We start from the raw sequence: 115,343 nt of genomic DNA, 5'->3' as shown, positions 1-115,343 counted from the left end.
CCCCAGATAACGGGCGAATCAAGAAAATACCGCGAAAATGCCGAGTACAGCAAAATCGCCATCATGATGAACACAAAATACAGTACAACGCGCCCCAGAAGGCGGTTAACGGCATCCACATAGCGAATATAGAGCTTGATGAAGCCAGGCATGGTGTTTTCCTTGTAGCGTTGAGTCTATGGACTTTGTACGGGGCGGCGGCGCGCAGGGAGAGGCAGCCCCCTACGCACCACCCTGGTTTTAATACCGGTAGGGACGGCCAGCCGCCTGCATTTCAGCATTGTATTTTTTAAGAATGTCTACGACCTGGGCGCACCGGGCACTTCTTTTTGCGGTTTCGTCCCAGAATTTGTGGGCCGCTGCTTCTACCTGGTTCCATTCCGCATCGGGAATGGAGGTCAGCTCCATCTTGCCGCCAGTGGCGCGGTAGTGGGCCTCACCCCACCAGTACCAGTGCTGGCGATAGTAGTGCGAGCTGTCGCAGGTAAGCTTGAAAAGCGTCTTGAGGTGTTCGGGCAACGCAGCCCATTTTTTGCTGTTGGCAAAGTACGAGCCAATCCATGCGCCGCAGATGTTGTTGGTGAGGTAGTATTTGCACTGGTCTGCCCAGCCGGAGGTGTAAACTTCGGTAATGCCCGACCAGCACACGCCGTCCAGTTCGCCCGTTTGCAGGGCAACCTGAATGTCTTCCCAGGGCAGGGTAACGGGAACAACGCCGAACTGGCTCATGAACTTGCCGCCAGTAGGAAAGGAGAACACACGCTTGCCCTTGAGGTCGGCCAGGCTTTTGATGGGCTTGGTGGTGGAAAAGTTGCAGGGGTCCCATGAGCCAGCGCCAAGCCATTCAACGCCGTCTATTTCGCCATAGGCCTGCCGCCAGATGTCGTTGAGGCCCCAGTTTTCAAACAGGGCGGGGACGTCCAGCGAGTAGCGGGTGGCAAAGGGAAAATACGCGCCGAATATGGCCACGTCGGCCGGGGAAGACATTGAGTCTTCATCGCACTGGGCAGCGTCGATGGTGCCGTTTTGTACCGCGCGGAACAATTCGCTGGTGGGCACGAGCTGGTCAGACGTGTACAGTTCGATAACCATTTCGCCGTTGGCGGCTTTGTTGAAGGCGTCTATCTGCGGCTTGATAACGTGTTCCGCAAGGGCGGAGCCAGCATAGGTCTGCATGCGCCATTTAATGGGAGCAGGGGCCGAGTGGGCTTCCGAAGCCTTCATAACGCCAGCTGTAGCGGCTACAGCCATTGTTGCCCCGATGCCTGCCGTTCTCAAAAAATCCCTACGCTGCATAGTATTTCTCCTGAAAGATTTGTAGCCGCCAGATATTGCGACACCGTATGTGTCCAACCATTGGCCTAAACGTACTACTTGGGTTGTTTTTGGAGATTTTGCAGGTAGCGTGCCATGTGGCTTATAGTGGGAGGAAATTGTTATAATATGCTTATATAAATGTATAAAATATGATTATTGTGAGGGTGGTATCTCGCAAAATTGGAACAGATATGGAAATTTTAAAACAAATTTGTTCTGGTTGCTGTGAAACAAAATCGTACCGCTGGAAAATAAATATAAATAATACGCAATATTGCATTTATTATGCTGAAATAATTTAATTTAATTTAAATATGGGGCCGAAACAATTTTGTATCGCGATACAAAAGAGTAAATGCCGAAACGGGGTGAACAAGCAGTGGGGCGGGGATGGGAAAGCCTACGGGGGAGGGAGCCGTAACGGGGCAGTCCATTTTGGTCACCATGTGCACGGGGATCTGCCTGCGATCAAACTGGGGCCATATCTGCAAAATATATAAAGCGAGCCAATGATGTCAGCTACAGTTATGACGAATCGTAAGGATAGCGTTGAGGGATAAGCCGCAGCACTGGCGAAAATGGAATCACCCGCTTGAACGCGTGGCAGGAAGGAGTGGACAGAAGCACACACAGGTGCGCTCCAGCATTTCAAACAAGGGACAGGGGAAGGACAAGTTCAGAATAAACGAAAAAAGGACTCGGGTATTTCTACCTGAGTCCTTAAATTTCGTGGTGCCGAGGGACAGAATTGAACTGCCGACACGGGGATTTTCAGTCCCCCAAAGGCCATTTTCAGCCACTTTCACCCACCTTCACAGAATGCCATTTTATCTTGACAAAATAGTATATTACGATCAATTTTATCTTCATAATGATTCACCCGAAAACACCCTGTTTCAGCCCCAAAAGGGGGAGAGGTGGGGGAGAGGAAACGGCAAAAAGGGGGAGAGGATGGCCAAGGGGAAAGAACATACGCCTTGGGTCACGGTCGAGCGTGGCATCCGAAAATACGAACATCTGACTCGCAAGCACGGCCTGAAGCCTGACGTGTACTATGCCCTGCGCTATCGCGTGGAGGGCAAGCGGTATGAAGAAGGCCTGGGCTGGGCCAGTCAGGGCTGGACGCTGGAGCGTGCCCGGCTGACGCTTGCGGAATTGATGGTGGCCAAAAAGACGGGTTCGGGCGAGGTCACGTTACGGGAGAGGCGGGTCAAGGCCCAGGAGGAACGCGCGGAAGCGAAACGGCAGCAGGAAGCCTGCAGGCGGCTTGCGGTTACGCTCAGTGAATACTGGCACAACAACTACTTTCCCGACTGCAGGCAAAGCAAGGCTCCGGAGACGTGGCGCAAGGAAGAATCCAACTTCAGAACATGGCTCGCTCCCGCCTTGGGAGATGTGCCCCTACGCGAAATATCCAAGGCAGACCTTGACGCCATAAAGAGCAAAATGGCCAGTGCCGGCCTTGCCAAGCGTACGACACAGCTTGTTTTTGCCACCATGCGGGCTGTGTGGAATCATGCACGCGGAAATAAACTGGTGGAGGGCGACTGCCCCACGCAGGAAATAAAGCTGGGAAAGATCAGCAATGCCCGTAATCGCGCCCTTTCGTCCAATGAGGCGCAGGATCTGCTTGAAGAGATACAGCGCCTTGATGAAAAAGCTTGGGCCTTCACCCTGGCCTGCCTGCACACCGGAGGGCGACTCAGTGAGGTGGCGCGATTGACCTGGGGGCAGGTGAATCTGCGAGAAAGGCATCTTACCCTTGTCCACACCAAAACAGGCAAGCCTCGCGCCGTTCCTATGACGGAAACGCTGGTTTCTGTCTTGCGCAGTATGCCCCATGGGCAGGCGCAGGATATTGTCTTTACCAATGCCCAAGGAAAGCAGTGGACGTCCATGCCTGCCAACTTCCGCAAAGCTGTGGCCAACCTCAAGTTGAACGAAGGCCGTACTGACCGGCGTGAGCTTCTGGTATTTCACTCCCTGCGGCACAGCGCTGCCTCCATGCTGCTTGATGCGGGGGAAAACGTGCGCACCATTCAGGAACTTTTTGGCTGGTCAACGCTCGCCATGCTCCAGCGTTATACCCATCCCACGGATGAAAAGAAGCAGCGGGCAATGGGCCGGTTAGACTCTAAGCTGAAACAGCAGCCTGCCAACGTGCATGACTTTTCCGAAGCCCAGAAAAAGGGCAGCGCCTGAGCAAGTCAGGCGTCTCCTCGGCGCTCATTTTTTAAATGGAGCGCCTCCTTCCAATGGTCAAAATAGCATCCATAGATCACACTTGAGACAGCCTCTTGTGTGACACGATTTTTTGTATTCCTTATGTTTTTAGTATGATTTTTCCGCCAGCTATTTCTCCATGAAATAATTTTTACATTTTTACATGACACAATGACAGTAGCTATAATATCAAGTGCTGCCATTGATGTTTTCGCTGCCATTTTTGGGATATGTAAGGATAACGGGCGATAGATTGGTAAAAATCTTTGTTTGCATCCCTGCATGCAGTAGTATGAAAATACCCCCAATGTGGCCTCCGCATGTGCCTTGGCGGGTCTTTCCAAAGGGGCCTCAAGCATGCCGCGTATCCTTTTCAGAGTACTTTTTGACATGGCCCACCCATGTGATGCGCCCACCAGGCGACACCACTCAGGAGCACTGCCATGCCTCCCACCCCGACCCAGAACATCCTCAAGCTGCTGGAAGAGAGCCTGCCGCCCTGCTTCCCTCGCAAACGGGTTCACGAACTGACCTTTGGTCTCGTCAATCCCCGTACCTTGGCCAACAAGGACAGCGAAAAGACCGGCCCAGCCGGTCGCTTTTTTGTCAAACGCGAGGTCTGGTACCAGAAAGATGGATTCCTTGAATATGTGAAGACCATACTCAAAGACTCTCAGGCGTCTGGCGCATCAGCATGACAAGTAGCTTGCCTCTGCCGTGAGAGCCGTATGCCCAAAAATATCTACGCATATGCCCCCAGTAGGGGCATATGCGTAGATGGCAGCATGCTTTGCTCATATAAATTATTTAGCTAATTCGGACATTATTATGTGCGTCAAAAGCAGCGCATCCTTTCTGCAAAGATGCTGTACGCAATATTAAATATATCATTCTTGCATAGGAGGGATGTAATACGTATTGCATATATTCGTTATAAACTAAATCGGGATGAAACAATATAAAGGAAAGAATATGAAATATACTTACGTTGAATACATAAAAAACAAAATAACATCTCTCCTTGATGTATACTTACACAGTCATTCAAAAGCACTTATTGTACGCTTTGATGTGCACTACCCGGAAGATTACCCAATGGTATCAGGCAATGAAGACATCTCTGCCTGCATTGCCTATGTCGTCAAAAAGTATAACCGCCAGAGGCTTGATCCTTCCTATATCTGGGTCAGGGAGCAGCAGCGCAGTGTCCATCCCCATTACCATTGCGCTCTGCTTCTCAACGGGCAGAAGGTGAGAGGCTATCGGCACGTGTTTCAAAATGTGGAAGAGGCTTGGGGACGCACTCTCGGATGTTCTGTGTCTGGCTGCATCAACTACTGCCTTAGCGACGATGACTCGGACTACAACGGCAAAATAATCCGCAGGGATGCTGGGCCTGTAAGTTTTGACATCCGTCGTAATGAAGTGCTGCACCAGCTCTTCTATCTGGCAAAGACGTATACCAAAGAGCTTGATTATGATGGGCTACGAAATTTTGGCTGCAGCAGAATACCAAATGGATAAGGAGTAGAATATGGATAACAATTTTTCAGAACGATGCCCTGTTTGTCGTGACCTTTCAGGTTTGCATGACCGCTTGGCCGCCATGAAACCTTCACTGGTCAAAACCACCATCCAGCAGGCACCGGATGCTGCAAACGGCAATGTCGCCATCGCCCAGACGGACGTTGAATTGGGAGGGACCAAGACTTCCATGCTGGGCTTTGCGACACCCAAAACGGCTCATAGTGAGGATGCGCATTGTCTGTTGTCAGAGGCAGCCTATGCCTCGATGGATGCGGCTTTGACCTCCCTCAAGGCTATATGCGGCGATGCGCCACAGACCAACAGCACGCACCAGAGTGCGCCCTCCAGGGGTAATGCGTCTTCCTTTAAGCCAATCAGCGATAAGCAGGTCAAATACATTCGTGCCCTAGCAAAAGGTAAAGCCGCCGATACTATTTCCCGTGATTTGACAGGAAGGCCCCTGGAGCAGTGCAGTGGTGCGGATGCCGACAAAATTATCAAGACGCTGATGGGTAAGTCTGACCGCAGTAGCGATGTGCCATTCTAACGCTCTTGATGGCAATCATATGCTTTCCCATTTCGTCCTTTACCCGCCCATACTGCAAGCAGGAGTCCCATATGCATCAGAAGCATTGGCATCACGACTTTGAATATAGAGACAGGCTGATAAATGCCGGCATCGGTTCAGAGGAATTCTTCAAAGCAATCGAGGTGACCTTACCCCCGGTGATTTCCAGAGCAGAACTGGCAAGGCTCACTGGTGGGCTCATTTCCACAAAGACGCTCAGCAATGAGGACGCCCAGCAAAAAGGCCCAAAGGAGCGCGTCAGGGCAGGCTCCAAGGTCGGTTACAGCAAGGCGTCAGCTATGGCTTACCTCCGCAAGAAACTAAAGCTGCTGTAAATTCAAGAGGCCTCGCCAGGGTCATGCTCTGGTTTAATCCATTCACCACGCTCATTTTTCGAGCTGATAGTCATAGCTCCAGTATTCCTGCCACGGCCCGCCATGCGTCACCCCAGAAATGACCACACAACTTTCGGGCTGCCTTGCTGCCCGGCAAAACGTCTCGCTGATTTCTGGTGGTATAATCGTGTCTTCGCGGCTGCTTAAATGCCGTTGGGACAGGAGCCACAGCGATGATGCCACCTTTATGGGATTCAGAGATTCAGCAAGAGGGCTGACGCCCTGCAACTGCGTCCAGGCCTCAGTATCAAGGTTGCCTGCTATGGTACCCAGAAAGACAACGTCCTGCCTCTTGGCTGCCAGCAGTGCCGCAGCCCCTCCACCACCAGAAAACCCGACCAGAACGACCTTCTCCGCCCCACATGCTGCCTTAGCTTGAGAAATGGCAGCATCAAGGCTGTCGATCACTTCCTGCCCGAGGCGGGCAGACGTCCAGTAGCGTTTTGTACAATACCACCTGTCCTCTCCTTGCACATACTGGCATGGCCGCACCAGATAAAGTACAGGGTCCGGTCCCGTGTCATACATGGCCAGCCGGAGTGCCACAGGGTTAAGCGGCGTGGGATCACTGGAGGGCCGGGTGCGTGACTTCCAGGCGTGCCCGTCTCCTTCAATATATACGCGTAGGATTTCAGGCTGTGGTGAAAAGCCGGGGCGGTACATCCCGTGGAGGGTGAAAGCCTGAGTCGGAAAAAGGCGTTCAGTAAATCCGTACTGCTGCGCAAGGGCGCGGGCCTTCAGCCTGGGGGATACGGCGCAGGCCGATAAAAAGCACAGGATAACAGCCAGCACGGCACTCAGGCTTATACCTGCGTGCCGGTTGCCAGTCTTTACCGTGCTCCCCTTTCCGCCATAGGGAAAAATATCCACAACAGCCATGCGGTGGAATTAGCATAAGTACGCCGTGTTGACTATTTTTTATCTTCCGCAAACCAGACCTTACCCTACTTGAGCGTAATTATTTTTAGAATATTGACCATGGTCTAATTTTACATAATTATTGATTCAGGGAATTTCTGTTTGGCCTAACACGGTTTGAATATGCGGCTAACAGGCAACAATATTTTATAAAAACTTAGACAGGGTAACAAAAATTCATCTGAAGCTTAAAAAATAAGCAACTTTTCCATATTCTGGAAAGTATATACCTCATAACGTCTGTACGCACGGTAGCACCGCGCAACAACCATACTTGTGGAGGCAGTTATGTGGGGAAAAGCTTTATGCTTTGTGGGCGGTGCCGCCTTGGGATATCTGGCCCGCGAACAGATTGCCGAGGCCGTGGATACGGTTTGCGAAAAAGTGTCCGACCTTATGGAAGATGCCGATAATGCTGTAGGCACAGATGCCGTTTCTGCTGAAAATGAACTCCCTGACGGGGATAATGCATCAGGGCCCATTGAGGCTACTGAAAATGCTGTGACCGGATAAATGACCAACAGTACGAGAGGGCTTTCCCTCTCGTACTGTTGGTCACCGAGTAATAAACTATGTTGATAATCGCACTATGTGGCTATATAGCTAATCAAATAACATTGTCAGGTGGATAATCGTGCCGCCCAAAATTGACCCCGACACCACGCCAGGCGTTAAACTACTGCGGCTTTTTCGCAAGCTTCTGCTGGACAGCCGCCGCCACTACCAGAATGACCTTGCCGAAGAGCTGCAGTGTTCGCCGCAAACGGTGATCCGCCTGGTGGGCGAAGTCGAGGCAGTGGTGGGGGCCTCTCTACGTACGGGCCTAGACAACCGCCGCCGCTGGTATCAGTACGTTATCAATGAAGGACGCTCACTGGGCCTGGACTTTGAAGAACTGCGCTTCCTCGGCATTTGCCGCGAAATGGCGTCCGGCATTCTGCCTGCCCCGGTGCTGCAAAGGGTGGATTCAAGCCTGCGTCATCTGGCTCTGCACATGGCTGATCCGATGCATACGGGCAAGAACGATCCCTTTCACTTCCACGCCAAGGGGCGTATCGACTACACCCCTCACACCGACCATATCGATCAGTTGGTGGACGCTGCCCGTAGCCAAAGAATCTGCCTTGTGGCCTACAAGGCACCGGGGCGCGAAGCTCCGCGCGAGCACCGCCTGGTTCCTCAACGCATGATCGCTATGAACAATGCTCTCTATGTGCTGGGCGCTCTGGTGGACCCCAATTTTACGCCCACAGGCAGACCATGCAGTATGGCCATTCACAGAATTACCGATGTGACAACGACGGGTAAAAGGGTGGCCGGGCTTTTGCCTGAGGCCGACACAGAGGGCTTTGGCTTGCCTTGGCATGAGCAGCGTACGTTCCATATTCGTTTCAGTGCCAAGGTGGCCGAATATGTGCGAGAGCGTACCTGGGCAGAAAACCAGGCGGTAGAAAATCTGCCTGATGGCGGTCTTGTGCTGACGTTGACCACCCGTGCCGAGCCGGAACTGCGGGCCTGGGTGCGCAGCTTTGGTGAGGATGCAAAACTTAGTGATGCGTATACTGGAGGGGAGTAGCGTCATGTCAAGTGACCATGCCGCGTTATTTCATTGTTCACGCTGCGGAGCCTGTTGTAGCCATCTGAAAGAATTTGGTGAGCTATATGGCGATCTTGATGATGGTCATGGTGTATGTATTTTTTATGATAAAGGCATGCATTCTTGCCGCCAATATATTGATCGCCCTCTCAAGTGCCGCGTTGTGGAGAGCTATGTATTCTTCAAAGAACAGATGGCGTTTAAGGAATACTGCAGAATAAACAAACAGGGTTGTGCCTATCTTCAAACACTCTCATAAGGAGCTTTTATGTTTTCTGCCAGTTTTACGGAAAAACAGCAGGCTGTTTTTCTGGATGTTCTTGACCAGTTGATCATGGCTGATGGAGTGCGTACTTCCCATGAAATGTTTAAATTTAAAGGCTTCCAGAAGCAATTCTCTGGGGTCATTGCCGAGCATGTCCCCACGGAGGATTTAAAAAATATATTTATCGACCGGAAAGATCGCATCGCCGTGATGCTCGAACTTCTTTCTATTCCTCTCGCAGAGGGCTTTGTCTCAGAGGATGACAGAATTTTTTTGGAAAAGATTAACCAGAGCTTGGAGCTGGAGCCAAAAGATATGAGTTGGATGACATTGTGGGTAGAAAACATGCTCTTTCTTGTCAGCCAAGCAACCAATTTCATGGAGGGCTAATGCCATGCCAATTCCATTCATTCCTCTCTTACTTGGTGGTGCTGCTCTTTTGGCTGGTGGAGTGGGGGTCGCAAAAGGACTGGAAGCCAAGGAAGATCTTGATCGGGCCAAACGCATTACGGAACGAGCTCAGGAGACATTTGAAAAGGCAAAGACTCGATTGGAAGACATGCGGGAAGAAACTCAGGAGCAGCTTGAAAAGCTCGGTGAAGTCAAACGTGATATTTATGAGAAGATGCTTTTACGCTTTGTCGAAAGTTTTGATAAGATCAAAAATGTTGAATTTAAAAGCAATCTTACAGATGATGAACTGGTGCTTGACAAAGTAGGTTTCACAGAAATTCGAGAAACCACATTAAGAATGACAGATTATCTGGGGAGCGCAGCGGCATCGCTGACCGGTGGTGCTCTCGCAGGGTTGGGAGCTTTTGGCGGAGCTGGTCTGCTGGCAAGTGCATCGACAGGCGTGGCCATCAGTACATTGTCCGGCGTTGCCGCAACCAATGCTACCTTGGCTTGGTTTGGCGGCGGTGCCTTGGCAGCTGGCGGCATGGGCATGGCAGGGGGTATGGCTGTGCTGGGCGGCGTTGTGGCTGCTCCGGTGCTACTGGTAGGTGGCCTTATTATGGCCTCCAAGGCTGAGGCTGCCAAGTATGACGCGTATGCCAATTTGGATAAAGCCGAGGCTGCCGCTGAAGATATGAAAATCGCACGTAGCGCTGCGCGCGCCATTCGGCGCAGAACAGAAGAGATTCATGGCATTCTAAATCAATTTATAGATCCCTTTACTGATCTTTTGGATGACCTGGAAGATTTGGTTGAAGATAAAGTAGATTATGGGACATATTCGGAACAAGAACGAAAGCTGGTTTCTGTCACTGGTGCTTATGCCAAAACAGTCAAAAATATAGTAGACACACCGATTTTTGATGAGGAAGGGCGCGTAACAAAGGCATCAAAGGCAATGCTCGCTGGGGCTCAAAAGAGTTTGATAGAATTGGCAAATATGTAGTAAATGTAGCGGGCTCTATTTTTGATAGAATAGAGTCCGCTATATTTACTCACCCGACACTCTCCACGAACAGATGAACTTGGATAAGAGGTGGTCATGAATCCAACAATAGCCATGCCAAGCAATATGTTTACCGTCGCATCGTCTAAATGTGGCAATGTGGCACCTCCGATTTCCAATGAGTTAATCAAGGAAGTAGAGGCCCAGCTCTTGCGCAGTTTCATGACGAAATGTGGTGGCAAGCTAAACCTCGCGGATGCTGTCGCTCTATACGGTAATTCTGTTGATGGTGCGCGACTCGTGAATGCAGTTAGAACCAATAAAGACGGCTCGACAAATAAGAATGAATACAATTTTGGGAATGAGTTTGAGGCGTTGGAGTGCCATGCAACGCAAAGAAATGGCATTGTTGACGGTGACAATAAAAAAGCTGCTCGAACTGATGACCTTTCAGTGCAAAAGAGCAAAGGGACTCTTGAGCATGACTCGCTTGAAGAACACGCGACGTTATATGATCAACATACCGATGTTGTTGTGTATAGTGAAAAAGGAAAAGTTTTAGAAAGACTACAAATGAAGCATGTGCGTGGGACAGCCATTCTTATTAAGGAGAACTATACAACGCACCCAGATGCGCCGGATTTTATCGTTGTACCGCCAGACAGCTATGAACGGCACAAGGAAAATCTTGAAAAAATTAGCAAGTCTGCACGATCTTCAGAAATACGTGAACGGGCAAAAATTGCTTTAAGCAAGTTAAAAGCTGGAAGTGTAGATTCTTGCTGGACATCACGCCCAGATACGGACAACCATTCTATCCTTTCAAGCCTAGTTGAAAAAACAGGGGGCACCAATGGTATCGTAGGCAAGGTTCTTCCCCATGCTTCTATCATGATTCAAGCAGGCTCTGACGCGGCAAATAGGGTGGGGGGACGCGTTGGCGCGGTTCTGCTCAGCGAATTGGCCGGGCTCGTTGTTGGCGGGGCCATCTGGGAGTTGCGCGATGCCCACGCCAATCCTGAGGGCATGGAAATAACCGACCGCATTAAGCGTTTGTTTACTATTTCTGTAGATAAACTAAAAAAATCCGGTGTATTGCGTTGTGGGAGAGAGATATCTCTTGAGGTTATGAACCTGCTTTTGGGATTATTATCCAGCGTTTGTGCATCTTTAAAAGGTCTGCTCCAATTGCTGGGCAAAGGCCTCCGGCAAGTCTGGGACAGTATTTGTGACTATATTTCTGGAAAAATTCCTTCCTTTACCACTCTCGTGTCTACCGTTGCTAAGGTGCTCTCTGCCGTTGGCATTGGTACTTTGGCTTTACTTCTGGAGGAAAAACTCACTCTTCTAGGTTTGCCTTCCCTGATCAGCGGATTGTTGGCCGCCGCTCTTGCTGGCGTTGCTATTGTTTTTGCCAACAGGGGCATCGATGCTCTTGTTTTTTCATTAACCAGTGCGTTTTCTCAGGCCAAAGCTGCCAAACTGCGCTACGAGAAGATTGCTGCTTATTGCGAAGAAATTATACCGAAATTGATTGAGAGCAGAGAAAATTTTGAAAAGATGGTCAACGCTTACTATGCTGAGCGAGAAGCCATTATTACAAAATCTTTCGCAAGCCTCAAAGCTACAATGCTGACGCAGGATGTCGTGCAGATATTCCACTCCTTGGAAGAAATAAATAATTTATTTGGAAAATCACTAGGATGGAGTACGCAAGAGGAATTTGACGCCTTGGTATTGAGCGAAAAAAGCTTTGTCTTGTAAGTTGAATACGCAAATCAGACGATTATAGTTGTACACAAAACGATCAAGCTTCTGTTACGGCCTCCATGTCAACAGACATGGAGGCCGTATTCTGTATTCTACTTAAAAACTTTAAGATTAAAATCCTTCATTCCAGCTTCTGGAACCTGCCTGGGCCATAAAGATTGTGACGCGCCCACGCCGCCAGCGTGGACTCCACAACCTCAGGGGCAGGCTATGGTGCCAGACGAAAACAATACCCAATGCCAAAAACGCCGCCATATGGCGGCCCCGACACCGCGCACTGTCGTGCAGACCGAGTCCTATGCGCAGGCTTACTCTTCAAAATGCAAGCCTGAAAATTCGCTGAGGCTGTTGAAAAAATCTCTGATTCCTACCCCGGTGGCGGCCACCAGCGCCAGTGCCGACATAACCCCTGGCTCTTGCCTGCCCTTTTCTACAGCGTTCACATTGCGCAGATTGTACTTCGCTGTTTTCGCCATAGCCGTTTGTGATACTCCGCCCGCCACGCGGGCTTGGGCAAGCAAGGGGCCAAAGAGACACTTGATGTCCTCTTCCACCTCAGGGTGGTGGTACATCACTGGCACAGGTTCATATTGCTGCTCCGCAAGGCACAGGCTTCGCGTGATGTCAGCTTCAAGCAAGCGCTGGAAAAAATCTCCAGGGACTGCTCTTACCCCCACCACCATGCGCAAGGCAAGCATGACACCCGGTTGTCGGATGCCTCCCTCAATGCGTTGCAGATTACGAATATGATAGGGCAGGCGCACAGCCAGTGTCCATTGTGAGACATTGTGTTTTATGCGCTCCTGTCGAAATGCTGGTCCAAATGGGCATAGTGAATCTTGCATCATGCAAGATTTCTACGAAATGTTGCTCATTTGCTAGTAGGTTATTGACCGGCGGCTAATTTTACATAATTCTCGTATCGGAAGACCAATGCTGCTCCGGCTTCCAAGAGGAAGCCGTTTCGGCAAAACCAAACAATTTCCGAGGAGGAATGCATGCGATTTACACAAGGAGCCCTGAGGATGCTCGTGCAGCGTTACAGGGGGATTTTGAAGAAATGTCACTTGCTCAATGCGCTTGGCGGAGTGGTGGTAAGCGCTCTTTTGCTGGGAGGGGGCAATATGGCGTTCGCCGCAGCCCCCATCGTCATCAGCGACAACCATCAGGTGGCAGACGGCATTACCGAAGAATACACTACTATTGACGTCAATAGCGGTGGAATCTTGAGTATTGCCCGTAATGGCAAGGTAGTAGGTACGGACGCGACCATAGGCGCGGGAGGGCGCATTATCTCTGCCAAGAATCTGCATATCGGCACTTTTGGATCAGGGCAGGCCAACACGGGTTTGCGGGCCGACAGCCTTACCATCGGGGGCTCCAGCGGCAGCTTGGCTGAAGCCCAAGCCTCACACCTGAGTCTTAATGGCGCGGTAACCATAAATCAGCATGGCAAGCTCACGCTGGATTCAATGAATAATGACAGCGCTTCTACTTGGATGAATGGCAAACTCACCATCAATGGTGGTATGCTGGACATTGCAAGCTTGAGCATCGCTTATGACAAACTGGTGGGGGCGGACACTTCTGGTTCTCTGGCACTGACTAACAATGGTCAGCTTGTCGTGCGCAATACCTTGGCCATTACGGAAGGTAGCTTTACCAATACGTTGGGCGGAGCCATCAAAACAGGTAAGCTTGTCATGGATGCAGGTGAAAGCTACACGCACGACACGGCAAACTCCCTGAATATTATCGGCACGGCAGGCGGCGGCGCGTTCTTTATCGGGACGAACCTCACCGTGAAGCAAGGCGATGTGTTTCTCGGCTCTGACGCCACACCTTCAGGCTCGCAGACGACCACGGCGGATGTGTCCGTTGACGGCGGCTTGTTGCAGGTGGGACACGGCAACTGGCAGGCTGGCGATCTGGCCCAGACTGGCGGACAGGTCAAAGTCAGTGGCAATGGCGTATTGACCGTAGACAGTCTCAACCAGACCGGCGGGCTGCTGACCGTGGGGGGCAGCGGCAATACCGGCAAGCTGGTGGTTGACGGCTCTTTTGCTAACACCACGTATAGCGCAGGTACGGCAGGTGTGGCCGTTGCCGGCACTGGCGTGCTGCAGGCAAAGTATGACGACCTGATTACCGGCACCGACTTTAAGGATACAACGAATCAGAAAGCCATCAATATAGCCGATGGCGGCACATTGCTGCTGGACGGCTACAGCGGTTCCGGCATTACAGTAGCCGATTTCAAGGCGCTGACTGATAACATTCTCGCTTCCGGCAGCAACGGCACCGTACAGGGCATAACCGTCACCTATAATAACGAAACGTTGCAGGTGGTAGGTGATGCCCATGCGGCTCTGACCACTACTGTGGTGGACGGCAGCAGTGGCCTTTCTTCCGGAGCCGCCACAGTGGGCGGCGTCACAGGCGCAACCACTGTCAGCGGCAATGCGGCTCTGACGCTCACCGGACAGGCTTCCGGCAATGTTCTGGCGGACAACGGCGTCACGCTGAATGGTGGCATACTGACTCTGGGCAATCCTGTGGGTGGTTCAACGGGTGGCACTCTTCAAGGCGGCATTGACGCTTCAACTGGCACCAATACCATTAATGTGGTCAATGGCACGCACACTGTGGATGGAGGCATTACCGGTAATGCGACCACTACAGTTGCCGTGGGCGGCAGCGCCAACAGCGGCACTCTCATTGCCACAGACATCAGCATGAACGGCGGTCAAATCAATTTTGACCCGCCCTTTGCTGCCGCTGGTGATACTTCCAACGCCTCCATGGGTGGCTTGACCTTTACGTCCAATACCGTGGACGCCCTCATGACCGTGGGCCAGAACAGCATGGTTTCTTTGGGCAGCACTGATGCCGAATGGCTGCGCACACAAGTGCAACGTTTTCAGAGCGACGGCAAGGGATTGTGGGGGCAGGATATTACCGCCGCACTGGCATTGCGTACGCCGCAGACTTTGGACGCCACCGGCGGCATCAATGTTGACGGAACATGGGTTACGGGCGGTTCCGCCGCCACCGCCAACACAGCACGTTTTGCCGATAAGTCCCTGCTGGTAGTTGACGCCGCAGGTGTCGGCAGCAGCGTGGCTCTTTCAGGGGAAGCCGGGGGCACCAGCACCCTTACTGTGGATTCCGGAGCAAAATTGCACATTGTGGGTGGTCAGGACGGAGCAACGGTGCATGTCACTGGCGGCTTTGGCGCTTCCACAAAGGACGCTGCCAGTTGGGTTGGAAGCAACCTGACCACAAGCACCGCGCTGCTTTCCGCCACGGGCGGCACGTTTGATACAGCCAATGGCGAATACAGCGTGACCCTTAAGGCCAATGCGGCGGCTTCGTCCTTCCCCCTGCTGTCGAGCAGCATGGGAACGCTGGTGGATCGCATGGTGGTCCAAGCCGGAGTAAATCCTAATTCGTCCAACGCGGGCGTACGTTTCATATCTCGCGCCGTAAGTGACAATTACATCGGCACGACTGACAGCAGACAGACCGCTGCCACCATTGAAGGCGCTGCCCAGTTGGCTGCCGTAGGCGCGGTACAGGGCAGCACCCTGAGTGCTGCGACTGCCGCATCTGGAGCCGTGCTCAACCGTACATCCATGGCCCTGCCGCGCGCGGACATGAGCCAGGCTGTGGCCGTGCGACAGGATACGGACGGCAGTCTCAGCCTTGATTCCGGCCTCAGCGCCGGTGACGGCCTCAAAAACGGCCTCGGGGTGTGGATCATGCCGCTTTACCAATCCAACAACGTTTGGGGCATGAAGGCGGAGAACTTCAAGACGGGCTACAACAGCAACCTGGGCGGTATTGCCTTGGGCGCGGATTACACTATCAACGACATGTTCCGCTTTGGTGCCGCGTTCAACGTCGGTGCTGGCTACGCCAAGTCCAGTGGAGACTTCAACAGCACGGACAACCGCTTCAACTTCTGGGGTGTGAGCCTCTATGGCGGCTGGGTATACGACAACTTCGGGCTCTCTGCCGATGTGGGCTATACCGGCAACTACAGCAAGGTGGAGCAGGATATGCCTGCATCCATGCAGATGCGCGACCTCAAGGCCGACGTGACCAGCCATGCCTGGAATACGGGACTCAAGGCGGAGTACAAGTTCAACGCAGGTGCGCTGGATATTATCCCCCATGTGGGAGTGCGCTATCTGGGTCTTGTGACTGACGGCTATGACGTGAAGAGCGGCGGTACGGTCTTTGAATTGGACGGAAACACTCAGTCCATCTGGACATTTCCCGTGGGTGTGAGCTTTGCCAAAGCCTTTGAAACCGAAAGCGGCTGGCAGTTCAAACCGCAGCTTGATCTGGGGATTACCCCGGCAGCGGGCGACGTGAAGGCCAAGAGCAAGGCCCGCATTCCCGGTGTGGACAGTCAGGCCGAAATGAAGATGCAGGTGGTGGACTACGCCACCTTTGACGGCGGCTTGGGCTTTGAGCTTGGCAAAGGCGACTTTACCCTTGGGCTCAACTACAACCTGCAGGCTTCGGAACACCGCACAGGGCATGGAGTGTTTGGTTCGTTGAGGTATGAATTTTAAAGCCGGTTTGGTTGGATAACTGAGGGACTGAGGAGAGAGGGCCGGGGATTTCCCCGGCCCTCTCTGTTATAGCTGGCTGTTTTCTAATGAACAAGGACAAACCCTCACCGATTGGCAAGCACAATTGTTGCTGCTATACCAAACCCTCACCATGTCCATGTTACTGCTGAGGGCAGCTTAGCGCCCCGTCCCAATTTTTCGTATTGCTAGAGGAAAATTCATGCTTACAGAACAGCACAGCAAACTTGTCGAATTCATCTGGAGCATAGCCGAGCGCCTGCGCGGCCCCTATCGCCCGCCGCAGTACCGCAAGGTTATGCTGCCACTGATTGTGCTGCGCCGTCTGGACATGATGCTGGAGGACAGCAAGGCGGAGGTGTGCGCCGAATACCAGCGCCTCAAGGCCATACAGAAAGCCAACAAGGGCAATGAAAAGCAAAAAATGTCTGACGACACCATCGTCAAAACATTGAGCCACTTTGTGAACCAAAAGCATGGGGTGAGCTTTTACAATGTAAGCCCGTACACGTTTTCCACCCTGCTGCATGACCCCAATGGCTTGGCCGCCAATCTGAACGCGTACATCAACGCCTTTTCGCCCAACGTGCGCATAATTTTCGACAAATTCAAGTTTGATGCGGAAATAGCCGTACTGGACGACAAAAACCGCCTGTTCAGCATCATCAAAGAATTCGCCGACGAAAAAATAGACCTGCACCCGGACAGGGTGAGCAACTTGCAGATGGGCTATATTTTTGAACACCTCATTCGCCGATTCAACGAGCAGGCCAATGAGGAAGCCGGGGACCACTTTACCCCGCGTGAGGTCATCACCCTCATGGCCCACCTTGTCTATACGGGCGACGATGACATCTACACCCCAGACATAGCCAAGACCATCTACGACCCAGCCTGCGGCACTGGCGGCATGCTGTCCGTTTCGGAAGATTATATCCGCAGCCATAACCCACAGGCACACCTTGTGCTCTGCGGGCAGGATTATAACGACGAATCGTGGGCCATCTGCTGTTCCGACATGCTGATAAAGGGCGAAAACGTGGAAAATATCGCTCTGGGCGACACCTTGGGCGACGGCAAGAGCAAGGACCAGCACGAGGGTAAACAGTTTGACTACATGCTGGCCAATCCCCCCTTTGGTGTGGACTGGAAGGACCAGTTGCCAGCGGTGAAAAAAGAGCATGAGACCTTCGGCTTTCAAGGACGCTTCGGCCCAGGCCTGCCGCGCATCAATGACGGCTCGCTACTCTTTCTCCTGCACATGCTTTCCAAGCGCCACCCTTCAGAGGCCGAAGGCGGCCAGCCCGGTGACGGCTCCAAGATCGCCATTGTGTTCAATGGCTCGCCCCTGTTCACCGGCGATGCGGGCGGCGGAGAAAGCAACATCCGGCGCTGGATCATCGAAAACGACTGGCTGGATGCCGTGGTGGCCTTGCCTGACCAGCTTTTCTACAATACCGGCATCTATACCTACATTTGGCTGGTGAGCAATCGCAAGCCTGCCGAACGCAAGGGCAAGGTGCAGCTCATCGACGCCACGCGGCATTTCCGTAAAATGAAAAAAAGCCTGGGCAACAAGCGCAATGAGCTTTCAGAAGAACATATTGCGGAGATTGCCCGCCTGTATGGCGAATTTGCCCACAACGGCACCAGCATGGTCAACGGCACGGGCGACCTCAAAGAGCGCGTGTGCTCCAAGGTGTTTCCCAATCAAGCCTTTGGCTACATCAAGCTGACGGTTGAGCGCCCCTTGCGCGTCAATGTGCAGGTGAGCCCTGAGCGTATGGCACGCTTTACCGAGAGTGGGCCTTTTGCCTCGCTGGTGGTGAGCAAAAAACGCAAAAACAAGGAAGCCATAGAAAAGGATGTGCAGGCCGGGCAGGCAATGCAGCAAAGCTTGCGTAAACTGCTCAGCCTCTTTGACGCGGGCAAGCTGTACATGGACAGGGCTGACTTTGAGGCAGATTTGAAGAGGGCCTGCAAAAAGGCAGGCGTAAAGCTGGAAGCCCCCATGAAGAAGGCTCTGCTTTCTGCCCTGAGCGAGCGCGACCCCAACGCAGCCATTGTGCGCGACGCCAAGGGCAACCCGGAGCCAGATAGCGACCTGCGCGATACGGAAAGCGTATCCCTGCCGGAAACGCTGTCTCTCCCTCTGCCCCTGGGCTACGGCGGCAAGGGCGACAAGGTGAACAACAGCAAGCTTGTTGCGCTGGTTCAACCCCATTGCGACAGCTATTTTGAACGCGAGGTGAAGCCGCACTGGCCCGATGCCTGGATTGACTACGACAAGACCAAGGTGGGCTACGAAATTCCCATGACCCGACATTTTTATGTGTACGAGCCGCCGCGCTCGCTGGAAGCCATTGAGGCGGACATGGCAGCGCTGGAAGCTGAAATCGCCGAACAGCAGGGCATAATGACGGGCCTTGCCGGGGGCCGCGCGTGAGTGGCGCAGGAAAACGTTGGAAACCCTATTCGGCGTATAAAGATTCGGGTGTGGAGTGGCTGGGGCAGGTGCCGGAAGGGTGGGAGGTCGGGCGTGTAGCCTTTGGGTATAACATTGCGCTAGGAAAAATGCTCCAGCCTTCTCCAAATTCTGAGCAAAATATTGTTGTACCTTACTACAGAGCCATGAATGTGCAGTGGGAAAAAATTGATAGCGACTTGAAGGTAATGTGGGCGACTCCTGAAGAAATAAAAAATTTTGGTGTTCGGCAGGGTGATCTGCTTGTATGCGAAGGCGGAGAGGTCGGTCGTGCTGCTATTATTAACTTTCCTATTGATGAGCCCACAATAATACAAAATGCATTACATCGAGTAAGAGCCTTTGAAAATTGTCATGTTAGATACCTATTGCGTGTTTTGGAACATGTAGCATCGGCAGATTGGTTTTCCGTGCTCTGCAATAAATCAACAATTGCGCACTTTACAGGGGAAAAATTTAAAGCACTCAAGTGCCCCCTTCCCCCCCTCCCCGAACAACTGGCCATCGCCACCTTTCTTGATCAGCAATGCGCTCAGATAGATTCGCTCATAGAGAAAAAAAAGCGAATGCTCAGCCTGCTGGACGAAAAGCGGCGTGCCGTCATTACACAGGCCGTCACACGCGGCCTTGATCCCACTGTGCCCATGAAGGATTCCGGCGTGGAATGGCTGGGCATGGTGCCGGAAGAGTGGGAGGTTCGCCGTTTTAAATTTTTGGCGTCAGTTTATTACGGGCTTAGCGAACCTCCTGAATATCATAAACAGGAAGGGGTTCGATTTATTCGAGCAACCGACTTGCATGCCGGGAAAATTTTTCTTGAAACAATCCTTTATGTCGACCCTAATGACATCCCACGGGATAAAATTTTTTGGCTTAGGGGTGGAGATATTATTGTAGTTAGAAGCGGTGCGTATACGGGAGATTCAGCTATCGTTACAAAGCAACTTGAAGGCTCTATCGCAGGTTTTGATATGATTCTTCGATGCACGGAAGCGGTACCGCAATTTATTCAGTGGGTATTGCTTAGTGCTTATACGAAGGAAACCCAAATTGATTTGCAAAGGATGCGAGCCGCACAGCCACACCTAAATGCCGATCAGTTAAAAAATTGCATCTTACTTTACCCCCCCCTCCACGAACAACAGGCCATAGCCGATTACCTTGACGTCCAGTGCACCGCACTGGACAGCCAGCGGAAAAACCTGGAAAAATCCATTGAACTCTTGCGTGAGTATAGGGCATCACTTATTACTCATGCGGTGACCGGAAAAATTGACGTGCGCGACGTTGCGCCCCTTCAATAACACGTTCAAGCCAGCCGAGGAGCCTTCATGCCCGCCATGCACACGGAGCGCCGTTTTGAGGAAGCCGGTGAGCGCACCCTTCTTGCTCAGGGCTATGTAAAACGCTCGGCGCGGGACTATGACGCGGACGCGGCTCTGTTTCCGGCAGACGTGCTGGCCTGGGTGCAGAATTCTCAGCCCAAGGTCTGGAACGCTCTGCTTAAGGCTTTGGGTACGGAAGACAATATGGCCGCCCAGTTGCTCAAGGCGCTGAAGGACCATTTGGCGGATTCCGGCAGTCTGCATGTGCTGCGCCACGGCTTCACCTGTTATGGCAAAAAAGTGAGCATGGCCGCCTTTGCCCCGGCCTCCGGTCTCAACCCCGAAACTATTGCTCTGTACAAAGCAAATATTTGCGCCGTGGCCCGCCAGATTCCCTGCAAGCCCGGTGTCGGCGACACCGTTGATACTGTCCTTGCTGTCAACGGCATACCCGTGGTGACGCTGGAGCTGAAAAACCAAATGACGGGGCAAACGGCGGATAATGCCAAGATACAATACGAAAACGACCGCGACCCCGGCGCACCATTGTTCCGCTTCAATGAACGGCCAGAACGAACGCTGGCGCATTTTGCTGTTGATACAGACGTGGCGTGGCTGTGCACCCGCCTGAAGAAAAAAGACACGTACTGGCTGCCCTTCAATCAGGGGCATCATTTCGGCAAGGGCAATCCGCCTTCTCCTACCGGGCTGTACCGTACCGCCTATTTGTGGCATGAAACCCTGTGCCGTGACAGCCTGCTCGACCTGCTGGCGCGCTTCATCCATCTTGAGGTGAAGCGAAAAAAAATTGTGTCAGGCAAGGCCATCAAGACCATCACTACAGAAAATCTCATCTTTCCGCGTTATCATCAGCTTGCCGCTGTGCGCCAGCTCACGGGGCATGCCCGTGAGCATGGTTCGGGGCACAACTATCTGGTGCAACACTCGGCAGGTTCCGGCAAGTCCAATACCATCGGCTGGCTGGCCCACCATCTGGCAAGCCTGCACAATGCTGACAATGAAAAGGTGTTCCACTCCATCATCGTCGTGACAGACCGCGTTGTCATCGACAAGCAGTTGCAGGACACCATATACCAGTTTGATCACAAGCGCGGCGTGGTGGAAAAGATTGACCAGAATACCCGCCAGCTTGTGGAAGCCCTTGCCTCCGGCGTGCCCATAATCATCAGCACAATCCAGAAATTCCCCTTCATTGCTGCCTCGCTGGAGCGGCTGACCAAGGAAGGGCATGATGTTTCGCTGGCGACCAAAGGCAAGCGTTTTGCCGTCATTATTGACGAAGCGCATTCCTCCCAAAGCGGCGAAACCGCTACGGAGCTACGGCGTGTGCTTAACAGAGACGGCATTGAAGCGGTGGTGGCGGAACAGGTACTAGATACGCAGGATGATGAAAGCCTGAGTGAAGACGCCCGTGCCGAGCTTTTCAGGGAGCTTTCAGCCCGCACGCGGCAGCCCAATTTGAGCTATTTCGCCTTCACGGCAACCCCGAAGTACAAAACCCTGGCGGTGTTCAACGAGCCGGGGCCGAGCGGTTTCCCGCCTTTTCATCTCTATTCCATGCGGCAGGCCATTGAAGAAAATTTTATTCATGACGTGTTGGCTAACTATGTGCCGTACAAGACATATTTTTCTCTGGTCAAGGCCGCTGCGGATGATCCTGAAGTACCCAAACGCAAAGCCGCCCGTGCGCTGGCCCGTTTTGTGGGGCTGCACCCGCACAATATCCGCCAGCATGTAGAAATCATAGTGGAGCACTTCCGATCTTCCACCATGCACAAGATCGGCGGCAGGGCCAAGGCCATGGTAGTTACAGAATCGCGTCTGCACGCTGTGCGGTATAAGCTGACTCTGGATGCCTATTTGTTTGAAAAAGGGTATACGGACGTGCGAACACTGGTGGCCTTTTCCGGCGAAGTGCGCGACCCAGACAGCGGCAAATCCTATACCGAACCCGGCATGAACAAAAATATCAAGGAAAAGGAGCTGCCGGAACGCTTTGAAACCGATGAATTCAATGTGCTGCTGGTGGCCGATAAATACCAGACAGGCTTTGACCAGCCTCTACTGCACACTATGTATGTGGATAAAAAACTGGGCGGCGTGCAAGCGGTGCAGACGCTCTCACGCCTGAACCGCCGGGCATCGGGCAAGAGCGATAACTTTGTTCTCGACTTTCGCGACCAGAGTGCCGACATTTATAAGGCCTTCAAACCCTATTATGAAGACGCGGCCATGGGCGAAGCCCCTGATCCGCAGCGGCTCTATACGCTGCACCGTGAGTTGTTGGACAGCGGGATCATCAATAATGAAGAAGTGCAATCCTTCTGCGCCATCTGGTTCAGTAAGCGCGGTGATTGCACGGCGAACCACCAAAAGCTTAATGCCCTTATTGATCTGGCTGTAGAGCGTTTCACAGGCATTGCGAAGAAAGAGCAGGATCTGTTTCGGGGCAAGCTGGGCGCTTTCCGCAATCTCTACGCTTTTCTTTCGCAAATTATCCCATATGGCGACTCTGAGTTGGAAAAAATTTATGCCTACAGCCGCTTTCTATTGGCCAAACTTCCTTCAGAGGATGGCGGCGCGGCCTTTGCGCTGGATGATGAAGTGGCTCTGCGCTTTTATCGGCTGGAAAAGCTGGAAGAAGGCAAGATACGCCTGGACGAGGGCGAGGCCGATCCTCTGAAAGGCCCCACGGAAACGGGTAGCAGCAAGGGGGATGAAACAGAAGTGCCGCTTTCCACCCTGGTGGATGCGCTCAATGAACGCTTCGGAACCGCCTTTACCCCGGCGGATCAGTTCTTTTTTGACCAGGTGGCCGAGGCCGCTGCTGAAGACGAAACCCTCAGACGTGCATCAAAAGTTAACACGCTGGAAGCCTTTGGCCTTGTATTCGCCGACATTCTGGAACGCTTATTCATCACCCGTATGGAGGGTAACGAAGGCATCTTTGACCGCGTTATGAGCGACAAAAATTTCCGCAAAACTGTTGAAGACCAGCTTGTCAAAGAAGTTTATGAACGCCTGCGCAGGGATATAGGGGCGGTGGCGTAATACAGCTTCTTCGTTGCTGCATCTCAAATTTTCAGCGTAATTCAATAGTTGGTAGAATGGAGTGATGACATGACACAGTTGGAACGCGTGCTGGCCTTTCTCAAGGCTCACCCCGGTGAGCAGTTTACTGCCAAGCAGATTGCCGCCGCCATTACGCAGCAGTTTGCTGAAGACTATGCTTCTAAACGGAATAATCCACGATTTGTCGATGAGGGCAGTTTTATTGTGCAGGTGGCAGCAGAAATTGGTGCTCGCAAAAGTGCGTTGCAGTGTGCTGGCGTGGTCTGGCAGGACAGGCCAAAGCCCCGTCGATATTTTTGGGAAGCGGATGGCGATGCTTCCGGGTGTGACCAGTCGGTCATCGAGACGCATGAAACGGAAGAAGACGACCAAGAACACGAAGTTGCTTCTTTTTCCCAAGACATACGCAGTCTCAGCGAACACGATTTGTATCCTGTTCTTATGGACTACCTTAAATCTGAATTGCAATTATATTGCTTACGCATCAATGAATCTCGTTCGCGCAATACACGTGGCGCAGGCGGCAACAAATGGTTGCACCCGGATATTGTAGCCATGCAGCCGTTGGACAGAGGATGGGATGGCCTTGTGCGCAACTGTGTGCAAAAAAGCGGCAGCAATAGCGTTTGGTTGTGGTCTTTTGAAGTAAAGAAAGAGCTGACCGCGTCTAATGTGCGCGAATGTTTTTTTCAGGCTGTCAGCAATTCCAGTTGGGCCAATGAGGGGTATCTGGTAACCACCGCCATTGCTTCTGGCGGCGGTGTGGAACAGGAACTCCGCATGCTGTCGGCTTTGCACGGCATCGGTGTGATTATACTGGTGCCCGAAAATCCTTCGGAAAGTGAGATTTTTTTGCCAGCCATCAGTCGGCCCGAGGCGGATTGGCAGTCCATCAACCGCTTGCTTGTGGAAAATGGCGATTTTAAAGAATTTGTGGGGCAAGTGAGTGACTATTTTCAAACTGGTCGCTTGAGGGAACGCGACTGGGGTTGGCGTCACGAAGCGTGAATACAATTCTATTTCCAGCATTACAAAAATTCTCTGTGAAGGCCGGGATTTCTCCGGCCTTTCTTGCTGCTGGAATCAAAGCAAACGCATATACAAGGAACCGTGGTTGGCACACGAGCACCTCGCCAAGCGTAAACTGGGTTCAGATAAAAGCTATACAGGAACGGCAACAGGAATTTGAATTTGGTTGTCAATGGCCACTTTCACGGGGGTGTAGATATCCACTTCCTGCGCTTCTGTGTGGAGGGAAATGATAAGGCTATAGCGGGCAAGGCTATCTGCCTTCTTGAGGTGGGCACGTGTTTTCCACCAGCCGCCAACGGGAAAGACCGCTACACGGTTGCAGACCGCGATTTCAGCTCCAGTACCTTCCCAGTAGTCCGAGTGGACAGAACCAGAATTTCTTCCGTTGCGACCAATACCCCAGCGTTCACTAAGGGCCGCATCGCGGGGTGGAGCGGGCACGTCCTCTTCTTCCTCTCTTGCAGCTCTATTTATGCGCTTTTCAAAATCTTGAAGCGACTCATGTGGGCCGCATACTTCAAAACGTAATCCGTGCGATGCGTAGCGGTATTTGCTGTCCCACCCCCGCTGTCCAGGGCTGGGCTCAATAAAATAGGACAAGGTTATCCGCAGGGTGACTGGAGTTTCCGCCAGATCCAGCAAGGCATCTTTGGGCCATGGCAAATCGAACATCTGGAGTTGCATGCCCTCAACGAGTTTGTTTACATTTTCATCAAAATATCTAAAAGGCATAAATTCACGTTCTGCCACTAGCACCAAATTGTTATTCAAACAGCGCACGGCACGTTGCAAGGAAGGGACACCGTGCCCACATATACGCTTTAGCTTTGCAATCTCAGTCTTACTGGCACCAGGTGCGAACTGTTCACGCATGGCAGTTGTCCACTCCGCAGAGTGCACCATAAGGGCACGGATGGTTTCCGGCCATGCTTCAGGGTAGGCCAACTGTAACTGGGCAGCAAACCACGCGGCTTCTGCCGTTGCGGCACTGGTGGCGTCAAAGTTGGTGAATAAGCGATGCTGCATACGGGATGAGGTCGTCAAAACACCGAGTGCGTCATGCGTGCAGCAGTATCCGTCAGCAGAGCGCGCCACATTGCCTCCCTCAAAAACCACATCAGGCTTAGATGGCCGCTGCGAAGCCCATTTGCAGGATGTGCGGCTGTGCGGTGACAATCCGCCTTGTGGAGCCACAGCTACAGGATCTCCTGCTTGATTCTCAAGTTGCGTAAATTTTGTAAAGGCACCTATGGTAAGGGCGTTCCACGATTGTGCAGGATCTTCAACACTCATAGCCAAATTTGAGTTAGGATAGTTTGCCCAATCTTCGTTATTGCGGATGTTCCCAGCACTCAACAAAACAAGGTGTTTGGTGTCATCGCCCACACCGGCCGCCAGGCGATCAATGGCAGCAGACCATGATGTGGGTTCACCTTTGTCAGCAAAAGGTGAGGACGCACTGACAGCCATGCACAGCTGCCGCTTGCGCTCAGGGGCGGCGTTTCGCGCCTGCTGCACGGCACGCACAGTGACAAACCCGTAGAGTTTTTTTGGCAAATCATCCTGAGGGGGACGGATTTTACACGATTCCAAACAATGCGAGATAGTTATTTGGTCCGTACTGGCTAATGCCTCTGTAAGATTTCCGTATGTAGCAATACCCGCCATGCCCGTTCCATGGCCGTGATGATCGTTGATGCCCCAATCAGGGCACACGGTGTGCATGTCTTCATCTTGCAAGACGGGCGCAAGCAAGGAGTGTCCATTATTAACGCCTGTATCCAAAATGCAGACTGAGACAGAGGATTCTGTGTCAAACTGGGTCTTTCCCAAAAGTGAGGTGGCCCAGTCAGCCTGCTCCTTGGGGGTGAGATCGAGAAAAAATTCAGCGGGTTCACGTGCAAGACGACACTCGGCGATATCGCTGGAAACTTGCAATAGCCTATGGAAGGCATCCCTGTTGATTTTAGCCAAAACGACAACACGCTCAGGGAATGAAAGGCGAGACGTTTTACTATATTTAATTTGAAGGGCTTCAGCCTGTTGCTCAAAACGCCTCACAGCCTCAGCTGTTTCGTCATCCTTCAACCATAATTCACACCATTGCGGTATTTCCCGTGGCATTTCAGCTTGAGCGTCGGTCCAAAAGTCATCCAAAAGGGCGAGACGAATCTCCTCAATACCACTGATGAGCTCGCCGTTCTTCGGATTCCCTTTTATCGTCAGTTCTGTTGCATAAGACTGAATTTTTTTCGTGAAGTTTTCTTTTTTTTCGTTGGGAATGAAGATGGTGGCAACCGTAGTTTTGGCATCATTTTCCACAAGCTGCTTCACGTTAAGCAACGTGTAATCGCCGCGGCTACTATCAAGACTCTTCGTCGCAAGATCTTTGCCTGCCGCTCCTTTGACCTGAAGATATACGCCTTTCTTCGCTGGTAGTGGTAAAACACTTTGCTCAGTGCTTCGCGTATTTTCGGCCCATGCGGCGGTAAAAAGACGTTGAACGTGATCTGCATGAGCTCTGGGGGTACGGAGCGGATATTTTGGATCCCCCCCTCCATTGCCTTTGTAGCGCTTTAACTCAGGCTCGGTGGGGATAAACAGAAGAGGATACTCTTGCATGGGCTACCTTGCGTATTTGGCTTTACGTGCAAGAAGGGCAGCAACGAGGTCGTCCTGCTGCACCTCTGTCTTATCATGCAGGATATTATTTTTCATTGCATCTGCACAGGCTTCGGAAATTTCAGCGTGGCTCAATCCCTCTGCTGCATTGACGACACTATCCATACACTCCGGAGGACGCCAGAAAAATCCCAGCTTATTCGGCAAAAGCTGTTCTATAGTTGCGCGGTCAGGGCTTGCATAATACAGTACATCGTCAAAGCGCCTAAAAAGGGCCGCATCAAGGATGGTCGCTTCATTGGTGGCGGCAACGATAATACTTTCAGAAGCATCTTGCTCTAACAGCTGCAAAAACGTGTTCAGTACCCGGCGCATTTCACCCACATCATTGGCGCGCGAACGTTCTCCCCCGATGGCGTCAAATTCGTCAAAAAGATAGACACCCCGGTGTTGAGTCATATGGAAAAATATTTGCCGCAATTTGGCGCTAGTTTCACCCATGTACTTCGTCACCAATTTATCCATGAGCACTGTATAAAGAGGCAGATGGAGTTCGCCAGCCAAAATTCGAGCGGTCATGGTCTTACCCGTACCAGGAGGCCCGGCAAGCAAACTTTTACGGCGAGGTAACATGCCATGTGCGTGAAGTTTCGCCCGTTGTTTGTACTCCAGTAGCAATCGCTCTATCTGAGAAAGTACTCTCGATGGAAGAATGGCCTCGGGCAAACGCTCCTCGGGGTGAGAAACGATAACAAGGTCGCTTATCTCGGCAGCGGCATTGTCTTTGAAGGATAAAACCTTGGCGTGAAGAGGCTGCCCTTTGATGGCGTCCACAAGCTGACGAATTTCAAGCGCAACAGTGCCATGCCCCAGCTTCGTTTCATGTGCTGCAAGCTGGATAGCCGTGGAAATAAACCTATCACGGTCATTTTCCTTGAAGGCGCGTATGAGCGTTGTTACTTGTGATGCTGTGGCCATTGTTTTTCCCCTAATAAGGACAACACAAAAGTCTAGAAAAGTAAACGCCACCGGGGTCAGCAATGTGCCTCACCCCTCGTAAGCATATCTCTGAAAAATTAGTGTTCCTGATATATAAGCCTAAGAATGAAACGAAGAAAATGCACCTACGAAAGCATTCCCAGGGAGCTAAAATTGTTATTCATCCAACCCTAAGAATATATTACTCTTTCAAGAACACCAGAGTAATGCTTCAAGCCAACTTGAAAGCCCTGTCCAGCACTAAGCTGGGCGGGGTTTTGTCGTTTTGTTATTGCAGGAGGATTTTCATATGAACCAATATCAATCAGAAAACATCACCGAATTGGCCAAGGCCTTGCTCAGCGTGCAGCGAACCGTGCGCCCCATAGCCAAGGACGCTGAAAATCCTTTTACCAAAAGCTGGTACGCCAGCCTCAACAGCGTCATGGATGCCTGTCGTGATGCGCTCATCGAAAACGGCATCTGGCTGTGTCAGTACCCTGTGCCAGTGGAGCAATCCAACTCACTCGGGTTGGTTACAAAATTGACTCATGCAGAGTCTGGTCAGTGGCAAAGCTCCTTGGCCGTAGTGCCTCTGCCCAAGGCCGACCCACAGGGAATGGGATCGGCCATGACCTATTGCAGGCGGTACGCTCTGACCGCCATGCTGGGCATGGTCACAGAAGACGACGACGGCGAAGGGGCAAGAACTGGTCGAAAATCGGCATCTCGCCCGAAATTGCCCGTAAACAGTCCTGAAACGAAAAAAGCGCATTTGCCCGGCACCAATATCAAAAAGAATTCTTCAGCCACCTCAAATCGCTCGTCAGCAGTACTCGAAAATCTTCCTCTGCTTGAAGGCGTCACCTACCAGCAGGTTACTGCCCAGGACGGACGGCCTTGCATCATTGCCAGCGGCAACACGCAAGCCAAAAAGGAAATACTCACAGGCGCGGGCTTCCGCTGGAACCCGCAGAGAAAATTATGGTGGAAATATGTTGATGCCGCATAGTGAAAACAAAAAGATCGAGTGAAAGGGCTGCCTGATGGCGGCCCTTTCGCTTTTATGGAGACAAAATCATGAAACAGACGGACCGCACGGAAGGCTTGCGGGCATTAATCCGTCAGGGGCTGCAGGCGGTCTCTCAGCAAAGTACCGCCGCTCATCTGGGCGACAGATCCACGTATGTGGGCATGAGCGACATTGGCCAGCACTGGGAATGCTCACGAGCGGCACTTGCTAGAAAGGTGATGCCAACACCGAATAGTCTGGAGCGGTTGCTGACCCTGCAACGCGGGCATTGGTTTGAATCCGGGGTTGGCCAGGCTCTGACATCGCTGGGCCTGCATGTTCTGCCTCAGCTTGAGATCAACTGGCAGTATCAAGGGGTGCCCATCAAGGCCCATCTTGATTTTGTGCTGGTCTGGGGTGCTCCCGTCAACGCCATACGGATTCTGGAAGTGAAGAGTACGGACAAGCTGCCTGCTTCGCCGCACGATTCCCACTTGCTGCAACTGCACGGGCAAATAGGTCTACTGACTCAAGCCTGGGACAAGCCTGCCTTCAGCATTCGTGCTGAGGACGGCACGCTTCTACATGACAAAATGACCTTCCCACAACTTTGCCGTGCCCAACTTGGCCTTCAGTTGCCCAAGCAAGCTGAGAAACTGAGTATGGAAGCCTGGCTGCTTTGTCTTTCCATGAAGGATGTGACCACCTTTGGTCCCTACACTTTTAATCAGGCCATGCTGGATACGGCTCTTGACCATGCGGTCCAACTCTGGGGCGACCTTACGGCCTACCGTGCCAGGAATTTGTCCCTTTCACAGGTAACCTGCGCCCAAGGTTTTTATCCGATCTGTTCCTACTGTGAATACAACGGCGACTGCCCTAAATTCCCGCAGGGAGTGCAGATGCCACAATGGGAGCCTGCTCTGGACAAGTTGGCCGTTCTTAAAAACCAGCGCACCACTTTGGATGCTGAAATCAGGGAGATGGAAGCCGTACTCAAGCTTGTACATCGGCAGGCTGGTACTCGCGACTGGGTACAGGCTGGAAAGCACCGCTTCCGAGCTGCAATCACATCTGGGCGGAGCACGCTTAACCGCGATGTCTTGCGTGAAGAACTGACCGATATTTTCCGCTTTGAGCGCTTGGGCGACCTTGACGTGGATGCCTTGCTGGCCCGCTGCGAGCGCACGGGTGCGCCTTCCGAACGGGTGTGCGTTTCCCCTGTCAACTGAACTCGGCGGATTCTGAAATAATCCGTTGGCACGAGTCTTATGCGAAGATTGTGTTTCAGGGGGCTTCTTGACGGATGTCAAATTAGATGTCATTAAAGACATTGAATTTGATTCAATTGGAGAGTTTCATGGATCCTATACACGCCAATATTACAGTGAGTGTCACGGAACTCAAACGCAATTTTGCAAATATCTTGGCTACTGCCAAGGATGCTCCAGTGGCAGTTTTGAACCACAACAAACCGGAAGCCTACCTTTTGTCCGCAAAGCATTACGAAGAAATCCTTGGAATTCTTGAAGACCTTGAAGACAAGAAGATCGTTGAAAGCCGCGAGCATGGCCCTTTTGTCACGGTGACGCTTGATGAGCTATAGTCTGCAGTTTCATGAGATTGCGCTGAAGGAGTGGAAAAAACTGGATGCCAGCATCCGGGAACAGTTTAAAAAGAAACTGGCTGAACGTTTGGAACATCCACGGGTTCCTTCATCCGCTTTGTCTGGCATGCGCGATTGCTATAAAATAAAACTGCGCTCAATTGGATATCGGCTGGTGTACAAGGTGGATGACGGCATCCTCTTTGTCTCAGTCATTTCCATTGGCAAGCGTGAACGCCTTGAAGTATATCGGAAGGCTTTGCAACGTGTGACTCCGGAAGAATAGCCGTAAGGCAGGCCGCTACCATCCGCAGGGCTATTTACACCCACTGAAGCCGTTCAATGTCTTCGGTCGATCAAGATTAACAAACATTACACCAAGTTTAACAAAAAAGCGTGTCCGTAAGGGCGCGCTTTTTTGTTTTGGAGGACAAAATGAAAAGCACCCTTACTTCCGAACTCGACTCTCTCCAGCCCACCGACCTTGATGCCGGTCAGGTGTTCAGCGGCAAACCCTCCGGCACCATTGTAAGAGGCTACGCGGCAGCATCTGCATACACCCCGGCAATAGATCTCGACTACATATTCCACGAGTCCAGTAGGGATATTGTGGTCTGGTTTCTCGCTTCAGCCGTAGGTGAGTCTGCGAGCCGTACGGATGAAGACAGCAATTGGTTACACGGTAATTCATCAACGCAATCACTGTCGCTATCCGTAAGCGGTAAAGCCGCTAACGGCTACCGCAACCCTCAGGGACTGCAGGAACCTCTCTATGTCTTCGGCCCCACAGGCTGCGGCAAAACCAGTTGCATCAAGCAGTTGGCGGCCAGGCTCAATTACCCCGTCTTTGAGGTAACAGGACACGGGCGGCTGGAATTCGCCGATCTGGTGGGGCACCTGACGGTCAAGGACGGCAACATGGCCTTTGAGTATGGCCCGCTGGCATTAGCCATGCGGTACGGCGCACTTCTTCTGCTTAATGAGATTGACTTAACCTCGCCAGAAATCGCCGCTGGCCTGAACAGCGTCTTGGATGGCTCCCCCCTGTGCGTAGCGGAAAATGGGGGCGAGGTCATCCAGCCGCACCCCATGTTCCGCTTCGTAGCCACAGCCAATACCAATGGCGCTGGCGATGACACGGGCCTGTACCAGGGCACACAACGCCAGAACCTCGCGTGGCTGGACCGCTTTACCATCTGTGAAGTGGGTTACCCAACTGCGGATGTGGAAAAAAGCTTGCTTGCCTGGCGCTTCCCTTCACTGCCCGAAGCGCTCTGTGCCACCATGGTGGAGTACGCCAACGAAATCCGCAAACTATTCATGGGCGAAGCTTCGACCGGCAATCTGACCAACACCATTGAAGTTACCTTCTCCACGCGCAGCCTGCTGCGCTGGGGCGATCTGACCGTGCGCTTCCAGCCTTTGGCCCATCAGGGCATACAGCCTGTCACCTATGCCCTTGACCGAGCGCTTGCCTATCGCGTCAGCCGCGAAACCCGCGCCATGTTGCACGAACTGGCCCAACGCATGTTCCCGCAACAGGTGGAAGCTGACGCCCTTAAAACCAAAACGACTGAAACAGAAAGCCTGCAAGGTGAACAAGCCCTGCGCTTCATGCGCAGCCATTTGAGGAACACTCCCACGGTGGCGAAGCCTCGTGTTCATCTGGAGGTAGCTCATACTCCTCCCGGTAAAAAACAGAGCGGAAAGTTCTGGATTGGCGAGGCCAGGCCTGAAGGTCTTATGCTCCATTGGGGCAAGCCGGACACTGCCGGGCAACAACACTCTATCCCTGCTGAAAATTGTGCGGGCAACAATTCCGTACTGGAGCTTGAAGCCCGTGCAGCCAAAAAGCTCACCGAAGGCTACGTCCTAAACATTACAAAAAGCTTATTTTAGGAGGCTGTTATGACACCGATTGTTTCTGACATTCGCATTCTTGACAATTTACTGGCCCTCAATCTCAATGTCAGCCTGTGGTCAGCCCGGCGCAAGATGAGCCAAGAAGACCTGGGCGGCGCAGAACTGCCCCCTGAAGACCTGGCATCTCTGGGATCAAAGCGCATTGCTGACCCGGAAAACCTCAAAGTGTTTGGTACGCTCAAGGCCCGCGCCTTCAATTATCTGGACAGGCACGGCGTGCGCTTCATGTCCGGCTGGGCCATTCCTGAAGAAAAAGCCGGTGAAATCGTGCAAGAGCTTTGCAATATACGCAACGATTTTCAGAAAGAAAAAGAGGCCTTTCTGGCAGGTTATGATCAGAATGTGCAGGCCTGGATAGAAAAGCACCATCAGTGGGGCGAAATTATACGCAATTCCATTGTGGGGCCGGACTATGTTCGCGTCCGTATGGACTTTCGCTGGCAATTATACAAGGTGTCCCCGTTGGAACAGCACTTGGACAACACAGCCGTGCTGGAAGCCGGTCTGGCAGAAGAAGTGCAGGGCCTCGGTGACACGCTCTTTGGTGAAGTAGCCAAATCCGCCGAAGACATCTGGCGCAGGGTTTACCACGGCAAGACAGAAGTAACTCACAAGGCCCTTTCTCCTCTGCGGACTCTGCATACCAAGCTCACGGGCTTGTCGTTTGTGGAACCGCATATCGCTCCTGTAGCAGATATCGTGCAGGCCGCACTGCTTCGCATGCCCAAGAAGGGCAACATTATCGGCACAGACTTGCTGCTTTTGCAGGGTTTGGTCTGCCTGCTCAAGGACAGTGATGCCCTAGTGGCGCACGCGCAGAAGGTCGTTGAAGGCTATGGCCCGGCCTTTGTGCTGGACGCTTTGCTGGCCGATTCGGGCGTTGTCAACGAATCAGACGCCCCCGCTGGACAGATAGATGACATCGTAGATGGGGAGATGGGCGACGAGCCCATACTGCCGGACATCCCTGTGGCAGACAACACGCTGCCTCATTCTGCCATTCCCAGCCTGGGCCTGTGGTGATGCCGTGATTCGTTCAAAAGACATTCTCAACTGCCTGCCCCTGCTGGCGTCCGTGCTGGGCGACCAGTACGGGGTGCAGATACGTATCGGTGGCAATGAAGCCTGCACCAACGGCAAGATCATTCAACTGCCCTCATTGCCGATGGATTGCGAACCGGAACTATTGGCAATGGTTCGCGGATTTGTCGATCACGAGGCGGCCCATATACGGCATACGGATTTTGGCGTGCTACAAGCCGCCAACCTTGATCCTGTGACCTTCAACCTCTTTAACTGCCTGGAGGATTGGCGCATCGAGAAAAAGCTGTCTGGCATTTTTCCTGGCAGCCGATACAACCTGAACTGGTTGATACGACGATTCTTTGTGGAGCAGGCACAGCCAAGGGCCGGGGATGATTCCCCGGCCCTTGCTGTTTTGGACTATGTGCTGTTGACCGTGCGGGCCTGGGATGTGGAAGAAGTTAACATTCCACGCATGGTAGCAGCAGAGGTGCTACGCCAGCACTTCCCCGGCCTGAAAGAAGTGCTGGATGCCATTCTGGCCAAGGTTTTCATCCATTGCCCGGACACGGCTGCAGCCATTGCCTCTGCCCGTCAATTGGCCCAGAGCATCCGGCAGTGGGAGCCGCAACAGCAACAAAGGAAAACCAGAACAAACGAAGCTGATCACACTGATTCTGCCCCTCAATCAGATCAGGATATTTCGTCTGATTGTGCATCTCAAGCGGAGCAGCCCATATCCCCCAGCAAGGCCAAAACCCAGCTTACAGCCCTGTTGCACGCCGAAGCCCAAGACCTGCCCCAAAGCCTAGGTGAGCGTCTTTCAACGGCACTTGTTCTTTGTCAGTCAGAGTCGGCCTTTGAGAGCGTTACGGTGGCGGTGGAAGGATTTCGACCTTCGGGCGTATTGTCTGAGTCACAAAAGCTGCAAGCTCTTCAGGTCAGCATTGCCTTGCGCACACGTCTTCAGGGTTTTTTACAGGCACAGACACAAAAACGGTGCACCATCGGTCGGCGCGGGGCCTTACACACCGGATCGCTCCATCGGCTGCAGACGGGTAATCCGCGTATCTTCCGCAGGGAGGCGGAACAGGCTGGCCTCAACACTGCTGTGCATATCCTGCTGGACGTCAGCGGAAGTATGAGCGGTACGCCGATAGCTCTGGCAAGGCAGGCGTGCTTTGCTGTGGCAAAAGCGCTGGAAAATATCAAAGGCGTAAACCCTGCGGTCACGGCTTTTCCCGCGCTGGCTTCCACAAGTTCTGTATTCCCCATCATGAGGCATGGTCAAAAGGTGCCGGGCAGCTTTGACATCAACGCTTCAGGTGGAACCCCTCTGGCTGCGGCTTTGTGGTGGGCTATGCAGACAATGCTGTTCCTCAGGGAGCAACGAAAAATAATTCTCATCATCACTGACGGTGTGCCTGATAGCACACACGCAGCAACCCACGTCGTGGGCGTAGCGCAAAAGCTTGGTTTTGAGGTGTATGGGCTTGGCATCCGTGATGAACATATATCCCATCTGCTGCCGCAGACCAGTCGGGCCATCAATGATCTGCCTGACCTGGCCCCCACCATGTTTGACATGCTTCAGGACGCTCTGCTGAAAGGATGGGCATCATGATGGTACCACTGGACTTTTGCCGTTGGACTCCGGCACGGCCCGTCTCAATAATTTTCACCTGCAACCGGCGGCGCATTCCGCGCTGCTAACACCAAGGAGGTTGTATGAACCCACTGGCATGGATACCTGTTGCCATCGCTGTGCTGCAGGTTATCAAAGAAAACTGGGACGATTAACCATTAACAGGCAGGGGCGGGGTCAGACCCGCCCTCTGCGTTTGCCCAACTGAAAAGGAGAAAATTATGAGCAAGACGTGGACATTCATCGGCGGCGTGGTGGCTGGCATCGTCGGGGTATTTACGGCGGCCTATGTGGCTACGGAACTGGAGTCCCAAGCGGGTAGTGATTGCCCGGAAACAACGGAACAGGAAAGCCTGGCGCTCCCCGAAGGTAAGGGCGAAAAAATTTAGAAATCTTGAATCATTACTGATGGCGGATAGAGTTCCCACTTTATCCCGCCATCAGTATCGATGCGTTCGCCAACCACATGGAACAATTGTGGCAATTTTTTTCCCTTGAACCTAGTACAAAGTTGTTTTGAAAGGATTTCTAATTCAAGAAAATGATTGATATAAGAATGAAGCACCGCCTTATCAGCATATTGAAATTTTCTTTGGATCTCTCTAGACGCGATGATTTCTCTGGGTTTCAAAAACTCTGATAAATTTTTGTAGAGCAGTTTGTTTTTAGATATTTTTTCAAGTAGATATATTTTTTCATTTATGAGCTTTCTTGCCAACACATCAGCATGTGACCACGCCCAATTTGGGCTATTGGGAAAGGAATCCTTTTTCAAAAAACGCAGTATGCAATAAATTTTTATACTTGTAGACCTGTATAGTTCTGATAAATTTCTTATATTATCTTTTATAAACGGTATCTCCTTGAGCATTAAGTTTATATTGTTACAATTACTATCAATATCATTTTTGTCACTTGCAGTGATTCTAAAAATGGTTTCTTTATGTTTTTTTGAAATCTGTAATGAAGTCTTAATTATAGTCTCAAATGTTTCATTGAAACTGTCATCTCTATTTAACAAATTGTCTTTTATGAAAATAAATCTGTTCATAAGCCCTATTCTACGCATACTCTTTTGGCACAGCAATTTTGTGGCATTTTCAGTGGTAGTATAGGATAAAACGTTAAGGAAGCTCTTCGCTCGCCTTCTTGATGGTAACATTGGTATTGATTTGCGAATTAAATGGTACAGGCTTTCAATGTCAACATTTCGATTCAAAAGGCAGTCAACAAATGTTCGTTTGTTGTTGGCTTTTACATCAAAGATATTTATGATCCCATCCTTCTCTAATGCTTTGATAAGTTCTTTTTTTGAGATGCCTTTGTTCTCTATCACATCGCTTTCGTAATTATTTTCTCGATCGCTAAAAATGACAAAGCCGAAATTGGGCAAGTATGTGTTGTCGTCTATTTTTATTGAGACTGACTCTCCCATGATCTCAGCAATTGAGAAAAGTGTTTGCGCCAAACAAAGTGAGTCCATGCGAAACAACATCCGCACACATGGCGGTTCAAAAGCAAGTGTGCCCCAAAAACCTGAATGCGGCAGTGGATTGAGATATCTTGGAAAGGATGGTGCACGATTAGGCATTGTGTTGCTCCTCCGGGTCTGCCCAATTGTGACAAAAGGGCGAGGGTATGTACACAGCCTGTTTAACCCGGGCATCCTCACTAGGTATCACTGGTATTCACCTTGCGTCATTCTCAAACGGGGGAGAGGTGGGGGAGAGGGTTTTGCACAAACGAAAAAAGGACTCAGGTATTTCTACCTAAGTCCTTGATTTCTATGGTGCCGAGGGACAGAATTGAACTGCCGACACGGGGATTTTCAGTCCCCTGCTCTACCAACTGAGCTACCTCGGCCCTTGGGCCAGAGTGGATTAAATTCCACAGCGGCTGGAGAAGTCTTCTACCTACTTGCCAAGGCTTTGGCAAGCCTTTTTTTGCAAGTTTTACACAAAACCTTGAAAATCGTGCGTCTTCCGGCCATACTGCCGTTGTTGCAGCAACAGGGCAGGCCGTCAGATTGCTTTGGCCTGTTTTGTTTTGCGAGTTCTTCCTTCTTGGGCAAGCGCAGCCTGCGTGCAGCAATGCCGGGTCAAAGCGCCTGTCAGAGCAGAACTTGGGGGCATGCCCCCAAAATGTCTATGGTCACATCATCCATCCCGGATGCCCTCGCAACAAGGATTTTTTTAGTGAAACTGGGCAATCCTTTTCCTCAAATAGCGCATGATTTTGCAACTATGGGTGTTTCAGGCCTGGCAAGAACCATCGTGCAGGCTCTTCTTATCGGTGGAGCGACGGGCGTGGTTATCGGGCTGTTCCGCCACTTGAATAATATAATTACTCACTGGGTTGTGCGGTCTGTGACTGAGCACGGCCTGAGTGACAGTCTTGTTGCCTGTGCGGTGTTTTTCGGCCTGCTGCTGCTGGCTGTTATTTCTGTGTTGCTGTTGCGCATTGAACCGCTTATCAGCGGCAGCGGCATTCCGCAGGTTGAGCTTATGGTCAAGGGCAGACTGCGCATGAACTGGTTTCGTGTGCTGGTGTGCAAGTTTGCCGGGGCTTTGACAGCGCTGACAGGTGGCCTTTCTGTGGGCCGCGAAGGCCCGTGCATCATGATGGGCGCGTCTCTTGGCGTGGGGGTTGGGCGGTTGTGGCATGATCCGAAAGCCGCGCACGAACCCCGGTTTCTTGTAGGGGGCAGTGCCGCGGGGCTTGGGGCTGCCTTTGGCGCGCCTTTGGCGGGCATGTTTTTTGCCTTTGAGGAAATGAAGACGCCGCTTCGTGTGCCGATGATTATTACATGCGCCACTACAGCTTTTGCGGCCATGTATGTGATGCAGGCCATTTACGGTTTTGGCCTGGTTTTCCCCTTTGGTTCGCGCCCCATGCTGCCCTGGCAGTCCTGGTGGCTGGTTCCTGTGGTGGGTGTGGCTATGGGGGGGCTTGGCGTTCTGTACAATATCATGCTTATTCGTATGACCCTCTGGGCCGACAAGACGAAAATGCTGCCCATGCACCTGCGTGTGGTCATTCCCTTCATGTGCGCCGGGCTGTTTTTATATTTTTATCCCACAGTGCTGGCAGGTTTTGGCATTACAGCCCTGCAACTTGCCGACATAGCCTTGCCGCTGACAGCGCTTTTACTGCTGCTGACTGTCAAAATGCTTTTCTCCTGCGCGAGTTTCGCCACCGGGGTCGCGGGCGGCCTGCTTATGCCCATTCTGTTTATGGGGGCTATGGCCGGGGCCTGCGTTACATCAGCGCTGCTGCTTTTTGACATGGTCACTCCCGAAAAAAGCGTCATCATACTCATTCTGTGCATGGCCGGGTTGTTCGGCTCATCGGTGCGGGCTCCTCTGACAGGGGCATTTTTGATGCTTGAAATGACGGGTGCCTATCCCAACATGGTATTTATCATCATCACGGCGTATATTGCCGCTTTTGTGGCCGACAAAATGGGTTGCGAACCGGTGTACGACAGCCTGCGCAGACGGTGCGTGATTGAGGGAAAAATCAAGCGCCCCAGATACAAACCGCGCCGCCCGCAGAGGGTTGCCAGCGGTTCCCCCGGCGGCGTGATGTAGAATTTTCGCAGGAGCGGCTTTTTTGATGCGCGCAATAATTTTCATAACATACTGTTATAATTAATATTAATAAATAGTGCTTGCACTTTGTGATTGGAGTGGCTATTTTGGCCCTTCAATGTAAATCAGGCCATGTGGAGTAGGTATGACCCGTAAAGACCGCACAGAAGGCATATACAGCCGCCGCGAAGTTCTGGATGAGAGCGAACGCCGCCAGTATTGCCTTATCCAGCTTAAGGACTTGCTTTCCTACGCGTACCGCTATTCGGAAGACGTGAAAAAGCGTTTTGACCGTGCGCAGTTTAATGTGGAGAAGTTCAAGACCCTTGCTGACATCAAGCATATTCCCATTCTCAAGAAGAAGGAGCTTATCTTTCTTCAATCTATGGGGCCGCGTCTGGGCGGACTGCTGACCAAGGATATTGGCGAACTCAAGCGCATATTTTTGTCCCCTGGCCCCATTTTTGACCCGGAAGACCGTGGCGAAGATTACTGGGGCTATACAGAAGCCTTTTATTCCGTGGGCTTTCGCCCCGGCGACGCCGTGCAGAATACCTTCAACTATCAGTTGACGCCAGCGGGCCTGATGTTTGAGGAGCCCCTGCGCAATCTTGGCTGTGCGGTTATTCCCGCCGGGCCAACCGATGCCGCCACGCAGCTGGACATCATGCAGAAGCTGCGTGTGTCTGGGTACGTTGGCACGCCGAGCTTTCTTATGCACTTGGCGCAGAAGGCCGAAGAAAAAGGCCTTAACCTGCGCAAGGATCTCTTTTTGGAAGTGGCTTTCGTCACTGGCGAAAGGCTTTCGGAAAAGATGCGCTCGCAGATGGAAAAAAAGTACGATCTGGTCATGCGCCAGGGCTATGGTACGGCTGACGTGGGCTGCATCGGTTACGAATGCTTCCACAAGACCGGGCTGCACATCGCCAACCGCTGCTTTGTGGAAATTTGCCATCCTGACACGGGTATTCCCCTGAAGGACGGCGAAGTGGGCGAAATCGTGGTCACGGCCTTCAACAAGACCTATCCGCTTATTCGTCTGGCCACGGGCGACCTTTCGTTCATCGACCGCAGCCCTTGCGCTTGCGGCCGCACCAGCCCGCGCCTTGGCAGCATTGTGGGCCGCGTGGACACCACGGCCCGTATTATGGGCATGTTCGTGTACCCGCATCAGGTTGAACAGGTAATGAGCCGCTTTGAGGAAATCAAGCGTTGGCAGATCGAAGTCACCAACCCCGGCGGCATCGACGAAATGACCCTTTTTGTGGAAACCAGCGGTTTCAAGCGCGAAGAAGAGCTGCTGCACCAGTTCCGCGAAAAGATCAAGCTGCGCCCCGAACTGCGCGTACTGGCTCCCGGCAGCCTGCCCCCGCAGATCCGTCCCATCGAAGACAAGCGTCATTGGGACTAAGCCCCAGCGCTGTGAGAATATCAGAGGCCAGCTCCGTAAGGGGCTGGCCTCTGAACGTGTTGGCTGCGCCAACACGACCGGGAATCAGGAGCAGGCTGCGGCTTTGCCGCGCCGTTCCGCGAGTGATTGCCGTGCGTTTCCGCCCGTCGGCCTTGCCGACGCTGGCGGCGCAAAGCCCTGAAGTTGGGCTTTGTCATCTGGCTTGTCAGCCAGCTCCGTAAGGGGCTGGCCTCTGAACGTGTTGGCGCAGCCAAAGAATTTCAGAATCGTATATGGCGAAAGCTTGACAAATAGATAGCACACTACTATTTAGCTATGCATCAAAATGAGGTTGCACAATGAGCGCATCACCCAGAGACACAGTGGGTATGACCATAAACCGTGTGGGTCGCCTGTGGCGAACTCGCCTTGATGAACGTCTGGTGCCGCTGGGCCTGACGCAGGCCCGTTGGCTGGTATTGGTACATCTTTCGCGCATGAATGATGAAGCTTCACAAAAGGAGCTTGCCCAGTCCATAGGCGTGGAAGGGCCAACGATGGTTCGCGTGCTGGACGGCCTTGAGCGTTTGGAGCTTGTAGAGCGGGTGGCCCACAAGGACGACCGCCGCGTCAAAATGGTGCGCCTTACCCCCAAGGCTCAGGGAGTTCTTGAGGACATAATGCGGATAGGTTCCGGCCTGCGTGGCGAAGCTTTGGTAGGCTTGTCCGACGAAGAGCTGGCCGAATTTTCACGGGTACTTGAAATCATACTTAACAATTTAAGCGTTATGACCGCCCGCTGACGGCAGCCGTGCGCCTTTCAAGGAGCTGACAGCGCATGCCACTTTCCCTTTCGCCTCAGGCTGCGCGCCTGTTGTCTGCCCCAGTACGCAACAGAAAACGTGTTTTTCTGCTTTCCGGGTTGATCTTGGTTGCGGCGGTTGTTGCTTTTTGGGTTCACCGCCAGCGGCATGTTACGGAAAACGATGCAAGAGTAATGGCCGACATGATAACCATCAGCAGCCGTGTGGACGGCTGGGTGGCGCAACGTGATGTTACCGATGGCGACATGGTGACTGCGGGCAGCCAGCTTGTTGTTATTGACCAGCGCGAAGCCCTCATGCAGGTGGAAGAACTGCGGGCCAGCGACGAGGCTTTACGGCTGGAATCAGAAAGGGTGAAAACCCTGCTGGAAATAAGCCGGGGCGCTACAGAAAGCGCCATAGCCGCAGCACGGGCCCACCGGGCCAATGCGGAAGCTGCCCTGCATTTCAGCCAGGCCGAGCTGGATCTGGCTCGCAAGGACTTCACACGCAGTGAAAATCTCATTGCAGAAAATGCCATTGCCCGCCGTGTATGGGATCAGAGCCGTACCGTTTTGCAGCAGGCCGAAGGCAAGCACCGTCAGGCTTTGGCCCAGCTGGCGGAAGCTCAGGCAAACCTTGACCAGGCTCTTGCCCATCAGGACGACCCCCGGGTGCTTGAAGCCCAGCTGGCCCAGCTGGAACAGCAGCGTGCAGAGGTGCAGGCCCGCATCAGGCAAAAGGACGTGGCACTGGCTGACCGTGTGGTGCGCAGCCCCATTGATGGCGTGGTTGACCAAAAATTTGTGGAACCGGGCGAATACGTCATCCCCGGTCAGCGTCTTGTCATCCTGCACGATCCCAAGGCCGTGTGGGTGGAGGTTCTGCTCAAGGAAACCAAGTTGAGCGGCCTCAAGCCCGGCCAACCTGTGGACATCAGTGTTGACGCCTACCCTGGCCGCACCTTCATTGGCAGTGTCGAGCGCATTGGCACTGCGGCCACCAGCCAGTTTGCCCTTATCCCCAGCCCGAACCCCTCGGGCAATTTTACCAAGATCAACCAGCGCGTGCCCGTGCGTATCAAGGTTGAGCAGCCGGACGACAACCCCCTCCGGCCCGGCATGATGGTGGAGGTGGACATTGACCTCGCCGGAATTTGACGCTCTGGCGCAACGTTATGGCGCGGCCTACAAATGGTGGGCAACAGCGGCGGTCATGACGGGCTGCATCGCCACGGTGCTGTCTTCTACTATCGTCAATGTGGCCATGCCCGACATTATGGGCGAGTTCGGCATGGGGCAGGATCAGGTGCAGTGGCTTTCCACAGCCTTTCTGGCTGCCATGACGGCCTCCATGCTGACAACAGACTGGATGCTGCGCACCTTTGGCCTGCGGCGCTCCTACCTGGGCGCAATGGTAGCCTTTCTGCTGGCGTCGCTGGTTGGCGGCGCAAGCCCGGATGTGGAAATTCTCATTCTGTCGCGCTCCATCCAGGGGGCTGCCGCCGGGCTGGTGCAGCCGCTGGCAATGGTGATGGTTTTTTCCGTCTTTGGCGCGGATAATCGCGGCATGGCAATGGGCATTTTCGGTTTGGGCGTGGTGCTGGCTCCGGCTCTTGGCCCTACGGTGGGCGGCCTGCTCATCGACAATTATTCCTGGCGCTATGTTTTTTTGCTGGGCCCGCCGTTTTGCCTTGTCAGCATGGCGCTGGCTGCGGCATTCTTGCCGGGCCGGGACACTGCCGCGACGCACACGGTTTTTGACCTGTGCGGTTTCGTTTTGCTGTGCGTGGGTATCGGCACGCTGCTTGCCGGAATTTCCAGCGGACAACGCGAAGGATGGGATTCAGACTACGTACTGGGCGCGTTTTTTGTGAGCGTATGTTCCTGGGCTGGTTTTATCATTCGCGAACGTACCTGCCCAAGCCCGCTGCTGACGCTCGGCGTCTTCGCAAATTTGCGTTTTGTGGCAGCATCGGCTGTGGCCTTTATTCTGGGAATGGGGCTTTTTGGCTCCACCTATCTTATTCCTCTTTTTGTGCAGACCATTCAAGGGTACAGCCCTACAGAGTCCGGTCTTTTGCTCATGCCGGGCGGCATTGTTCTTGGTGTTGCCATGCCCCTGGCTGGCCGTCTGGCTGACCGATTGCCGCCATACGCGCTCATTATGGCGGGGTTGGGCGTATTCGGCTTGTCCAGCCTGTATATGGCCGATGCCGGAACCTCCACCTACTTTTGGGATTTTGTCAGCTGGATTGCACTGGGGCGCATCGGTCTGGGGCTCATCATGCCCTCGCTGAACAGCGGGGCGCTGCGTTTGCTTGATGCAAAGCACATGGCTCAAGGGGCCGGGGCCATCAACTTCAGCCGGCAGTTGGGGGGCGCGCTGGGGGTGAGTATACTTTCCGTGTATCTGGAACGTCAGACCGAACTGTATGCCCAGGCCTTCAATACGCTGCAAACCGGCACTCACGCTGCCGCTGATGCGCTTGATCTGATTTCATCGCTCTTTGTCAGGGGAGGGCAGCTGGATAACGTGGCGCAGGCCTTGCGCCCTCCACAGGCCTATAACTTTCTGGCAGAAATGTTGTCTGCCCAGGCCAGAACTATGGGATTCAGGGAAAGTTTTCTTTTTGTGGCAATAGCCTTTTTCGTGGCAATTATTCCAGCCTTGTTCATGCGCACTGCCAGACGGGTCTGACGCGTCCTGAGGGCACAGATCTTCGGGTTGGCGAGAGCAGATTAGCGCTGAATTTCTTCACATTTCAACGCTGTCATTCTGCCAAAAATGTAATTAGGCGGGGCCATGCCGCGCTGTGGCGCTGCAATGCCGTGCAGCGTTGGGGCCGTATAATTTTGAAATTTTTTAGCTGCCCAACAGCAGCGCATAAAACAGCAAGGCCTCCAAAGAACTTCAACGAGAAGTTTTCTGGAGGCCATAATTTTGCCGACGTTGCCATCAGGCAAGTACAAAAAAATCAGGCAGCGGCTTGAAAGCACGCCAGCGAATGATGCGGTATCCGGTTGTGAGCAGGCTAAACTGGCTTGCAGGGAGCCTATTCGATTTCCTGAGCCAGAATCAGCTCCACTTCATCAACGCTCAGCCCGGAGTTACGGGCGATCTGGCGGCTTGAAAGGCCTTTGCGCCTGCCGTTGAGGATAAGTTCACGCAAGAACTGCGGGGAGCGGCTGATGCCCTCTGCCTGTTCCAGCAGGCGGCGCAGCTCCTGGGCGCGCTCTTCAAGCTTTTCATCCAGATTTTGCAGTTCTGCCTGGCGCTGTGCGAAGGTCGCAACAATCTCGCGCTCCAGTCTGGCGTTCATTTCAATGCGTGCCAGCAGAGCTTCCTGGTTGCCCTGAAGGGTGTTGAGCATGGCTTCAGAACGGCGCAGGCGCAGATAGAAAAACAGCACGCCGCCGAGGACAACCAGTTCGAGAATGGAAAAACCGGCAATGAGTGCGAAAATGAGAGTGTTGTTCATACTTTGACATTAAGAAGTTTGCCCACCAGAGGAGAGTCCGGCACGCGTGGCGCCTCGTCCTTGTCCGGAGGGGGCGGCGGTGGCCGCTTGCGGCGGCGGCTGCCGAACTGTGGCATAGGCGTTCCGCCGTCGGCATCTGGCGAAAGTTTGGCCTTGTCGCCAGCTTCGGTCTTGGTAATCTGCTGCTGCTCATGACGGGCCATTTCAGCGGCCAAAACCCGCGACATTGCGGCGGCGGCCTGCGGCCCCACTGCCGCGGCATTGACCATTGAGGTGGCCATGCCAGTCTGGGCATACAGCACGGCCATGGTGGCATCAACGCTCATGGCTGGCTCCGTGGTCTGTGGTGTGGCGTATGCCGATAGCCTTATGCCCCTTCATGCCAAGAGGCGGGGCAGGGCGTTTACTCGTTCAAATAGCTCTCAAAAAGCACGTCATCAATACGGCCCTGTGTGAGGTAGTCGTTGAGTATGCTGGTCAGGTCTCGCTTTATGGTGACAGTATTGCCCGGGTTAAGCAAGTAGTCGTTGCTTTTGCCGCTCAGATAGAAGTACAGCGCGTCACGGAGGGCGATCATCTTGTGATCCATCTCAGCACTGACTGCGGAGCTCTTGCTTATGGTGGAAAATTTGCAGACCAGAAAACGGGTAACGCCGTTGACGTCACGGGGCACCACAAAGTGGGCCAGTTCTTTCACATAGTCTGCTGGATGGGATGCCGTGGGGTTGGAAGGCACAACAATGACTTCTGGCTTGATTTCAGCCGGAGGAACAGGCGGCGTGCGCAGAAAGAACCACCATACGGCAGCGCCCAGCACAAGCAGCAGAAAAGCCGCGCCGCCGATAATAATGAGCTTTATTTTCTTTTTGGCGTCGGGTTTTGGCTCTTGATCGGCAGGCAGGTTTTTTGTGTCCGCCACAGCCGGGACATCCGACTCCTGCTCTTTCAGAAAAGGGGCGTCGTCAAGATCGAGGTCCACTTTGCGCATGGCCGGGTCCGGCCCAAGCGAAACCTGCATTTCGTCCCTTGCGGGAGCATCTTTGACTTCAGTCTTGTTAGCCACGCGGAACTCCTGGCAGCCGCATCGGGGCCCGCCGCAGGCAGGAATGCCCCCGCGCGATATCAGCCAAAGATTTTATCGATCTTCTGCTTCATTGTGTCGGCGGTGAAGGGCTTGACGATATAGTTGGACACCTTGGCCTGCACAGCCTCAATGATATTTTCCTGCTGGGCTTCTGCGGTGACCATAAGAAAAGGAATGTGGGCGAACTGTTCGCTGGCGCGCACTTTGCGCAGCAGGTCAATGCCCGTCATGTTGGGCATGTTCCAGTCAGAAACGATAAAGTCAACTTTTTCGCGGTTCAGCACTTCCCATGCAGTGGTGCCGTCGTCGGCTTCCACAACGTTCTGAAAGCCAATCTGCCGCAAGATATTACGCACGATGCGGCGCATGGTGGAAAAGTCGTCGACAACAAGAACGCGCATGTTTGGATTGTAAGGCATGTTAGATGCTCCTTAACGCCTTCAGGGCGCCGTATGCGGATGGGCGCGCATGTCGCGCGGTTCTCCGTAGCTATGATATGTCAGCGCCCTCACCATACAGGCTGATGAACTCTTTGCGCAGACGGCCCAAGGCCTGTGAGTGCAATTGTGATACGCGGCCTTCTGTGATGCCCATAACTTCAGCAGTCTCACGCATATTTAACTCATCAGTATAGTAGAGCGACAGTACCAGCTTTTCTCTTGGCGTCAAGCGCTCAATAAGCGGAGCAACCCGTTCCACCAATTCACGGAAAGCAGTATTGCGGTAAGGTTCGCCACCCGGCTCCTGACCATCACCTGCAAGCGTGTCCTGAATGGAATCCAAAGACAGCCAAAGCTGGTTTTGCAGAGCTTCAAGGCCCTGGCGCACGTCTCGCAAAGTGAGGCCGGTGATGTCTTGCAGTTCCTGCTCCGTTGCCTGACGGCCCTGCTCGTGTTCCACCTTGCGCATGGCTTCGTCCAGCACGCGCACACGCTGGCGCAACGAACGGGGAAACCAGTCCAGTCTGCGCAGTTCGTCCAGCATGGCTCCGCGTATGCGGCTTTCGGCATAGGTTTCAAACCGTATGCCCAGCTGGGGGCGAAATTTGCCAAGGGCCTCCATAAGGCCCAGAGTGCCGGAGCTGATAAGTTCGCCCAGTTCCACGCTGCGGGGCAGTTTGGCTTTAAGGCGTAAAGCCAGAAAGCGTATTTTGGGTGCATAATGACGCACCACTGATTCCTGCTCCGCCGGAGAAAAGTTTTCCCAGGCTATGGCCCCGGTTTCGAGCGCTTCCCAGGGGCAGGGTATGTGCGCTTGGGCTGTGCCGGTCTTCATGTTGTTGTCCTTCCGGGTTTTTCCGGTGTTGCCTCTTCCACCCCGTGGCATGGTGCATGCCTGTTTACGTTCCTGTTCGCGCCCGCCCGGCTGACCAGGAAGTGTTAGTCCACGTTAGGGTTGGTGTGCATGCGAGCCATACGGCCCGCCGGTCTGTACCTCAAAACTACAGTCTAGCGGAAAAGCAGTTTTTTCCAGAAAAATTTGATATTGCCGTCAAGGTTTTCGGGCACTTCCCATTGCGTAATGTTGCGTGCCAGATCCATGACGGCGCGTGATGCCGGGCCTTGCGGTTCACTGACGCAGAAGGGCAATTGCTGCACCACTGCCTTGCGCACGCTCGTGTCACGCGGCACAACGCCAACCAGCTCCAGCGAGACGCCGCTCAGGAAGTGGTCGCAGGCCTGATGCAGGCGCACGAACATCTCTTTGGCGATTTTCAGGTCTGGAGCCATATTCACGCATACCCTGAAACGCTCGACCCCGTGGTTGGTCTTGAGCACCTTAATGAGCGCATAAGCATCGGTAAGGGATGTCGGTTCCGGCGTAAGCACCACAAGGCGCTCCTGCGCGGCCATGTTGAAATAGAGCACATTGTCGCTGATGCCAGCGCCAGTATCCACGATGAGGTAGTCGAGGTCGTCTTCAAGCTCGTCCACAGCGTCCAGCAGTTCCAGCTTCTGGCCGGTGGAAAGGGTCAGCATTTCGCTCATGCCCGAAGACGCGGGCAGGATGGAAAATCCGTAAGGCGTGGGGAAAAGAATATCCCCTACACTGGCCCCTTCGTGGAACAGGTGGAAAATGTTTTTCTGCGGGGTCAGGCCAAGCACCACGTCAACGTTGGCAAGGCCCAGGTCAGCGTCAATGAGCACCACCTGTTTGCCAAGCTGTGCAAGGCATATGGCCAGATTGACCGAAAGGTTGGTCTTGCCCACGCCGCCCTTGCCCGAAGTGACGGAAAATACCAAAGGAAAAGTGCCGCTCATCAGTGTGCTCCGCATCGTTATGGTCTGGCTAGGCCGCCTGACCAGGAATTTGCCTTTTAAAGATCAGTCGCCAGACCAGCGGCTCGGTAGCCGGGGAAAGGCTTTCCTTCAGTTCCGCGCCGTATGATAGGGCCGATACGGGCAGACCTGCGGCCCACGCGACATTAACTATATTACCAAAGCTCACGGCTTCGTCCAGCTTTGTCCATACCAGTGACCCCGGGCCGCCGCTCTTGTAGCGCTTCAGAAAAGCCTGGGTCTGCAAGGGGTCGCAGTAAGGGGAGAGCGTCAAGTGGGTGGCGGCCTCAACATCGGCCAAACCCATTTCTTCACGCCAACGCGCAAGGGTGGTGGTACGGTCAAGCCCCGGCACATCCACAAAAACGGCGTCTGCCTCTGCGGTAGCGCGCAGGGCGGCCTCCATGCCGGATTTATCGGGAGCTTCAAGGTAGTTGAAATTTGACAGTTCAGCCCAGTGGCGCAAAATGAGCCGTCCGTTGCCGCGCAGGCAGTCGGCGTTAATAAAGGCTATGCGCGCGTCGGGCTGGGTTTTGCGCCAGTGCAGGGCAAAGCGCAGGGCTGTGGTGGTTTTGCCAAAGCCGAAGGGGCCAGCCATGAGGTGCAGCCGCTGGTTCCAGTAGCCCGGCCCCCAGCCTTTGACTGGCACCATGCTGCACAGGCATTCCAGCACGGATGCGCCGGGCTGTGAAAGCAGCCTCTGGTACAGGTCTACTGCAACCGCGTCAGAAATGCCTTCGCGCTGCAAATATTCAAGCGCCACGCGCTGACGGGGGGTAAGGCGCTCAAGCTGAATGGCGGGCTTCATGAGAGCAAAGAGCTGATCTTTGATCTGCTGCCATTCCTTGTGCCACTCGCCCCAGCCGTTGGGAGCCCCGCTGGTTGGCGCAGCTCCGTCTGATTGGGCACGCTCTACACCCGCAGTGATTTCGTGGCAGACCACGCCGTTTTTGCGGTAGGTGCGGTTGCCCAGGATTACGGCATCAGCCCCCAATTCGGCTTTGATTCTTGCCAGAATCTCTTGCGATGTGGCGCCGGTGAACGTCTTTACCTGCATGGCCATTCCTTTGACTGACGGCGGTTGAGCCGCCTGTTATTGCCTTTTTGCGCCGTATGTTTGACGGCACACCAGGTAAATGCAAATAAGAGGCCAAAGCTTGTATGATCTTATGCCGCTTTTTCACCCGGTTGGCGCAAGAAGATCATAGTAGTTCAGTACGACTAGGCAAAGTCTGTGTTTTGTACTATAGTTGGCCTAGCCTAAGGGCGAGTCAGGATCTTCCTGTCCCTGTGTGGCCATCGCACAGGCCTTCCAAATCGAGCCGGCCCCCGGCTCTGGCCTTGCGCCAGTTTGTCAGCCTGATACGCCCAAAAGCCGTTCGGCGCCGCGCCCCTTTCTATTCCATTTTTCCTTCCGGGGAAATCTCATGTCTTTTGCCGAATTGGTAACCCAGAATCACTGCTGGAAAAATGTGTCCAGCGAGAAGCCTCGACTGTACACAAAAGGCAGCACTTTTGCTGATGGCTATATGTACTTTCTTGTCAGTGGCAGACTGCGCCTGACTGCGCTTTCCGCCAACGGAGGAGAAAAAATCATATGGTATCTTGGCGATGGCTGCTGCTTCAACGAAATCGTGCTGTTTCTTGAAAGCAGCGAAAACGCGGCGCTGCTGCCCAACACCGCCAGCTTCCGATATGAATGCATGGAAGATTGCTATGTGCAAAAATTTACGTCGGAACAGGTGCGGCGCTTGGGTAAAAGGCATCCCGAACTGCTGCTCAACCTTTGCCAGAGCTACAGTGTCAAGGTTGCGCTTTTGGCACAACAGGTAGTTTCATTGAGTGTTGAGTCGCATCTTACGCGGGTATGCAAATTTTTGGCGTCGCGAATCATTCCCGGTTCCAACCCCATGCGGGCCAGGCGCGATCTGCCGCTTTTTGAAATGGCGGGTCTGCTCGGCATGCACCGCATTACGCTGTACAAGGCTTTGCGCACGGCTCAATCCCGTGGTCTGCTTACTTTTGACAAAAACAGCGATGAGGTGGTCATTCTTCAGCCGGAAACCTTCTTTTATGAGGCCCACGGGACCATGTCCGGCGTCAAATACTGAAGGAAGGCGTGAGCGGGAATTTTTTAAACCTGCCGGAAATGTTGTTGAACACGTCCTTGCGGCTGTAAAAGCAGTCCGCAATGACGGGGTCAAACAATATGCCTTTGTTATCCATAATGTATTGAGTGGATAGGGCATGGGACCATGCGTTCTTGTATACGCGGGCAGTTCGGGTCGCGTCGTACACGTCGGCCACTGCCATGATGCGGGCAGCGCATGGAATTTCTTCTGCCTGGAGGCTCCGGGGATAGCCTGTGCCGTTCCAGTATTCGTGATGCGAACTTGCGATTTCTTCGGAAAACCTGAGGAAAATGGAGTCGGATATCTGGCGCAGGCTGTGGAAGAACTCCCCGCCATAAAGCGTATGGGTTTTGATAATTTCAAATTCCTGGCAGGTCAGGGGCCCGGGTTTTTGCAGAATGCTGTCCGGTATGTGGATTTTGCCGATGTCGTGCAGTATTGCCGCCTTGCTCAGTTCCTTTCTGGCCTGCGCGCTCAATGAGCCGGGAAAATAGCGTTGTACCGTCGGATGCGCAAGAAGGACTTTGGTGTACCGGGCTACCCGCAAAAGGTGCCCTCCTGTTTCCACATCCGTCATCGCCATCAATGTGGCCAGGCTTTTCAAAAATACACTTTTGGATTGAGCCAGACTTTCGTTCAGATGCAGGAGAGATTGACGGCAGTCGCGAGTAGCCAAGACGGCTGAGATCCGCACTGCCAACTCGCTGTTGGTAAAGGGCTGGACCAGATAGTCCGTGGCTCCGGCGTTGAACGCGGTTCTTTTGTCCTCAAGGGAGAAAGCGTCAGAGAGGACAATGCAGGGCGTTTTTGCCGCGAAGCCAAGATTGTCAAGCCTGGTAAGAAAGAGATACCTGTTTTCCCCCCGGGAGTCGCGCCGGGGGGAAAACAGGATGGTGTGTGGCGGCTGGATCATGATGTCTTCCAGCGCCGTACTCTCACAGGAATGATGAACGAAATAACAATGGGGCAGGGCCTTGTGCAGTTGCGAGATCAATGCCTGAGAAGTTCCGATAGACAAGATGAGCGGCGTTTGCATGCAGACCCCCGTGCTTCCATTGTTTGCCTGTTGCTTGCTATTTACTCCGCAGGTCGTTGACCAGATTTTTCAAACCGTCAGACTGTTCCGCCAGCTCCAGAACAGCCTGCGCGCACATGTGCATGGCGGTGGCGCCTTCGTCTGCCATCCGGTTGATTTCGTCCAGAGCCCTTGTAATTTCCTCACTGGCGGCTGACTGTTCTTCTGCTGCTGCCGCGATGCTTCGCACCTGATCCGCCACAGCGGCCACATCCTGTACAATCTCCACCAGAGACTCGCCTGATTTTTCCACCAGAATGACCGTGTCATTAAGCTCTGTGGACGTGCGCTCCGCGGCCTCGATGCTCTCTCTGGCGCTCTGCTGGATGCCGGATATGGCTTCACCGACTTCCTTGGTGGCATTCATTGTGCTTTCGGCCAGTTTGCGCACCTCGTCGGCCACCACGGCAAATCCGCGTCCGGCTTCGCCAGCTCTGGCGGCTTCAATGGCTGCGTTGAGGGCAAGAAGGTTGGTCTGGTCGGCAATGTCGGAAATGACAGTCAAAATAGTTCCAATGCTTTCCGCCTGATGGCCCAGAGATTCCATATTCGTTTTGAGGTAGCGTGTGTCGGACTGAACTTCGCCGATCGCCGTTACCGACTGGCGAACGATGCTTTCGCCGTGAAGCGCGTGTTCTCTGGCAAGGTTTGCCCCGCCAGCGGCAACTCCGGCATTGCGTGCCACTTCAAGAACCGTGGAATTCATTTCTTCCATAGCTGTTGCCGACGAATCCACGCGTTCACGCTGGATATCGGTTCCCCTTGTGGATTCCTGTATTTGTGAGGACAGCTCTTCTGTTGCCGCATAAAGCCTTGCGGTTACGCCCTCAATACTTTCCGCAGTTTGCAGAATGGCCGTATGGCCAGCTTCGGCCGAGGCCTGCGCGGCATGGGCTTCTTCTGTGGCCAGTTCGGCAAGCCGGCTTTGCTCCTGGGCCAGTTTGCTCTGCTCCTCGGCTTCAGCGATGCGCTGGCGCAAATTGGCCACCATCTGTTCCAGGGCCGCCGCCAATTGGCCGATTTCGTCAGAGCGTCGCATGTCGAAAGTCTGACTCAGGTCTCCCGCTGCAACGTGCGCAGCCTTGCCGGAGATGGATGCCAAAGGATTTGCAATGGCCCTTTTGGTGCAAACACCGTAAAGCGAACCAAGCACCAGGGCCACGGCCAGCAGTATAAGGCTGTACAGACGGCCATGCTCATATACTCTTGTTGTTTCCAGCGCCCGCCGTTCTGCTTCGGCCATCATGGCTGTACCCAGATCGCCCATCATGCCTTCAACCGTGTCTACCTGCCCCCGCATTTTGACCAGATCATCAAGCAAAATTTCCAGCGGGGTATCTTTTGCTTTTTCAATCAGCTCTTTATAGCCGGAATCCATTACGGAAAAACCCTGTTGCAGGTTTTTCAGCAGGCTTCTGGTTTTTTCTTCCACAATGAGTGGTTCAAGCTTCTTTAGCGTGTCAGTGGCTTGAGCGGTAAATTTTGTGTAGTTTTGCACGTATCTGGGCCGGATATCAGGAGGAAAAATAATGGAATTATAAAGAGCGCGAACAGCAGACAGCATGGCTATGTCCGCGTCCTTGGCGTAGGCGAGTCCGTGAAGGTCGATGGCATACATATTATCGGCCTCGTCGCTTACGAGATTGACCTGTCTGATTCCCCAAAATGCGATGGCCGCCATAAAAAGCAGCAAAAGAAGAATCATTGTTGAAATTTTTGTGCCCACCTTCAGGTTGGAGAAAAAATTCATCACATCCCCCTTGGCTGTAGCCATTAAGCGTTTTTCAGCGCTGCTTTGAAGCGCTGGAGAGTGATAGGCCTGCTTGTCGTAGTGCCTCTTGAGCCCTTTAAACCTCAAAAAACTAGTTGTCCGCTGGGTATTTTACCTGCCAAGGAATACCGCAAGTGGTTTGTGCTCTCGTTCAGTGATTGAGTTTGTTCATATCTGGCCGGATTGCAGCCTTGGTTAAAAGCACGCAAAGCGTTTCGTCAAAGGATGACGGATAATTCCAGCGGTTTACGGTGATATATCACCGTAAACTAGTTAGGGCAAGGCTGGTAGGGTATTTTGTCGAGAGGTAGCACATGCTAAAAAGTAATATTAAAAAGATAATGATTGCCAAGGGGGTGACGTATAAAGAACTTGAAGAAAAGACAGGCTTGTCGAGCCAAACTATAACGCGTGCAAGAAGCCACCTTATTTCAGAGTGCCGTATGTCAACACTTTGGAGTATAGCGCATGCACTTGGAGTCAGTGTGAAGGATTTATTTTCAGAATAGATAGTTAAAGTATAATATGAAACTATATTGGATTGTTTTTTTGTTAAAAAAATTTTTAATACAAAATTAAATTTTTTTGCTGTTACCGTGTGGCAAATAGAGTATTCGAATATTTTTAAAACAGTTCTGATAGTATGGTCTAAAAGATCTCACCGCATGTGATGCAATAAAAAATCGTCAATATTTTTACATTGTAATGCTGAAACAGCGTTCGTTGTTACGTGAACGGGAAAAAAATTATAGAGCTTTCGAATTACAGCCACACGGCCTGCAACGGAAAAACTGAAAGCCCGCAGGGACGTTCAGCCATGCTGATGACAACCTTCGCTTCACAGGCTTCGCCGCCCACTGTTTGCAGAACCGCCGGGCGGCGGTGCACGGAATTCGCCGCGTAACGGCAGGGCAAAGCCGCGCCTGCTCCCGATTTTTGGCTAGGGGCTGTTTCTAAATAATTCTTTTGCCCAACGGGCTATGTCAGAAGCCAATTTTTACTCCCGTCATGTACCGCAAAAGTACACTCCTTTCGTAAAAACCTCCCTTTTCCTTGCCCTTGGTGCAAAATCATTTATTTGGAAACAGTTCCTAGGGTTGCCCCTCATAGAACATAAAAAAGCTGAAAACCCTTGCGGGCCTTCAGCTTTTTTATGTTCTATAGATGGTAAACCTATTCGGCAGCCACGCTGCCCACGGACTGAAGCCGGATGTCTGGCGGAATCTCGGCCTGGGAGATTACGGGAACCGAGGGCAGAAAGCGGGTGACCAGCTGCGCCAGATGCGGGCGTATGATGGGATTCACCAGCAGTACGGGTTGACCGTCGGTGCCGACGGCATTTTCCACGGCGGTGTTGATGTTTTGCACCAGTTTTTGAGCCGACGCGGGATTAAGCGAAAGAAACATTGCACCCGTGTCGGCCTGACGCACGCCTTCCTGCACCATACGCTCGGCATTGGGGGCCAGGGTAAGCACCGGAAGGGTGCCCTGGCTGTCCAGATAGGGGCGCACAATGGAGCGGGCCAGTTTTTCGCGCACATATTCGGCCAGCATATCCGGGTTTTTGACGCCGCCGCCAAAATCGCCCAGCGTTTCCACAATGGTAAGCATATCGCGAATGCCCACATTTTCCCGCACCAGAAGTTGCAGCACCTTTTGCACTGTGCCCAGAGGCAGCACGCCCGGCACAAGGTCTTCCACAGCCTTGGGCGAATGCTTGGCCACGGTGTCCAGCAGGCCTTGCACTGCCTGACGGTCCAGAAAGTCCGACAGGTGACGCTTGAACACTTCTGTCAGGTGGGTAGCGATGACTGTTGCCGGGTCCACTACCGTATAGCCCGCCAGCATGGCTTCTTCGCGCTGGCTGTCCGGTATCCAGAGGGCAGGCAGATTGAAGGCGGGTTCGCGTGTCTCTATGCCGTGAATTTTGGTGGTCACATTGCCGGGATCCATTGCCAGAAAATGGTCCACAAGAATTTCCGCAGAGGCCACCTGATTGCCCTTGATGAGCAGGGAATACTGGCCGGGCTTCAGCTGCAGGTTGTCGCGCAGGTGCAATGAGGGAATGACCACGCCCATATCCAGGGCGAATTGCCGCCGGATGGAGCGTATGCGCGCCAGCAGGTTGCCGCTCTGTTCTTCGTCCACCAGCGGGATGAGGCCGTAGCCCACTTCCAGCTCCAGCGTATCCAGAGGCAGAAGGGCCTGTACTTCTTCCGGTGTGTCGGCGGTGCCGGAGCCAGCCTTGGCTTTCTTTTCCTGCTTTTCCCTGGCTTCGTCCTGGGCTTCGTTTTTGTCCGTGAGGCGGGCTACCGTGAAAATGAGCGCAGAAATGACCAGGAAGGGCAGGGTGGGCAGGCCGGGAACAAGTGCGAAAAGCAGAAGCACCGCCGAGACCATCCTGAGCGCACGGCTGTTGAATGTAAGCTGCGCCAGAAATTCTTCGCCCATCTTGGCTTCGGATGCCGCGCGCGACACCAGCAGGCCCGTGCCCGTGGACACGATGATGGAGGGAATGGTGGAAACCAGGCCGTCACCGATGGTCAAGAGGGAGTAGGTGGTGAGCGCCGTGTTCCAGTCCATATCTTTCTGCACCATACCAATGATGATGCCGCCGACGATATTGACCAGAGTGATGAACATACCCGCGTTCACGTCACCTGAAACGAATTTGCACGCACCGTCCATTGCGCCGTAGAAGTCGGCTTCTTTGCGCAGCCCGTTGCGCCGGGCTGTGGCCTGCTCTTCATCAATGAGCCCGGCGTTGAGGTCAGCTTCAATGGCCATCTGCTTGCCGGGCATGGCATCCAGGGTAAAACGCGCGGCCACTTCGGCGATACGCGTGGTACCTGCCGTAATGACCACTTTGTTCAGAATGAACAGGATCATGAATATGACCGCGCCCACCACGTAACTGCCGCCCACGACGAATTCGCCGAAGGCACGAATGACGGAACCTGCCGCGTCCACGCCCATATCGCCATTCAGCAAAATAAGACGGGTGGCGGCCACGTTGAGTGAAAGCCGCAGCAGGGTTGTCACCAGCAGCAGGGACGGAAAGATGGTGAATTCCAGCGGCGAAGTCATGAACATCGTGGTGATAAGCACCAGCAATGATATGGAAATACTCACGCAGAGCATAATGTCCAGAAAGAAGGTGGGCAGTGGCACCAGCATGACGAAAAGGATGATGACCACGCCAGCGGCCAGCATGATTTCGCCATTTTTTGAAAACCTGCTGTAATCCATCTTGGGGATGATTGCTGCAGCCATTTTTCTGACACCTCGTTTATGTGGTCCCGGTCAGGAGAGCACACTGGAAATACTATGAATTGTGAACCCTTGGCTTGAGCTTCCAGATGGCCGCCAGTACCGTGGCTACAGCCTTGTACAGCTCCTCGGGAATCATATCGCCCACTTCGGCAGACTTATACAAAGCCCGTGCCAGAGGCACATTTTCGCGAATGGGAATTTTGTTTTCGCGGGCTATATGCTTGATTTTTTCAGCAAGGTGGTCCGCGCCCATAGCCACCACCACCGGGGCCGGAGCCTCGGACACGTTGTAGCGTAGGGCCACGGCGATGTGTGTGGGGTTGGTGATGACAACGTCAGCCTTGGGCACGTCCTGCAACATGCGCTTGCTCATGGCCTCCATCATCTTTTTGCGCTGTTCGCTCTTGACCTTGGGGTCACCGTCGGCCTGCTTGTGCTCGTCTTTCACTTCATCCTTGGTCATCTTCATGTTTTCCTTGTACGCATAGCGCGACTGCCACACGTCAAAGGCCGCAATGATAAGAATGGGTATGAGAGCATAGCTTGCCAGCTTGAACGCCATTTTGAGCATGTATATGGCCACGCCTTCGGTGGTGGCATAATACATAGGCAGAAAATTTTCGTATTCTTTATAAATGATCCATGCGGGAATAAGGGACAGGATTATGGAAAATAACAGGCTTTTTATGGTGCGTAGTATGGTCTGGGGCGAAAAGAGCATCTGTTTGATACCCTTGAAGATATTGAAACGCTGCATCTTGGGCTTGAAAACTTTGGTGGTCCACAGTTTGCCCACCTGAAGGCGTTGGGCAAGCATGCTCAGAAAGGCCAGCGTGAGCAGAACGGGCATGATGATCTTGCAGATTTCGACCATAAGCTCCAGCGTCAGGCTGTATACATTCTCCGGGTTGGGGTCGAATTCCCAGGCATGGCTCAAAAAATGGCGGAAGATCTTTTTTATTTCTTCGCTCATTGGGCCTATCCATGCGTAAAGAATGGACATGCCGCCGAGCAGGCTTACAGCCTTGCCCAGTTCCTGCGATTTTGGAACATTGCCCTCGGCGCGTTGTTTATTGACGCGTTTTGGGGTAGCGCTTTCTGTTTTACTGGGATCTTTTTGTGTGCCGAACATGCCATATCCGCCGTCGTTATATTGGCGCGGCTTTAAGAAAAAGCCGTGCGCCATAGCAAACAGCAAAAAGCGTGCCCGATGAAAAAGGGACGCACTGCATCCATGTGTCCCTCATTCATAGAGGATTGGCGCAGTTTTTATGGGTAGGGCATCAGCTACGCAGGGCGCTAAGGGCTTGAGGATGTACAACAAGGGGTGTATGGGCTTTCATATGCTTGCGCATCGTGGCAGGCGGGCCGCTGCCGAACAGCTTGTACTTCGAGCAGGCGGGCATGCGTGCTGTTTTACTGCGCCAGAATAAAAGATCATCGGTTGACAGGGTTGACCGCAATGCCGGCAAGACCGCAATAAAAGCAAAATATGGCCGCAGGTTTCTGCATTGGTCATGTGCGCAAGGGGCGGCCTGACAGGCCCCTGTATTGGGGAAGAAATGTTTTACGGGTGGAAAATCAGCCTGCTTTCTATGGGCGGCAATTTCATGCTTCAGGGCAGTGTGCTCTATTGCATGAACGCCTTTATGGAACCCCTGTGTACAGCCTATGGCTGGACTCGCGCAGAACTCAATATCAGCATGGCCGTAGCCTCTCTGGTAGGGCAACTGGCCATGCCTGTGGCGGCTTCATTATCCACCCGTTTTTCACTGCGCTATCTCATGACCGTGGGGGCGCTGGTGGGCGGTGTGGCTACCATTCTTCAGGGCATGACGGGCAACATGATGCTCTTCACCCTGCTGTTCACCATTGCCTGGAGCGCCACTCAGATATGCGGCGGCGTGGTTGGCAATGCCTTGATGAGCAACTGGTTTCATTATTTTCGCGGCAGGGCGTTCGGCATAGCCAACGCGGGCACGTCCCTGTCGGGTGTTGTGCTGCCTTTGGCAAGTATGGTGCTTATCAATCATTTTGACGTGAGCGTAGCCTATCTTGTCATCGGTCTTTTGACCTGCGCTCTGGCTCCTCTGGCGTGGGTGCTGGTGCGTGATACGCCGCAGACCATGCATCTGCACCCCGACGGCAGAAGGCATGAACCTATGATGGGCCGCAAGCGGCCCGCGCCGGACACTTCTTTCTCCGGGTTGCTGCATTCGCCCCGTGCCTATTGTATGGGCGTGGCCTTTGGCCTGGCTTTGATGGTCAGTTCGTCGGTCATGAGCCAGATGAAACCCCGTTTTGTGGATTTGGGCATTGCGCCTTATCCCGCCATGCTGCTGGCCTGCTCCGCCGCACTGTGCGCAGCCCTGGCCAAATATGCCTGGGGCTGGGTTTGCGACCGTTTCACCCCCCTGACAGCCGCCCACGGCATCATGTTGGCCTGCGCCTTGAGTTTGTGTCTTGGTTTTTTGCCAGCCAGCGTATGGACCATGACCATTTTCAGCCTCAGTTTCGGGCTATGCGTGGGCGGTCTGTGGACGGTGCTGCCAGCGGTGGTTTCCTACTATTATGGCAGCGGTAATTTTTTGCCTTCCTACAAGTTCGTGTCCATCTTCATCATGCTGCGCTGCGTGGGGTATCCCATCATGGGGTATTCGTATGAACTCACAGGCGGCTATGGAGCTGCGGATATGGTTTTTGTCATTTTGCTGCTGCTTTCGCTTGGGTTGAGCATGTACCTGCGTGAAGGGGATGCCGTGGAGGCGAGCGCACGGCGGCGGCACTAAGGGGGTAGGTAGTTTAGGGTTTGCTTGCTGCCAAAGTTTTGGTCTGGTCTTTGAGAGAAGTGAGTCGTGCCCTGCGGGCACTGAGGCTTTCCCGTTCCTTTTGTTTGGGCCGCTTTCGCAGCGGGCGGCGAGGGGACCTGTTAGGGGCTGCCGCCCCTCCGAGGCCCCCTCTGCACTCCCCCCGGACGACCCCGCTGGGTTTTCCATATATCTCCATTTCTACGCGTGAGCCTTCAAGGGCTTTCCCAATTCCATAATTTTGCGAGGGTTGTGCGGCTATTGCTGCGGGAGCTTCCCTCCCCTTGGTCGGGTGATCTCCCTGCGCGCCGCGCAATGCCATCGTGGTCTTTCGCGTGGCGTGTCAGTTTTGGGGTAGTCTGGACGCTTGGGGGGTAATCGTGAGAATTCAGAATTTGGTCTTTGAAAGGAGAGCGTTGTGCTTGTGGGGCGGGGTTATCCGGCAAGCGGGTGAGGAAGAATAAAACTGCTTTTGCGGGGAAGGATATGCCCTGCGGGCACTGAGGCTTCTTTGTCTATGCTGTTTGGGCCGCTTTCGCAGCGGGCGGCGAGGGGGCCTGTTAGGGGCTGCCGCCCCTCCGAGGCCCCCTCTGCACTCCCCCCGGACGACCCCGCTGGGTTTTCCATATATCTTTATTTCCACGGGTGAGCCTTCAAGGGCTTTCCCAATTCCACCATTTCGCGAGGGCTGCGCGGCTATTGCTGCGGGAGCTTCCCTCCCCTTGGTCGGGTGATCTCCCTGCGCGCCGCGCAATGCCATCGAGCGCTTTCGCGTTGTGTGCCAGTTTTTGAGGGATATGGGCTCTTGGGGCTTGGTTGTCGCAAAAGTTGGGGGTTGGTCTTTGGGAGAAATGTGTTGTGCCCTGCGGGCACGGAGGCTTTTCAGATTCTGTTATTTGGGCCGCCTGCGCGGCGTGCGGCAGAACTAAAGAGAAGAAAAGCCATCGTACCCGCAGGGCATTAATATCCCATGCAAAAATAACGTCCTTCTTTCCCGGCGATTCGCGTTAGCTTATTGATTGCCATTGCGCAGGTAAAAACGAGAGGCGCGGATTTATAAAAAACCACGCCTCAAAATATTCCATAAGCAGCAGTTTGCTTTACTGTTTTTCTTCGCCTGTGGCGACCTCTTCCGGCCACCACCAGCCAGCCCGTTCACACAGCAGATCAATATCACCCGCTGCGGCCAGGTTGAGCATTTGCCGGAACTGACGCACGGCTTCATGGCTGTGGGCGTTAGCCTCAAACAACCCGGCGAAGAGGCGGGCGTCCTCTGTGAGCATTTTGCGGGCCGAATTCTGCCGCCGCCGGAAAGACGGTGTAAGAAAGGGCAACAGGTCGTCCTGGCCTGCCAGCAGGGCAAAATACGCAAGATTGGTGATAAAGTTCATGTTCTGAATGCGCGCCATAGCCTGATCATGCTTTTCCGCCGTGGTCAGGAATGTGCGGCAGCCAAGGTCGGCAAAAAAGTTTTCGACCAGGGCCAGATGGTCCTGCGCCGTATGATGGCCGGGCGTGATGGCCACAGGCAGGTCTGCTTCGGGTTCGGGGCTTGGGCCGAAAAGAGGATGTGTGCCTACCACCGGGCCGGGCCAGATACGTTCCATCTGGCGCAGGGGTTGTTCCTTCACCGAAGTGATGTCTACCAGCACTGCAGTGGGCGGCAAATGAGGGCAGACGGCAGTGGTCACATCGTCAAATACGGCGGCTGGCACGCAAATGATGGCCATGTGTGCTTCGGCGCAGGCCTTTGCCAGTTTTTCCGGCGTGAGGGGCACATCCACACCCTCCACCACAAGACCCGCAGCGGAGGCGCGTTTGACAAGCATGGCCCCCATGCGTCCCTGCGAACCCACAATAACTGTTTTGCCCCGCGCGCTGCGGAGGGTGGACGGAGCCGGATTCTGGCGAGCGGCCTGATCCGCCGTTTCTGCCTGACTCACCGCGTTATGGGCTGTAGGCTCCTCCGCTTTTTGGGTTGGGTCAGTTTGGCCTGTCATGCCAGCTTCTCCCATATATTCCAGAACTGCGGAAATGACTTGCTGACCACAGAGGGATCGTCCAGCCGGGAACGCACTGTGGCTTCGGGCTGGCACAAGTCCAGCAGAGCCAGCGACATAGCGATACGGTGGTCGTTGTGGGACGACAGGTTTTGCCCTTCCGGCAGTACGGGATGGTTGGGCTTGCCATTGTTGCGCCCGCCAAGACCGTTGATGAGCATGCCGTCTGAAAGTTCGTCCACAATAACGCCAGTTTTGGCAAGTTCTATGGCCGGAGCCTTGATGCGGTCAGATTCCTTGTGGCGCAGGTGGGCCACATTGCGGATGCGCGTGGAACCCTGGGCAAAGGCCGCCAGCATGGCTACCGTGGGCACAAGGTCGGGGCAGTGCCCCATGTCCAGTTCCACGCCGTGCAGACGGGAGGGAGACACCGTGACTGCCTGCGGCTCCACGCGTACCTGTGCTCCCATTTTTTGCAAAATTTCCAGCATGGCGCGGTCGCCTTGCAGGGAGTCGGCGCGCAGACCCTCCACACGTACAGGGCGGCGGCCCAAAGCGCCAGCGGCCAGCAGGTAGGACGCGCCCGACCAGTCGCCTTCCACCGTGTATTCTCCGGCGCGGTAGTGGCCGGGATGCACGGTGACGCGCAAACAGCCGGGCCGGGCCTCGGCAAGCTGACGCCATGCGCCGTCGGGCAGTGTGCTCCACTGGGCCTCGGGGGTCTGGCGGGTGTGCACTTCAAACTTGATGCCGTAGTCTGTAAGGCATTGCAGCGTCAGGCCAACATAGGGCCAGGACACGGCCTTTTGCCCGCCCAGAGAGAGGGTCAGGGGGGCTGGCCCCATAGGCGCGGCCAGCAGCAGGCCTGAAAAATACTGGCTGGATATATCCATGCCCAGTTCCACCATGCCGTTGCATAGCGCTGGGTCAAGGCCGTCGGCGGTGATGACACAGGGCGGACAGTCCGGCTTTTCTTCAAAGGCGGTTTTTGTTCCCAGTGTGGCCAGAGCGTTGGTCAGCTCGGCAATGGGCCGCTCGTGCATGCGCCCTGCGCCGTGGATGCGAAACACCCCGTGCCCGGCGGCCAGTACTGCCGTAAGCAGGCGGCAGGTGGTGCCCGATTCCTCCACGTCACAGGAGAGGGGTGCTGCGGCGGTGCCGCCCGAAGGCCTGCCGTTCATGCCCGTAACGCGCCACGCCCCGGAAGAGGCGGTGCTTTCGGGCAGTTCTTCCATTGTTGCGCCTGCCGCGCAAAGGATGGCACGGGTGCGTTCCAGGTCGCGGCTTTCAAGCGTGTGGCGCACAATGGATGTGCCGTGGGCCAGGGCTGCGCCCATAAGATAGCGGTGCGAAACCGACTTTGAAGCCGGGGCGGTAACTGCCACAGTTTCCACTGCGCCTGTAGCGCTCACATTGTTGGCGACTGCCACGGTGTCCTTGGTCTGGCTCATGATTCTTACTGCTCCGATTCATCCGTGTGAAGGTCAAGGCGGTCCAGCTGCGGCCCCATAGGGTAGCTGCCCAAAATGCGAAAACTGGTACAGGTCTCGTGCAGAGCTGTCAGCAAATCGGCATAGCGGGGATCTTCGAGGTCACTTTCCACATCGGCAAAGAAAACATACTTCCAGCACTGGCCGCGCAGGGGGCGCGATTCCAGCTTGCGCATGTTTATGCCGTGCGTCGCCAGCAGATCCAGCACATGCGAAAGCGCTCCTGCTTTGTCGGGCAGGGTGAAAAGCAGCGATGTTTTGTCTGCCCCGGTATGGCCGGGCTGGGGATTCTGCACCTTGTTGCCGCCCTGCCCGCCGCTGACCTTGGGGCCGATGATGACAAAGCGCGTCCAGTTGCCGGGCTCGTCCTCAATGCGGCTGGCAAGAATGCCAAGGCCCATAAGATCGGCCAGCTTGCCGTGGCCGATGGCGGCGGTATGTCCCTGGTCTGGCCCCTGCGCGGCCCGTTGGGCGGCAGCGGCGGTAGATTCTACCGGCACCAGTCCCGCATTGGGCAAATGGGTGCGCAGCCAGCCGCCACACTGGGCCAGAGGCTGGGGGTGCGAATACACGGTGCGCACGGCGGCCAGGGAAGGCACATTGCTCAAAAGGCAGTGAGAAATACGCGAAAAAAGCTCTGCCTGAATAAAAACATCGTGCTTGAGAAAAAGGTCAAAGCTGACGCCAACGGTTCCTTGCAGAGAGTTTTCCAGAGGAACAACCCCCAGTTCGCAACGCCCCGAAGACACTTCTTCAAACACCTGCACCAGATCGTTACAGGGGTGAAAAGTGGCCGCATGCCCCAGATATTCCACCCCGGCAAAGTAGGAAAATGTGCCTTCCGGTCCAAGGTAGGCGACGTTTTGCGGGCGTTGCAGGGCGCGTGACGAAGAAAATATCTCGCGCCAGATGGCCCGCAGATGATCCTCTGGCAAAGGGCCGGGATTGCGGGCGGCCAGGCTGTCCAGCACTTCCTTTTCACGCACGGGCTTGAAGATGATGCCCGGCACATCGGCCTTGATGTGTCCCACCTCTCGGCTGAGCGAAGCACGGCGGTTGAAAAGATCCAGCAGTTCCTGATCGACAGAGTCGATTTCAGTGCGGATGGCCGAAAGACGCTCGTCAGCATTGTGGGTCTGTTCTTCCGCCCCCGGCAGAGGGGCGGAACCGGGCCAGTGGCTGTTGCTGCCGTCCATACTATACCTCCCGGATGTCTTCGCGCACGCGCATGCCGAAATGGCGGCCTGCTTCATCCAGGCGGCAAAGAACGCGGTCGCCGACTTTGAGGCTCACAACGCTTATGGCTTCTCCCTCGGGCGTAGTCAGGCGGATGGTCTCTGCGTTTTGCAGAAAAACAGCTCCGGTTTTTACGCCGTCTTCGGTCTGCACCTGGGCTTCCACCAGCAGCATGGGCCGAACTTCAATTTTGACCCTGCCAAGGGTGGCCACGCTGGTTTCGCCGGTGTAGTCCACAATAAGCACTTCCTGTCCGGCCTTGAATTCGCCAAGGTAGGTGGTCTGGTCTTCAGGCAGGCGTACATAGGCATGCACGGCCCCGGCATTGACCCTGAAGGGGCGTGCTGCCACATATTCATTGCGCTCGGTTTCTGCATGCACAAGGAAGGTGAACGCGCTGGAATTGCCCACCAGCATGCCCTGGCCCTTGCGCAGCAGCGAAAGGGTGTCGGCGCATACGCGATGCCCCAGGCCCACTGGTTCCACGCGGGTGACCACGCCGGGCAGCAGTTCTTCGCGGGGAAGAATCCTCTTGCACTGGGCTACGATGTCCTTGAGGTCTGAGATGCCCTCTCTAGATACAACAATGCCCGCCACACCGCGTTCCAAAATTCCTGCGGCAAGGCGGGCCTCGTCCAGAGTGCCAGCCTCAGCCAGCACACTGTCGCTCTGGGCCAGAAGGTTTTCTACAGGTATTACCTCCCAGCCGCGAGCCAGCACCACGCGCTCTCCGGCAAGCAGCCTTTGCAGTACGGCTTCTTCATCAGCCTTGGCATTAAGCTCGGCCAGGGGCGTTTCTTCAGCGGCCCACACGGCGCAGCGCGAAAGACCAGCCACATGCTCAACCTGTGCGGCGGGAACAATAACGCCGTCCACGCCAGACTCAAGAGCCAGAGTTACGTCTTCCTTATCGAAGGGCATGCAGTTGAAGTAAATGCGCGACATGTTTATTCCCCCACAATGGTCATGGCCTGACTGACGGAAGCATTTTCGTGCACGATGGCACGAAGCGCCTTGACCAGGGCAACACGGTTGGGATGCTGGAACACGTTGCGGCCCACGGAAATGCCCGCACCGCCCGCTTTGACGGAGTCAGCAACCATCTGGAGGATCTGGCGGGTGGATTCCATACGTTCGCCACCAGCGATAACCACGGGTACGCAGCAGGAGGAAACCACTTCAGAGAAGCTGTCTACATCGCCTGTGTAAGGAACTTTGACGATGTCTGCGCCCAGTTCCACGCCTACGCGGGCACAGTGGGCCACCACATCTTTATCAAAGCCGTTTTTGATCTGCGGGCCACGGGCGTACATCATGGCCAACAGGGGAATATGCCAGTTGTCGCAAGCTTCGGCCACCCGGCCCAGGTCGGCCAGCATGAGGCGCTCGTTGGGGTCGCCAAGATTGACGTGAACAGAAACGCAGTCTGCGCCGTGTTTGATGCCTTCTTCTACCGTGCCCACCAGTGTTTTGGTATTGCCGTTGGGCGTCAAGGCTGTGGAGGCGGAAAGATGAACGATTAGGCCGATGTCCTTGCCGGCGCTGCGGTGGGAGCAGCGAACAAGGCCCTTGTGCATGAGCACGGCATCCGCGCCGCCTGTGGCCATGTCGTTGACGGCTTCGCGCATGTCTACAAGACCGTCGACAGCGCCGATGGTAACGCCGTGATCCATAGGTACAATAATGGTGCGCCCGTTCTCACGATTGATAATGCGTTCCAGACGGACTTTTTTGCCAAGGTACATGGCTTGCTCCTTTCAGTTGCTGTGCTGCGTATTGCAGATCAATTACATACTGCCTGTCGCCATGGACCGCTCGGCGGCTAACTTTTGGGCCGGCTGCCCATACAAGAAAAGGGCCGCCGGCGGTTTGCCTGCGGCCCTTTGAACTTGCTAACTTTCTTTTCGCGTCAGCGAAGCTCCCGACCACAGGCATCCATAAAGTACGCAAAAAAATACCAGCTATAAAAGCTAGCGGCGTAAGCGGAGGTGTGGTTGGAAGAAATGCGCTGCATCACAAAAATCCTTATTAAAAACTTCAAGAGAAGAATTACGCTTGTTAACGGGGCGCTGTCAAGAAATTATTGAAAAGTTGTGCTGTTTTTTTTGTAATAAGTTGTTTTTACTTGCCATTACTTTCTGGTTTGGCCTTGGCGGCCGGTTGCCCCTGAGCTGGCGCGGTGTCATTGGGCGTGCTTTGAGGGCGCAGTTTGCGGGTTTCAAGCCGCTTGAGCACAAAATCGCCGGGGCGCATATCGGCTGGTACGGCTTCAAGGGGAAATTCCGCCCGGCCCAGATTACGGTGGCCTCCGGCCTGTCCCACATCGTAAAAACAGGCATCGGCCAGACGTCCGATGTCTCTTCCGCCGTCACCGCGAAAGATAACAATGACGGTCTTGCCCACAATGCCGCCAACTGCAATCCACTTGAGGTCGTGCACCCGCGTGAAGAAGTCGGCCACAGCCACCAGCAGGTCGGCACTGTTGACCTCGTTGAGCCATGCAAAAGCTCCGTTGCTGCGGCAGTCTGTAAGGTTGCGGAAGGCGCGTGAGAACAGCGGCAGCCATTCACGCAGATACTCGCTGCGGATGATACGGCGCAGCAGGCTGTTGTCTGCATGGCGCGAAAGCCATTGATAGGCGCGAAAGTCGTCTTCATCGCCGGAGCGCTCGAAGGCGGCGGTATCCGTGCGGATGCCGTACAGCAGGGCCGTGGCCAGCCTGGGGCTGGGCCGCATGCGCAGCGCCTGAAAATACCGTGTCATAATGGTGCTAGTTGCACCAAGCCCCGGGCGTATGTCGCAAAGGGACGGCGCAGAGGGTATAAAGCAGCCCCCATTGGGCGGCAGGGGGTGGTGGTCGATGATGCAGTCAAAGGCAATGCCCTGAAAGGCCTTGTGGTGGTGCGGTTGCGAATCCACCATGGCAAAACGGGTATATTGTTCGGCCTTTTCGGGTTGCCATGCGCGCACGGGGATGCGCAGGTAGCGTATCATGGCCAGATTGTCGGGCCGGGTCACTTCATTGACTCGGGCGATATCGGCATTGTGTACGCGCGGCAAAATGATACGCCTGAGGGCCATAGCCGAAGCCAGAGCGTCAGGGTCCGCGTTGATGAGAATGCACCAGCGGTCATCCTTGTCCAGATTCTGTCGCCACTCCTTCATGTGGGCAACAAGTTCGGCATTGGGCAGCATTGCTGTGGTCATCCTCCCGGGGCTGATCCCTGATTGCGCAACAGCGCGTTTTTATTTCCAGACCGGGTTTTTCCGGCCCGGCTCCCATATTACTGTGACTCGTTGGCAAGGGCAGCCAAAACGGGCAGTGATGCCGCAAGGCCGTCCCAGTTGAAAATCTCCACCATATGGGTCGCGGTAGGAGGCGCGTCAGCCATAAGGCGCAGGGCAGTGCAGTGTTGCGCGGGCGTAAGAGCCGTAAGCGGCAGATGCTGGTCACTATTGCCCGGAGCGCTCCAATGCAACATGGCGGCCTGACTGGGCAGGGCGGAATGCAACAGAGCAGATTGACCATAGCCCAGGAGATGTCCTACGTCCAGACAAAGGCCCATGCCGTGATCTGCGAGGAAAGCGTCTCCCAAGCAAATAACGTCGCTGTGTGCCACATTTTCCAGTAAAAGGGGCGGTGCGGGCTGCTGTTGCCCATGCCAGTGCTTTGCAAAATCTGTCAGCATACGGCGCTGAAAAGCAGCAGATCCTTCTGGCGGATGCAGAACAGCCGCCTGCAAGATCATGTGCGGAACAAGGGTGCGGATCCTGTCCAGTACAGCCAGTGCCAGCCGGGCGGCATCACGGGCCGGATGCGTATTGTCTGCGGCCAGACGCGCGGGCCAGGGCAGATCCACAGGGAGATGGGCGTGCCAGCGCAAGGGCAGGCGGGCAAGGGCGTCTGGCAGATCTGCGGGGCCATAGTCCAGGCAGCCTTGCGCTTCAAAAAGGCACAGACCTACCTCGTCCACCTTGCCCGATAGAAAATGGGCATTTTGAGCGACATTGGCGGGAATCACAAAGGATGGAGCGGCGATGCGTCCCGCAAGGGGATGCCCGTCAGCATTGCTTGATGTGGCTGGCGCTGCTGTGAAAGAGGAGGAGGTTGTTGCTTCAGGCATGGCTGTAATTTTACCCTGTCAGCTGGCGTTCAATAGTGGCCGTACTGCGGGTGGGATGAAAAAAGGGTGCTGCTGCGGCAGCCGTGTTTCTGACTGTCAGGTCAAAAATGGCGGGGCTTCCCGCCGTGCGCGCCAGTTGGCATGCCGGGGCGGACAGGCTGCGTGAACCGCCATTCTGTGTGGCATGTGTGCAGAAGGGCAGGCGCATGGGCACTCCACAGTAGGGTTTACGCAGCTACGAATAAAGTTGGCCGACAAGGCCCGAGCTCATGCCGCAGCGCAGATGCCGGAGGTTTCGGCTATTCTGCGGTTTAGCCCCGGTTGGCGTTGATATACGCAAGGCAAGCTTTGGCGCACAGGGGGCGGCTGAAAAAATATCCCTGAAAGGTAGAAAAACCCATCGAAGTGAAAGAGTTGAGCTGTTTCCGGTTTTCAACGCCTTCCACCACGGTGCTGATGCCCAGACTTTGATTCAACTCGAGCACGCTGCGCACGATCTGCTGGTTGATATTGTTGTCGATGTGTTCCGTCAGGGAGCGGTCAATCTTGACCGTGCTGACGGGAAAGGCCCGCAGGTAGCGCAGTGAGGCGTACCCCATGCCGAAATCGTCAATGGCAACCCTGATTCCGTCGGTGTGCAGGCTTCTGAGCATTTCCAGAGCGCTTGATTCTGGCTTGATCATTGAAGACTCGGTAATTTCCAGTTCAAGCTGCCCGGGTTTCAGGCTCGCATCACTGAGCGCGTTCCACACATAGCCAGAAAATTTCGGATTCTGCAACTGCACGGGCGAGACGTTGATGCACATAATCATGTCAGCGTCCACAAAGCCACTCCAGGCAGCTCTGCGCCTGCACGCTTCTTCCAGAACAAACCGGCCAAGGCGGTCTATGTTGCCCGTATCTTCCGCCAGAGCCACCGTTATGGGCGGCGCAATGTTGCCGTAGGCCGGGTGGTTCCAGCGCAGCAGGGCTTCCACGCCAGTGACGCGCCCAGTCTCGTTGTTGAACTGGGGCTGGTACACCAGATAGATTTGCCCCGGTTCATCAAGGGCGCGGGTCAGATCTCCTGCCAAAGCATTGGCAAGCCGTCCGACCTCGCCGGGTTGCCCCAGGCACTTGCGGTTGTCTGACACGCCGCCGCCGTTGGCTGCTGTAAACAGATTCTGCATGACCTGTTTGCTCCGCTTTTCGCGAATGGCATCGGAAATGACGACAAAAGGCATATAGATCAGCAGGCCCACAAGCAGATTCACTGCCTGAAGTATGGGGCCGTTGATTGAACCCGAGACAATGTAGCCGCTCATGAGCGCGGGCGTGGTCCAGGCAATGTCTGTCGAAGTTGGGGGAATGAAGCCGGTAACCGTGGCCGTATAGGCGATGACCGTCTGTACAGCGGGGACCAGGATAAAGGGAATAAAGTACACAGGGTTCAGCACAAGGGGGATGCCGAACAGCAGAGGTTCGTTGACGTTGCACAGTGTGGGCAGCAGGGCGAACAGGCACAGCTTTTTGACGCCGCGGTCTTTGCCGCGAAGAAAAATGGCCAGACACAAAGCCAGTGTGCAGCCCGAGCCACCCATGCGGGTATACGCGTCAAAGAACATTTTGGTGAAAATGAAAGGAGGCGCCGTGCCGCTGGCAATGGCGTTCATATTGGTCAGTGCGGCGGGAATGAGAATGTCGTTCTCCACCGCAAAAAGCATGTTGGGCCCGTGCGCGCCGAAAAACCAGAGCACCTGCGAGGCCATGCTGTAGAGCACGCCAAATCCAAGACTGTCGCCGCCCTTGGAAAAGGGGTGGACAAGAATGCGTTCGGACAGTTCGTGCAGGTTGGCCATGTCCAGGGCCACAAGCGCCGCGCGAATGAGCCCAAAAAAAAGAATAGTGATGATGGACGCGGGGATGAGCGTGAAAACGTCGCGGGCCACCGGGTCATTTCCGGCCATTTCCACAGGCAGGTGCAGCCATGAACAGCGCGACAGGCGCAGAAAAATACTGCTGGTAGCCAGAGCAATGCACATGGCAAGCAACAGGCCGCTGCTTAGTGAAAAAGCCGTATCGCCAATACCGGATTTGAGCGGGGCGATTAGCACGAAAAAGCATGAAAGCGTCACTGTGGCCATCATTATTGGGCTGACGTATGGCGTCTGCCTTTTCTGATTGGCATGTGCGGCGCTTACTCCGCCTATGGCGCACAGCAGGGCCAGAGAGGCGATGGAGAATGTGCCGTCAATGAGATTTTTACAAACCTGCCGCCATGTGGGGCCAAGCGCGCGGTCAATGGCCAGTTGGGCGGGTTCGTAGGGGATGTTTGCCAGCATTATCATGAACGCGCCCACAAGAACGAGCGGCAGAACAATAATCAGCCCACGCCTGACGGCGATGCAGACCGGCTGCGCGCTGAGTCTGTCGATCAGGTCGATGAGTGGGTAGCCGAAAGAGCTGGCGGACATAGCATTCCTGTTTGAGATGAGAGTTTTTGCCCGTAGCCGTGGTTACTCCGGGTGCTCTCGTTGCATCCTTGCTTTCACTGTAAAATCAAAAAATTATCTGTGGGGCTACCGCGTTTTTTCAACCTGGCTTTACGTTAAAAAATACGTCAGGCAACCAGACAATATGCATCAGAGCAATGTACTTTTGAAAAAGTTTGAACACTCTCACGCTGCACTAGAGCGCCACAGCGCGGCGCGGATTCTGCCGAAAAATGCATCATTGAAGTGCAAGACGCTCTAATTAAAGGGTGGGCCGGCACAAAAACCGCCCCACCCTTGCACTACTTATACCAGCTTGCTGCTCTGCCAGCCGTGTTCCTTGGCGGCAGCTTCGGCCTTGGGGCCGCCCAGTACGCAGATGTCTCCGGTTTTGGAGGCTTCTGCCAGCACTTCGGCGAAATCGCTAAAGTGTTTTTCAGTGGTGGTGAGTATTTCTTCACGCATGATGCCGCGGGCGGCGTCCGTATCGTTGCTGAGCCAGCGATTCAGGGATTGTGCACCCTTGGCGTCGGGCAGCAAATAGCTGTCCAGATCGCCAATGGCTCCAACTATGGCCTGGGTCAGCTGGGCCTTGTCAGGCTTGAAGCCGCGCAAAAAGTCGGCCATGCCGTCAAAGGCTTCAAGTGTGGCATCCACGTTGGGGTCGCGGTAGGAGGCGCAAACAAGGGTGCCGCCCAAGCGGTCCAGGCTGCAGAACGCGCCGTAAGCGCCGCCGCGCACGCGCACGCGCTCCCACAGATAGCCCATGCGCAGGTAGCGCAGGATAACGCTGGCAGAGCCGTGGTACACATAGCCCTGATCGTAGATGTTGGCGGCCTTGCCCACATAGTTGATCTGGGCCGGGGCAATAAAGGCTTCGGCTGCTGGCAGGCTCATCGGGGCCGCGCCTATGCCGCTGGCTGCTCCGGGGCGTACCGGGGGCAGGGCCTGCAGCAGCTGGCGTATCTGGGTTTCAGCCATCGCAAGGCCAGAGGCCTCGGCGGTGCAGTCAAAAATAGCTCCGGGGCGGGCCACGATGCGGGAACGCAGTTCCTCAAGGTCGGCCAAAAGGCTTTGCGGCTCCTTTTCAAGGCGCTGGAGCATGGACCGCACGCTTTCAAGATAACTCAGGCCAGAGGTGCGTTCAGCCAGAGCCCCCGCACCCGTGAAACGAGCCCGCAGGCGGGCGCTTACCGCAGCGTGTCCCGCCGCCTGAAGCGCATTTTCCAAACGGGCCTTGGCTTCCAGAAGCATCTGGCCCAGGCGCTCTTCAATAATCTGTGTGTCCTTGAGGGGTTCCAGCAGGATTTCATGCATGATGCCAAAAAGGTCGGGCAGCTTGTCGTATACGGCCTTGCCGGAAATGCCGAGGAAACTCAGGGTTTCGCGGCTTTCGCGCACGGTGCCCATCACGGGATCGGCTCCCACGCCGCCGGTTTTGGCCGCCATAAGTGCGCCAAGTTCCGTAAAGTCGCGCCGCGCCGTGCCCGTTTCTGTCAGGCAGCGGGAAAGCAGCGGCAGCAGGGGCACAAGGTGGTCCGGCACATTGCTCAGGGGCAGCAACAGCGTTGTGTAGGCAATGCCCTGTGTGGGCAGTTCGTGGCTCAGGGCCACTTCGGGCAGTTCCACTATGCTGCGTGGAATGGAGGCATTTTGACGGGGCAGGTCTTCCAGGCCCAGGGCGGGAATGCTGGCCAGAGCCTCGGGGCTGTCGGGCGCGCTCTGCACTTCTTCAAGCCGCAGGGTTTCGGCCACCATAACCGCGCGTTCGTCCGGCGTTGCGGCTGCCTGTATCGCGTCCACACGGGCTTTTTCAGCCTCGTCGCGGGTCTTGCCCAGTTCGGTATCGGGCAGCAGAATCACTGTGGCGCGGTGCTGGTTGTTCAGGAACCAGTCCTTAATGGCTTGTTCAAATACGGGTTCGCCAGCGTCAATACGCGCCTTGAGGGCCTCAAGCGGAGCTTCCCAGGCAAGCGGAGCCAACGGGTCGCCGTCGTACAGCCATGTGGACAACGACTGGATCATGGCCGAAAGGCCGCGCGGAAAGCGGCCGGAATTGTTTTCGCGGTAGGCGAATTCCACCGTGTTGACGGCGGCTTCCACGGCGGCCTTGGGAATACCTTCTTCGGCAAGCTGGGCCAGCGTTTCAAAAATAAGTATTTCGACCTGAGGGACATCCTTGGGGGCCACGCCCTTGAGCCCGGTGGAGTAGTACATCTGGCGCAGGTCGGTTTCCAGCCCGCAGCCCGTGGTATCTTCGCCAAGGCCGGAGGCGATGAGCGCCTTGCGCAAGGGCGAACCGGGCAGACCTTCAAGGATGTGTTCCAGCATTTCCATAAGCAGGGCCTGGTTCACTTCGCCGCGTTCGCCCAGCAGCCAGTTGACCGTGAGCAGGGCGCGTTTTTCGCCTTCAGAGGCGGCATAGGGCACTTCGATCTGGCGCGGTGTGTCCAGGCGTTTTTGCAGGGGCACGGTGGAATCCACGGGACGCGCCGTGTAGCCTTGCAGCGCTTTGTTGACGAGGCGCAGGCGTTCGGCTTCCGGGTCGTCGCCCCAGAAAAAGAAACGGGCGTTGCTGGGGTGGTAGTAGTTGCTGTGGAAGTCGAAAAAAGCCTCATAGGTGAGGTCGGGGATGCGTTCGGGATTGCCGCCAGAATCAAGGCTGTACAGGGTGTCGGGGAAAAGGGCCTGCTGGCTCTGTTCCGAAAGCACGGAATCCGGCGAGGAGTAGACGCCCTTCATTTCATTATAAACAACGCCCTTGTACGACCAGGGGGAGTCGGCGCTGGGGGCGTCTACATGCCAGCCTTCCTGCTTGAGGATGTCTTCGCTGATGCGCGGGTGAAAAACGGCGTCTATGTAGACGTCGATGAGGTTGTAAAAATCGCGCAGGTTGCAGCTTGCCACCGGGTAGCAGGTCTTGTCGGGAAAGGTGAAGGCGTTGAGGAAGGTTTGCAGGGAGCCTTTGAGCAGTTCCACAAAGGGTTCCTTGACCGGGTACTTGTCAGAGCCGCAGAGCACGGAATGTTCCAGAATATGGGCCACACCCGTGGAATCGGTGGGCGGCGTGCGAAAGCTCACGCCAAAGCACTTGTTTTCGTCGGTATTATTGATGGAGAGCAGTTGCGCGCCAGTGGCGTCGTGCCGCCACAGCCGTGCCGTGCCATCCACTTCATGCAAATGTTGTTCTGTAACAAGAGTAAAGCCAGTATTGTTCATGATATTTCCTGCAAATATTTTTAGGGCTTGTTGTTTTTAACGGCAGTTGAGCCTGAACTATAAGGGCTGTGACGGTGTTTGAAAAGGGGCGGCAGGCCGTGCGCCGCGAGCCCGCGTTATCGCTAGCCGTGCTGCTTTTGCCTCGGGTTCGGCAATAGCGGCTCCTCAATTTATTGTAAGCAGTACCGCCGTGAACGCCTTTTTGGTTGCGTGTATGGAAAATTTATCCTTTTATTTATGTCTGTTATGTATGGTGTGGACTCCTTCATAAAAAGTCCGTTATCGTTAATATAACAGGAAATCTGCCTTGTGCCGGCATCACCTGATATGTAAAAAGATTTTCTGCTATTGAAGGAATTATTTGCGGCACAGGTTTATGATGAAGTAAATTCCGGGGCAGTCCCGGCCAAAAAGAGCGCGTCAACGCTTGCCAAGCGCGGCGCGATCATGTATGTACTCGCTTTCTATCAAGCACACCCAGGCAGCGGCCCGGGGTGCCCGGTGGGATGCCGCGTGTGGCGGCGTTCTTTTTGCGCCACAGGCGCAACATCGGGTTGCAGGGTCAGGGCGTGGGTGGAAGAAAACAACCCTTTGGAGGAATCCCAATGGCTTATGTCAGCATGAAGCAAATGCTGGAAACCGGCGTGCATTTCGGTCACCAGACCCGCCGCTGGAACCCCAAGATGCGTCCCTACATTTTCGGCGCGCGTAACGGTATCCATATCATCGACCTGCAGCAGACCGTGAAGCTCTTCCGCATTGCCCACGACAAAGTTGTGGACGCTGTGGCCAAGGGCGGCAAGGTTCTCTTTATTGGTACCAAGCGCCAGGCTCAAGAAGCTGTGGCCGCTGAAGCCGGTCGCGCCGGTCAGTACTATGTGACCAACCGTTGGATGGGCGGCACGCTCACCAACTTTGTCACCATTCAGAAGAGCGTTGATCGCCTGAAGAAGCTGGAAGTCATGTTTGCCGACGGCAGCATCAACCGCTACCAGAAGAAAGAAATTCTGCTTCTGGAACGCGAAATGAAGAAGCTGGAACAGACCCTCGGCGGCATCAAGAACATGGATCGTCTGCCCCAGCTTGCCTTCATCATCGACCCGCATCGTGAAGACATCGCCGTCAAGGAATGCCGCAAGCTTGGCATCCCGATTGTGGCCGTGACCGACACCAACTGCGACCCCGATGTCATCGACTTCATCATTCCCGGCAACGATGACGCCATCCGCGCCATCAAGCTTTTTGTGGCCGCTTTCGCTGAAGCCTGCATGGAAGGCGAAGCCATGAGCAAAGACCACAAGGGCGAAGTTGCCAACGCCGAAGAAGCCATGCAAAAGGCTGCTGCTACCGAGGCTGTGGCCGAAGCTGCTGCCGCCCAATAAACGGCTTTACTGCTTTTGCATTTTTGGGGCAGCGCAACCTGATATATGGCTGCGCTGCCCCTGTTTGGATGCAGCAGGGCAAATTTAAGTGTACTTTTGATAACTCCGGCGGCAGGCCGGACGCATTTTGGAGAATACAATGGCTATCACCGCTCAAATGGTAAAAGAACTGCGCGAAATGACTGGCGCGGGCATGATGGATTGCAAAAAAGCTCTGGTGGAAGTGGAAGGCGACCTGGAAAAGGCCGTTGACTGGCTGCGCCAGAAGGGTATGGCCAAGGCCGCCAAAAAATCTGGCCGCGCCACCAGCGAAGGTCTTGTGACCGTGACCCTGAGCGATGACGGCAAGACCGTGGCTATGGCTTCGCTTCTGTGCGAAACCGACTTCGTGGCCCGTGGGGAGCAGTTCCAGGCCATGGCCGCCCAGATGGCCAAAAGCGTGCTGGACAATGCCCCCGCTGACGCTGTGGCCCTTGAAGCCCTTATGGGTGAAGAAGTGACCCAGCTTATCGCCTCTGTGGGCGAAAACATGCAGATTGGCAAGTTTGCCCGCCACACCAAGCCTTCTGATGGCTCCGTGATCGGTCAGTACATCCACGCCAATGGCAAGATCGGCGTGCTGGTGTTCCTGACCTGCGGCAAGGCCGAAAGCGCCGCCAAGCCCGAAGTGCAGGAACTGGCCAAGAATATCGCCATGCAGGTGGCTGCCGCCAGCCCGATGGCTCTTGACGCTGCTTGCCTTGACCCCGCCGCTGTGGAACGTGAACGCGAAGTTTACCGCCAGAAGGCCCTGGAAGAAGGCAAGCCCGCCAACATCGTGGACAAAATTGCTGACGGCGCTGTGAAAAAGTTCCAGAAGGAAGTGTGCCTTATGGAACAGCCTTACATCCGCGACGACAAAAAGACCATCAACGACATCGTGCGTGAAGCTGGCAAGACCATTGGCGACGAAATCGTTGTCACTGGCTTCGAGCGCATCCAGCTTGCTGCCGTATAATGATATCCGACTTGTCCGAGCCGGAAGGGTCTGCCCATCCGGCCAACTATAGTACGCCTTCGGGCGCAGCAAGTTACTGACAAAAGGGGGCTTCGGCCCTCTTTTGTCTTTTTTTCAGGGCAGGCCGGCATTTTCGGCAGAAGTCTGTTTCACAAGAAGGGGCACAGCCCCGGAGCATAATTGTATGCTGGATTTTTCATGGGTTACGCATCTCTCTGCCTGGGCTGGTCTGGGCACTCTGGTACTGCTGGAAGTTGTGCTTGGGGTGGACAACCTGGTCTTCATTTCCATTCTTGTGGGAAGGCTGCCCGGCGACCGCAAGCGTCAGGCCTTTTTGGTTGGGCTTGGGCTGGCTTTGCTCATGCGTATGGCGCTGCTTACCGTCATGGCCCGTCTGGCCACGCTGACAACACCTCTGTTTGAGCTTGGAGGACACGGCTTTTCAGCGCGTGACCTCATTCTAATGGCGGGGGGTGTCTTTCTGCTGCTCAAGGGCACGATGGAGTTGCATGACCGGCTTGAAGGCCACAGCGGCAGATACGCCGGAGAGACCGAACACCATGTCGGATTTTGGCAGGTAATTTTCCAGGTGGTGGTGCTGGACGCAGTGTTCTCGCTGGACTCCATCATCACGGCAGTGGGTATGGTGGAACATGTTTCCATCATGATGCTGGCGGTGGTTATCGCCATGGGTATTATGGTCATGGCCGCCGGGCCGCTGCTTGGCTTTATGGAGCGTCACCCCACGGTCATTGTGCTGTGTCTGGGATTTTTGCTCATGATCGGCCTGAGTCTGCTGGCCGATGGTCTGGGCTTCCATATTCCCAAGGGCTACATGTACGCGGCCATTGTCTTTTCCCTGTTGGTGGAGATGTGCAATCAGTGGGCGCTGCGCAATCGGCGCAGGCGTTTCAGCATGCGTGACATGCGTGAATCCACAGCCCGCGTGATTCTGAATATTCTGGGAGGCAGTGCACCCGGGCAGGGCGATACCCAACTCGACGCGGCCGCCCTGGCAGGTGAAACCAAAGAACTGTTGTTCGCGCCAGAAGAACGGGCCATGCTTGCCCGTGTTATCCGCCTTGGCGGGCGCACCGCCCGGTTCATCATGGTGCCGCGCCAGCGTGTAAACTGGCTGGACAGTAATGCCGACCGGGATACGGTGAGCCGGCATGCGGCGGCGTCGCGTCTGGCGTGGCTGCCCGTGCTGCGGCGCGATACCGATGAAGTGCTTGGGGTAGTGCACCCCGGCGACATCCTTATGCGTGAGGACGAGCACCACACGGAAAAATGGGAGCTGAAAAACTTCATTCGGCCCGCGCCCACAATCTTTGAGCATACGCCCCTGCCTGTGATTATGGAAGATTTTCGCACGCACCCCACGCCGTTGGCCTTTGTGCGTGATGAATACGGCAGCGTGGTAGGCATAATCACCCCGGCGGAACTTTTGAGCGTGCTGGCCGGGCAGATGGGCGATATGCCCGCCGGGCCGGAAGCCTGTCGCCGTCCTGACGGCAGCTGGGTCATGCCGGGGCGGCTCACAGTGGATCTTTTTGCAAGCTGGCTCGGCATCAGCCTGCCCAAACGTCTCGACAGCGCCACGCTGGCCGGATTCATTCTGGAGAGGCTTGGCCGCATACCTGAAAAGGGCGAACGCCTGCATTATCAGGGATGGGAGCTGGAAATTACCCGTATGGACAAGCGGCGCATCGATGAAGTGCGCGCCGTACGCCTGCTGCCAGCATCCGGCAGGGGTAAGAAGGGCAAATAGCGGCAAGTCCGCGATACGGCGGCAAGGATAATCTTCAAATTTGTTGACAAGGCCGGGGAAACGGCTGTAGCTTAAAAACGGTATGACAATGTATAACACTTCTTCCTCTTTCAGCGGCATGATTTGCCTCGTTATGGTCGGCCTAGTAGTACGGGACCGATCTTTAGGCGCGTCATAAGCAGGGAAGAATAAAAGACATATCTGAACCCCGCCGGCGCGAGCTGGCGGGGTTTTTTTATACCGGAAAACCGCCAGCGAGCCCCAGCCAACGCAAAAGGAGCCTTGTGGCGATGTTACGTCTTTCTGGAGCCGAATTAACCATCCGCCTGCTTGAAAATCAGGGCGTCACCTGCATTGCCGGTATTCCCGGCGGTTTCAACCTTCCTTTATATGATGCGCTGGGGCGCAGCGGTAAAATCCGTCATGTACTGGCGCGGCATGAGCAGGGCGCGGGCTTTATGGCCCAGGGCATGGCCCGGGTTTCTGGCCGTCCCGGCGTGCTTTTTGCCACTTCAGGGCCGGGCGCCACCAATACGCTTACAGCCCTGGCCGATGCCCGCATGGATTCGGTTCCTCTGGTCTGCATCACCGGGCAGGTTCCGCAAAGCATGATTGGGACCGACGCTTTTCAGGAAGTGGACATCTACGGCATGTCCATTCCGGCCACCAAACACAATTTTCTTGTGCGTTCTCCCGAAGAGTTGCCGAAAGTTATTGCCGAGGCTTTTTCCATCGCGGTCAGCGACCGTCCCGGCCCGGTGCTGGTGGATATTCCGCGTGACGTGCAGGTGGCTGCCGCCGGAGTGGACTGCCTGCCCGAACCCGGTAAGGCCTCGCCCATGCCCGAGCCAGACAGCGCCGCCTTATCCAGAGCGGCTGAACTGCTTAATGCGGCGGAGCGCCCACTGCTTTTGATTGGCGGCGGCACATCGTCGCCGCAAGCCGCTGCGGCTGTGCTGGAATTTATAGAGCAGCAGCATATTCCGGCTGTAATGTCCTTGCAGGGGCTTGGCGTGGTGCCCCACGGGCACGAGATGGCCGTGGGCATGCTGGGTATGCACGGCGCGCGTGCTTCAAACATGCTGGTGGAAGAATGCGATGTTCTTGTAGTGGTGGGCGCTCGCTTGGGCGACAGGGCCACCGGGCGTCTGGACAGTTTTTGCCCCAAGAGCGGGCTTATCCATATCGATATCGACGCCAGTGAAGTAGGCAAGCTGCGCATGCCGCAGGTGGGTTTGACCGCAGACGCCACTCAGGCTTTGCGTTTGCTTATGCCCCTGTTGCAGCCACGCAGGCGCGATTGCTGGCTGGACCGCGTAGCTGACTGCAAAGTCACGCACGGACTGCGGTTTGACCGGGAAGACGACATTCTTTCGCCATACGGTATCATTCGCCATGTGGCGGATCTGCTGACCGACGAGGCGGTTATTGCCACGGATGTGGGCCAGCACCAGATGCGTGTGGCCCAGGCTTACCCCATGAGCAGACCACGCCAGTGGCTGACGTCTGGCGGCTTGGGCACTATGGGCTTTGGCCTGCCCGCTGCCATAGGCGCGGCACTCGAACTGCGCGGGGGCACAGCTGTGTGTTTTACCGGCGACGGCAGCCTGCTTATGAATATTCAGGAAATGGCCACCGCTGCTGAAACCGGGGCCAATGTGAAAATTATTCTGTGCAACAACAACGGGCTGGGGCTTGTGCAGCAACAGCAGGATCTTTTCTTTGATGGCAGGATCACCTGTTCCGCCTATACCACCCGCACAGATTTTGTGCAGATTGCAAAGGGTTTTGGTCTGCCTGCGGCCAGACTCAATACTGAAAAAGACCCACAGCGCGTACTGAAAGAATTTCTGGCCAAGCCCGGCCCCTGCCTGATTGAAGTTCAGGTGCGCGCAGAAGACAAGGTTTTTCCGATGGTGCCGCCCGGTGCGGCCAACAGCCAAATGATTGAGGGGAGTCCGTTATGAACAGTTCCATCAAAAATGCTCTTACTATGCTGCGCCTGAGTGTTAACAACCATCCCGGCGTCATGTCGCATATCTGCGGTCTGTTTGCCGGGCGTGCTTACAACCTTGAGGGGATCTTGGTTACTCCCGAAGCTGGCGGAGCCACCTGCCGCATGTGGCTGGTGGTCAAGGATGACGGCCGTATGGATCAGATCATCAAACAGGTGAGCAAACTGCACGACGTGCTGGATGTGCGGGTAGGGCAAGCTGAACCCGCGGTCTTTAGCAAGTTGGCAGGATGCCTTGAACATTAAAAAATTTGGGTTGCTGTATAGCAGAAGCCGCGCACGTATGATGTGCGCGGCTTCGCGTAATTATTGCCTGGACCGGGAGTTCTCAGGCGTTCAGGCTGGTTAATTTTGAAAATATATATTTCAAAATTTAAGACACGCCCGCTACAGCGTTTAACCGCGCAAATAGCGGCGCTGTCTTATTTTCGTAAACCCTGCTGGTGCGTTAGCTGTTGCCGTGTTAGCGGGCTACAGATAAAGGCAACGACTCTTTGAGCAAGATTTTAGCGTAACTCAGCCGTCCTTATCCGTAGCTTCCTGCGTCGCAACTGCTGAAGCTGCGCTTACGCTTCCACGGCGGGCGTCTGTTCACGCAAACGCCTGAATATTTCAAAGTGAAAGTGCTCTAGCATAACAGCCTTAGATTTTGCTGCTTTCTTCCTTCATCTCATTGATGAGACGCTGCAGAACCTGCGACTGGCGTGCCAGTTCCGCCGTAGCCTGGGCAGCCTGGCCCATGGCTGACGCCGTCTGGCCGGATATGGTGGCTACCTGCTCCACAGACCTGTTGATCTCTTCACTGGCTGCAGACTGTTCCTCACTGGCAGCGGCAATGGAGCGCACCTGATCGTTGGTCTGGTCCACCAGTTCAACGATGCTGCGCAGGGTCTGGCCCGACTGGTTGGCAAGGTTGGTTGCTTCCTGAATGGTGCTGATGGAAAGGTCCACCCCGGTCACACTTTTACGGGTACCTTCCTGAATGCCGCTGATAACCTGGCCCACTTCATGCGTGGCAGACATAGTCTTTTCTGCCAGTTTGCGCACCTCGTCGGCCACAACTGCAAAACCACGTCCGGCGTCGCCAGCACGGGCTGCTTCAATGGCAGCGTTGAGCGCCAGCAGGTTGGTCTGGTCTGCGATGTCTGAAATGACGCCCATAATCTGGCCGATACCTTCGGCCTGATGGCTCAGGGTATCCATATCCTGCTTGATTTCCTGGCTCTGCCTGGACACTTCGTTAATGCCGTGCACCACTCTGGATACGATGTTCTCGCCTTCCTGAGCCTGGGCGCGTGCATTGCCGGACATTTCAGAAGCGTGCCCCGCGTTGCTCGCCACTTCGCGCACTGTGGCGTTCATCTGTTCCATAGCGGTAGCAGTTTCGCTGATGCGCAGGGACTGCTCGTCAGAACCCCGGCTGGACTGCTCAATCTGCGCCGAAAGTTCTTCGGATGCCGAGGTGAGGATATTCACCACATTTTCAAGCTGGTTTGCAGCCTGCAACATGCCTTCTGCTCTGGCGTGCAAGGCTTCATCCTTGGCTTCCTGAGCTTCCTTCATGGCAATATTGGCCTGATCGGCCTGACGGGCTGCTTCTGCGCTTTTTTCTTCGGCTTCGGCTATTTTTTCCTTCATGGTGCCAACCATGCTTTGCATCACATGGTAGACGCCGCCGGGCCGCTTTTGCGCCCGGAAGTTCACTTCAAGGTTGCCACGCGCGATTTCGCCCGCCACGCTGGCCAGATAGCCGGGGTCTTCACCAAGCTGCTGCATGATGTTGCGTGTCAGCAAAACACCCATAGTGATGGAAAGCAAAAGTCCGAAACCAAGGGCAATGTACAAAAGATAGCTTGACGTATCGGCCAGAGTAGCGTTGTGGGTGGCCAGCAAGCTGCCCTGTTCGCGCTTGGAGGCTACAAGGGCGTCAATGGCCTTCTGGTAGGCCGTGGATATTTCCCGGCCCTTGCCGCTCCACAGCGTGTAGGCTTCTTCCTTGTTGCCTGTCTCAACCATAGCCATGACTGTATCGGTCAGCTTTCGGAAATCCTGCCGCCGTTCCTTGTATTCAGCTATGATCCTGCGAGCTTCGTCAGAAATCAGGGTCGCTTCCACTTTGACAGCGCTGCTGTCAATTATTGAACGAAACTGGGGAATGACCGTGCGTGAGCGTTCTTTTGTGGCTTCATTGTTTGTGCTTATGAAGTCCAGCACGTTAAGTCTGATGCGTTGAAAATACGCTGCGATATTAAGCAGGTCGCCCATAGGCTCCACGGCGCGGGTGTACAGAACAGTGTCGGCCTTGCTCATATCGTGCAGCCGTGAAGCGGCAAAGATGCCTACCGACAAAGTGATTAGGGCCGAAATAATAAACCCGGCCAAAAGTTTTGTTTGTAGTTTCATTGGGGTGTCCTTAGTTCTTAATTGCCCTTACAACATGTGCAGGGGCCAACATATATACCAATCGGTTAATAAGGGTTTTCCTTGAGGGTTATCGCCATAAAATCCGTATTTTACAAGACGCAAAATCAGAATGGCGCTACCGCCCATAATTCCAGTGTGAATAATGGTAAAACTTATTATTAATAAAGACAAGCGAACTAGTAAGATTTACCTGCTGTCATCCTGATAGGGAACCCTCTCAAAGACCTTGCGGCGTGGTGTCAGGCTGATGTGGTAATACTGGTTTTGGGGGATGTAAATGTAGGGCACGTCCTCGCTTCGTTGCCGTAAAAACAGCGACAGCAAGACCCGGTTGATAGCCTGATGTCCAACAATGACAAGGGGGGTGTCGCCAGCAAGAAACAGGGCACGCCGCAGGCCGCGCTGTACGCGTTCGCCCAGCAGAGCGTAGCTCTCACCATTGGGATAGGCATAGGAAAATTTGTTGGCATTGCGCCCGGCCGTGACCTGGGGCATTCTTTCCCGTATCTCGCTGTACAGCATGCCCTCGCAGTCTCCGGCCCAAATTTCGTTAAATTCTTTAAAGGCCATTATGTGCGCTCCGGGGCGCTCGGCCAGCAATGGGGTAGCCGTTTCGTGCGAACGTAGCCGGGTGGATGTGAAAACCCAGTCGATTTCCTTATGGCGCATGTGCTGGGCCAGGGCTTGGGCCTGGGCACGGCCCTTGGCCGTGAGGGGAGGATCGCCGCCAATACGGCCGCGAACGTTGAATTCCGTTTGTCCGTGGCGTACGAGATACAGACAGTGAACCCATGCGCTGACCACAATTTCGCGTATGGCCGGGTAGAAGGGCGAGCCTTCACAGGGGCGCTCTGCCAGAATCCGGTTGGCTGTGGAGTCCACGCAGAGCCAGAATTTTTCTTCTTCCAGCGGTTCGTAGATGGCTTCATAGTAGCTTATACGCTTCATGAAGCTTTGCAGGGCCTCTTCTTCGCTGTAGGCCGCGTATTCCGGCAGCGTGGTTTTGCGCCGGATACATGCCTTGAGCAAAAGCTGGTCCTCGTTGACGCACTCAACAAACAGCACCGGGTGGTCGGTCAGCGTGCTCTCAATCATGCGGCGGCGGCCGCGGCTTACATTGGTGGCGTCCAAAATGGCCACTTCGCCGCCATCGGCCAGCCATCCACGGGCCAGATCCATATTGCGGCGGCAGATCATTTCACGGGCTTCACGCCCCGCCGCGTTGGAGGGATTGTAAAAATCAGGGCTGGTAGACTCCGCGCCCATAAGCGCCCGGCGCATGTCGCCGTTGTTGAAGAGCTTTGCCTGAATGCCCTCGGCCATCAGGCCGTCGCGAATACGTTTGGCCAGCGTGGACTTGCCGCGGGCGGGCAGCCCCACCATGGCTACATAGAGTTTGTGCATATGGCCTCCCCTTGGCAGAGTACGGTATAAGACCCCCAAATAAAAGCAAGCGGACGTTCAGACGGCGCCGCACTGCACCATCACATGCAGGGAGCAAACATGAAAACCATCGGCCTGTTAGGCGGCATGAGCTGGGAGAGTACGGTTTCCTATTATCAGATAATAAACCGCGTGGTTAAGCAGCGGCTTGGCGGCTTTCATTCGGCAAAATGTCTGCTGTTCAGTGTGGACTTTGCTGAAATTGAAACCTGTCAGGCCGAAGGCCGATGGGACGATGCCGCGGCCATCTTGGCAGACGGAGCTCGTCGTCTGGAGCGGGGCGGGGCGGATTTTATGCTTATCTGCACCAACACCATGCACAAGGTGGCTCCACAGGTGGCGGCAGCTGTCAACATTCCTTTGCTGCATCTGGCGGAGGTCACGGCCAACGAATTGTTGCGCCGGGGTATGACCAGGGCTGCCTTGCTGGGCACACGCTACACAATGGAAGAAGACTTTTACAGTGGCGTGTTGCAGCGCCGGGGCATTGAGGTGCTCACTCCTGATGCCGAAGACAGGGGCATGATTAATGACGTCATTTTTAAGGAGCTGTGTATGGGCCGCATTGACGAGGCTTCGCGGCAAAAATTTCTGTCTGTCATTGACGGGCTGCGCGGGCAGGGCGCGCAGGGCATCGTGCTTGGCTGCACAGAGATAGGCCTGCTGGTGCGCCCGCAGGATACCGACGCCCCCATGCTGGACACAACGCTGCTGCACGCCACTGCGGCGGCGGAAATGGCGCTGGACTGCTGATACGCAAGCAGCGGATCGGAGAGGCAGTGCACGTCTCTTTCAGCCATTGAAGCGCAAATTTGAATATGTTTTTTTCTAATGTATTTGCTGCGCAAGCCGATGCTATAAACAGGGAGCATCAAAAAATTATCAGAATCCGCTGAGGCCGTCATGAGTATACGAATCGGTTCAGACAGCATGATGGCGCAGAATTTTTTTAACGCCAGCAGCGAAGAATCGCGCTATGCCAAAGGCAGGCATCTGGCTGCTCAAGTAGACAAGCAGGCCATGTCCAGCAGGCAATGCAGTATTCTGGCCGCGGGCATGGCTGCGGCCGCCGCAGCGGAAAACGAGTCGCAACGCATGCTTGAAGGCAAAAAAGCCGCCCGGCAAATGGGCTTTGACATGCAGCAGAGCACGCTTGAGACATCAGAAAGAAATCTGGATGAACTGCGTCGGCGGCTTGAAGGAAAAGCCAGGCAAAATCAGAAAAATCTGGGGGACAACAGGGGCGCTGCATCGGCGGAAAATCCTGCACCAACAGTGGCGGTTGCCAATTTTCCAGGTAGTTTGGCAGACAGTTTATCTGGTGCTTTACCAAACAATTTTGAAGGATTGACAGGTAAGGCGGGCGGTTTGACTGCCAATAGGGCGGCAGATCTGGCATCTGTAGCTGGTGCAATGACTTCAAAGGGCGCTCTTGAGTCAGCGGGAACCGCATCGGGCAATTAGGCTGCTGCGGATCGCCTTTTGCGCAGTGAGCTCTTGAATGCGGGGGCAGGCGCTGCCAGTACCGTAAGGTCTGCCTGTGGGGCAACAGGTGTGCAGCCAGAACCCTTGGGAATTTCAGTTCTTGTATAGCTTCAAAAATTTGATACGCCATAAAAAACGGCAGCCTGTATAATGGCTGCCGTTTTTTATGGCAAAATTACCGTGCGCGCGGATTACAGGCTAGCGTACAGTAAGCTTGAGAAAGCGCTTTTTGCCGAGCTTTACCACATATTCGCCTGCGGGCAGGGGGCTTATTGCGTCTTCGCAACGCTGGCCGTCAATGGCAAGCGCGCCTTCCTTCATAAGGCGTTTGGCTTCACCACGGCTTTTGACAAGGCCTGCGGCTTCAAGAAAAACAGGCGGGGTGCTGTCTTCGCCGTTCTGGCACTGGTGCTCGGGCATGTCGTCCGGTACGCCGCCGCCAGCAAAAACCGCATTGAATCCCTGCTGAGCTTCGTCCGCGTCTTTGGGGCTGTGATAGCGGCTGACCATTTCGTGCGCCAGGGCTTCCTTGGCTGCCTTGGGGTGTACATCGCCGCCAGCAACGCGTTCTTTCAGGCTGGCGATGTCTTCAAGGCTTTTGGAAGAAAGCAGTTCGTAGTAGCGCCACATAAGTTCGTCAGAGACAGCCATAACTTTGCCAAAGATCTCTGAGGGCGCTTCGTCGATGCCGATATAGTTGCCGTAAGATTTTGACATCTTGCGCACGCCGTCCGTGCCTTCCAGCAGGGGCATGGTAAGAATGCACTGGCTTTCAATGCCGTAGTGGGCCTGAAGGTTGCGCCCGACCAGCAGGTTGAACTTCTGGTCAGTGCCGCCCATTTCCACGTCGCTTTTGAGCGCGACGGAGTCATAGCCCTGGCAGAGCGGATAAAGAAATTCGTGAATGGAAATGGGGCGCTGTTCGCGAAAGCGCTTTTCAAAGTCGTCGCGTTCCATCATGCGGGCCACAGTGTAGCTGGAGGCCAGTTTGATGAAGTCTGTGGCGTCCATCTTGCCAAGCCAGGCCGAGTTGAAGGCAACTTCGGTTTTTTCGGGATCAAGAATTTTGAAGACCTGTTTTTTATAGGTCTCTGCATTGGCCATCACCTGTTCTTCGGTGAGGGGGGGGCGGGTTTCAGACCGGCCGGAAGGGTCACCGATACGCCCGGTGAAATCACCGATAAGAAAGATCACATGGTGCCCCAGTTCCTGGAAATGGCGCATCTTGTGCATGACCACCGTGTGCCCCAGATGCAGGTCAGGAGCGGTGGGGTCAAAGCCCACCTTGATGCGCAGGGGCTTACCGCGAGCGATTTTTTTACGTAATTCTTTCTCGTCGATCAGTTCGGCCACGCCGCGCTTGATGGTAGCCATTTGGCGGTCAATATCGGTCATCACCCTGTCCTCTTATGCTGGCTGCGGTAATAATACAGTGCTGTTAGTAAAAAACACGGCACAGAACAAAGTTCTGTGCCAAGTGCAGACTGAGAACGATAGCCTCAAGCCTGAGCAAGTGTCAAATTTTCACTGTATACGTTGCGAAATTTTATGTTCGCAGCCTGCAGGGCTACATGCCGAGCAGGGCAAAAACCCGGCTCTGGCTCAGGCCGCTGTGGACTGAAAGAGCGCCAACGTTGTCCTGGGCGATCATATTAAGGGTGTCATCCATGACAGAATCCACTTCATTATCTTCCAGCAGCTTGGGGGTGCTCAGATTAACAACATCCTGCACGGCGGCGGGGGTGGAGCCGGAATCGTCCTTGTCGGTGCGGGGGAACGTGAAGGGATGGAATGCATTGATGCCGGAAATTTCCATGACGGTGTCCTCTATTATATGGCCGCATGCGCGGGTGGGGTCAAACTTTCCGCTTGGGGCGGGTGCTCTGAAAATATGCAATTTGAATGCCACCAACAGAGCCAGGCAAATTTTCCCTGCCCGGGCATATGAAAGAGCGATGGACATGTGCGGACGTGGCGGGCGCGGCTCGAACAACGCGCCGAAAACACTCGAAAACACTTGGCTGGCCTGGAGTGTTGGTGAAAATCATGAGTGCCAGAGCGTACACATGATGCCCGGCGGTTTGCCAGTTTTGCGCGCTTGGAGCAAATAAATTGACGGTGTCTGACTACGGCTTATGCGCCAACGCCTTGGGTTGCCTTGAAGGCAAGTGAACGGTGTTCGCACTTGAGTGCGATGGGCTATCAGCCCCGTAGCGGACGAGCGAGCCGCCATTTTGCCGACACCGCCAGAGATGAATAGGGGGTGTTATTGGGGGCGTGAGGCAGTTAGAGCCATGCAATTGGAGGAATACACAGTCGATTGCGGCTGCCACTGGTCGACGCCGTCGGTAGCCGCCTGCCACCAATCGGCGTTGAGCCGCAGGGGCGGCTTCAGGCATTGCCCGCAAAATTAAGGATGCTTTACGCGTTGTGAAGTAAGCCCCAGTGCAGATCACCTGTGCAATGTTTCGCATTTCACAGGTGTTATTCATTCGAGAATGCGAATGTCAGCTGAACTCGGGACGTAACAAGCGCATCGTGAAGCTTGAGAATGTACATTCCCAAAGTGACCCGACCTAAAGACGTCAGGCAGAAGTGCAGAGGGCGCAGATGCGTGTAAAAAACGCAGGCGGCGGCTGATTTGCATCAGCGTCCAGTCCACCATGCGGCCCATACAGGCGCAGATTGGGGCAAAAGACCGTTCAAGCGGTCAGCGAAATTTCGTCCTCGTTGTCATAATATTCCTCAAGGCAGGTGCGCAGTCGGCTGGAGCCCGAGGCGAGTATGTCGTTCCATTTGAGATTCGGCCCTGGAGAATCCCAGTTGAGCTCCTCGGTAAACAAAAGCCTCAGAGCCGTACCCTCATCGCACAAGTTGCGGCAGAGGCCCATTTTTTTTGAAAGAAAAATGTAGGGCTGTGCAGATGCTGGAGCCTTGTTGGGCACAATGAAGAAAAGGTAGGAAAAGTTACTTGTTAGAGAAAGCTTGGCCAGTTCTTCAGGAATGCAGGCGCATACGCCGCCTGCGGAAATGTTGACCAGTGGCAGCGGGTTGGGGTGGCTGGAGTTGTAGTACTGGGCCAGCAGGGCGCGCAGATCTGTCCTTGTGGCGGGCACATCTTCCAGTGGTACAACGCCCGCAAGGCGGCTGCGGTCTGTGCTCCAGGGAACTCTTTTATCCCGGCGCATCTGCCGCACGGAGCAGTCCTTGGCAAGACGCAGGCGCAAGTTGCGCAACTCGTTTTTCTCGTTTTGGCCAACTTCCAGCACTATTCCTGGCCCTTGATACCCCATGCGAACCTTACCGGAAGAACTTTCCTCTTCCAGGCAAAAAAAGAATTCGCAGGTGTTTTCCAGCGCTTTGCTTTTGCCCGGAATCACCTCTTTATGACGTACTATGAACTGTACCTCACGCCCTTCAACACTGCGAAATTTGCCGTGAAAAACCATATCCGCCAGATTGCCCTCATGAAGCAGGCAACTTCTGATACGCACGCTGACCCTTTGCCGCATGGCGTTGGCAAAGGCTTCTGTAGTGTTGGAGTTCCAGAGGCAGTAAGTGTTGGCAGCGGTCATTTAGCTCTCATTCTGTGCTGCCGGGGGGCGGCTGTTTTCACGAAGGAAGGTCGCTCCCGGAGCATTATTCATAGAAGGATGAATTAAAAATCTTCGGGACACGCACAGAGGCTTTTTCGTAAGGTTGGGCAGAGTTTACCGTTCAGATGAAAAGCCTACCTGATAGGAAGGTATTATGGCATAAAAGCTAATAAGTTATATTACGATAGGGTTATCAGTTAGTCAATGAAAGCGCTGTTTTGTTTGAAGCAAAATGGGGCGTATATCATGTGCATTTTTATCCTGTTTGTTGTTTGATGGTATAGTAATTCAGCTGGATGGGCCGGACAATTTTAAAATGTTCCGTATTTCATATTTAAAAAATCATCTGCAACATGGGTGTATGGAAAATTGGAGTATATTACAGCCGCTGTGTAGACCCTTCGCGCTCAAGATACTATTGGCATTGCTGCCCAATACTCTGATTGCCAGCATGCGATGCTGGAACAGGTTGCTTTTATGAACATGCGCCCGCAGTTGAGATATGTCCGGTACAGCATGTAACACTCTGAATAAACAAAATTTGTGCGCACGTTGCCTTCGCAGCCGTTGAGTCGCATCGCCTGAAGCCTCTAGAGCATTTCAATTTTGAAATGCTCAGGAACTGCGTGTGCAGACGCCAGCCAGGGGGCGGACAAGCCCTGTGCAAGAACAGAAATAGCGCTTGTGTCTTACGGCGGTCGCCTGCCCGTTTTGCCGCCGTTTTTCATGTGGAGCTTTGCAATAATGTTGCTGCGTTTTTTGCCTGCGGTCAAAAGACGTTTACGCAACAGCATGGGGCCAAAATGTAACACAATTATAGTTGCGCTTCATTGGGGCGCGTGCACCGGCCGCTTTAGGATATTTTAATTTCTAACTGTGAAGAAACTCAAAAGGAACCTGCTCTGGGATGTTCTGGCAGTGTTCCATTTGGGTCGCCTGTGCGGCGTGCGGCAGAGGGGGCCTGTTAGGGGACTGCTGCCCTTCCGAGGCTCCCTCTGCACTCCCCCGGACAACCCCGCTGGGTCTTCCACCTTCCGCCAATTCACGAGGGCTGCGTGGCTTTTGCTTTGGGAGCTTCCCTCCCTTTGGTCGGGGGATCTCCCTGCGCGCCGCGCAATGCCATCACCGGGCAAGCTTTGACGTTGTGCGAGAGTGCACGCAGCGCGAATTTCGCAATCATTGCATCTTCGGTCAGGATGACACCGTTGAGGGCATCTTGCCTCAAGGGCAATAGGCTCTAGAACATGCTGACGCTGCCTTACATTTCATAGTTCTCCTTGTGGCGTTAGCCATAACAAAAACGGGCTGCCCTTGCAGGCAGCCCGTTTAAGCGTTGGATCAGGAAGCGTCTAGCTTTCCTGCTTTACCTTGGACTTGGTCATGGCCAAGCCCATGCCTTCGAAAAGTTCGAAGATGGCAAAGCCGTACCACAGGGTGTAGAGCACATAGAAGATGAGCATGGCGCTCATGAGAATAAGATGCTCGGACACCTTGGCAGGCGGCACGCTGAAGAAGTTGTTGCCGGGTTCGATGGCGCGACGCATAACGTTGTCAACGACCTGGGCTTCTTCAATCTTGTGCTGCTTCTGCAGTTCCTTGATGCTGGGCGAAAGCAGGTACCACCATGCAGCCGCAACCTTGAGGGCGGGCTGGCCGTCGTACTTCTGCGCAACTGCGTCAGCATCGTTATTGTACAGGTTGTTAGCGTCGTCAGTGGCCGAAGTCAGGATAACGCCGAGGTTACCGGAAAAGGTGACCTTGCCGTTTTCTACGCGCACTTCAGTTGCGCCGGACTTTTCGAGCACCATCCCCGCCAGTTCAGCCAAGTCAGCTTTTTTGAGCTTGACGCTGAGCTCAACGGTCTTGCCTTCCACCGTCTTGACGCTGTTACGCACGCCAGGAATGAAGTAGGAAGATCCCTTGGACAGTTCGTTGAACACGTTGTCCGCGTACTGCAGACCGGTCATATGGTTACCAAGCTCATCCTTCATGAGGGGCATGAGCATGATCACAAAAAGGATCAGGAACGAAACCAGCAGCAGGCAGCCACGGATAAAGGGTGCTTTAGCATGTACGAGCATAATCAGGCCTCCCCTCTGAGCTTGCCTATATTAAGGAAGAACTTGCTGAATACCCAGACACCGAAGAACGCCACAACGACCCAGAATACGACGTTGCCCACGCTTTCGATAATACCCACAATACTGGGCGACCAGTTCAGCACTTCCATTTCCACCAGCTTTTTGGGCAGGGTGGCGGCACGGTTGATAAAGCCGGCAATGATGGAGATAGCATAGAAGCCGCGGATGTGGATGCCTTTAACCACCTTGGTGGTCAGAGCGCCAACCTGGATACCAAGCAGTGAACCGAGCAGCATGCCGATGGCCAGGGTGTAGAACACGTAGCCGTAAATGGCGTACTGGCCAATGGCGGCAAAACCCGCAGTAAAGATAATCTGCAGAATGTCGGTACCAACGGTGGTCATTGAGGACACGCCGAAGATGTACACGAACATCGGGAAGGTGACGAAGCCGCCGCCCACGCCCATGATGGCGGCCAAAAGGCCCACAAACACGCCGCCTGCGGCGACAATCCAGCCGGAAATACGGCGGCCGCCAGGCACGAGGTCTTCATCAAAGGAAATCATTGGGGGCATGCGAAGGCCCTGAAGCTTCACAGCGAGGCCGGTCATGCCTGAGCTGCCGCCGTGGGCGTCCTGGCTGGCGGCAGCGCCGCCGCGCGAGCTCTTCAAAAAGTCAAACAAAGCATAGAACCCAAGAAAACCTAACAAAACAGCATAAATACTACTAATGAACAATTCAGAAAGCAGGGGGTCGGCGTTATAAAGGCCTTTATTGATGGCACCGCCGATAAATGTTCCGATAATGGATCCGGCCAAGAATGCCACGGCCAGTTTGCCCGAAACGTTGCCGAGCTTTTTGTGCACCGTGGTGCCCATGATGGCCTTGGCGAAAATGTGGAACAGGTCTGTGCCCACCGCCAAGATGCCTTTGACGCCCACGGCCATAAGCGCCGGGGTAATGATGAAGCCACCGCCAGCGCCAATACACCCCGTGATAAGACCGGCGGCAAGGCCCACTGCTATGGACGCCAGAAAGATGTTAGTGGTGTAGAAGGCGGGCGCGTAGGCGGATTTGCCGCCCAGCATTTCATGGTACTCATAAGCTTCAGCCATGCAGACCGCAAGAACTGGAACAACGAGTGCCAGCAAGAATAGCATCTTTTTGCGGTTTTTGAGAATGGAGGTTGATACCTCCAGATCCCATTTTGCGTAAGCTTGTGAGCCGCTCAGCAGAAACTCATACACTTGTCTGCCAAAACTCATACTCTCCTCCAATACGATTGTGGCCGGCCAACGGCCGTAGGTCATGGCCCCAACAATGACATGTACAGGCACATATGGCTGCGCGGCGCGCCCCGGTGCAGCCTTGTGTTTGTAACAAGTAGTTTTTTCATGAAAAAATGAAAGCTACCTGTCTTCTCCCATACACGGAGCTACCGTGACATATTCTTTACTGTTTGTAAAAGAAATTTATCACGAGCAACGGTTTTTCGTGCCAAAAGAGGATTAATTGTCACCTTTTTGAGGTTGTTTTGCGTCAATCAATCCAAACAGTTGGCACTAAAGAACAAAAAATCGCACCTCTTTGCTTGGTTTCGTGTGAAAGTTATAGGGTTGTCGTGTTATTGTGAAAAAAAACTCATAATTGTTTTTTTGCAAGGCCCTGACTTTGCCCGAAAAGCATCAGTTCCAGCCAATCCAGCGCAAAGTACAGGGCCGCCACGTCCCCGTCCTGGCTGTCTTCCATAATGGCTGCTTTGCGTGATTCGCTTACGTCTACATGGCTGAATATTTTCATGGCCGCGATAAGTTCACGGAATTTGTCGAGCTGAAAGAGGCAAAGCACCGTTGTGGTGGCCATGCGCGCATCCAGGGGTTTGCCGCTGGCGCGTACCAGCGCCATGAGGCGCATGTAGCGGTCGTTGGCTTCGTTGAAGGCCTGCAATTCTTCGTTTTCCATCCACTGGTGCGGTGTGCGGCTGGTGCCTTTGTCGAAGCCGTGGCAATGGGATTCACGCACAAGAAAAAATCGTTCGGCGATGCCGTCGGCAGCCATTTTTGTGCCGCGCCCGATGGGGTAATAGCGGCAGGCGCCGGGCCTGTCTTCATACACGGAACAACCCGCGGGCGTCACAAAAGGACATGGTTCTTCCGGTCCGTCCAGCATGCGCAGCATGGGCAGGGGAAAGCCCGTGTCGGGGAATGAGCGCAGGGTAGTAAAGGTATTAAGAAAAGCCTCGCTGCTCATGCCAAGGTTCCGGCGCAGGCGCGAAATGTCGTAAGGGGTGAGCGGCAGGGTAAGTTCCGCACAGCAGCGATTGAAGCAGGGCACGTCGGGGTTGCAGTCAAAGCAGAAGGTTTCGTCCGGGCCAAGCTCGGGCAGATTGTCAATAAAATCGCGGCTGGCGTCATTACTCATGAGAGCTCCTTGTATGGACGGGGAAATTGCAGGCGGCACGGCTGCCACAAAATGTGGTGCTGGGCTGAAAAGGAAAAAGGGCGGCCCGCGCTTCTGCGCAGGCCGCCCTTATCATGTTGCTAGATGACCTTGTTCAGAGCGAACTCAATAATGCCCTCGGCTCCGGCCTCGCGTAGGCGCGGGATAAGGTCGCGCACCACGTCGATCTGTACCACGGATTCAACGGAAAGCCATTTTTCGTCCCGCAGGGGGGATACCGTGGGGGAATTGAGCGACGGCAGCATCTCAAGAATGGCCGCAAGGTTGTCTGACGGGGCGTTCATCTTGAGCGCCACCAGATTCTCGGCGCGCAGTGCGCCCTGAAGCAGCAGGTCAAGCTGCTCGATTTTGGCGCGCTTGCGGGGGTCGGCCCAGGCTTCCTTGTTGGCAATGAGCACAGGGTAGGAAATCATGACTTCGTCAATGATCCGCAATCCGTGCGCGCGAATGGTCGTGCCGGTTTCGGTCACTTCCACGATGGCGTCGGCAAGGCCTTCTACAACCTTGGCTTCAGTAGCGCCCCAGGAATAAAAAACGTCCACTTTCACGCCAGCATTTTCAAAGTAGCGGCGGGTCATGCCTTCCAGTTCTGTGGCGATGCGCTTTCCGGCCAGGTCGGCGGCGGTGCGGTAGGGGGCGTCGCCCGCCACAGCCAGCACCCAGCGGCAGGGCCTGTTGGAGGTCTTGGAGTACACAAGGTCAGAGACGTGCACGACGTTGCCGTCGTGGTTGCTTTCGGTCAGCCAGTCCAGGCCAGTGATGCCCACGTCCAGCACGCCTGCCTCAATATAGCCGCCAATTTCCTGCACGCGGCACAATGAAGCCGTAATGTCGGGGTCGTTGATATCTGGAAAATAGTTGCGCGTATGCTTGCGGATTTTCCAGCCCGCGCGTTCAAAAAGATTGATAGTGGCTTCTTCCAGCGAACCCTTGGGCACGCCCAGTTTGATGATGGGCTTCATATCCGCGCTCATGATGCTGTCCTTATTATACGCCGTAGACTTTTTCAGGGTCAAAAACCATAGGGGCGCAAATGCTTGCTGCGCCGTCCTTCCATTCCCGGTAAAAACAGGTGCGCCGCCCCGTATGACAGGCCGCGCCGCCAATCTGTTCCACCTGCAGCAGTACCGTGTCACTGTCACAATCCAGCCGCACTGAGCAAACTTTCTGCACATGGCCGGATGTGCCGCCCTTGTGCCAGAGCTGCTTGCGGCTGCGGCTCCAGTAATGGGCCTCGCCGGTTTCAAGGGTCTTGCGCCATGCCTCTTCATTCATATAGGCCAACATGAGAACCTCGCCACTGGCGTGGTCCTGCGCTATGGCTGGCAGAAGACCTTTGCTGAAGTCAGGGGTGAAGCCCTCGCCGGGAACGGCGGCGGGCTTCGGTTCTGGGGCTGTCATACACACTCCTTGAAAAAGGCGGCAGCCATGTGTCGCCGGGCAGTGTTTTGCACGGCACGCGTTGTCCGGCAAAGGGAACAAATCTAACCGCAAGCGCAGTGAGACGCAAGCAAAGCCTGTTATAGAAGGTAAATACATGCCCTGCATTGCTTCATGCGTTCTTTTACGTCAAAAATACCGGGTAAAAAGCCTGTTGCGGCAGCCGCAAGATTTGCGTTGCGCAGCAGGCGTGTGCTGCCGGGGTGCGGCCCTGTTTCGTTTGCCCATGTGATGATTTTTTGCTCACAACCAGCGAAAGGGTGTGGGGGCAGCCCCGCTGTGCACCCCCGCAGTACGGCGTGATTCAAGGTAACTTGCGCAATTAATCGCGCTATGGCATGCTCATACGTTAGCGAAATCATATTTAAAGGCGGCATGCCGCCGGGATAAATACATGTCTGAACATCAATCACCCTCCGATCCGGACGCCGCCGTCACAACAGTGGAAAATACGTCAGCAGACGTTGCGGATACCCCGCTTAGCGGCATATCCGTCAGCGAGCCCGAAGACGCATTGCCGCGAGTGACTATGGCCGATCTGCCCGAAGGCATGCGCGAAGCTTGCGCACGCGCGGGCTGGCAGGGGCTTATGCCTGTTCAGTCTCTGGCATTCCCCTATTTGCTTGAAGGGCGCGACATTATGGTGCAGTCGCGCACGGGCAGCGGTAAAACCGGCTGCTATCTTTTGCCCATGCTGCCCCGCCTGTCTGCAGACCTCAAGGCTCCGCAGGCGCTTGTGCTGGCCCCTACGCGGGAACTGGCCGTGCAGGTTGAGCGTGAGGCCGCGGTGCTGTTTGAGGGCACGGGCATCGTCACCGCCGCCGTTTACGGCGGCGTGGGCTACAAAAAACAGATGGACGCCCTGCGTGAAGGGGCGCAGCTTATCGTGGGCACCCCTGGCCGTGTGCTGGACCATCTGCTGCGCCGTACCCTGGACCTCAAAGACCTGCGCGAACTGGTCTTCGACGAGGCCGACCGCATGCTTTCCATCGGTTTTTACCCGGACATGAAGGAGATACAGCGCTACCTGCCCAGGCGGGCCATTCATACCTGCTTGTTCTCGGCCACGTATCCGCCGCATGTGCTTAAACTGGCCGGGGAGTTCATGTCCGCGCCAGCCATGCTCTCTCTTTCGCAAAAAGAAGTGCATGTGGCCGAAGTGCAGCATCTTTTTTGCGAAGTAAAGCCCATGGACAAGGACCGCGCCCTGGTACGCCTGCTGGAGACGGAAAATCCCGCTTCGGCCATCATTTTTTGTAACACCAAGTCCAACGTGCACTATGTGACCGGGGTGTTGCAGGGCTTTGGCTACAGCGCCGATGAGCTTTCCGCCGACCTTTCCCAGTCCCGGCGTGAAGCTGTGCTGGAAAAGATACGCCAGGGCAAGCTGCAGTATCTGGTCGCTACGGACGTTGCCGCGCGCGGCATTGACATCCCCGAGTTGTCGCACGTTTTTCTTTATGAGCCGCCCGAAGACCACGAAAGCTACATCCACCGCGCCGGACGTACCGGACGCGCCGGAGCCGCTGGCACAGTGATTTCTCTGGTGGACGTCATGCAGCGTATGGAGCTTGACCGCATTGCCAAGCATTACAAGATTGGTCTTATCCCCATGCCGCTGCCCACGGATGAAGACGTGGCCCGCGTGGCAGGCACACGCCTGACGGCCATTCTTGAAGGACGTTTTCGTAATCTGACAGGCCTTGAGCGCATGCGTGTGGCCCGCTATGTCCAGTTGGCGCGCGAACTCGCCGCTGAAGGTGATGGCGAAGACAGCACGTTGCTGCTGGCCATGCTGCTGGATTCAGCCCATCAGGAAAGCCTGCGTGAAAGTCGCTTTCCCGATCAGTCTTCGCCCAGTCCCGCCCGGCAGAGCGAGGGCGCACGGCACAGTTCAGGCCGTGGGGGTTCGGGCCGTAACGGCAGGAACTCCAAAGGCGGCAACGGTGGTAATGGCGGCAAAAGCGCCAACGGCGAGCAAAGTGACTGTAACGGAACTGCCAGCGGCGAAAATGCGGAGGCCCGTTCGGGCAAACGCCGCCGTTCTCCGCGCCGCCGTGACGGTCAACAGGGCAGGGATGCCGGGGACACTGCGCCCCGGAATGTGCAAAGCAAAACGGATACTGCTGAATAAGCTGACGGAGTTCTATGCGTCATATGGACGACACCTCGGGACCAGCTTCTGAAACCATATCCCCGGAAGCGGCGTCATCCGTCGTTCTTTCCGACACCATGCGGCAGGCCCTGGATAACTTCATGGCCTTGTACGCTGACGCGGATTTTACTGTGGAACTGGCATATCTGGGCGTGGGGCGCATGCAGTTTTTGCGCCGCCGTCAGATGCTGCTTGAGCTGCGCGGGCTGTATATGGCTTTGTGGCGATTGGCCCTTGCCAGATCCTTTCCGCAGGATGCGGACGTGATGTTTGACACTTTTTTGCGGGAATATGCCGCAAAACACAGGGACAGGGCCAGTGCGCTGGTCTTGACGCGTGGCCGCGAGTACTGGGGTATGCTGGAGCCAATGGGTGACGGCGATTTCAGCAATGTGGCCCGCCACCTGACCTCCTTTTTCTCCCAGAGCGAAAAGGCTGACAAAAGCGCCAACCTCAAGCTCGTTCTGCACATCCGCAAACTCTACAAACATATATTCGACAGGCTAATATAGGGCCGTCAGCGCGCGGGACCCGGTTATACGGGGCCTTACTGCGCTGACGCCTTGCCTTGGAACCGGCAGATATGAATATCGCACATTCCATTGAAGAATTGAGTTTTCTCGAAAACAGCGGCCTGACCATCGGCAATTTTGACGGTGTGCACCTTGGGCATCAGGCACTTATCCGGCACACGCTGGATGTGTGCGCCAGCGAAAAGCTGACCCCCGTGGTCATGACCTTCTGGCCGCACCCGCGGCAGGTGGTTGCGCCCCAGCTTGGGCATATGCCCCTGACGACGCGCGAGGAACGCTTTACGCTGCTGGAAGCCCTTGGGGTGCAGCATGTGCTGGAGCTTCCCTTTACCCCGGAACTGGCCGCCCACGATGCCAACAGTTTTGTTCAGGCCTTTCTTGCGCCTTTGAATCTGCGCCATCTGGTTGTCGGCTACGACTTCACCCTGGGCCGCGACCGTGGCGGACATGTAGATACGCTGCGCCGCCTGGGCGAGGACGCCGGGTTTAGCGTCGAGCAGCTGGCCCCTGTGGTTGTGGACGGCACTGTGGTCAGCTCCACAACGCTGCGCAAGCTTATCGGCGAGGGCGATGTGCGTGAGGCTGCCCGCCTGCTTGGCCGTTTTCACGGTTTCAGCGGCGAGGTTGTGCACGGTGACGGGCGCGGCGCGGGACTGGGTTTTCCCACGGCCAATCTGGCACGTCCGCAGGTGGTCATTCCCACCGAAGGGGTCTATGCCACGCTCGCAACCCCCGCAGGCGCAGACGGCCATACATGGCCCGCCGTTACCTGCATCGGGCGCAAACCCACCTTCGGCGACAACGAGCTTACTGTAGAAACCTTCCTGCTTGAAGGCGGGCGGGATTTTTACGGTCAGGCCATGCGGCTGGATTTTGTGGAACACCTGCGGGGAGAAAAGCGCTTTGACTCCGTGGATGCCCTCAAAGAACAGATCGCGGCTGACGTCGACCACGCGCGGCGCATTCTGGCGGCCTTTATTCGTCTTTAGAGTCGAGCAACATTGAAATGCACTGCATTTCAATGTTGCCATTCTGCCGAAAACCGCTTTTCGGCAGAGTCCACGCCGCGCTGCACTCTTGTGCAGCCTCAGGGTATTTCAACTTGTTAAGGGTAAAATGCTCCAGTCTTTGCAGGGTGGCCTTTGCTTCAACTTGGGAGTATGAGTGAGGCATGATACGCGCGGATCTGCATAATCACACCCTGGCTGCTCACGGGCGCGACACTGTTGCCGACATGTACGAGGCAGCCAGGGGCAGCCAGCTTGACTGGTACGGCCTTTCAGAGCATTCACCCCTGCCTCCCGGCTATGCCTGCCCGTTGTATACCGGCGATCTCAGCGTTACCTTTCCCGCCTATGTAGAGGCGGTGCTGGCTCTCAAGCAAAACGTGCCTTCCGGCAGCCCTCAGGTGCTGCTCGGCATGGAGCTGGACTGGCTGCCTGTCAATATGGCTTGGATGAAAAACATTCTGGGCCTCTATCCCTTTGACTATGTGATTGGCGGTCTGCATTTTGTGCATGACGTGCCTGTGGGGTCGCCCCGCAGCTGGGCGGCTGATTTTACTCAGCCGCAGCGTTTTGCGCGTTTTACCGCCTATTATGAAGAAATGGCCCGGCTTGCTTCCAGCGGATTGGTGGACGTGGTTGCCCACCCCGATTTCATCAAGGTCTGCTGCTACGACGACTTTCAGGCGTGGCTGAAACAGCCCGGCAGTCTTGATCTCATCGCCAGGGCACTTGCCGCCATGCGCGATTCTGATACGGCAATGGAAGTTTCCTCTGCCGGACTGCGCAAAACCTTCAACGAACCGTACCCCGGCCCTGCCATCATGCGGATCGCCGCTGATCTTGGTTTGGCCATCAGCTTTGGTTCCGATGCCCACGCCGTCAGTGAAACCGTCTCTCATTTCGAAGAACTGGCCCGCTATGCCCGCAGCTACGGTTTTAAGAAAAACCGTATCGCCGTGGGACGCGAGAAAATCACGCTCGATTTTTAACGTGCGGATTCTTCATTGAAGGCTTTCGTGGTGGGGACAGCCGGGGCTGGAAAAGAATAAAGTCGCCTTTATAAAGCCTTTTGTGCCCTGCGGGCACGGGGGCTTTTTTGCTTATGTTGTTTGGGCCGCCTATGCAGCGGGCGGCGAGGGGGCCTGTTAGGGGCTGCCGCCCCTCCGAGTCCCCCTCTGCACTCCCCCCGGACGACCCCGCTGGGTTTTCCATATATCTCCATTTCTACGAGTGAGCCTTCAAGGGCTTTCCCAATTCCACCATTCTTCGAGGGCTGCGCGGCGATTGCTGCGGGAGCTTCCCTCCCCTTGGTCGGGCGATCTCCCTACGCGCCGCGCAATGCCATAGGGCGCTTTGGCGTTGTATGGGGGGACTGGAGCGTCTGATTGGCGTGGCACGAAAGTTTGGGGCTAGCCATTGAGATACGCGTGTTGTGCCCTGCGGGCACGGGGGCTTTTTGCTTATGTTGTTTGGGCCCCCCTTGCATCCCCCCGAAGCACCCCCTGTTCGACCTCGACCGCCAAGTATCTTTTGGGGGAGCGGCTACGCACGAACCTCGCCGACGTGTCGGCTTCGGTTCTTTATGACGCCGCCCCCGGCAATGGCCTGTTCCTTGTCTGAGAAACAGCGCGTGCCGAGGTCATTCTTTACGCAATAAACATTATTGGCCTCTTCTCTCAGCTTGCAACATCAACCCCAAGCGTCCAGATGCTCAAAGCTGATATGCAACGCGAAAGCGCCCGATGGCATTGCGCGGTGCGAAGGGAGATCGCCGAGCGAAGCGAGGAAGCTCCCGAAGTAAAAGCCGCGCAGCCCTCGGGAAATGATAGAATTTGGAAAGCCCTTGAAGGCTACCCCGTGGGAGTGGAGAGATACGAAAGCCCAGCGGGGTTGTTCGGGGGGAGTGCAGAGGGGGCCTCGAAGGGGCGGCAGCCCCTAACAGGCCCCTTCTGCCGCACGCCGCGCAGGCGGCAGAAATAAAGAGAAGGAAAGACGTCGTATCCGCAGGGTACAAATGGTTTCATAAAAGCGACGCCATTCTTCTATGCGCCCGCAGCCACTCCCACCTTGCCACGCGCCGCGCAGGCGGCCAACCAACATACGTGGAAAACCCTCCGTGCCCGCAGGGCACGAATCACTTCACGAACGCAACGCCCCTCTCTCCAGCCTCGCGCTACACGCGGCAACCAATTCCCCGCCGCCCAGGCGTTCCCCAAACCGCCATATTTGCTTGCTGCAACATATATATGCAACAATATTCATGCACCGCATTGCACCTCTGTTCTTTCTTTATAAATATTGTTTACAGCTATACGAAAATATAGCGTTTTTTTTGAAGTGCTGTTGACAATGTTCTGTATTTTTGAAATTCATACACTGAATATTTCTCATTAAGCCTGCATTCGGGGTGAGAACATATTCATACTAAATTACAAAGTATTGAGTTCATACATACCGGGGCGGGCTGAATCGTGCCCCTGCAGGAGTTGTCATGAAAAACCGTGGCGTATATCTGGGCCTTGCTCTGGCGGCCATATTGCTTGTCTTTGGTGTGTGGGTGCTCTCTTTCTTCGGTTCAACGCTCACCATCAAGCGGGTGGCTATGGACTCCGAAGCGGCGGCCAAAAGGGTGGCCGTGCCAGCGGCGCAAGCCCTGTTCAACCCGCCGCGACCCGAAGACGCGCCGGAAAGCATCCGGGCCGAAGTTATGCTGGGCTACAAGATCATGACGGAAACCAGCAAGTACGCCGGGGAATACGTCAGCAAAGACAGCAAACTCTCCTGTTCCAGCTGCCATTTTGAAGGCGGCAGGTCTATGGAGAGCTTCTCGCTGGTAGGGGTAGGGGCCACCTATCCGCGTTACCGTGACCGCAATGAATATACTGTAGACCTCGGCATTCGCATTCAGGGCTGTTTTGACCGTAGCATGAACGGAACGCCGCCGCCGCTGGACGGACAGATCATCCAGTCTCTGCTGGTCTATCTGCAATGGATATCCAAGGATATTCCCATATACGCCAAACTGCCCTGGGCCATTCCCGAAAGTATGGACAATCCCCACAAGCCCGATGCTGCCAACGGTGAAAAAGTCTATAAGGACGTGTGCGCCCGCTGCCACGGCCCCAACGGCGAAGGCACAGACATTGCCCCGCCCGTGTGGGGCGACGATTCGTACAACGACGGCGCAGGCATGCACCGGGTGCGTACCCTGTCCATATTCGCATGGCGCTTTATGCCCAAGAACGCGCCTTCCCTTACGCAGGAAGAGGCGCTGGACGTGGCGGGCTACATACACGAACAGCCCCGGCCCAAGTTCGTGCCCACGCATCCTGACAAGATCGAGCGGCTCATCCCCCTGACGGAAGGGAAGTAGCCATGATTTTTCCCATATTGCACATACCGGGTCTCGGCGATGGCATGACCATCGCGCTGGACGCCGTGTTGCATGTCGTCATAAGTCACGGTCTGGCCATTGGCCTCATGACCATGCTCATTCTTTTTCAAACCCTGACGTATATGGGCAAGGGGCCGCACTGGGCACGCATAACCCGCAGCTTGCTGGGGCCTGTGGTGGTGGTTATCACTTCCGTGGGTGCGGTGACGGGCGTGGGCATCTGGTTTATCACGGGCATTCTTGCGCCTGAGGGCATCGGCTCACTCATCCACCTCTTTTTCTGGCCCTGGTTCATTGAGTGGGGAGCCTTTACCTCAGAAGTCATTCTGCTGCTTTTTTACTACTACCTGTGGGACAAACTGGCGGAAAAGCACCCGGGCCGCCTGACCGCCCTTGGCTGGGGCTATGTGGTCATGGCCGTCATTTCGGCCATCCTAATCTCGGGCATTCTGGGCTTTATGCTCACGCCTGCCGGCTGGCCCTGGGGGCAGACTTTCGATCAGGCTTACTACAACCCCACCTTTGTGCCCCAGGTGTTTCTGCGGCTGGCGGCGGGGCTGGGCATTGGCTCATTGTTGCTTGCGGCCTGGATTGCCTGGCGCTTCAAAGGCACGCAGCAGGAGCGCGGCAGCGCCCTGCGGCTGGCTGGCGGTGTGTTTCTGGGCTGTGTGGCCGTGGCCGGGGTCAGCGCGTGGGTTTACTTCTCCCGCATTCCAATGACCTATCTGACCCACTGGAAGTTCGCGGTCGCCACCTCCTACATGTCGCAACTGCCGGACTTTTTGCCCACCCTTAATGCCGTGGGTGTCGGGGTGCTTTGCCTCACGGGGCTGGTCGCTGTACTGCGCTGGCCCATTATAAGCCGCATTCTCTGCATTCCGGCCATTCTGCTGTGCGTATTTATGGTTATGGAATTTGAGCGCATTCGCGAATTTGTGCGCGGGCCGTATCTGCTGCCCGGCTATATGTACGCCAATCAGGTGCCGCTGGTGGAAAAGCTGGCCCTTGATGAAAAGAACGAGAATTATCTGCCGCGCATGCGCTGGGTTGATGACAGCGGCAAGCTGCCGCCTGATATGGTGGCAGGGCAGGCCCTGTTTGCCGCCAATTGCGGGGTGTGCCACACCACGGTCAAAGGCGGACTGAACAATATCGGCATTCGCGTGGCCGGGCGTACGCTGGACAGCCTCAATGCCATTGTGGACATCACGGAAAACCTCGGTCCCTTCATGACGCCCTTTACCGGATCGGAATCGGAGCGCCTGCTGCTGGCCAACTATATCTATATGCTCGGAACAGAGCAGGGTTATATCAAGATCCCGCAGGCGCCGAAAACTCCGGCAGCCCATGCAGCGGGCAGGGAGGCGAAGTAGCCATGAACAAGTGGACTGACCTCTTCCTCCTGCATCCCCTGTCCGACGGTTGGCTCGATGGCCTGCTCTTTGTGACCTTTGGCCTGCATTTGCTTTTTGCGCTGCTTATCGTCGGTACAGCGGTGCTGGGTCTTGTGTTTTTTTTGCAAGACTGGCTGAACAACGACCAGCCGGGGCAGAGCTGGAACAGCAAATTCATGCACACCCACCTGGGCCTCAAAAGTCTGGCCGTGGTTTTGGGCATTGCGCCCCTGTTGCTCATACAAATACGTTATTCCTACTCATTCTTCACCACCACAGGGCTGTTCGCCTATGCCTGGCTGGCGGTGATACCCCTGCTTATCGTAGCCTTTCTGCTCATTGACGGATTTAACCATTCGATGGAAAGCCGCTCGTGGCTGGCGCTGCTCTGCGGCGTGATAGGCGTGGGAGCGCTGCTCACCGTGCCTGCCGTGTTTACCGGGGCGCTGGCTCTTATGGAACGCCAGCATCTGTGGGCCCAGTTCGGTCAGTCGGGCGGGCAGGATTTTGCCACATTGCCCGCATTGGCCCCGCACTGGCTGCTGCGTTATCTGCACGTCATCGGTGCAGCCCTTGTGCTTGGCGCGGCTTTTCAGCTCTTTTTCTCAACCCGCAACAATCCGGAAAAAGCCCCGCGCTTGCGCAACTGGGTTTTCGGCGCAACGCTGGCCCAGATCCTCATAGGTATCCCTCTGCTGTTTACTGTGGCTGCGGAACTCACCTGGACCATAGTAGCGGCGCTTACAGTGGGCGCGCTGGCCGCCCTGCTGGTCTTGTGGGTGCTGCGTCCCCGCCAGTCAGCTTCAGAGGCAGCCCCGCGGCCCGTGCCGCTGCCCGCGCCCCGCAGTTTGCTCTGGCTGCTGCCTCTGGCCTTCGCGGCCATGCTGGTGGGCCGCCAGTTCATACAGGACGAATCCCTCAATCCGCTACAGGCTGCCAACGACGCTTATCGTACAGAGCGGGCCAAGACTATGGATCCCTTCCGGCAGCCTTCGCTGGATGCTTACGCCCTCAAGCTCAAGACCGTGTACGATAACGGCGACACCATTTACGATCAGGCTTGCGCCCCCTGCCACGGGCTGGAAGGCAAGGGCGACGGCCCAGTGGCCGCGCGTCTGCTTATTCCTGCAGAGGATATTGCGGCCATTCGCGCCGACAGGGAGTATGTATACACCCTCGTGCGGGACGGCGTACCCGGCTCAGGTATGCCTTACTTCCGCCTGTATGACCGCGAAAAGATTGAAATGGTGCTGGATACGATGGGCAAGCGTTTTGACATGTACGGCAAGGCCGACGTGCCGCCGGACCGCGAGCCGGAAGGCGAGGCCATGTTTGTATGGGCTGAAACCTGCTCGGTCTGCCACGGTGTTGCAGGCGAGATCACGGAGTTTGGGCACACCCTGTTGCCCCCGCCCCCGGACTTGCAAAAGTTCGCAATGACCCATGCCCGTGCCCTTGAGGTTATCACCAACGGCTACCCCGGCACGGTCATGCCGCCATTCCGGCATCTGCCGCAGGAAGTGCTGGAAGATCTGACCATCATCAGCAATACCTTCCGGGTAGAGAAGTAGAGCTTTCAGAGTATGAAAAAGGGCTGTCCTAGATGTAGGACAGCCCTTTTTTTAATTTGCACTCGCATACCCTTTCTCTTCATGAATCCCCTTCTGGGGTAGGGCAACTTTAAAATACATTGCATTTCAAAGTTGTCGTTCTTCCATAAAATATGATTTCAGGCTGAATCCACGCCGCGTTGCTGTGCGCTTCACTCTTGTGCAGCTAGAGTATTCAATCTTTTTCAAGTTTAATGCTCTAAAAATGGTAATGCTAGCTCGTTGAGATGTTTGTGCTCTGAGTGGCTAAGCGGGAAGGCTGTTTGAGGTTTTTTATGCTGCACAGGAAAGCCTATGCAGCCGCATTCAGTTTATCAAGGTAAACAAGAATACTACAATATTATTAATATAATTAAAGGGGCAAGAAATGACCGAATATTTAATTATAGTAACATGCAAGATAGTAATAGGCTTCGCTATTGTCATAGCTCATTTAAATTTTTCAGGTAAAACACAATTGGCTCAAATGACGCCAATAGACTTTTTTGGGAACTTTGTGCTAGGTGCTGTAATAGGCGGTGTTATATATAACAATGAAATATCAATGCTGTACTACATAATATTATTAATAATATCCGTAGTCTTCCTTAATATAATCTCATTTTTAAGTAAAAAAATAGACAAGCTGCGGTCAATAACAATTGGTAAGGCCATTGTTATTATAGATGATAACAAGCTCTCTATCGAAAATGTAAACAGCAATAAGGTAGATATAGTCAGTATAATATCAAAAATACACTCTAAAGGGATAAAATCATTAGCTGAAATATATTTTGCTCAAATAGAACCAGATGGGCAACTGACTATTGTTTTGGAGAAAGATAAGTGGCCGTCATTAGTATTCAATATCAATGGGAAGTATCAGGAAGAGGAAATTGAAAAAATAAATAAAAACAAAGATTGGGTTGAAACATACATTAAGAATGCAAAAATTGATGATGATTCTATCTATATAATAGAATACGCATCTAATACGTTAAACATCGTTGATCGTGATGGTGTGCTATATAAAATAACTACTGATTAGGGGATCTTGACTTTAAAATTCTCTAGTTAGAACCTGTAGATGGCTTGTGCAATGTGTCCATAGGTGACACATGTTGCGTGATTCTATTACATCCGCAATATAAATCGTTTCACATGTGTCAGTAGGATAATCAAGGCGGGTCCAGGATCAGCCTGTGTTGATCCTAGACGTCGCTACTTTTGCGCAGCAATCAGTCCAGAGCAGCAAAAGCTGATTCCTCAGCAGGAGGGGCATCAAACGGGATGTGACTGCCTGATAATCCTTCCACCAGACAAACCGCAGGCTATTCTCACCATTACATCATGCATAGCTGGATATTGGTGTGGGGAAACACTGTGGTGACAGGAATAGGAAGAAGCGGGCACACTTCTCAGTGCAAAGTACGGCCTTTTCAGGCCCCCAGGCCCATTGCGTATTCGCGCTGTTCACGGCGGCGTACCAGCCAGAACACCAGCAGTGCGCCCAGCAGTTTGCTAACGCTCATGGTTATGATGGACCAGGGCGTGGCAAGGCCGATGATGAGCAGAAAAACAATGCTGTCCAGGGGCGCGCCTACAAGGCTTGAAATAAGTATGCGCTGCGAAAAGGGGCGATTGGTAAACGTGAACAGCGCCCAGTCGCCCATCTCGCCCATTGCAAAGGCGGCGGCGCTGGCCAGAGCAAGCTGGGGCGTGGCCATATACCAGCTCACAATGCAGCCCACCAGCATGGCCCACAGCACTTTGTGTCCCACCCGGCGCTGCGCATAATCGCGCACCACAAAAATAAAGCCTACCACAAGAGAGAGCGGGGCCCACAGTTCGCCATTGGGCAGCTCAATGAGGGGCGTTACGGCAAAGGCGTAGTTCACGCCAACGATAAGAGCCATGTAGGTGAAGAGAGTAAACATGGGCGCGAGAGTAAGCGTTGACGGCATGATCGTCAAGTATGGCGGCGTCTGCGGCTTGCCGGACGCAAGGGAATTGCTTGCAGCAATTACATGAAAAACAGAGGGTTTTCAGGGTATGGCAAGCGCGCTTTTTGCCCGGCGCAAGGGCAGGAAGGCTGGCTTGCGGCTTGACCGCAGCGCGCGGATATGGGACAGAAAAACAGATTTAGTATGTTTCTAGAGTAGATTTACTTTGAGAATACGCGTTCTCAAAGTTTAAGAGACGCCCGTTGCGGCGCATAACCGCGCAAATAAATAGCCGGGCTGTCTTCTCCGTAGCGATCTGTCCTGCCCCGCAAGACGGGTTCGTAACGGTTCGGGCAAGCCCTATGGACGCGTAAGCCGTTGCAGCGTCAGCGGTTTACGGATAACGACAGCGACTCTTTGGGTAAGTTTTTGCGTAACTCATTGCCGTCTTTATTCCTAGCTTCCTGCGGCACAACGGCTAAAGCAACGGCTGAAGCTGTAATCAAGCCTTCACGGCGGGCGGCTGCTCATGTAGCCGCCAGAGCAAGTTCAAAGTGAAATTGCTCAAGAAAATTTCTGCGCCTTTTGCGCGCAGCGTAGGCCGGTTTTTCGGCCAGGAGATGTAATGACCGACCTGCACTACCGTTGCGGATGGGTGGCGCTTATGGGCCCGCCCAATGCTGGCAAGTCCACCCTGCTTAATTCCCTTCTCGGGCAGAAGGTGACTATTGTCACGCCCAAACCGCAGACCACGCGCAATCAGATTGTGGGCATCCTCACCAATGATGATTCCCAGGTTATCTTTATGGATACGCCCGGCCTCACACAGGTGCGGGGCCGCCTGAGCAAAACGATGATCCAGGCTGTGTGGCAAAGCCTGGGGCAGGCTGATGTTATCATGCCGGTACTGGACGCCCACCTCTACATCCGCCACCCCGAATTTCTGGAGCGCGACCTGGCCCCGGTAGCTCAGGCTCTGGCCAGCGAAGAACGCCCGATGATCGTGGTGGTCAACAAGGTGGACCTGTTCAGCGACAAGAGCCGCATGCTGCCCCTGCTGACACGGCTGCATGAAATGTGGCCCAGAGCCGAAATCTTTCCTGTGTCTGCCTTGCGCAGGGATGGTCTGGCCGATCTGGTGGCTCTTATCAACAAGAATCTGCCTAAAGCGCAGGCTCAGTTTCCCGAAGACCAGATTTCCACTGCGCCTCTGCGCTTCATGACCGCCGAAATAATTCGCGAAAAGCTCTTTTTGCACCTGCGGCAGGAAGTTCCCTATTCTGTGGCCGTGGATATTGAAAACTGGGAAGAAGACGAAGAGCGCGGGCAAACCGTCATCCACGCCACCATTTATGTGGCTCGTCCCATGCACAAGGCTATGGTCATCGGCCGGGCCGGGCAGTCCATCAAGGCCATTGGAACCGAGGCCCGCAAGGACATTCAGGTTCTGGTGGACGGCAAGGTGCATCTGGAACTGTGGGTCAAGGTGCGTGAGCACTGGACCGAAGATGCGGCCTTTTTGCGCGACATCGGCATGATGGCGGAGTAGGTATGGAACTGCTGGACCGTTACCGTCATGTGCTGGACAGGCTGAACACAGCCTGTGCCGCTGCCGGGCGCGCCAGAGAGGACGTGACCCTCATTGCCGTATCCAAGCTGCATCCGGCGGAAGAGGTGGCCGTTGTGGCCGCTGCCGGGCAGGTGGATTTTGGCGAAAATTATGTGCAGGAAGCTTTGCAGAAACGTGAGGATCTGGCGGCGTCCGCCGGGTCCTCCACGCTTGCCGCAGGCATCCGCTGGCACATGATCGGCCATGTGCAAAGCCGCAAGGCCGCGCAGGTGGGCGGCGCCTTTGCCCTCATACATACCCTCGATTCGCGTAAGCTTGCCGACGGTCTTGAAAAGCGCATGAGCGGCGCTGAAGAGCGCCAGCCAGTGCTTTTCGAGATAAATATTGCCTCCGAGCCGCAAAAAAGTGGTCTTATGCCTGCAGATTTGCCGGCACTGGCCGATTATGTACTTGAGAACTGTCCTCACCTGGACATTCAGGGGCTTATGTGCCTGCCCCCGGTTTTTGATGCCGGTGATGCAGCGCGCCCCCATTTTGCCCATCTGCGCCAATTGAGGGACAGCCTGCAAAAGCACACAGGTCTGCCCCTGCCCACGCTTTCTATGGGCATGAGCGGCGACTTCGAAGCCGCTGTGGCCGAAGGGGCCACTCTGGTGCGCATAGGCACGGATATTTTCGGGCCGCGCTCGGCCAAAACGCCGCCTCTGGCATAGTGTCTGCATCAGCATGGAGGCCGGCTTTGCGGGTGGCGGCGTTTCGGGTCTCTCCGGGGTTTTCCGGGGACGTCCCTCCCGTGAACATGACGGCGGCACGGCACGGCTGTGAGTCCGCACAAGGCCAACGGAGTTGATTATGGCGGCCAAGGAAAAAGAAGCCCCCGCGCTGCCCGAAGGGCAGGCTGAAAGTCCCAAGAAAAAATCCCGGGTCAAGCGCCTCGTCATTATTTTGGCGATATTGCTCATGACATTGAGCGGCGCAGGGCTTGGCGGCTACTGGTGGCTCTATTTGCGCACCCCCTCCAGCAATGGGGCTGCGCTTGCAACTGATGCCACGGGAACATCTTCCGCCGCTGGGCAGTCTGCTGGTTCCGTCTCGGCGGGGCAGGGCGGACAAGCCGGGCAAGGCAATCAGGGCGCGTCTGGTCAGGCAGGTGGCGATGGGCGTATCGAGCGGCAGAGCGATCTGCCGCGCAGCGGCGGTATGGTGCTGCCCTTGCCGTCCATTACAGTCAATCTGTCAGACCCTGCCGGGCGGCGCTATCTTAAAATGAGCATGGAAGTGGAGGTCAATGCCGATGTTTCGGCGGCCCTCCAGGCGAACAACGCCCGCATCCGCGATGCCATCATCATGCTGCTGGCCGGTAAAAACTATGCCGACATAGCCAGCCCTGACGGCAAGGTGCTGCTCAAGGCCGAAGTGGCGGCGCGCCTTAATCAGATACTTGGCGCACAGCGCGTTATTCGCGTGTATTTTACTGACTTTGTTGTCGAATAATTTCTTGCGCGGCTTTGCCCGCACGGTCAACGCTCCGGGTGCAGACGCGCCCGGCGGCAGGAAGACAAAGAGGTGACCTATGTCGCAGGAAGATCAGGACGCTTTGGCCGCCCAGTGGGAAGCCGAACTCGCCCAAGAATCTGATGCAGCCAAAGCTTCAGACGGCGCTGCCGAACCCGCCGCCCCGTCCGAAACTCCCCCTGCTGGCGCAGACGCGCAGCGTCAGGCCGACGAAGCCCTGGCAGCCCAGTGGGCCGCCAGCATGGCCCAGGACGAAGAGGCGCATCCGCAGCAGTCTTTTGGCGGCGCTGGCGCAGGCATGGGCGGCCATGCCACGGACGCCCATTTCAAGGATATGACCGAAATGGCGCGTCAGCCCGGCGACAACAAGCTCAAGCGCGAGCTGGACTTCATTCTGGATATTCCTCTGGACGTCTCTGCCGAGCTGGGCCGTACCCGTCTGCTCATCAACGAACTGCTGCAACTTGGTCAGGGGTCTGTGGTGGAGCTGAACAAACTGGCTGGCGAACCGCTGGAAGTCTATGTGAACGGCAAGCTTGTGGCACGCGGCGAAGCCGTTGTCATCAACGAAAAGTTTGGCGTGCGCCTGACGGACATCATCAGTCCCATTGAAAGGGTAAAGCAGCTTGGCTAGCCTCGTCCATGCAGCAGCCTCCGCCGCTTCGGGCGGCGTGGCGTCTTCTTCCTTGCCCGCTGCTACTGAAGCGGGCATGTCGGGGCAGGCGGTGCGTGGCGCTGTGGAGCAGGGTGCGGCCTCGTTGCCGGGGCTTGACCGGGTGGTGGACAACGCCGTGGAACTGGCCCGTCAGGGGCTTGGCGCTGCGGCGCAGGCTGCGGGCCGTTTTGCCGATACCCTTTCTGACAGTCTCGACGGCGGCCTGGCCGGGCAGGCGGCTGCCAAGGCGGCGGAACACAGCACGGGCCTTGGCGAAAGCTCCTTTTCCTGGGGCAGCTACGCGCAGGCTGTGGGCATTCTGTTTTTGCTGGTGGCCATATTGTGGCTGGTTGTGTGGCTGGTACGCCGTTTTGGCAAGTTCAATTTTTTGCCGCGCCCGGGGGCCTTGCCCAAGGGAGCTCTGGTTATGGAAGCGCAATTGCCGCTGGGCCCGCGTAAGGGGCTTATGGTGGTACGCTTTTTGAATAGAAGGCTGTTGCTGGGCGTGACCGACCAGCACATAACCCTTCTGACCGAGGAGCAGGCGCAGCATGAGCCGCAGGACAAAAATTTTCAACAAGTCATGGAAGACGCCACTCGCGGTACTGACAGCCGCTAGTCTTCTTCTTTTGCTGCCCCATCTGGCCCATGCCGCTCAGGACATGGCCATGCCCACCTTGCAGCTCAGCCTTGCCGGCGGCGCAAAATCGCCGGAAAAAGTCTCGGTGCTGCTGGAAATTCTCTTTCTGCTCACCGTCCTTTCCGTGGCTCCGGCCATCATGCTCACGGTCACCAGTTTTACCCGCATCATCATCGTGTTCAGCTTCCTGCGTCAGGCTATGGGCGTACAGCAGTTGCCGCCTACCCAGATACTGGCCAGCCTCGCCATTTTTATGACGGTGGTCATCATGTATCCTGTGGGCAAGCAGATCAACGACGACGCCTTGCAGCCCTACCTCAGCGAACGCATGGACTATAAAGAAGCTCTGGACAAGGCGCAGGCCCCCCTGCGTACCTTCATGTTCAAGCATACCCGCGAAAAAGACCTTTCCATCTTCTATTCCATCAGTAAAATGGAAGCCCCCAAGAGCAAGGAAGAAGTTCCTACCATGCTGCTGGCTGCGGCCTTTGTCATCAGTGAACTGAAGACAGCCTTCACCATCGGCTTTCTCATCTATATTCCCTTTCTGGTGCTGGATATGGTCATCTCCAGCGTGCTGCTGGCTATGGGCATGATGATGTTGCCGCCCATGATGGTTTCCATGCCGTTCAAACTGCTGCTTTTTGTTATGGTTGACGGCTGGAATTTGCTGGTGGGATCGCTTGTCAACAGCTTCCTTCTCTGACGTGGAACTGGCATCATTTTTGTATCTACAGAGCGCCAGTGATTGGCAGTGTCAAAAAATTCCCTCGGGGGTAAGCGCATGTCTCCTGATTTCGTTATCGGTTTTGGCCGCCAGGCCATTGAATTGTGTCTCATGATGGCTCTGCCCATGCTGTCTGTGGGGCTGGGCGTTGGTGTGCTTGTCAGCGTTATTCAGGCTGCCACCCAGATTCAGGAGATGACCCTGACCTTTATCCCCAAGATCGTCTGCATGTTTCTGGCCCTGCTGCTGGCCCTGCCCTGGCTGATGGAACGCATGATAACCTTCACGCGTGACGTCTTCATCAACATCCCCAACTATGTGCGCTAGCTGTATGCGGTTCTCTTATATCTTCTTCAACGCAAGCGCGGGATATTCCCCTTGCTCAATGCTGCGGACGATGCACTATGTATCGGACTTTGTATAATCAGTATGATGTACAAAAAAGCATAGATAAAGCCGCCAATATCGCAGATCAGAATAAGTCTAGAAAAAATACAGAAAGAGTTTGTCTTTCAATAAAAAAAGGAAATGTCTGTGACATTTCCTTTTTGAGTTGTCTGATGGCGCTTAGTTGTGTAAATAAGAGGGCGTGCGCCTTGTTAAACGCAACAAGGCGTTCTTGTTCTTTGCGCAAACCGCGTGTTGAAGTCGCGGTTTACTGCATCGGACTCTTATCAGGATTTGGCGCGCGCAGCCGCAGCCAGTCCCAGCAGAATGCCCCCGGCCTGGGCCACATTAAGCGAGTCAAAGCTTCGCGCCAACGGTATGCGCATCATATGTGCGCAACGTTTGGCAACGCCGGGCCGCAAGCCTTTGTCTTCATTGCCCAGCACCAGAATGGCGGGCAGGCGCATAGGTTCGGCAAAGGCGTCAAGGCTGCCGGAACCCGCCTGGCCTCCAGCGCCGTAGATGGTCAACCCGGCCTCTTCAGCGCTGTCCAGGGCATGGCCCAGATTGGTCACGCGGGCTACGGGCAGATGCTCAAGAGCGCCTGCGGCGGCGCGGCGCGCGGCTGGTCCAAGATAGGCGCTGTTGTGGCGGGGCAGAATGATGCCCGCGCCCCCCAGGGCGTAAAGGGTGCGGCAGAGCGTACCCACGTTGCCGGGGTCCTGCACCTGATCGAGGGCAAGGATTATGGGCAGGGGAGCCTGCTCCACGGTGGCAAAAATGTCTTCAAGCTCGCAAAAGCTGGTGACAGACAAGCGGGCCACCACGCCCTGATGCCCCACGGCATCGCGCCCGGCGTCACGGTTGCCGCCACTGGCGGGGCGACACAGGCGGTCGAGCACAGGCGGATCCACCAGAGTAAAGCGCACATCGTTTTTCCGGCAGAGGTTCTGCATTTCGCGAGCCTCGGGACCACGAAGTCCCTTCTTGCAGAACACGCAGTCAATGCGCTGCGGGTCGCTGGACAGCAGTTCCAGCACGGGTTTGAGGCCCGGGAGAAGAGGGGCGTCTTCAGATTGAGTATGCATGCACGCCTCCGCACGAGGTAAAACGGCCCCCACGGGTGGCCGAGGTAAAAATTACGAGGACAAGGGCGTCCACAGTCATGCGGCTGTGTACGCATCTTCCTGGCTCATGGCAAGCCGGGCAGACAAGGAGATCACCATGACGGTATATAGTATGGACATTGCTGCGCAAGGACGCAAGGGCGCAACTGTTGGTCTTCGCCTTTGTGTGCTGGCAGCCGTGTGCTGCCTCATGCTGGCCGGAGGCTGCGCCTCACGGCAGGACGGCGGATCTGGCAAGCGTGGTGTGTCCTTTTCCATCCCCGATGATGATCCCACACCTCTGAGCAGCAAAGAAATGGCGGCGCTCAAATCCACAAGCCAGGTGGATAAGAACGTGCCCCCCGAAGCTATGGATGACGTGACGCGGCAGTACAAGTACTACCTGCGCAAGGGGCGCAACTCTGTCTGCGTGTTTTCCAAAAGGGCAGAAGGGTATTTGAACTATTCCCGCCAGGTCTTTCGCTCGCGCGGTATTCCCGAAGATCTCGCGTATCTTGCTATTGTAGAAAGCGGCTACCGGGTCGATGCCCGCTCTCCCGTGGGCGCCACTGGCGCGTGGCAGTTCATGCCCGCCACTGGCGAGCGCTTTGGTCTCACGCAGGACTGGTGGACCGACGAGCGTCTCGATCCTTATGAATCAACGGAAGCAGCGGCGGACTATCTGCAGAAACTGTACGACTACTTTGGCGACTGGCCTACAGCCGTCGCCGCCTACAACGCTGGCGAGGGCAAGATCAGCCGCGCCAAGGAAGGCACAGGCGGCAAGAACTTCTATGAGGTCAAGGCCCGCAACCACATGCTTGACGACAAGGCTCAGCTGCGTGACGAAACCAAGCAGTATGTGCCGCGCTTTCTGGCGATCACCAAGATCATGCGCAACCTGCCAGAACTGGGTTTTGAGTCCATCCGGCCTGAAAACGCGCCGGGCGTGCTGCGCCTCACGGCGCGCCCCGGCACTGACCTCAATGGTCTGGCCGATGCCTGCGGCATGAGCTGGAGCGACTTTGCAGTCTATAACCGCCATCATAAACGCCGGATTACGGATACGGGGCGTTCAACCTTTGTTTATGTGCCTGCCAGAAACGAGCGTCAGGCCCAGGCTTTTCTGGGGTCGTCCCGTTGCACGGCCTATGCCGGATGGGGTGCCATGCGTGTGGCCAGTAGTGGCGACTCGTGGGAAAAAATCAGCCGCCGTAGCGGAATCCCCGTTGCCCAGTTGCGCGCGCTCAATCCTGGTGAAAGCCGGTTGAGTGCCGGGCAGACCGTGTTGGCCCCGCGTTCGGTGGATATGTCTGCCCGAGCGGTGGCGGCGCTGGACAGCAAAGGTTCGGCAAGGGACGAGAACAACAAGAAATCAGCCGCGTCTGGCAGATCAGTTGCTCAAGCCCCGGCATCAGCGCCAGTTCGAGCGTCTGCGCAACCCGCCCGTGCGGCAGCTTCATCGGGCAGCCATACGTTGCAGCCCAATGAAACCCTGTACGCTGTGGCCCGGCAGTATAACGTCACCGTCAAAGATTTGCAGGATCATAACAATATAAGCAATCCCAATGCGCTTCACGCCGGAACCGTACTGCGCATTCCAGGCGGCGCGCCGTCTGGCGGCGTATCCGCAGGCTCTGACGGCAGGGTGGGCAGCAAGACTTCCGCCAAGACATCCAGAACTACATATACTGTCCAGGCCAAGGACAGCCTGTGGAAGATCGCGCGCGAGCACAAGGTCAGCGTTGAGGATCTTATGCGGTGGAACGGCGTAAACGAGAAGAATCTGCGCGCTGGTTCTGTGCTGGTTGTGGAGCAGTAGGCCGGGTTTGCGGGGGCTGCTATGAAGGGCCATCAGTTTTCAGGATGTGCCGTTTTTTGGGAAATCCGCCCCTGTGGCCGTAAAAACGGATTTTGCCTTCGCAGTGCTGCAACAATCTGATAAAAAAAGAAGAATTTGGTTGACACCTGACCCCCTTTGAGGCAAGTTCTCGTTTCGCGCAACGGCGGTGACTTCAAAACGACACACAAGCGAAACAAAGTTTCGCGAAGTCGAAAAAAGTGATTGACGGGGTTCGAAAAG

General features: G+C 54.9%; 97 protein-coding genes, 1 tRNA gene and 1 pseudogene (1 of these 99 running past the window's edge). 55 read left to right on the top strand and 44 right to left on the bottom strand.

Features of this window, described 5'->3' with window-relative positions; translation table 11 throughout:
- Window positions 1-152, bottom strand: partial view of a TRAP transporter small permease subunit gene (locus HNQ38_RS11715; protein ID WP_183721106.1) — the 5' end (the start) only. The gene continues 472 nt to the left of window position 1, outside the view; 152 of the gene's 624 nt are visible here — the first part of the coding sequence; the start codon lies at window positions 150-152; its stop codon lies beyond the left edge, outside the window.
- An 88-nt stretch (window positions 153-240) separates the two neighbouring features.
- Window positions 241-1,296, bottom strand: coding sequence for a TRAP transporter substrate-binding protein (locus HNQ38_RS11710; protein ID WP_183721103.1), 1,056 nt, complete (start codon window positions 1,294-1,296; stop codon window positions 241-243).
- Window positions 1,297-2,268: 972 nt separating this feature from the next.
- On the opposite strand from HNQ38_RS11710, the gene HNQ38_RS11705 reads away from it, so the two are divergent.
- The gene (locus tag HNQ38_RS11705) at window positions 2,269-3,519 is read left to right on the top strand and encodes a tyrosine-type recombinase/integrase (RefSeq protein WP_183721100.1); all 1,251 of its coding nucleotides are present in this window, start codon (window positions 2,269-2,271) and stop codon (window positions 3,517-3,519) included.
- Window positions 3,520-3,524: 5 nt separating this feature from the next.
- Here HNQ38_RS11705 and HNQ38_RS11700 read toward each other — a convergent pair whose 3' ends face one another.
- Window positions 3,525-3,899, bottom strand: a complete 375-nt coding sequence (locus HNQ38_RS11700; protein WP_183721097.1) for a hypothetical protein — start codon at window positions 3,897-3,899, stop codon at window positions 3,525-3,527.
- Window positions 3,900-3,983: 84 nt separating this feature from the next.
- On the opposite strand from HNQ38_RS11700, the gene HNQ38_RS11695 reads away from it, so the two are divergent.
- The 4 genes from HNQ38_RS11695 to HNQ38_RS11680 all read left to right on the top strand — a co-directional run bounded on the left by HNQ38_RS11695 (window position 3,984) and on the right by HNQ38_RS11680 (window position 5,970).
- Entirely contained in the window at window positions 3,984-4,238 is a 255-nt protein-coding gene (locus HNQ38_RS11695; RefSeq protein ID WP_183721094.1) for a hypothetical protein, read from the top strand.
- 274 nt (window positions 4,239-4,512) lie between these two features.
- Complete coding sequence (locus tag HNQ38_RS11690) at window positions 4,513-5,064, top strand: YagK/YfjJ domain-containing protein (protein ID WP_183721091.1); 552 nt, start codon at window positions 4,513-4,515, stop codon at window positions 5,062-5,064.
- A 10-nt stretch (window positions 5,065-5,074) separates the two neighbouring features.
- Window positions 5,075-5,614, top strand: coding sequence for a hypothetical protein (locus tag HNQ38_RS11685; RefSeq protein WP_183721088.1), 540 nt, complete (start codon window positions 5,075-5,077; stop codon window positions 5,612-5,614).
- 71 nt (window positions 5,615-5,685) lie between these two features.
- The gene (locus HNQ38_RS11680) at window positions 5,686-5,970 is read left to right on the top strand and encodes a hypothetical protein (RefSeq protein ID WP_183721085.1); all 285 of its coding nucleotides are present in this window, start codon (window positions 5,686-5,688) and stop codon (window positions 5,968-5,970) included.
- A 51-nt stretch (window positions 5,971-6,021) separates the two neighbouring features.
- On the opposite strand, the gene HNQ38_RS11675 is transcribed toward HNQ38_RS11680, so the two are convergent.
- Window positions 6,022-6,909: a hypothetical protein gene (locus HNQ38_RS11675; RefSeq protein ID WP_246388129.1), complete on the bottom strand. Its 888-nt coding sequence runs from the start codon at window positions 6,907-6,909 to the stop codon at window positions 6,022-6,024.
- A 327-nt stretch (window positions 6,910-7,236) separates the two neighbouring features.
- Between HNQ38_RS11675 and HNQ38_RS11670 the strand changes: the two genes are divergently transcribed.
- The 6 genes from HNQ38_RS11670 (at window position 7,237) to HNQ38_RS11645 (ending at window position 11,976) form a co-directional block, all read left to right on the top strand.
- A complete protein-coding gene (locus tag HNQ38_RS11670) occupies window positions 7,237-7,461 on the top strand; it encodes a hypothetical protein (protein ID WP_183721082.1) in 225 nt (74 codons plus the stop codon).
- Window positions 7,462-7,582: 121 nt separating this feature from the next.
- Window positions 7,583-8,524, top strand: coding sequence for a WCX domain-containing protein (locus HNQ38_RS14490; protein WP_183721079.1), 942 nt, complete (start codon window positions 7,583-7,585; stop codon window positions 8,522-8,524).
- Window positions 8,525-8,528: 4 nt separating this feature from the next.
- On the top strand, window positions 8,529-8,804 hold the full coding sequence (locus tag HNQ38_RS11660) for a YkgJ family cysteine cluster protein (protein ID WP_183721077.1): 276 nt from the start codon (window positions 8,529-8,531) through the stop codon (window positions 8,802-8,804).
- A 9-nt stretch (window positions 8,805-8,813) separates the two neighbouring features.
- Entirely contained in the window at window positions 8,814-9,200 is a 387-nt protein-coding gene (locus HNQ38_RS11655; protein WP_183721074.1) for a hypothetical protein, read from the top strand.
- Window positions 9,201-9,204: 4 nt separating this feature from the next.
- A complete protein-coding gene (locus tag HNQ38_RS11650) occupies window positions 9,205-10,212 on the top strand; it encodes a hypothetical protein (RefSeq protein WP_183721071.1) in 1,008 nt (335 codons plus the stop codon).
- A gap of 96 nt (window positions 10,213-10,308) precedes the next feature.
- Complete coding sequence (locus HNQ38_RS11645) at window positions 10,309-11,976, top strand: hypothetical protein (RefSeq protein ID WP_183721068.1); 1,668 nt, start codon at window positions 10,309-10,311, stop codon at window positions 11,974-11,976.
- 314 nt (window positions 11,977-12,290) lie between these two features.
- Here the strand turns inward: HNQ38_RS11645 and HNQ38_RS11640 are convergent, their stop codons facing one another.
- Window positions 12,291-12,746, bottom strand: a complete 456-nt coding sequence (locus tag HNQ38_RS11640) for a helix-turn-helix domain-containing protein (RefSeq protein ID WP_183721065.1) — start codon at window positions 12,744-12,746, stop codon at window positions 12,291-12,293.
- 234 nt (window positions 12,747-12,980) lie between these two features.
- Here HNQ38_RS11640 and HNQ38_RS11635 point away from each other — a divergent pair, with 234 nt between their 5' ends.
- The 5 genes from HNQ38_RS11635 to HNQ38_RS11615 all read left to right on the top strand — a co-directional run bounded on the left by HNQ38_RS11635 (window position 12,981) and on the right by HNQ38_RS11615 (window position 24,494).
- Window positions 12,981-16,565, top strand: a complete 3,585-nt coding sequence (locus tag HNQ38_RS11635) for an autotransporter outer membrane beta-barrel domain-containing protein (RefSeq protein WP_183721062.1) — start codon at window positions 12,981-12,983, stop codon at window positions 16,563-16,565.
- 220 nt (window positions 16,566-16,785) lie between these two features.
- Window positions 16,786-19,029, top strand: coding sequence for a type I restriction-modification system subunit M (locus HNQ38_RS11630; protein ID WP_183721059.1), 2,244 nt, complete (start codon window positions 16,786-16,788; stop codon window positions 19,027-19,029).
- On the top strand, window positions 19,026-20,372 hold the full coding sequence (locus tag HNQ38_RS11625) for a restriction endonuclease subunit S (RefSeq protein ID WP_183721056.1): 1,347 nt from the start codon (window positions 19,026-19,028) through the stop codon (window positions 20,370-20,372). The genes HNQ38_RS11630 and HNQ38_RS11625 overlap by 4 nt, the downstream gene beginning before the upstream one ends.
- A gap of 27 nt (window positions 20,373-20,399) precedes the next feature.
- Complete coding sequence (locus HNQ38_RS11620; RefSeq protein WP_221277886.1) at window positions 20,400-23,465, top strand: type I restriction endonuclease subunit R; 3,066 nt, start codon at window positions 20,400-20,402, stop codon at window positions 23,463-23,465.
- 69 nt (window positions 23,466-23,534) lie between these two features.
- The gene (locus HNQ38_RS11615; RefSeq protein WP_183721052.1) at window positions 23,535-24,494 is read left to right on the top strand and encodes a COG2958 family protein; all 960 of its coding nucleotides are present in this window, start codon (window positions 23,535-23,537) and stop codon (window positions 24,492-24,494) included.
- A gap of 153 nt (window positions 24,495-24,647) precedes the next feature.
- Here HNQ38_RS11615 and HNQ38_RS11610 read toward each other — a convergent pair whose 3' ends face one another.
- Together HNQ38_RS11610 and HNQ38_RS11605 are read right to left on the bottom strand one after the other, a co-directional pair.
- Window positions 24,648-27,140 carry a S8 family peptidase gene (locus HNQ38_RS11610; protein ID WP_183721049.1) on the bottom strand — a complete coding sequence of 831 codons (2,493 nt, stop codon included), beginning with the start codon at window positions 27,138-27,140 and terminating at the stop codon, window positions 24,648-24,650.
- 3 nt (window positions 27,141-27,143) lie between these two features.
- Window positions 27,144-28,118, bottom strand: a complete 975-nt coding sequence (locus HNQ38_RS11605) for an AAA family ATPase (RefSeq protein WP_183721046.1) — start codon at window positions 28,116-28,118, stop codon at window positions 27,144-27,146.
- Between the two features lie 310 nt (window positions 28,119-28,428).
- On the opposite strand from HNQ38_RS11605, the gene HNQ38_RS11600 reads away from it, so the two are divergent.
- From HNQ38_RS11600 to HNQ38_RS11565, 8 genes and pseudogenes are all read left to right on the top strand, one after another.
- Window positions 28,429-29,130 (top strand): ERF family protein, encoded by a 702-nt coding sequence (locus HNQ38_RS11600; protein ID WP_183721043.1) that lies wholly within the window; start codon window positions 28,429-28,431, stop codon window positions 29,128-29,130.
- Between the two features lie 68 nt (window positions 29,131-29,198).
- On the top strand, window positions 29,199-30,362 hold the full coding sequence (locus HNQ38_RS11595) for a hypothetical protein (RefSeq protein ID WP_183721040.1): 1,164 nt from the start codon (window positions 29,199-29,201) through the stop codon (window positions 30,360-30,362).
- A gap of 128 nt (window positions 30,363-30,490) precedes the next feature.
- A complete protein-coding gene (locus HNQ38_RS11590) occupies window positions 30,491-30,736 on the top strand; it encodes a type II toxin-antitoxin system Phd/YefM family antitoxin (RefSeq protein ID WP_072311511.1) in 246 nt (81 codons plus the stop codon).
- Window positions 30,726-31,022 (top strand): type II toxin-antitoxin system RelE family toxin, encoded by a 297-nt coding sequence (locus HNQ38_RS11585; protein WP_183721037.1) that lies wholly within the window; start codon window positions 30,726-30,728, stop codon window positions 31,020-31,022. The genes HNQ38_RS11590 and HNQ38_RS11585 overlap by 11 nt, the downstream gene beginning before the upstream one ends.
- Window positions 31,023-31,171: 149 nt before the next feature.
- Window positions 31,172-32,275: pseudogene (locus tag HNQ38_RS14265) on the top strand (AAA family ATPase); the annotation flags it as partial.
- A gap of 369 nt (window positions 32,276-32,644) precedes the next feature.
- A complete protein-coding gene (locus HNQ38_RS11575; RefSeq protein WP_183721034.1) occupies window positions 32,645-33,682 on the top strand; it encodes a DUF3150 domain-containing protein in 1,038 nt (345 codons plus the stop codon).
- A 4-nt stretch (window positions 33,683-33,686) separates the two neighbouring features.
- Window positions 33,687-35,306, top strand: coding sequence for a cobaltochelatase CobT-related protein (locus HNQ38_RS11570; protein ID WP_183721031.1), 1,620 nt, complete (start codon window positions 33,687-33,689; stop codon window positions 35,304-35,306).
- Window positions 35,307-35,548: 242 nt separating this feature from the next.
- Entirely contained in the window at window positions 35,549-35,716 is a 168-nt protein-coding gene (locus tag HNQ38_RS11565; protein WP_183721028.1) for a hypothetical protein, read from the top strand.
- On the opposite strand, the gene HNQ38_RS11560 is transcribed toward HNQ38_RS11565, so the two are convergent.
- Window positions 35,713-36,918 (bottom strand): hypothetical protein, encoded by a 1,206-nt coding sequence (locus HNQ38_RS11560; protein ID WP_183721025.1) that lies wholly within the window; start codon window positions 36,916-36,918, stop codon window positions 35,713-35,715. The genes HNQ38_RS11565 and HNQ38_RS11560 overlap by 4 nt on opposite strands.
- Window positions 36,919-37,114: 196 nt before the next feature.
- Window positions 37,115-37,190 (bottom strand) — tRNA-Phe (locus tag HNQ38_RS11555).
- A 332-nt stretch (window positions 37,191-37,522) separates the two neighbouring features.
- On the opposite strand from HNQ38_RS11555, the gene HNQ38_RS11550 reads away from it, so the two are divergent.
- The 5 genes from HNQ38_RS11550 to HNQ38_RS11530 all read left to right on the top strand — a co-directional run bounded on the left by HNQ38_RS11550 (window position 37,523) and on the right by HNQ38_RS11530 (window position 43,810).
- Window positions 37,523-38,917: a chloride channel protein gene (locus tag HNQ38_RS11550; protein ID WP_183721021.1), complete on the top strand. Its 1,395-nt coding sequence runs from the start codon at window positions 37,523-37,525 to the stop codon at window positions 38,915-38,917.
- Window positions 38,918-39,062: 145 nt separating this feature from the next.
- Window positions 39,063-40,328: a phenylacetate--CoA ligase family protein gene (locus HNQ38_RS11545; RefSeq protein ID WP_183721018.1), complete on the top strand. Its 1,266-nt coding sequence runs from the start codon at window positions 39,063-39,065 to the stop codon at window positions 40,326-40,328.
- A gap of 338 nt (window positions 40,329-40,666) precedes the next feature.
- Entirely contained in the window at window positions 40,667-41,110 is a 444-nt protein-coding gene (locus tag HNQ38_RS11540) for a MarR family transcriptional regulator (protein WP_183721015.1), read from the top strand.
- 35 nt (window positions 41,111-41,145) lie between these two features.
- Window positions 41,146-42,270 (top strand): HlyD family secretion protein, encoded by a 1,125-nt coding sequence (locus HNQ38_RS11535; RefSeq protein ID WP_183721012.1) that lies wholly within the window; start codon window positions 41,146-41,148, stop codon window positions 42,268-42,270.
- Window positions 42,251-43,810, top strand: coding sequence for a DHA2 family efflux MFS transporter permease subunit (locus tag HNQ38_RS11530; protein WP_246388127.1), 1,560 nt, complete (start codon window positions 42,251-42,253; stop codon window positions 43,808-43,810). Before HNQ38_RS11535 ends, HNQ38_RS11530 begins: the two co-directional genes overlap by 20 nt.
- 355 nt (window positions 43,811-44,165) lie before the next feature.
- Here HNQ38_RS11530 and HNQ38_RS11525 read toward each other — a convergent pair whose 3' ends face one another.
- The 7 genes from HNQ38_RS11525 to HNQ38_RS11495 all read right to left on the bottom strand — a co-directional run bounded on the left by HNQ38_RS11525 (window position 44,166) and on the right by HNQ38_RS11495 (window position 49,011).
- Window positions 44,166-44,591: a hypothetical protein gene (locus tag HNQ38_RS11525; protein WP_183721009.1), complete on the bottom strand. Its 426-nt coding sequence runs from the start codon at window positions 44,589-44,591 to the stop codon at window positions 44,166-44,168.
- Window positions 44,588-44,917, bottom strand: a complete 330-nt coding sequence (locus tag HNQ38_RS11520; RefSeq protein WP_183721006.1) for a hypothetical protein — start codon at window positions 44,915-44,917, stop codon at window positions 44,588-44,590. Before HNQ38_RS11520 ends, HNQ38_RS11525 begins: the two co-directional genes overlap by 4 nt.
- A gap of 77 nt (window positions 44,918-44,994) precedes the next feature.
- Entirely contained in the window at window positions 44,995-45,654 is a 660-nt protein-coding gene (locus HNQ38_RS11515; RefSeq protein ID WP_183721003.1) for a flagellar basal body-associated FliL family protein, read from the bottom strand.
- Window positions 45,655-45,713: 59 nt separating this feature from the next.
- Window positions 45,714-46,094 carry a chemotaxis response regulator CheY gene (locus HNQ38_RS11510; protein WP_183721000.1) on the bottom strand — a complete coding sequence of 127 codons (381 nt, stop codon included), beginning with the start codon at window positions 46,092-46,094 and terminating at the stop codon, window positions 45,714-45,716.
- A 70-nt stretch (window positions 46,095-46,164) separates the two neighbouring features.
- Entirely contained in the window at window positions 46,165-46,950 is a 786-nt protein-coding gene (locus HNQ38_RS11505; protein ID WP_183720997.1) for a FliA/WhiG family RNA polymerase sigma factor, read from the bottom strand.
- A gap of 173 nt (window positions 46,951-47,123) precedes the next feature.
- On the bottom strand, window positions 47,124-47,936 hold the full coding sequence (locus tag HNQ38_RS11500) for a MinD/ParA family protein (protein WP_183720994.1): 813 nt from the start codon (window positions 47,934-47,936) through the stop codon (window positions 47,124-47,126).
- A gap of 28 nt (window positions 47,937-47,964) precedes the next feature.
- Entirely contained in the window at window positions 47,965-49,011 is a 1,047-nt protein-coding gene (locus tag HNQ38_RS11495; protein ID WP_183720992.1) for a flagellar biosynthesis protein FlhF, read from the bottom strand.
- Window positions 49,012-49,381: 370 nt separating this feature from the next.
- Between HNQ38_RS11495 and HNQ38_RS11490 the strand changes: the two genes are divergently transcribed.
- Window positions 49,382-50,065 (top strand): Crp/Fnr family transcriptional regulator, encoded by a 684-nt coding sequence (locus HNQ38_RS11490; protein WP_183720989.1) that lies wholly within the window; start codon window positions 49,382-49,384, stop codon window positions 50,063-50,065.
- Here HNQ38_RS11490 and HNQ38_RS11485 read toward each other — a convergent pair.
- Together HNQ38_RS11485 and HNQ38_RS11480 are read right to left on the bottom strand one after the other, a co-directional pair.
- Window positions 50,055-51,122, bottom strand: a complete 1,068-nt coding sequence (locus HNQ38_RS11485; RefSeq protein ID WP_183720986.1) for an HD-GYP domain-containing protein — start codon at window positions 51,120-51,122, stop codon at window positions 50,055-50,057. The genes HNQ38_RS11490 and HNQ38_RS11485 overlap by 11 nt on opposite strands.
- Window positions 51,123-51,159: 37 nt before the next feature.
- A complete protein-coding gene (locus HNQ38_RS11480) occupies window positions 51,160-52,911 on the bottom strand; it encodes a methyl-accepting chemotaxis protein (RefSeq protein ID WP_183720983.1) in 1,752 nt (583 codons plus the stop codon).
- A gap of 335 nt (window positions 52,912-53,246) precedes the next feature.
- On the opposite strand from HNQ38_RS11480, the gene HNQ38_RS11475 reads away from it, so the two are divergent.
- Complete coding sequence (locus HNQ38_RS11475; RefSeq protein ID WP_183720980.1) at window positions 53,247-53,441, top strand: helix-turn-helix domain-containing protein; 195 nt, start codon at window positions 53,247-53,249, stop codon at window positions 53,439-53,441.
- 253 nt (window positions 53,442-53,694) lie between these two features.
- On the opposite strand, the gene HNQ38_RS14405 is transcribed toward HNQ38_RS11475, so the two are convergent.
- The 3 genes from HNQ38_RS14405 to flhB form a co-directional block, all read right to left on the bottom strand.
- The gene (locus HNQ38_RS14405; protein ID WP_281377847.1) at window positions 53,695-53,820 is read right to left on the bottom strand and encodes a hypothetical protein; all 126 of its coding nucleotides are present in this window, start codon (window positions 53,818-53,820) and stop codon (window positions 53,695-53,697) included.
- A gap of 285 nt (window positions 53,821-54,105) precedes the next feature.
- Window positions 54,106-56,205 carry a flagellar biosynthesis protein FlhA gene (gene flhA, locus HNQ38_RS11470; protein ID WP_183720977.1) on the bottom strand — a complete coding sequence of 700 codons (2,100 nt, stop codon included), beginning with the start codon at window positions 56,203-56,205 and terminating at the stop codon, window positions 54,106-54,108.
- A 52-nt stretch (window positions 56,206-56,257) separates the two neighbouring features.
- Window positions 56,258-57,337 carry a flagellar biosynthesis protein FlhB gene (flhB, locus tag HNQ38_RS11465; protein ID WP_183720974.1) on the bottom strand — a complete coding sequence of 360 codons (1,080 nt, stop codon included), beginning with the start codon at window positions 57,335-57,337 and terminating at the stop codon, window positions 56,258-56,260.
- A gap of 430 nt (window positions 57,338-57,767) precedes the next feature.
- Between flhB and HNQ38_RS11460 the strand changes: the two genes are divergently transcribed.
- Complete coding sequence (locus HNQ38_RS11460; protein WP_183720971.1) at window positions 57,768-58,994, top strand: MFS transporter; 1,227 nt, start codon at window positions 57,768-57,770, stop codon at window positions 58,992-58,994.
- A 1,118-nt stretch (window positions 58,995-60,112) separates the two neighbouring features.
- Here HNQ38_RS11460 and HNQ38_RS11455 read toward each other — a convergent pair.
- The 10 genes from HNQ38_RS11455 to HNQ38_RS11410 form a co-directional block, all read right to left on the bottom strand.
- Window positions 60,113-60,850 (bottom strand): prephenate dehydrogenase/arogenate dehydrogenase family protein, encoded by a 738-nt coding sequence (locus tag HNQ38_RS11455; protein WP_246388133.1) that lies wholly within the window; start codon window positions 60,848-60,850, stop codon window positions 60,113-60,115.
- A gap of 158 nt (window positions 60,851-61,008) precedes the next feature.
- Complete coding sequence (locus HNQ38_RS11450; protein WP_183720966.1) at window positions 61,009-62,463, bottom strand: 3-phosphoshikimate 1-carboxyvinyltransferase; 1,455 nt, start codon at window positions 62,461-62,463, stop codon at window positions 61,009-61,011.
- 5 nt (window positions 62,464-62,468) lie between these two features.
- Entirely contained in the window at window positions 62,469-63,698 is a 1,230-nt protein-coding gene (pheA, locus tag HNQ38_RS11445) for a prephenate dehydratase (RefSeq protein WP_183720964.1), read from the bottom strand.
- Between the two features lies 1 nt (window position 63,699).
- Window positions 63,700-64,683 (bottom strand): 3-dehydroquinate synthase II family protein, encoded by a 984-nt coding sequence (locus HNQ38_RS11440; RefSeq protein ID WP_183720961.1) that lies wholly within the window; start codon window positions 64,681-64,683, stop codon window positions 63,700-63,702.
- A 2-nt stretch (window positions 64,684-64,685) separates the two neighbouring features.
- Complete coding sequence (locus HNQ38_RS11435; protein ID WP_183720958.1) at window positions 64,686-65,483, bottom strand: 2-amino-3,7-dideoxy-D-threo-hept-6-ulosonate synthase; 798 nt, start codon at window positions 65,481-65,483, stop codon at window positions 64,686-64,688.
- A 376-nt stretch (window positions 65,484-65,859) separates the two neighbouring features.
- Window positions 65,860-66,945 carry a DHH family phosphoesterase gene (locus HNQ38_RS11430; RefSeq protein ID WP_246388126.1) on the bottom strand — a complete coding sequence of 362 codons (1,086 nt, stop codon included), beginning with the start codon at window positions 66,943-66,945 and terminating at the stop codon, window positions 65,860-65,862.
- A 77-nt stretch (window positions 66,946-67,022) separates the two neighbouring features.
- On the bottom strand, window positions 67,023-67,862 hold the full coding sequence (gene cbiR / locus HNQ38_RS11425) for a cobamide remodeling phosphodiesterase CbiR (protein ID WP_246388125.1): 840 nt from the start codon (window positions 67,860-67,862) through the stop codon (window positions 67,023-67,025).
- 10 nt (window positions 67,863-67,872) lie between these two features.
- On the bottom strand, window positions 67,873-68,070 hold the full coding sequence (locus tag HNQ38_RS11420; RefSeq protein WP_183720955.1) for a hypothetical protein: 198 nt from the start codon (window positions 68,068-68,070) through the stop codon (window positions 67,873-67,875).
- 103 nt (window positions 68,071-68,173) lie between these two features.
- Entirely contained in the window at window positions 68,174-70,315 is a 2,142-nt protein-coding gene (locus HNQ38_RS11415; RefSeq protein WP_183720953.1) for an EAL domain-containing protein, read from the bottom strand.
- Between the two features lie 324 nt (window positions 70,316-70,639).
- Entirely contained in the window at window positions 70,640-73,552 is a 2,913-nt protein-coding gene (locus HNQ38_RS11410) for an insulinase family protein (RefSeq protein ID WP_183720950.1), read from the bottom strand.
- 605 nt (window positions 73,553-74,157) lie between these two features.
- On the opposite strand from HNQ38_RS11410, the gene rpsB reads away from it, so the two are divergent.
- The 5 genes from rpsB (at window position 74,158) to HNQ38_RS11385 (ending at window position 79,962) form a co-directional block, all read left to right on the top strand.
- Window positions 74,158-74,934, top strand: coding sequence for a 30S ribosomal protein S2 (rpsB, locus tag HNQ38_RS11405; protein WP_183720946.1), 777 nt, complete (start codon window positions 74,158-74,160; stop codon window positions 74,932-74,934).
- A 139-nt stretch (window positions 74,935-75,073) separates the two neighbouring features.
- The gene (gene tsf / locus HNQ38_RS11400; protein ID WP_183720943.1) at window positions 75,074-75,931 is read left to right on the top strand and encodes a translation elongation factor Ts; all 858 of its coding nucleotides are present in this window, start codon (window positions 75,074-75,076) and stop codon (window positions 75,929-75,931) included.
- A 184-nt stretch (window positions 75,932-76,115) separates the two neighbouring features.
- Window positions 76,116-77,702, top strand: coding sequence for a TerC family protein (locus HNQ38_RS11395; protein WP_183720939.1), 1,587 nt, complete (start codon window positions 76,116-76,118; stop codon window positions 77,700-77,702).
- Window positions 77,703-77,992: 290 nt separating this feature from the next.
- Window positions 77,993-79,669 carry an acetolactate synthase large subunit gene (ilvB, locus tag HNQ38_RS11390; protein ID WP_183720936.1) on the top strand — a complete coding sequence of 559 codons (1,677 nt, stop codon included), beginning with the start codon at window positions 77,993-77,995 and terminating at the stop codon, window positions 79,667-79,669.
- Window positions 79,666-79,962, top strand: a complete 297-nt coding sequence (locus tag HNQ38_RS11385) for an ACT domain-containing protein (protein ID WP_183720931.1) — start codon at window positions 79,666-79,668, stop codon at window positions 79,960-79,962. The genes ilvB and HNQ38_RS11385 overlap by 4 nt, the downstream gene beginning before the upstream one ends.
- 396 nt (window positions 79,963-80,358) lie before the next feature.
- Here HNQ38_RS11385 and HNQ38_RS11380 read toward each other — a convergent pair whose 3' ends face one another.
- Both HNQ38_RS11380 and HNQ38_RS11375 read right to left on the bottom strand, forming a co-directional pair.
- A complete protein-coding gene (locus HNQ38_RS11380) occupies window positions 80,359-82,119 on the bottom strand; it encodes a HAMP domain-containing methyl-accepting chemotaxis protein (protein ID WP_183720928.1) in 1,761 nt (586 codons plus the stop codon).
- A 207-nt stretch (window positions 82,120-82,326) separates the two neighbouring features.
- Window positions 82,327-83,544, bottom strand: a complete 1,218-nt coding sequence (locus HNQ38_RS11375; protein ID WP_183720925.1) for a bifunctional nucleoside/nucleotide kinase/histidine phosphatase family protein — start codon at window positions 83,542-83,544, stop codon at window positions 82,327-82,329.
- A 99-nt stretch (window positions 83,545-83,643) separates the two neighbouring features.
- Here HNQ38_RS11375 and HNQ38_RS11370 point away from each other — a divergent pair, with 99 nt between their 5' ends.
- Both HNQ38_RS11370 and HNQ38_RS11365 read left to right on the top strand, forming a co-directional pair.
- Window positions 83,644-84,336: an aspartate/glutamate racemase family protein gene (locus HNQ38_RS11370; RefSeq protein ID WP_183720922.1), complete on the top strand. Its 693-nt coding sequence runs from the start codon at window positions 83,644-83,646 to the stop codon at window positions 84,334-84,336.
- 150 nt (window positions 84,337-84,486) lie between these two features.
- Window positions 84,487-85,047, top strand: coding sequence for a hypothetical protein (locus tag HNQ38_RS11365; RefSeq protein ID WP_183720919.1), 561 nt, complete (start codon window positions 84,487-84,489; stop codon window positions 85,045-85,047).
- A gap of 219 nt (window positions 85,048-85,266) precedes the next feature.
- On the opposite strand, the gene tyrS is transcribed toward HNQ38_RS11365, so the two are convergent.
- From tyrS to hisI, 8 genes are all read right to left on the bottom strand, one after another.
- On the bottom strand, window positions 85,267-86,463 hold the full coding sequence (tyrS, locus tag HNQ38_RS11360; protein ID WP_183720916.1) for a tyrosine--tRNA ligase: 1,197 nt from the start codon (window positions 86,461-86,463) through the stop codon (window positions 85,267-85,269).
- 172 nt (window positions 86,464-86,635) lie between these two features.
- Window positions 86,636-86,884 carry a hypothetical protein gene (locus tag HNQ38_RS11355; protein ID WP_183720912.1) on the bottom strand — a complete coding sequence of 83 codons (249 nt, stop codon included), beginning with the start codon at window positions 86,882-86,884 and terminating at the stop codon, window positions 86,636-86,638.
- Between the two features lie 886 nt (window positions 86,885-87,770).
- Complete coding sequence (locus tag HNQ38_RS11350; protein WP_183720909.1) at window positions 87,771-88,643, bottom strand: hypothetical protein; 873 nt, start codon at window positions 88,641-88,643, stop codon at window positions 87,771-87,773.
- Window positions 88,644-90,013: 1,370 nt separating this feature from the next.
- Window positions 90,014-90,745 (bottom strand): hypothetical protein, encoded by a 732-nt coding sequence (locus tag HNQ38_RS11345; RefSeq protein WP_183720905.1) that lies wholly within the window; start codon window positions 90,743-90,745, stop codon window positions 90,014-90,016.
- A 2-nt stretch (window positions 90,746-90,747) separates the two neighbouring features.
- Complete coding sequence (locus HNQ38_RS11340) at window positions 90,748-92,010, bottom strand: sulfite exporter TauE/SafE family protein (protein WP_183720902.1); 1,263 nt, start codon at window positions 92,008-92,010, stop codon at window positions 90,748-90,750.
- A 376-nt stretch (window positions 92,011-92,386) separates the two neighbouring features.
- Window positions 92,387-93,166, bottom strand: a complete 780-nt coding sequence (locus HNQ38_RS11335) for a YkgJ family cysteine cluster protein (protein WP_183720899.1) — start codon at window positions 93,164-93,166, stop codon at window positions 92,387-92,389.
- 119 nt (window positions 93,167-93,285) lie between these two features.
- Entirely contained in the window at window positions 93,286-94,179 is an 894-nt protein-coding gene (gene hisG / locus HNQ38_RS11330) for an ATP phosphoribosyltransferase (RefSeq protein ID WP_183720896.1), read from the bottom strand.
- A gap of 13 nt (window positions 94,180-94,192) precedes the next feature.
- Window positions 94,193-94,606 (bottom strand): phosphoribosyl-AMP cyclohydrolase, encoded by a 414-nt coding sequence (gene hisI, locus HNQ38_RS11325; protein ID WP_183720893.1) that lies wholly within the window; start codon window positions 94,604-94,606, stop codon window positions 94,193-94,195.
- Window positions 94,607-95,039: 433 nt separating this feature from the next.
- On the opposite strand from hisI, the gene HNQ38_RS11320 reads away from it, so the two are divergent.
- From HNQ38_RS11320 to HNQ38_RS11285, 8 genes are all read left to right on the top strand, one after another.
- Entirely contained in the window at window positions 95,040-96,779 is a 1,740-nt protein-coding gene (locus tag HNQ38_RS11320; RefSeq protein ID WP_183720890.1) for a DEAD/DEAH box helicase, read from the top strand.
- A gap of 14 nt (window positions 96,780-96,793) precedes the next feature.
- Window positions 96,794-97,312, top strand: a complete 519-nt coding sequence (locus tag HNQ38_RS11315) for a hypothetical protein (RefSeq protein WP_183720887.1) — start codon at window positions 96,794-96,796, stop codon at window positions 97,310-97,312.
- Between the two features lie 71 nt (window positions 97,313-97,383).
- Window positions 97,384-98,322, top strand: coding sequence for a bifunctional riboflavin kinase/FAD synthetase (locus tag HNQ38_RS11310; protein ID WP_183720883.1), 939 nt, complete (start codon window positions 97,384-97,386; stop codon window positions 98,320-98,322).
- 182 nt (window positions 98,323-98,504) lie between these two features.
- Window positions 98,505-99,329, top strand: a complete 825-nt coding sequence (locus HNQ38_RS11305) for a histidinol-phosphatase (protein ID WP_183720880.1) — start codon at window positions 98,505-98,507, stop codon at window positions 99,327-99,329.
- A gap of 1,502 nt (window positions 99,330-100,831) precedes the next feature.
- Window positions 100,832-101,713, top strand: coding sequence for a c-type cytochrome (locus tag HNQ38_RS11300; RefSeq protein ID WP_183720877.1), 882 nt, complete (start codon window positions 100,832-100,834; stop codon window positions 101,711-101,713).
- A gap of 2 nt (window positions 101,714-101,715) precedes the next feature.
- Window positions 101,716-103,107, top strand: coding sequence for a c-type cytochrome (locus tag HNQ38_RS11295; RefSeq protein ID WP_183720874.1), 1,392 nt, complete (start codon window positions 101,716-101,718; stop codon window positions 103,105-103,107).
- A 2-nt stretch (window positions 103,108-103,109) separates the two neighbouring features.
- A complete protein-coding gene (locus HNQ38_RS11290; protein ID WP_183720871.1) occupies window positions 103,110-104,699 on the top strand; it encodes a c-type cytochrome in 1,590 nt (529 codons plus the stop codon).
- 406 nt (window positions 104,700-105,105) lie between these two features.
- The gene (locus HNQ38_RS11285; RefSeq protein WP_183720868.1) at window positions 105,106-105,765 is read left to right on the top strand and encodes a DUF421 domain-containing protein; all 660 of its coding nucleotides are present in this window, start codon (window positions 105,106-105,108) and stop codon (window positions 105,763-105,765) included.
- A gap of 391 nt (window positions 105,766-106,156) precedes the next feature.
- On the opposite strand, the gene HNQ38_RS11280 is transcribed toward HNQ38_RS11285, so the two are convergent.
- Window positions 106,157-106,681: a VUT family protein gene (locus HNQ38_RS11280; RefSeq protein WP_183720866.1), complete on the bottom strand. Its 525-nt coding sequence runs from the start codon at window positions 106,679-106,681 to the stop codon at window positions 106,157-106,159.
- Window positions 106,682-107,285: 604 nt separating this feature from the next.
- Here HNQ38_RS11280 and era point away from each other — a divergent pair.
- The 7 genes from era to fliQ all read left to right on the top strand — a co-directional run bounded on the left by era (window position 107,286) and on the right by fliQ (window position 112,094).
- Complete coding sequence (era, locus tag HNQ38_RS11275; RefSeq protein WP_183720863.1) at window positions 107,286-108,209, top strand: GTPase Era; 924 nt, start codon at window positions 107,286-107,288, stop codon at window positions 108,207-108,209.
- A gap of 2 nt (window positions 108,210-108,211) precedes the next feature.
- Window positions 108,212-108,943, top strand: coding sequence for a YggS family pyridoxal phosphate-dependent enzyme (locus tag HNQ38_RS11270; RefSeq protein WP_183720860.1), 732 nt, complete (start codon window positions 108,212-108,214; stop codon window positions 108,941-108,943).
- Between the two features lie 139 nt (window positions 108,944-109,082).
- Entirely contained in the window at window positions 109,083-109,724 is a 642-nt protein-coding gene (locus HNQ38_RS11265) for a flagellar basal body-associated FliL family protein (protein WP_183720857.1), read from the top strand.
- 79 nt (window positions 109,725-109,803) lie between these two features.
- Complete coding sequence (gene fliN / locus HNQ38_RS11260; RefSeq protein WP_183720854.1) at window positions 109,804-110,379, top strand: flagellar motor switch protein FliN; 576 nt, start codon at window positions 109,804-109,806, stop codon at window positions 110,377-110,379.
- Window positions 110,372-111,019 carry a flagellar biosynthetic protein FliO gene (fliO, locus tag HNQ38_RS11255; protein WP_246388124.1) on the top strand — a complete coding sequence of 216 codons (648 nt, stop codon included), beginning with the start codon at window positions 110,372-110,374 and terminating at the stop codon, window positions 111,017-111,019. The genes fliN and fliO overlap by 8 nt, the downstream gene beginning before the upstream one ends.
- A complete protein-coding gene (fliP, locus tag HNQ38_RS11250; RefSeq protein WP_246388123.1) occupies window positions 110,952-111,746 on the top strand; it encodes a flagellar type III secretion system pore protein FliP in 795 nt (264 codons plus the stop codon). The genes fliO and fliP overlap by 68 nt, the downstream gene beginning before the upstream one ends.
- Before the next feature lie 78 nt (window positions 111,747-111,824).
- Window positions 111,825-112,094: a flagellar biosynthesis protein FliQ gene (gene fliQ / locus HNQ38_RS11245; protein ID WP_183720851.1), complete on the top strand. Its 270-nt coding sequence runs from the start codon at window positions 111,825-111,827 to the stop codon at window positions 112,092-112,094.
- Between the two features lie 347 nt (window positions 112,095-112,441).
- On the opposite strand, the gene HNQ38_RS11240 is transcribed toward fliQ, so the two are convergent.
- On the bottom strand, window positions 112,442-113,242 hold the full coding sequence (locus HNQ38_RS11240; protein ID WP_183720848.1) for a TrmH family RNA methyltransferase: 801 nt from the start codon (window positions 113,240-113,242) through the stop codon (window positions 112,442-112,444).
- On the opposite strand from HNQ38_RS11240, the gene HNQ38_RS11235 reads away from it, so the two are divergent.
- Window positions 113,241-115,082: a lytic transglycosylase domain-containing protein gene (locus HNQ38_RS11235; RefSeq protein ID WP_246388122.1), complete on the top strand. Its 1,842-nt coding sequence runs from the start codon at window positions 113,241-113,243 to the stop codon at window positions 115,080-115,082. The genes HNQ38_RS11240 and HNQ38_RS11235 overlap by 2 nt on opposite strands.
- A 32-nt stretch (window positions 115,083-115,114) precedes the next feature.
- Here the strand turns inward: HNQ38_RS11235 and HNQ38_RS14100 are convergent.
- A partial coding sequence (locus HNQ38_RS14100) for a hypothetical protein (RefSeq protein WP_221277885.1) occupies window positions 115,115-115,343 on the bottom strand: 229 nt, incomplete at its 5' end.

Origin of the sequence: Desulfovibrio intestinalis, assembly GCF_014202345.1 — a bacterium.
GTDB lineage: Bacteria > Desulfobacterota > Desulfovibrionia > Desulfovibrionales > Desulfovibrionaceae > Desulfovibrio > Desulfovibrio intestinalis.
The sequence above is the reverse complement of the archived record's forward strand: the minus strand, read 5'-3'. Positions and strand labels throughout refer to the sequence as shown.

What these genes read in the sequence shown, in the direction of transcription:
- HNQ38_RS11675 (WP_246388129.1), bottom strand. Translation starts at nt 6,909, where the DNA reads ATGGCTGTTGTGGATATTTTTCCCTATGGCGGAAAGGGGAGCACGGTA.
- HNQ38_RS11485 (WP_183720986.1), bottom strand. Translation starts at nt 51,122, where the DNA reads ATGCAAACGCCGCTCATCTTGTCTATCGGAACTTCTCAGGCATTGATC.
- HNQ38_RS11435 (WP_183720958.1), bottom strand. Translation starts at nt 65,483, where the DNA reads ATGTACCTTGGCAAAAAAGTCCGTCTGGAACGCATTATCAATCGTGAG.
- fliQ (WP_183720851.1), top strand. Translation starts at nt 111,825, where the DNA reads ATGTCTCCTGATTTCGTTATCGGTTTTGGCCGCCAGGCCATTGAATTG.
- HNQ38_RS11595 (WP_183721040.1), top strand. Translation starts at nt 29,199, where the DNA reads ATGAAACAGACGGACCGCACGGAAGGCTTGCGGGCATTAATCCGTCAG.
- HNQ38_RS11295 (WP_183720874.1), top strand. Translation starts at nt 101,716, where the DNA reads ATGATTTTTCCCATATTGCACATACCGGGTCTCGGCGATGGCATGACC.
- HNQ38_RS11690 (WP_183721091.1), top strand. Translation starts at nt 4,513, where the DNA reads ATGAAATATACTTACGTTGAATACATAAAAAACAAAATAACATCTCTC.
- ilvB (WP_183720936.1), top strand. Translation starts at nt 77,993, where the DNA reads ATGTTACGTCTTTCTGGAGCCGAATTAACCATCCGCCTGCTTGAAAAT.
- HNQ38_RS11380 (WP_183720928.1), bottom strand. Translation starts at nt 82,119, where the DNA reads ATGAAACTACAAACAAAACTTTTGGCCGGGTTTATTATTTCGGCCCTA.
- HNQ38_RS11670 (WP_183721082.1), top strand. Translation starts at nt 7,237, where the DNA reads ATGTGGGGAAAAGCTTTATGCTTTGTGGGCGGTGCCGCCTTGGGATAT.
- HNQ38_RS11480 (WP_183720983.1), bottom strand. Translation starts at nt 52,911, where the DNA reads ATGAATTTTTTCTCCAACCTGAAGGTGGGCACAAAAATTTCAACAATG.
- HNQ38_RS11345 (WP_183720905.1), bottom strand. Translation starts at nt 90,745, where the DNA reads ATGCTCGTACATGCTAAAGCACCCTTTATCCGTGGCTGCCTGCTGCTG.
- HNQ38_RS11540 (WP_183721015.1), top strand. Translation starts at nt 40,667, where the DNA reads ATGAGCGCATCACCCAGAGACACAGTGGGTATGACCATAAACCGTGTG.
- HNQ38_RS11430 (WP_246388126.1), bottom strand. Translation starts at nt 66,945, where the DNA reads ATGACCACAGCAATGCTGCCCAATGCCGAACTTGTTGCCCACATGAAG.
- HNQ38_RS11500 (WP_183720994.1), bottom strand. Translation starts at nt 47,936, where the DNA reads ATGAGCGGCACTTTTCCTTTGGTATTTTCCGTCACTTCGGGCAAGGGC.
- pheA (WP_183720964.1), bottom strand. Translation starts at nt 63,698, where the DNA reads ATGGACGGCAGCAACAGCCACTGGCCCGGTTCCGCCCCTCTGCCGGGG.
- HNQ38_RS11600 (WP_183721043.1), top strand. Translation starts at nt 28,429, where the DNA reads ATGAACCAATATCAATCAGAAAACATCACCGAATTGGCCAAGGCCTTG.
- hisI (WP_183720893.1), bottom strand. Translation starts at nt 94,606, where the DNA reads ATGACAGCCCCAGAACCGAAGCCCGCCGCCGTTCCCGGCGAGGGCTTC.
- HNQ38_RS11700 (WP_183721097.1), bottom strand. Translation starts at nt 3,899, where the DNA reads ATGCTTGAGGCCCCTTTGGAAAGACCCGCCAAGGCACATGCGGAGGCC.
- HNQ38_RS11560 (WP_183721025.1), bottom strand. Translation starts at nt 36,918, where the DNA reads ATGCCTAATCGTGCACCATCCTTTCCAAGATATCTCAATCCACTGCCG.
- HNQ38_RS11630 (WP_183721059.1), top strand. Translation starts at nt 16,786, where the DNA reads ATGCTTACAGAACAGCACAGCAAACTTGTCGAATTCATCTGGAGCATA.
- HNQ38_RS11355 (WP_183720912.1), bottom strand. Translation starts at nt 86,884, where the DNA reads ATGGAAATTTCCGGCATCAATGCATTCCATCCCTTCACGTTCCCCCGC.
- HNQ38_RS11280 (WP_183720866.1), bottom strand. Translation starts at nt 106,681, where the DNA reads ATGCCGTCAACGCTTACTCTCGCGCCCATGTTTACTCTCTTCACCTAC.
- hisG (WP_183720896.1), bottom strand. Translation starts at nt 94,179, where the DNA reads ATGAGCGCGGATATGAAGCCCATCATCAAACTGGGCGTGCCCAAGGGT.
- HNQ38_RS11505 (WP_183720997.1), bottom strand. Translation starts at nt 46,950, where the DNA reads ATGAAGACCGGCACAGCCCAAGCGCACATACCCTGCCCCTGGGAAGCG.
- cbiR (WP_246388125.1), bottom strand. Translation starts at nt 67,862, where the DNA reads ATGCCTGAAGCAACAACCTCCTCCTCTTTCACAGCAGCGCCAGCCACA.
- HNQ38_RS11310 (WP_183720883.1), top strand. Translation starts at nt 97,384, where the DNA reads ATGAATATCGCACATTCCATTGAAGAATTGAGTTTTCTCGAAAACAGC.
- HNQ38_RS11455 (WP_246388133.1), bottom strand. Translation starts at nt 60,850, where the DNA reads ATGGGGGCCATGCTTGTCAAACGCGCCTCCGCTGCGGGTCTTGTGGTG.
- HNQ38_RS11490 (WP_183720989.1), top strand. Translation starts at nt 49,382, where the DNA reads ATGTCTTTTGCCGAATTGGTAACCCAGAATCACTGCTGGAAAAATGTG.
- HNQ38_RS11475 (WP_183720980.1), top strand. Translation starts at nt 53,247, where the DNA reads ATGCTAAAAAGTAATATTAAAAAGATAATGATTGCCAAGGGGGTGACG.
- HNQ38_RS11705 (WP_183721100.1), top strand. Translation starts at nt 2,269, where the DNA reads ATGGCCAAGGGGAAAGAACATACGCCTTGGGTCACGGTCGAGCGTGGC.
- HNQ38_RS11320 (WP_183720890.1), top strand. Translation starts at nt 95,040, where the DNA reads ATGTCTGAACATCAATCACCCTCCGATCCGGACGCCGCCGTCACAACA.
- HNQ38_RS11605 (WP_183721046.1), bottom strand. Translation starts at nt 28,118, where the DNA reads ATGGCCACAGCATCACAAGTAACAACGCTCATACGCGCCTTCAAGGAA.
- HNQ38_RS11545 (WP_183721018.1), top strand. Translation starts at nt 39,063, where the DNA reads ATGACCCGTAAAGACCGCACAGAAGGCATATACAGCCGCCGCGAAGTT.
- HNQ38_RS11710 (WP_183721103.1), bottom strand. Translation starts at nt 1,296, where the DNA reads ATGCAGCGTAGGGATTTTTTGAGAACGGCAGGCATCGGGGCAACAATG.
- HNQ38_RS11655 (WP_183721074.1), top strand. Translation starts at nt 8,814, where the DNA reads ATGTTTTCTGCCAGTTTTACGGAAAAACAGCAGGCTGTTTTTCTGGAT.
- HNQ38_RS11460 (WP_183720971.1), top strand. Translation starts at nt 57,768, where the DNA reads ATGTTTTACGGGTGGAAAATCAGCCTGCTTTCTATGGGCGGCAATTTC.
- flhB (WP_183720974.1), bottom strand. Translation starts at nt 57,337, where the DNA reads ATGTTCGGCACACAAAAAGATCCCAGTAAAACAGAAAGCGCTACCCCA.
- HNQ38_RS11350 (WP_183720909.1), bottom strand. Translation starts at nt 88,643, where the DNA reads ATGACCGCTGCCAACACTTACTGCCTCTGGAACTCCAACACTACAGAA.
- HNQ38_RS11395 (WP_183720939.1), top strand. Translation starts at nt 76,116, where the DNA reads ATGCTGGATTTTTCATGGGTTACGCATCTCTCTGCCTGGGCTGGTCTG.
- HNQ38_RS11535 (WP_183721012.1), top strand. Translation starts at nt 41,146, where the DNA reads ATGCCACTTTCCCTTTCGCCTCAGGCTGCGCGCCTGTTGTCTGCCCCA.
- HNQ38_RS11415 (WP_183720953.1), bottom strand. Translation starts at nt 70,315, where the DNA reads ATGTCCGCCAGCTCTTTCGGCTACCCACTCATCGACCTGATCGACAGA.
- HNQ38_RS11235 (WP_246388122.1), top strand. Translation starts at nt 113,241, where the DNA reads ATGCACGCCTCCGCACGAGGTAAAACGGCCCCCACGGGTGGCCGAGGT.
- HNQ38_RS11385 (WP_183720931.1), top strand. Translation starts at nt 79,666, where the DNA reads ATGAACAGTTCCATCAAAAATGCTCTTACTATGCTGCGCCTGAGTGTT.
- HNQ38_RS11695 (WP_183721094.1), top strand. Translation starts at nt 3,984, where the DNA reads ATGCCTCCCACCCCGACCCAGAACATCCTCAAGCTGCTGGAAGAGAGC.
- HNQ38_RS11340 (WP_183720902.1), bottom strand. Translation starts at nt 92,010, where the DNA reads ATGAGTTTTGGCAGACAAGTGTATGAGTTTCTGCTGAGCGGCTCACAA.
- HNQ38_RS11305 (WP_183720880.1), top strand. Translation starts at nt 98,505, where the DNA reads ATGATACGCGCGGATCTGCATAATCACACCCTGGCTGCTCACGGGCGC.
- HNQ38_RS11520 (WP_183721006.1), bottom strand. Translation starts at nt 44,917, where the DNA reads ATGAGCGTTGATGCCACCATGGCCGTGCTGTATGCCCAGACTGGCATG.
- HNQ38_RS11510 (WP_183721000.1), bottom strand. Translation starts at nt 46,094, where the DNA reads ATGCCTTACAATCCAAACATGCGCGTTCTTGTTGTCGACGACTTTTCC.
- flhA (WP_183720977.1), bottom strand. Translation starts at nt 56,205, where the DNA reads ATGGCTGCAGCAATCATCCCCAAGATGGATTACAGCAGGTTTTCAAAA.
- HNQ38_RS11685 (WP_183721088.1), top strand. Translation starts at nt 5,075, where the DNA reads ATGGATAACAATTTTTCAGAACGATGCCCTGTTTGTCGTGACCTTTCA.
- HNQ38_RS11565 (WP_183721028.1), top strand. Translation starts at nt 35,549, where the DNA reads ATGAGCAAGACGTGGACATTCATCGGCGGCGTGGTGGCTGGCATCGTC.
- HNQ38_RS11575 (WP_183721034.1), top strand. Translation starts at nt 32,645, where the DNA reads ATGACACCGATTGTTTCTGACATTCGCATTCTTGACAATTTACTGGCC.
- era (WP_183720863.1), top strand. Translation starts at nt 107,286, where the DNA reads ATGACCGACCTGCACTACCGTTGCGGATGGGTGGCGCTTATGGGCCCG.
- HNQ38_RS11315 (WP_183720887.1), top strand. Translation starts at nt 96,794, where the DNA reads ATGCGTCATATGGACGACACCTCGGGACCAGCTTCTGAAACCATATCC.
- HNQ38_RS11335 (WP_183720899.1), bottom strand. Translation starts at nt 93,166, where the DNA reads ATGAGTAATGACGCCAGCCGCGATTTTATTGACAATCTGCCCGAGCTT.
- HNQ38_RS11645 (WP_183721068.1), top strand. Translation starts at nt 10,309, where the DNA reads ATGAATCCAACAATAGCCATGCCAAGCAATATGTTTACCGTCGCATCG.
- tsf (WP_183720943.1), top strand. Translation starts at nt 75,074, where the DNA reads ATGGCTATCACCGCTCAAATGGTAAAAGAACTGCGCGAAATGACTGGC.
- fliN (WP_183720854.1), top strand. Translation starts at nt 109,804, where the DNA reads ATGTCGCAGGAAGATCAGGACGCTTTGGCCGCCCAGTGGGAAGCCGAA.
- HNQ38_RS11650 (WP_183721071.1), top strand. Translation starts at nt 9,205, where the DNA reads ATGCCAATTCCATTCATTCCTCTCTTACTTGGTGGTGCTGCTCTTTTG.
- HNQ38_RS11450 (WP_183720966.1), bottom strand. Translation starts at nt 62,463, where the DNA reads ATGAGCCAGACCAAGGACACCGTGGCAGTCGCCAACAATGTGAGCGCT.
- HNQ38_RS11635 (WP_183721062.1), top strand. Translation starts at nt 12,981, where the DNA reads ATGCGATTTACACAAGGAGCCCTGAGGATGCTCGTGCAGCGTTACAGG.
- HNQ38_RS11585 (WP_183721037.1), top strand. Translation starts at nt 30,726, where the DNA reads ATGAGCTATAGTCTGCAGTTTCATGAGATTGCGCTGAAGGAGTGGAAA.
- rpsB (WP_183720946.1), top strand. Translation starts at nt 74,158, where the DNA reads ATGGCTTATGTCAGCATGAAGCAAATGCTGGAAACCGGCGTGCATTTC.
- HNQ38_RS11525 (WP_183721009.1), bottom strand. Translation starts at nt 44,591, where the DNA reads ATGAACAACACTCTCATTTTCGCACTCATTGCCGGTTTTTCCATTCTC.
- fliP (WP_246388123.1), top strand. Translation starts at nt 110,952, where the DNA reads ATGAGCCGCAGGACAAAAATTTTCAACAAGTCATGGAAGACGCCACTC.
- HNQ38_RS11615 (WP_183721052.1), top strand. Translation starts at nt 23,535, where the DNA reads ATGACACAGTTGGAACGCGTGCTGGCCTTTCTCAAGGCTCACCCCGGT.
- HNQ38_RS11240 (WP_183720848.1), bottom strand. Translation starts at nt 113,242, where the DNA reads ATGCATACTCAATCTGAAGACGCCCCTCTTCTCCCGGGCCTCAAACCC.
- HNQ38_RS11290 (WP_183720871.1), top strand. Translation starts at nt 103,110, where the DNA reads ATGAACAAGTGGACTGACCTCTTCCTCCTGCATCCCCTGTCCGACGGT.
- HNQ38_RS11420 (WP_183720955.1), bottom strand. Translation starts at nt 68,070, where the DNA reads ATGCGCCTGCCCTTCTGCACACATGCCACACAGAATGGCGGTTCACGC.
- HNQ38_RS11270 (WP_183720860.1), top strand. Translation starts at nt 108,212, where the DNA reads ATGGAACTGCTGGACCGTTACCGTCATGTGCTGGACAGGCTGAACACA.
- HNQ38_RS11590 (WP_072311511.1), top strand. Translation starts at nt 30,491, where the DNA reads ATGGATCCTATACACGCCAATATTACAGTGAGTGTCACGGAACTCAAA.
- HNQ38_RS11285 (WP_183720868.1), top strand. Translation starts at nt 105,106, where the DNA reads ATGACCGAATATTTAATTATAGTAACATGCAAGATAGTAATAGGCTTC.
- HNQ38_RS11265 (WP_183720857.1), top strand. Translation starts at nt 109,083, where the DNA reads ATGGCGGCCAAGGAAAAAGAAGCCCCCGCGCTGCCCGAAGGGCAGGCT.
- HNQ38_RS11680 (WP_183721085.1), top strand. Translation starts at nt 5,686, where the DNA reads ATGCATCAGAAGCATTGGCATCACGACTTTGAATATAGAGACAGGCTG.
- HNQ38_RS11610 (WP_183721049.1), bottom strand. Translation starts at nt 27,140, where the DNA reads ATGCAAGAGTATCCTCTTCTGTTTATCCCCACCGAGCCTGAGTTAAAG.
- HNQ38_RS11660 (WP_183721077.1), top strand. Translation starts at nt 8,529, where the DNA reads ATGTCAAGTGACCATGCCGCGTTATTTCATTGTTCACGCTGCGGAGCC.
- HNQ38_RS11620 (WP_221277886.1), top strand. Translation starts at nt 20,400, where the DNA reads ATGCCCGCCATGCACACGGAGCGCCGTTTTGAGGAAGCCGGTGAGCGC.
- HNQ38_RS11440 (WP_183720961.1), bottom strand. Translation starts at nt 64,683, where the DNA reads ATGTCGCGCATTTACTTCAACTGCATGCCCTTCGATAAGGAAGACGTA.
- HNQ38_RS11365 (WP_183720919.1), top strand. Translation starts at nt 84,487, where the DNA reads ATGAGTATACGAATCGGTTCAGACAGCATGATGGCGCAGAATTTTTTT.
- HNQ38_RS11410 (WP_183720950.1), bottom strand. Translation starts at nt 73,552, where the DNA reads ATGAACAATACTGGCTTTACTCTTGTTACAGAACAACATTTGCATGAA.
- HNQ38_RS11375 (WP_183720925.1), bottom strand. Translation starts at nt 83,544, where the DNA reads ATGCACAAACTCTATGTAGCCATGGTGGGGCTGCCCGCCCGCGGCAAG.
- HNQ38_RS11370 (WP_183720922.1), top strand. Translation starts at nt 83,644, where the DNA reads ATGAAAACCATCGGCCTGTTAGGCGGCATGAGCTGGGAGAGTACGGTT.
- tyrS (WP_183720916.1), bottom strand. Translation starts at nt 86,463, where the DNA reads ATGACCGATATTGACCGCCAAATGGCTACCATCAAGCGCGGCGTGGCC.
- HNQ38_RS11300 (WP_183720877.1), top strand. Translation starts at nt 100,832, where the DNA reads ATGAAAAACCGTGGCGTATATCTGGGCCTTGCTCTGGCGGCCATATTG.
- HNQ38_RS11495 (WP_183720992.1), bottom strand. Translation starts at nt 49,011, where the DNA reads ATGCAGGTAAAGACGTTCACCGGCGCCACATCGCAAGAGATTCTGGCA.